97 protein-coding genes and 2 tRNA genes are annotated in these 111,056 nt (G+C 71.0%); 55 read left to right on the top strand and 44 right to left on the bottom strand.

Annotated elements, in window-relative coordinates; all coding sequences use genetic code 11:
* Positions 1-69: 69 nt before the first annotated feature.
* Positions 70-675, bottom strand: coding sequence for a bacterial proteasome activator family protein (locus D2L64_RS19495; RefSeq protein ID WP_119578726.1), 606 nt, complete (start codon positions 673-675; stop codon positions 70-72).
* A 120-nt stretch (positions 676-795) separates the two neighbouring features.
* On the opposite strand from D2L64_RS19495, the gene D2L64_RS19500 reads away from it, so the two are divergent.
* Both D2L64_RS19500 and D2L64_RS19505 read left to right on the top strand, forming a co-directional pair.
* Positions 796-1,593 carry an alpha/beta hydrolase family protein gene (locus D2L64_RS19500; protein WP_119578622.1) on the top strand — a complete coding sequence of 266 codons (798 nt, stop codon included), beginning with the start codon at positions 796-798 and terminating at the stop codon, positions 1,591-1,593.
* Between the two features lie 80 nt (positions 1,594-1,673).
* Positions 1,674-2,870, top strand: a complete 1,197-nt coding sequence (locus D2L64_RS19505) for an ABC transporter substrate-binding protein (protein WP_119578624.1) — start codon at positions 1,674-1,676, stop codon at positions 2,868-2,870.
* Between the two features lie 88 nt (positions 2,871-2,958).
* On the opposite strand, the gene ddaH is transcribed toward D2L64_RS19505, so the two are convergent.
* Positions 2,959-3,792, bottom strand: coding sequence for a dimethylargininase (ddaH, locus tag D2L64_RS19510; RefSeq protein ID WP_407663144.1), 834 nt, complete (start codon positions 3,790-3,792; stop codon positions 2,959-2,961).
* A 59-nt stretch (positions 3,793-3,851) separates the two neighbouring features.
* Between ddaH and D2L64_RS19515 the strand changes: the two genes are divergently transcribed.
* The gene (locus D2L64_RS19515) at positions 3,852-4,310 is read left to right on the top strand and encodes an Lrp/AsnC family transcriptional regulator (protein ID WP_119578628.1); all 459 of its coding nucleotides are present in this window, start codon (positions 3,852-3,854) and stop codon (positions 4,308-4,310) included.
* A gap of 70 nt (positions 4,311-4,380) precedes the next feature.
* Positions 4,381-6,279: a beta-propeller domain-containing protein gene (locus tag D2L64_RS19520; RefSeq protein WP_119578630.1), complete on the top strand. Its 1,899-nt coding sequence runs from the start codon at positions 4,381-4,383 to the stop codon at positions 6,277-6,279.
* 67 nt (positions 6,280-6,346) lie between these two features.
* Here D2L64_RS19520 and D2L64_RS19525 read toward each other — a convergent pair whose 3' ends face one another.
* The 3 genes from D2L64_RS19525 to D2L64_RS19535 all read right to left on the bottom strand — a co-directional run bounded on the left by D2L64_RS19525 (position 6,347) and on the right by D2L64_RS19535 (position 8,515).
* Entirely contained in the window at positions 6,347-7,426 is a 1,080-nt protein-coding gene (locus D2L64_RS19525) for a T3SS (YopN, CesT) and YbjN peptide-binding chaperone 1 (RefSeq protein WP_119578632.1), read from the bottom strand.
* A 91-nt stretch (positions 7,427-7,517) separates the two neighbouring features.
* On the bottom strand, positions 7,518-7,775 hold the full coding sequence (locus D2L64_RS19530; protein WP_119578727.1) for a DUF6457 domain-containing protein: 258 nt from the start codon (positions 7,773-7,775) through the stop codon (positions 7,518-7,520).
* A complete protein-coding gene (locus tag D2L64_RS19535) occupies positions 7,772-8,515 on the bottom strand; it encodes an NTP transferase domain-containing protein (protein WP_119578634.1) in 744 nt (247 codons plus the stop codon). The genes D2L64_RS19530 and D2L64_RS19535 overlap by 4 nt, the downstream gene beginning before the upstream one ends.
* Before the next feature lie 159 nt (positions 8,516-8,674).
* Here D2L64_RS19535 and fdhD point away from each other — a divergent pair, with 159 nt between their 5' ends.
* On the top strand, positions 8,675-9,529 hold the full coding sequence (gene fdhD / locus D2L64_RS19540) for a formate dehydrogenase accessory sulfurtransferase FdhD (protein WP_119578636.1): 855 nt from the start codon (positions 8,675-8,677) through the stop codon (positions 9,527-9,529).
* A 45-nt stretch (positions 9,530-9,574) separates the two neighbouring features.
* On the opposite strand, the gene D2L64_RS19545 is transcribed toward fdhD, so the two are convergent.
* Positions 9,575-10,222, bottom strand: a complete 648-nt coding sequence (locus D2L64_RS19545) for a GAP family protein (RefSeq protein ID WP_119578728.1) — start codon at positions 10,220-10,222, stop codon at positions 9,575-9,577.
* 82 nt (positions 10,223-10,304) lie between these two features.
* Positions 10,305-11,342 carry a DUF4192 domain-containing protein gene (locus D2L64_RS19550; RefSeq protein ID WP_119578638.1) on the bottom strand — a complete coding sequence of 346 codons (1,038 nt, stop codon included), beginning with the start codon at positions 11,340-11,342 and terminating at the stop codon, positions 10,305-10,307.
* A gap of 186 nt (positions 11,343-11,528) precedes the next feature.
* On the opposite strand from D2L64_RS19550, the gene D2L64_RS19555 reads away from it, so the two are divergent.
* The 7 genes from D2L64_RS19555 (at position 11,529) to D2L64_RS19585 (ending at position 20,504) form a co-directional block, all read left to right on the top strand.
* Positions 11,529-12,443 (top strand): fructosamine kinase family protein, encoded by a 915-nt coding sequence (locus D2L64_RS19555; RefSeq protein ID WP_119578640.1) that lies wholly within the window; start codon positions 11,529-11,531, stop codon positions 12,441-12,443.
* Positions 12,440-13,453: a GTP 3',8-cyclase MoaA gene (moaA, locus tag D2L64_RS19560; protein ID WP_119578642.1), complete on the top strand. Its 1,014-nt coding sequence runs from the start codon at positions 12,440-12,442 to the stop codon at positions 13,451-13,453. The genes D2L64_RS19555 and moaA overlap by 4 nt, the downstream gene beginning before the upstream one ends.
* Positions 13,454-13,455: 2 nt before the next feature.
* The gene (locus D2L64_RS19565; protein WP_119578644.1) at positions 13,456-13,704 is read left to right on the top strand and encodes a MoaD/ThiS family protein; all 249 of its coding nucleotides are present in this window, start codon (positions 13,456-13,458) and stop codon (positions 13,702-13,704) included.
* Positions 13,705-13,717: 13 nt separating this feature from the next.
* Positions 13,718-15,004 (top strand): metallophosphoesterase, encoded by a 1,287-nt coding sequence (locus tag D2L64_RS19570; protein ID WP_119578646.1) that lies wholly within the window; start codon positions 13,718-13,720, stop codon positions 15,002-15,004.
* A gap of 62 nt (positions 15,005-15,066) precedes the next feature.
* On the top strand, positions 15,067-18,264 hold the full coding sequence (locus D2L64_RS19575; protein WP_119578648.1) for a UvrD-helicase domain-containing protein: 3,198 nt from the start codon (positions 15,067-15,069) through the stop codon (positions 18,262-18,264).
* A gap of 134 nt (positions 18,265-18,398) precedes the next feature.
* Positions 18,399-19,076 carry an LppU/SCO3897 family protein gene (locus D2L64_RS19580; RefSeq protein ID WP_119578729.1) on the top strand — a complete coding sequence of 226 codons (678 nt, stop codon included), beginning with the start codon at positions 18,399-18,401 and terminating at the stop codon, positions 19,074-19,076.
* A 186-nt stretch (positions 19,077-19,262) separates the two neighbouring features.
* Positions 19,263-20,504 (top strand): ATP-binding protein, encoded by a 1,242-nt coding sequence (locus tag D2L64_RS19585; protein ID WP_119578650.1) that lies wholly within the window; start codon positions 19,263-19,265, stop codon positions 20,502-20,504.
* Between the two features lie 201 nt (positions 20,505-20,705).
* On the opposite strand, the gene D2L64_RS19590 is transcribed toward D2L64_RS19585, so the two are convergent.
* A complete protein-coding gene (locus D2L64_RS19590; protein WP_119578652.1) occupies positions 20,706-21,251 on the bottom strand; it encodes a GNAT family N-acetyltransferase in 546 nt (181 codons plus the stop codon).
* 132 nt (positions 21,252-21,383) lie between these two features.
* On the opposite strand from D2L64_RS19590, the gene D2L64_RS19595 reads away from it, so the two are divergent.
* Both D2L64_RS19595 and D2L64_RS19600 read left to right on the top strand, forming a co-directional pair.
* Positions 21,384-21,929: a DoxX family protein gene (locus D2L64_RS19595; protein WP_119578654.1), complete on the top strand. Its 546-nt coding sequence runs from the start codon at positions 21,384-21,386 to the stop codon at positions 21,927-21,929.
* Between the two features lie 204 nt (positions 21,930-22,133).
* Positions 22,134-23,576, top strand: a complete 1,443-nt coding sequence (locus tag D2L64_RS19600; protein ID WP_119578656.1) for a glycosyltransferase 87 family protein — start codon at positions 22,134-22,136, stop codon at positions 23,574-23,576.
* A gap of 3 nt (positions 23,577-23,579) precedes the next feature.
* On the opposite strand, the gene D2L64_RS19605 is transcribed toward D2L64_RS19600, so the two are convergent.
* The 5 genes from D2L64_RS19605 to D2L64_RS19625 all read right to left on the bottom strand — a co-directional run bounded on the left by D2L64_RS19605 (position 23,580) and on the right by D2L64_RS19625 (position 29,544).
* The gene (locus tag D2L64_RS19605; RefSeq protein WP_119578658.1) at positions 23,580-23,999 is read right to left on the bottom strand and encodes a molybdenum cofactor biosynthesis protein MoaE; all 420 of its coding nucleotides are present in this window, start codon (positions 23,997-23,999) and stop codon (positions 23,580-23,582) included.
* The gene (locus D2L64_RS19610) at positions 23,993-25,252 is read right to left on the bottom strand and encodes a molybdopterin molybdotransferase MoeA (protein ID WP_233559044.1); all 1,260 of its coding nucleotides are present in this window, start codon (positions 25,250-25,252) and stop codon (positions 23,993-23,995) included. Before D2L64_RS19610 ends, D2L64_RS19605 begins: the two co-directional genes overlap by 7 nt.
* A 21-nt stretch (positions 25,253-25,273) precedes the next feature.
* A complete protein-coding gene (locus D2L64_RS19615; RefSeq protein WP_119578731.1) occupies positions 25,274-25,744 on the bottom strand; it encodes a MogA/MoaB family molybdenum cofactor biosynthesis protein in 471 nt (156 codons plus the stop codon).
* Positions 25,741-26,232, bottom strand: coding sequence for a cyclic pyranopterin monophosphate synthase MoaC (gene moaC, locus D2L64_RS19620; RefSeq protein ID WP_119578660.1), 492 nt, complete (start codon positions 26,230-26,232; stop codon positions 25,741-25,743). The genes D2L64_RS19615 and moaC overlap by 4 nt, the downstream gene beginning before the upstream one ends.
* Positions 26,233-26,514: 282 nt before the next feature.
* Positions 26,515-29,544 (bottom strand): AfsR/SARP family transcriptional regulator, encoded by a 3,030-nt coding sequence (locus tag D2L64_RS19625; RefSeq protein WP_158603517.1) that lies wholly within the window; start codon positions 29,542-29,544, stop codon positions 26,515-26,517.
* A 441-nt stretch (positions 29,545-29,985) separates the two neighbouring features.
* On the opposite strand from D2L64_RS19625, the gene D2L64_RS19630 reads away from it, so the two are divergent.
* From D2L64_RS19630 to D2L64_RS27320, 5 genes are all read left to right on the top strand, one after another.
* Positions 29,986-32,490 carry a putative bifunctional diguanylate cyclase/phosphodiesterase gene (locus D2L64_RS19630; RefSeq protein ID WP_119578664.1) on the top strand — a complete coding sequence of 835 codons (2,505 nt, stop codon included), beginning with the start codon at positions 29,986-29,988 and terminating at the stop codon, positions 32,488-32,490.
* A gap of 13 nt (positions 32,491-32,503) precedes the next feature.
* The gene (locus D2L64_RS19635; RefSeq protein WP_119578732.1) at positions 32,504-33,829 is read left to right on the top strand and encodes a glycosyltransferase family 87 protein; all 1,326 of its coding nucleotides are present in this window, start codon (positions 32,504-32,506) and stop codon (positions 33,827-33,829) included.
* Positions 33,826-34,458 (top strand): phosphoribosyltransferase, encoded by a 633-nt coding sequence (locus D2L64_RS19640; protein ID WP_119578666.1) that lies wholly within the window; start codon positions 33,826-33,828, stop codon positions 34,456-34,458. Before D2L64_RS19635 ends, D2L64_RS19640 begins: the two co-directional genes overlap by 4 nt.
* A 22-nt stretch (positions 34,459-34,480) precedes the next feature.
* Entirely contained in the window at positions 34,481-34,843 is a 363-nt protein-coding gene (locus D2L64_RS19645; protein ID WP_119578668.1) for a TFIIB-type zinc ribbon-containing protein, read from the top strand.
* Between the two features lie 184 nt (positions 34,844-35,027).
* Complete coding sequence (locus D2L64_RS27320; RefSeq protein WP_158603518.1) at positions 35,028-35,180, top strand: hypothetical protein; 153 nt, start codon at positions 35,028-35,030, stop codon at positions 35,178-35,180.
* Between the two features lie 192 nt (positions 35,181-35,372).
* On the opposite strand, the gene dnaB is transcribed toward D2L64_RS27320, so the two are convergent.
* Positions 35,373-36,764: a replicative DNA helicase gene (gene dnaB / locus D2L64_RS19650; protein ID WP_119578733.1), complete on the bottom strand. Its 1,392-nt coding sequence runs from the start codon at positions 36,762-36,764 to the stop codon at positions 35,373-35,375.
* Between the two features lie 1,603 nt (positions 36,765-38,367).
* Here dnaB and D2L64_RS27965 point away from each other — a divergent pair.
* Entirely contained in the window at positions 38,368-38,823 is a 456-nt protein-coding gene (locus D2L64_RS27965; RefSeq protein WP_233559045.1) for a hypothetical protein, read from the top strand.
* 70 nt (positions 38,824-38,893) lie between these two features.
* Here the strand turns inward: D2L64_RS27965 and rplI are convergent, their stop codons facing one another.
* From rplI to rpsF, 4 genes are all read right to left on the bottom strand, one after another.
* The gene (rplI, locus tag D2L64_RS19660) at positions 38,894-39,340 is read right to left on the bottom strand and encodes a 50S ribosomal protein L9 (protein WP_119578672.1); all 447 of its coding nucleotides are present in this window, start codon (positions 39,338-39,340) and stop codon (positions 38,894-38,896) included.
* A gap of 14 nt (positions 39,341-39,354) precedes the next feature.
* Positions 39,355-39,594, bottom strand: a complete 240-nt coding sequence (gene rpsR / locus D2L64_RS19665) for a 30S ribosomal protein S18 (protein WP_007073789.1) — start codon at positions 39,592-39,594, stop codon at positions 39,355-39,357.
* Positions 39,595-39,635: 41 nt separating this feature from the next.
* Positions 39,636-40,166: a single-stranded DNA-binding protein gene (locus D2L64_RS19670; protein ID WP_199714640.1), complete on the bottom strand. Its 531-nt coding sequence runs from the start codon at positions 40,164-40,166 to the stop codon at positions 39,636-39,638.
* Between the two features lie 78 nt (positions 40,167-40,244).
* A complete protein-coding gene (gene rpsF / locus D2L64_RS19675; protein ID WP_092381323.1) occupies positions 40,245-40,535 on the bottom strand; it encodes a 30S ribosomal protein S6 in 291 nt (96 codons plus the stop codon).
* Positions 40,536-41,177: 642 nt separating this feature from the next.
* On the opposite strand from rpsF, the gene D2L64_RS19680 reads away from it, so the two are divergent.
* Both D2L64_RS19680 and D2L64_RS19685 read left to right on the top strand, forming a co-directional pair.
* Entirely contained in the window at positions 41,178-41,969 is a 792-nt protein-coding gene (locus D2L64_RS19680) for a deoxyribonuclease IV (protein WP_119578674.1), read from the top strand.
* Complete coding sequence (locus tag D2L64_RS19685) at positions 41,966-44,317, top strand: hypothetical protein (protein WP_233559046.1); 2,352 nt, start codon at positions 41,966-41,968, stop codon at positions 44,315-44,317. Before D2L64_RS19680 ends, D2L64_RS19685 begins: the two co-directional genes overlap by 4 nt.
* 59 nt (positions 44,318-44,376) lie before the next feature.
* Here D2L64_RS19685 and D2L64_RS19690 read toward each other — a convergent pair whose 3' ends face one another.
* From D2L64_RS19690 to D2L64_RS19700, 3 genes are all read right to left on the bottom strand, one after another.
* The gene (locus D2L64_RS19690) at positions 44,377-45,897 is read right to left on the bottom strand and encodes a glycosyltransferase family 87 protein (protein ID WP_119578676.1); all 1,521 of its coding nucleotides are present in this window, start codon (positions 45,895-45,897) and stop codon (positions 44,377-44,379) included.
* A 158-nt stretch (positions 45,898-46,055) separates the two neighbouring features.
* Positions 46,056-48,908, bottom strand: coding sequence for a transglycosylase domain-containing protein (locus D2L64_RS19695; RefSeq protein ID WP_119578677.1), 2,853 nt, complete (start codon positions 48,906-48,908; stop codon positions 46,056-46,058).
* Between the two features lie 197 nt (positions 48,909-49,105).
* Positions 49,106-49,570 carry a DUF5318 domain-containing protein gene (locus D2L64_RS19700; protein ID WP_119578679.1) on the bottom strand — a complete coding sequence of 155 codons (465 nt, stop codon included), beginning with the start codon at positions 49,568-49,570 and terminating at the stop codon, positions 49,106-49,108.
* 174 nt (positions 49,571-49,744) lie between these two features.
* Between D2L64_RS19700 and D2L64_RS19705 the strand changes: the two genes are divergently transcribed.
* Both D2L64_RS19705 and D2L64_RS19710 read left to right on the top strand, forming a co-directional pair.
* Positions 49,745-50,383 carry a PadR family transcriptional regulator gene (locus D2L64_RS19705; protein ID WP_119578681.1) on the top strand — a complete coding sequence of 213 codons (639 nt, stop codon included), beginning with the start codon at positions 49,745-49,747 and terminating at the stop codon, positions 50,381-50,383.
* 23 nt (positions 50,384-50,406) lie between these two features.
* The gene (locus D2L64_RS19710) at positions 50,407-51,486 is read left to right on the top strand and encodes an inositol-3-phosphate synthase (protein WP_119578683.1); all 1,080 of its coding nucleotides are present in this window, start codon (positions 50,407-50,409) and stop codon (positions 51,484-51,486) included.
* 212 nt (positions 51,487-51,698) lie between these two features.
* Here the strand turns inward: D2L64_RS19710 and D2L64_RS19715 are convergent, their stop codons facing one another.
* The 3 genes from D2L64_RS19715 to D2L64_RS19725 form a co-directional block, all read right to left on the bottom strand.
* On the bottom strand, positions 51,699-52,181 hold the full coding sequence (locus D2L64_RS19715) for a methylated-DNA--[protein]-cysteine S-methyltransferase (RefSeq protein WP_119578684.1): 483 nt from the start codon (positions 52,179-52,181) through the stop codon (positions 51,699-51,701).
* 235 nt (positions 52,182-52,416) lie between these two features.
* Entirely contained in the window at positions 52,417-54,573 is a 2,157-nt protein-coding gene (locus D2L64_RS19720; RefSeq protein WP_119578685.1) for a S8 family serine peptidase, read from the bottom strand.
* 227 nt (positions 54,574-54,800) lie between these two features.
* On the bottom strand, positions 54,801-56,261 hold the full coding sequence (locus tag D2L64_RS19725) for a CCA tRNA nucleotidyltransferase (RefSeq protein WP_119578686.1): 1,461 nt from the start codon (positions 56,259-56,261) through the stop codon (positions 54,801-54,803).
* Between the two features lie 124 nt (positions 56,262-56,385).
* Here D2L64_RS19725 and murJ point away from each other — a divergent pair, with 124 nt between their 5' ends.
* The 7 genes from murJ to D2L64_RS19760 all read left to right on the top strand — a co-directional run bounded on the left by murJ (position 56,386) and on the right by D2L64_RS19760 (position 64,864).
* Positions 56,386-58,131, top strand: coding sequence for a murein biosynthesis integral membrane protein MurJ (gene murJ, locus D2L64_RS19730; RefSeq protein WP_119578687.1), 1,746 nt, complete (start codon positions 56,386-56,388; stop codon positions 58,129-58,131).
* Positions 58,132-58,573: 442 nt separating this feature from the next.
* A complete protein-coding gene (locus tag D2L64_RS19735) occupies positions 58,574-60,175 on the top strand; it encodes a protein kinase family protein (RefSeq protein ID WP_119578688.1) in 1,602 nt (533 codons plus the stop codon).
* A 40-nt stretch (positions 60,176-60,215) separates the two neighbouring features.
* Positions 60,216-60,959 (top strand): RNA polymerase sigma factor SigM, encoded by a 744-nt coding sequence (gene sigM / locus D2L64_RS19740; protein ID WP_119578689.1) that lies wholly within the window; start codon positions 60,216-60,218, stop codon positions 60,957-60,959.
* On the top strand, positions 60,956-62,014 hold the full coding sequence (locus D2L64_RS19745) for a hypothetical protein (protein ID WP_119578690.1): 1,059 nt from the start codon (positions 60,956-60,958) through the stop codon (positions 62,012-62,014). The genes sigM and D2L64_RS19745 overlap by 4 nt, the downstream gene beginning before the upstream one ends.
* A gap of 178 nt (positions 62,015-62,192) precedes the next feature.
* Entirely contained in the window at positions 62,193-63,143 is a 951-nt protein-coding gene (trxB, locus tag D2L64_RS19750; protein WP_119578691.1) for a thioredoxin-disulfide reductase, read from the top strand.
* Between the two features lie 29 nt (positions 63,144-63,172).
* Positions 63,173-63,496, top strand: a complete 324-nt coding sequence (trxA, locus tag D2L64_RS19755; RefSeq protein WP_099848417.1) for a thioredoxin — start codon at positions 63,173-63,175, stop codon at positions 63,494-63,496.
* A 201-nt stretch (positions 63,497-63,697) separates the two neighbouring features.
* Positions 63,698-64,864 carry an N-acetylmuramoyl-L-alanine amidase gene (locus tag D2L64_RS19760; protein ID WP_119578692.1) on the top strand — a complete coding sequence of 389 codons (1,167 nt, stop codon included), beginning with the start codon at positions 63,698-63,700 and terminating at the stop codon, positions 64,862-64,864.
* A 9-nt stretch (positions 64,865-64,873) separates the two neighbouring features.
* On the opposite strand, the gene D2L64_RS19765 is transcribed toward D2L64_RS19760, so the two are convergent.
* Complete coding sequence (locus D2L64_RS19765) at positions 64,874-65,539, bottom strand: GNAT family N-acetyltransferase (RefSeq protein WP_119578693.1); 666 nt, start codon at positions 65,537-65,539, stop codon at positions 64,874-64,876.
* Between the two features lie 291 nt (positions 65,540-65,830).
* Between D2L64_RS19765 and D2L64_RS19770 the strand changes: the two genes are divergently transcribed.
* Entirely contained in the window at positions 65,831-67,144 is a 1,314-nt protein-coding gene (locus D2L64_RS19770) for an aminotransferase-like domain-containing protein (RefSeq protein WP_119578694.1), read from the top strand.
* 8 nt (positions 67,145-67,152) lie between these two features.
* Positions 67,153-68,145, top strand: a complete 993-nt coding sequence (locus tag D2L64_RS19775) for a D-alanine--D-alanine ligase family protein (RefSeq protein WP_119578695.1) — start codon at positions 67,153-67,155, stop codon at positions 68,143-68,145.
* A 138-nt stretch (positions 68,146-68,283) separates the two neighbouring features.
* Here D2L64_RS19775 and D2L64_RS19780 read toward each other — a convergent pair whose 3' ends face one another.
* The 9 genes from D2L64_RS19780 to rpmH all read right to left on the bottom strand — a co-directional run bounded on the left by D2L64_RS19780 (position 68,284) and on the right by rpmH (position 76,669).
* On the bottom strand, positions 68,284-69,225 hold the full coding sequence (locus D2L64_RS19780; RefSeq protein ID WP_233559054.1) for a hypothetical protein: 942 nt from the start codon (positions 69,223-69,225) through the stop codon (positions 68,284-68,286).
* Positions 69,226-70,597: 1,372 nt separating this feature from the next.
* Positions 70,598-71,602 (bottom strand): ParB/RepB/Spo0J family partition protein, encoded by a 1,005-nt coding sequence (locus D2L64_RS19785; RefSeq protein WP_119578697.1) that lies wholly within the window; start codon positions 71,600-71,602, stop codon positions 70,598-70,600.
* A gap of 27 nt (positions 71,603-71,629) precedes the next feature.
* Positions 71,630-72,934 carry a ParA family protein gene (locus D2L64_RS28410; protein WP_119578698.1) on the bottom strand — a complete coding sequence of 435 codons (1,305 nt, stop codon included), beginning with the start codon at positions 72,932-72,934 and terminating at the stop codon, positions 71,630-71,632.
* Positions 72,935-73,180: 246 nt separating this feature from the next.
* Complete coding sequence (gene rsmG, locus D2L64_RS19795; RefSeq protein ID WP_233559048.1) at positions 73,181-73,891, bottom strand: 16S rRNA (guanine(527)-N(7))-methyltransferase RsmG; 711 nt, start codon at positions 73,889-73,891, stop codon at positions 73,181-73,183.
* 115 nt (positions 73,892-74,006) lie between these two features.
* Entirely contained in the window at positions 74,007-74,594 is a 588-nt protein-coding gene (locus D2L64_RS19800; RefSeq protein WP_119578735.1) for a Jag family protein, read from the bottom strand.
* 216 nt (positions 74,595-74,810) lie between these two features.
* Positions 74,811-75,797 (bottom strand): membrane protein insertase YidC, encoded by a 987-nt coding sequence (gene yidC, locus D2L64_RS19805; RefSeq protein ID WP_119578736.1) that lies wholly within the window; start codon positions 75,795-75,797, stop codon positions 74,811-74,813.
* Entirely contained in the window at positions 75,794-76,039 is a 246-nt protein-coding gene (gene yidD / locus D2L64_RS19810; protein WP_233559049.1) for a membrane protein insertion efficiency factor YidD, read from the bottom strand. Before yidD ends, yidC begins: the two co-directional genes overlap by 4 nt.
* A gap of 44 nt (positions 76,040-76,083) precedes the next feature.
* Entirely contained in the window at positions 76,084-76,497 is a 414-nt protein-coding gene (gene rnpA / locus D2L64_RS19815; RefSeq protein WP_119578701.1) for a ribonuclease P protein component, read from the bottom strand.
* Between the two features lie 34 nt (positions 76,498-76,531).
* Positions 76,532-76,669: a 50S ribosomal protein L34 gene (rpmH, locus tag D2L64_RS19820; protein ID WP_074478258.1), complete on the bottom strand. Its 138-nt coding sequence runs from the start codon at positions 76,667-76,669 to the stop codon at positions 76,532-76,534.
* A 700-nt stretch (positions 76,670-77,369) separates the two neighbouring features.
* On the opposite strand from rpmH, the gene dnaA reads away from it, so the two are divergent.
* From dnaA to D2L64_RS19845, 5 genes are all read left to right on the top strand, one after another.
* Positions 77,370-79,163, top strand: coding sequence for a chromosomal replication initiator protein DnaA (gene dnaA / locus D2L64_RS19825; RefSeq protein WP_233559055.1), 1,794 nt, complete (start codon positions 77,370-77,372; stop codon positions 79,161-79,163).
* Between the two features lie 766 nt (positions 79,164-79,929).
* Complete coding sequence (gene dnaN, locus D2L64_RS19830; protein ID WP_119578703.1) at positions 79,930-81,063, top strand: DNA polymerase III subunit beta; 1,134 nt, start codon at positions 79,930-79,932, stop codon at positions 81,061-81,063.
* Positions 81,064-81,123: 60 nt separating this feature from the next.
* The gene (gnd, locus tag D2L64_RS19835) at positions 81,124-81,996 is read left to right on the top strand and encodes a phosphogluconate dehydrogenase (NAD(+)-dependent, decarboxylating) (protein ID WP_119578704.1); all 873 of its coding nucleotides are present in this window, start codon (positions 81,124-81,126) and stop codon (positions 81,994-81,996) included.
* A gap of 15 nt (positions 81,997-82,011) precedes the next feature.
* Positions 82,012-83,145 (top strand): DNA replication/repair protein RecF, encoded by a 1,134-nt coding sequence (recF, locus tag D2L64_RS19840; protein WP_119578705.1) that lies wholly within the window; start codon positions 82,012-82,014, stop codon positions 83,143-83,145.
* Positions 83,135-83,821, top strand: a complete 687-nt coding sequence (locus D2L64_RS19845; RefSeq protein WP_233559050.1) for a DUF721 domain-containing protein — start codon at positions 83,135-83,137, stop codon at positions 83,819-83,821. The genes recF and D2L64_RS19845 overlap by 11 nt, the downstream gene beginning before the upstream one ends.
* Before the next feature lie 16 nt (positions 83,822-83,837).
* Here D2L64_RS19845 and D2L64_RS19850 read toward each other — a convergent pair whose 3' ends face one another.
* Complete coding sequence (locus tag D2L64_RS19850) at positions 83,838-84,419, bottom strand: hypothetical protein (RefSeq protein WP_119578706.1); 582 nt, start codon at positions 84,417-84,419, stop codon at positions 83,838-83,840.
* Positions 84,420-84,961: 542 nt separating this feature from the next.
* Between D2L64_RS19850 and gyrB the strand changes: the two genes are divergently transcribed.
* From gyrB to D2L64_RS19875, 6 genes are all read left to right on the top strand, one after another.
* Positions 84,962-86,908, top strand: coding sequence for a DNA topoisomerase (ATP-hydrolyzing) subunit B (gene gyrB, locus D2L64_RS19855; protein WP_119578707.1), 1,947 nt, complete (start codon positions 84,962-84,964; stop codon positions 86,906-86,908).
* A 127-nt stretch (positions 86,909-87,035) separates the two neighbouring features.
* Positions 87,036-90,815: an intein-containing DNA gyrase subunit A gene (gene gyrA / locus D2L64_RS19860; protein WP_119578708.1), complete on the top strand. Its 3,780-nt coding sequence runs from the start codon at positions 87,036-87,038 to the stop codon at positions 90,813-90,815.
* A 4-nt stretch (positions 90,816-90,819) separates the two neighbouring features.
* On the top strand, positions 90,820-91,728 hold the full coding sequence (locus D2L64_RS19865) for a DUF3566 domain-containing protein (RefSeq protein WP_119578709.1): 909 nt from the start codon (positions 90,820-90,822) through the stop codon (positions 91,726-91,728).
* 222 nt (positions 91,729-91,950) lie between these two features.
* Positions 91,951-92,024, top strand: a tRNA-Ile gene (locus D2L64_RS19870).
* A 44-nt stretch (positions 92,025-92,068) separates the two neighbouring features.
* Positions 92,069-92,197: a DLW-39 family protein gene (locus D2L64_RS27970; protein WP_217705935.1), complete on the top strand. Its 129-nt coding sequence runs from the start codon at positions 92,069-92,071 to the stop codon at positions 92,195-92,197.
* A gap of 41 nt (positions 92,198-92,238) precedes the next feature.
* Positions 92,239-92,311 (top strand) — tRNA-Ala (locus D2L64_RS19875).
* Between the two features lie 116 nt (positions 92,312-92,427).
* Here the strand turns inward: D2L64_RS19875 and D2L64_RS19880 are convergent.
* Positions 92,428-92,838 carry a type II toxin-antitoxin system VapC family toxin gene (locus tag D2L64_RS19880; protein WP_119578710.1) on the bottom strand — a complete coding sequence of 137 codons (411 nt, stop codon included), beginning with the start codon at positions 92,836-92,838 and terminating at the stop codon, positions 92,428-92,430.
* On the bottom strand, positions 92,835-93,113 hold the full coding sequence (locus tag D2L64_RS19885) for a type II toxin-antitoxin system Phd/YefM family antitoxin (protein ID WP_199714641.1): 279 nt from the start codon (positions 93,111-93,113) through the stop codon (positions 92,835-92,837). Before D2L64_RS19885 ends, D2L64_RS19880 begins: the two co-directional genes overlap by 4 nt.
* Positions 93,114-93,702: 589 nt before the next feature.
* On the opposite strand from D2L64_RS19885, the gene D2L64_RS19890 reads away from it, so the two are divergent.
* The gene (locus D2L64_RS19890; RefSeq protein ID WP_119578737.1) at positions 93,703-94,674 is read left to right on the top strand and encodes an L-threonylcarbamoyladenylate synthase; all 972 of its coding nucleotides are present in this window, start codon (positions 93,703-93,705) and stop codon (positions 94,672-94,674) included.
* A gap of 19 nt (positions 94,675-94,693) precedes the next feature.
* Here the strand turns inward: D2L64_RS19890 and D2L64_RS19895 are convergent, their stop codons facing one another.
* Positions 94,694-99,190, bottom strand: a complete 4,497-nt coding sequence (locus D2L64_RS19895; RefSeq protein WP_119578712.1) for a cation-translocating P-type ATPase — start codon at positions 99,188-99,190, stop codon at positions 94,694-94,696.
* Positions 99,191-99,400: 210 nt separating this feature from the next.
* Here D2L64_RS19895 and D2L64_RS19900 point away from each other — a divergent pair, with 210 nt between their 5' ends.
* The 5 genes from D2L64_RS19900 to D2L64_RS19920 all read left to right on the top strand — a co-directional run bounded on the left by D2L64_RS19900 (position 99,401) and on the right by D2L64_RS19920 (position 101,575).
* Positions 99,401-99,661 (top strand): hypothetical protein, encoded by a 261-nt coding sequence (locus D2L64_RS19900; RefSeq protein WP_119578713.1) that lies wholly within the window; start codon positions 99,401-99,403, stop codon positions 99,659-99,661.
* A gap of 7 nt (positions 99,662-99,668) precedes the next feature.
* Complete coding sequence (locus D2L64_RS19905) at positions 99,669-100,304, top strand: GAP family protein (RefSeq protein ID WP_119578714.1); 636 nt, start codon at positions 99,669-99,671, stop codon at positions 100,302-100,304.
* Positions 100,305-100,373: 69 nt separating this feature from the next.
* Positions 100,374-100,577, top strand: coding sequence for an NAD-dependent epimerase/dehydratase family protein (locus D2L64_RS19910; RefSeq protein WP_233559051.1), 204 nt, complete (start codon positions 100,374-100,376; stop codon positions 100,575-100,577).
* A 114-nt stretch (positions 100,578-100,691) separates the two neighbouring features.
* Positions 100,692-100,889 (top strand): hypothetical protein, encoded by a 198-nt coding sequence (locus tag D2L64_RS19915; protein WP_119578715.1) that lies wholly within the window; start codon positions 100,692-100,694, stop codon positions 100,887-100,889.
* Positions 100,890-101,026: 137 nt separating this feature from the next.
* Entirely contained in the window at positions 101,027-101,575 is a 549-nt protein-coding gene (locus D2L64_RS19920; protein WP_119578716.1) for a YbaK/EbsC family protein, read from the top strand.
* 62 nt (positions 101,576-101,637) lie between these two features.
* Here the strand turns inward: D2L64_RS19920 and D2L64_RS19925 are convergent, their stop codons facing one another.
* From D2L64_RS19925 to D2L64_RS19935, 3 genes are read right to left on the bottom strand one after another with little or no spacing between them, the layout of a single operon-like run.
* Positions 101,638-102,273 (bottom strand): DsbA family oxidoreductase, encoded by a 636-nt coding sequence (locus tag D2L64_RS19925; protein ID WP_119578717.1) that lies wholly within the window; start codon positions 102,271-102,273, stop codon positions 101,638-101,640.
* 8 nt (positions 102,274-102,281) lie between these two features.
* On the bottom strand, positions 102,282-102,722 hold the full coding sequence (locus tag D2L64_RS19930; RefSeq protein ID WP_119578718.1) for a SufE family protein: 441 nt from the start codon (positions 102,720-102,722) through the stop codon (positions 102,282-102,284).
* 18 nt (positions 102,723-102,740) lie between these two features.
* Entirely contained in the window at positions 102,741-103,166 is a 426-nt protein-coding gene (locus D2L64_RS19935) for a CBS domain-containing protein (RefSeq protein ID WP_119578719.1), read from the bottom strand.
* Positions 103,167-103,404: 238 nt separating this feature from the next.
* Here D2L64_RS19935 and D2L64_RS19940 point away from each other — a divergent pair, with 238 nt between their 5' ends.
* A complete protein-coding gene (locus D2L64_RS19940; protein ID WP_119578720.1) occupies positions 103,405-104,166 on the top strand; it encodes an HAD family hydrolase in 762 nt (253 codons plus the stop codon).
* Between the two features lie 105 nt (positions 104,167-104,271).
* Complete coding sequence (locus D2L64_RS19945) at positions 104,272-105,168, top strand: alpha/beta fold hydrolase (protein WP_199714643.1); 897 nt, start codon at positions 104,272-104,274, stop codon at positions 105,166-105,168.
* Positions 105,169-105,246: 78 nt separating this feature from the next.
* On the opposite strand, the gene D2L64_RS19950 is transcribed toward D2L64_RS19945, so the two are convergent.
* Positions 105,247-106,467, bottom strand: coding sequence for an LPXTG cell wall anchor domain-containing protein (locus D2L64_RS19950; RefSeq protein ID WP_119578722.1), 1,221 nt, complete (start codon positions 106,465-106,467; stop codon positions 105,247-105,249).
* Between the two features lie 74 nt (positions 106,468-106,541).
* Positions 106,542-107,198, bottom strand: coding sequence for a formylglycine-generating enzyme family protein (locus D2L64_RS19955; RefSeq protein ID WP_233559052.1), 657 nt, complete (start codon positions 107,196-107,198; stop codon positions 106,542-106,544).
* 171 nt (positions 107,199-107,369) lie between these two features.
* Between D2L64_RS19955 and D2L64_RS19960 the strand changes: the two genes are divergently transcribed.
* Entirely contained in the window at positions 107,370-108,155 is a 786-nt protein-coding gene (locus tag D2L64_RS19960; protein WP_119578723.1) for an SGNH/GDSL hydrolase family protein, read from the top strand.
* Positions 108,156-108,214: 59 nt separating this feature from the next.
* Complete coding sequence (locus tag D2L64_RS19965) at positions 108,215-109,105, top strand: sulfurtransferase (RefSeq protein WP_119578724.1); 891 nt, start codon at positions 108,215-108,217, stop codon at positions 109,103-109,105.
* A 28-nt stretch (positions 109,106-109,133) separates the two neighbouring features.
* Here D2L64_RS19965 and D2L64_RS19970 read toward each other — a convergent pair whose 3' ends face one another.
* Positions 109,134-109,760 carry a TetR/AcrR family transcriptional regulator gene (locus D2L64_RS19970; protein WP_119578725.1) on the bottom strand — a complete coding sequence of 209 codons (627 nt, stop codon included), beginning with the start codon at positions 109,758-109,760 and terminating at the stop codon, positions 109,134-109,136.
* A gap of 67 nt (positions 109,761-109,827) precedes the next feature.
* Between D2L64_RS19970 and D2L64_RS19975 the strand changes: the two genes are divergently transcribed.
* On the top strand, positions 109,828-111,056 hold a 1,229-nt coding region (locus D2L64_RS19975; RefSeq protein WP_233559053.1), incomplete at its 3' end, for an FAD-dependent oxidoreductase.

Genomic DNA, 111,056 nt, shown 5'->3' on the forward strand with positions numbered 1-111,056 from the left:
GCCACCGGCCAGCCCACCACCAGGTCCCTGATCCCCTACGACCACTGACCAGACTTCGGACTTACTCGTCTAGAGGTACTGGCCGGTGCTGTGTCCCTCGCCACCGGCGCCCTGGCCAAGGCCGGGCATTCCCGGCAGCGCCGCGCCCGCCGGCCCGCTGGGCAGCGCCTGCCGACCGGAACGCATCTGCTCCAGCTGGACCCGGGCCGCCATCTGCTGGGCGACCAGGGCGGCCTGGATGCCGTGGAACAGCCCCTCCAACCAGCCGACCAGCTGGGCGTGCGCGATCCGCAGCTCACCCTCGGTGGGCGCCTGGTCCTCGGCGAACGGCAGGGAGAGCCGTTCCAACTCCTCGCGGAGCTCCGGGGCGAGGCCCTCCTTCAGCTCGACGATCGACCGCTCGTGGATCTCCCGCATCCGGTGCCGGCTGGCGTCGTCCAACGGAGCTGCCTTGACCTCCTCCAGCAGCTGTTTGATCATGCTGCCGATCCGCATCACCTTGGCCGGCTGTTCGACCAGGCGCGACGGATCCTCTCCCGGCCCGTCGTCGGTCTGCACGGTGCCGACCGGTCGGCCGTCCGGGCCGACCACCACCACCGTGCCGGAGTGCCCGGTGCCGTCCTGGCCAGGCTCGTCATTCTGTCCAACGGAGCGCGCTTCGGTCATGGCACCCATCTTTACCCAGCCGTCGTGGTCACCGCCCGCCGGCCCGGCCACTCGGGCCGGCGTACCTCACCTCCGGCTCCGGTCAGCCCGGGCTCCTCGACCGGCGACACATCGCGCTACCGTCGGCCGATGTCCCACGACCCTCGGGCGGTGCTGACCCGGCCCGCGCCGCCGCCGGACCTGACCGTCGGCTACGGCGAGCACCCGGACCAACTCGCCGATCTGCGCCGCCCGGTCGGCACCGCGCCGTCCCGACCGCTGGTGATCGTGGTGCACGGTGGTTTCTGGCGGGCCGAGTACGACCGGCGGCACACCGATCCGCTGGCCGATGCCCTGGCCGCGCTCGGCTACCCGGTCGCCCAGCTGGAGTACCGCCGGACCGGCCAGCCGGGTGGCGGCTGGCCGGGCACGCTGACCGACGTACGGGACGGGGTGGCCGCGCTGCCCCGGTTGGCCGCCGCCGCACTGCCCGGTCGGGTCGCGCCGACGCCGCCGATCCTGGTCGGCCACTCCGCAGGCGGTCACCTCGCACTGCACGCGGCGGCGCACGCCCCGGACCGGGTGGCCGGGGTGCTCGCCCTCGCCCCGGTCGCCGACCTCGCCGAGGCGTACCGGCTGGACCTGGACTCGGGCGCGGTGGCGGCGCTGCTGGGTGGCGGTCCGGCCGAGGTGCCCGAGCGGTACCGGGCGGCGGACCCCCGCGCCGTGGTACCCCTCCCAACACGGACGGTAGTGATTCACGGCACCTTGGATCAGCAGGTGCCGGTCGCGCTGAGCAGGCAGTACGTGGCCGCAGCGCAGGCCGCGGGGGGCGATATGCGCCTTGTCGAGCTGCCAGACTGCGAACATTTCGGGCTCATCGACCCCGAGTCCAGGGCCTGGCCGAAGGTAACCGCCACGTTGCGGTCTCTGCACGAAGATCATTAGCCATTGACGCAGCGTCGCGGAGCAGGTAGAACGCCGGTGGGGCGGGAGGCCGCTCCTGGCAACGCTTCGAAGGGAACCCGGTGTCGCAGATGAACCGTAGGCGGGCACTCCAGCTGCTGGCCGCGCTCGGTACGGGCGGACTCGTCGCCGGGTGCGGCTCCGACACCGAGGAGGGGCCCAGCACAGGACGCCCGGTCAAGATCGGGCTCATCGCACCGCAGTCCGGTCCGGGCAAGGCCGTCGGCGACGAACTCCACAACGGCTTCCAGCTCTACCTCGACCTGAGCGACGGAAACCTCGGCGGCCACCCGGTCGAACTGCTCGTCGCCGACGAGGGAGACAGCGTCAAGAGCGGCCAGGCCGCCGTGGACGGACTACTCAAGCAGGGCGTGCTGGCACTCACCGGAGTGGCCAGCTCGTCGGTGATGTTCGGCATCCGGGACGTCATCGAGCAGGCCCGGGTGCCGCTGATCGGTTCGAACGCCTCCCCCACCAGCCTGCAGAGCGTCGTCTACATCTGGCGCACCTCGTACGTGCTCGACGAGGCGGGGCGGGCCCTCGGCCGCTACCTCAGGGACGAGCTGGGGGCCACCGACCGGGTCGCGATCATCATGCCCGACTCGGCCGTCGGCGGCGACGACGTGCTGCGCGGCTTCCGGCAGGAGTTCGGCGAGTCCGACCCGCGAATCGCCGACCCGGTGACCTGGACGTCCAACACCCCCAACCCCGGCAAGGGCACCTACGTCTCGGCCATCGGCCAGGCGCTCAGCCGCAACCCGTCGGTGGTCTTCTGCTTCTACTCGGGCACAGCGGCGGCGGAGTTCGTCATGCAGCTGCGCGACGCCGGTTTCCGGGGCGCCATCTACGCCCCCGGCTTCCTCACCGAGGGCACCGTGCTGGAGAGCATCCGCCCGGCGAACGACGCGCTCGGCATCCGTACCGCCTTGAACTACTCCGCCGACCTGAACAACGCGGCCAACCGGCGGTTCGCCTCGGCGTACCGCAAGAAGCACAGCGCCTCGCCGACCACGTACGCGATGGCCTCGTACGACGCGGCCAAGGTGCTCGACCAGGCGATCCGGCTCGCTGGCCAGGACCCCACCCCGCAGCAGGTCAACCTGGCGCTCGGGCGGATCGGCCAGATCGACAGCCCGCGCGGCGCGTGGCAGTTCAACCAGCCGCGCACCCCACAGCAGAAGTGGTACCTGCGCGAGGTGCAGCGCGACGGCCAGGTGCTGTCGAACGTACTGGTCAACGAGCTGGCCACGCTGGGCTGAACGGCCACGACGGAGAAGGGGCCGGTGACCCGGCCCCTTTCGTCGTACCGCCAGCGGTTGGCCGGTACCGGTCGCGCCCCGCAGCGGCTCAGCGCCGCAGCTCGGCGATGCAGCACTTCACGCTGCCGCCGCCCTTCTTGAGCTCGGCCAGCTCCACCGGCACCGGCGTGTAGCCGGCGGCCTTGAGCCGGCCGGCGAGCCGGGTCGCCTCGCTGTTGAGCACCACGTTGGCGCCGTCGCTGACCAGATTCAGCCCGAAGGCGAGGGCGTCGGAGTCGTCGGCCAGCACCGCGTCCGGGAAGAGCTGGCCGAGCACCCGTTGGCTGGCCGTGGAGAAGGCGCCCGGGTAGTAGACGACGTTGCCGTCGTCGATCGAGGCGAGCGCCACGTCGAGGTGGTAGAAGCGCGGGTCGACCAGCCGCAGCGAGACCACCGGCCGGTCCAGCGCCTCCTGCGCCTCGGCATGCGCGGGCAGCTCGGTGCGGAACCCGTACCCGGCCAGGATCAGCCCGCCGTGCGCCTCGGGCAGGTACGCGAAGTCGCCCTCGCCCTCGTTCGTCTCGTTCGGCGCGATGAACCGCCAGCCCTGCGACTCGTAGAAGGCCCGGTGCGCCGCCGCCTCGTCGGTCCGCTGGTGGTGCTTGAACCGGGCACCGTAGACCGTCCCGTCCACCACGAACGCGCCGTTGGCGGCGAAGACCATGTCCGGCAGGCCGGGCTCGGGAGCCAGCAGGTGCACCTCGTGGCCGAGGCCGACCAGGGTCTCCCGCAGGCGGTCCCACTGCTTGACCGCCAACTCCGGGTCGACCGGGGCGGTCACGTCCATCCACGGGTTGATCGCGTACTCGACCGCGAAGTACTCGGGCGAGCACATGAGATATGTCCGCTTTCGCGGCACTCGCTGCTGGTTCACGGTCACCAAGGGTAGGTAGGCTCGAACTTCAGTAACAGCTACAACCATTGCTTCCCTGAGGCGGAACATTGCAGATCGACGCGGTTGACCAGCGAATCATTGCGTTGCTTGTCGCGGACGCCCGCGCCTCGTACGCGGACATCGGAACCCGAGTGTCACTCTCCGCTCCGGCGGTCAAGCGTCGGGTGGACCGGCTGCGCTCCGCCGGGGTCATCCGGGGATTCACCGCCGTCGTCGACCCGGCATCGGTCGGCTGGACCACCGAGGCGTTCGTCGAGCTGTTCTGCGCCGGCCGGACCACACCGGCCCAGCTCGGTGCCGCCGTACGACGCCACCCGGAGGTGGTCGGGGCGTACACCGTCTCCGGGGAGGCCGACGCCCTCGTCCACCTGCGCGCCGCCGACATCGCCCACCTGGAGGACGCGCTGGAACGGCTCCGGGCGGAGTCGTTCGTGACCTCCAGCCGGAGCACCATCGTGCTCTCCCGCCTGGTCGAGTCCCCCGGCGTGGGGCCGTCCGTCCGCTGAGCCGGCATCCGGTAGCGAGAACCTCGCTCGCGTACCGGAACCGGGCGGGGCAGCCGCGCGTCGTACTGCCATGACCCGGGGGATCAAGACTGCCGTGGCCGGCAGCACGCTGGTCACGCTGGCCGTGCTCGCCGGCAGCACACCCGCACCATCGCCGGGCCGGCCGTCCGCCCCGGCGATGGTGCCGGCGGCCGCCCTGGTCCCGTTCGACTCCTGCGCCGACGCGCTCGCCGAGTTGCGCGCCGCGGCCCGCGCGTCGGTCGGCCCGTACGGCTTCGGCGACCAGGCGGTGCTGCGCGCCACCGTCGCCGCGGAAGGGGCCCGGAGTGTCGCCGGTGCCGGCGCGGCGCCGGAGGCCGCACCGGCGTACTCCACGACCAACAACCACGAGGCCGGCGCGGACGAGCCGGACCTGGTCAAGACCGACGGGCGACGGATCGTCACGGTCACCGCCGGGGTGCTGCGGGTGGTCGACCCGGTCAGCCGCCAGATCATCGGCCAGGTCGACCTCCCCGGCGCGGAGCCGGAACACCGGTGGGCCACGTACCGTCTGCTGCTGCGCGGCGACCGGGCGCTGGTGCTCGCCGACGACGACGTCACGATCATGGCCGGTGAGTGGGCCGGGCCGGCCTCGACGGCCGACGAGGCCCGGTTGCTCCTGGTCGACCTCACCGGTCCACCCCGGGTCACCGGCACGTACCGGATCCGGGGTCGCACGCTCGACGCCCGGTTGACCGGCGACACCGTCCGGGTGGTGGTCCGCACGACACCCCGCCTGCCGTTCCCGGTCGACGCCGACGGCAGCGACCGGGCGCGAACCCGACAGCACCGCACCGTCATCGACCAGGCCGGGATAGCCGCCTGGCTGCCGGAGTACGAGTGGACGGCCGACGACGAACGGCACACCGGCCGACTCGGTTGTGACCGCCTGAGCCGCCCGGATCGGATGACCGGCAGCGCGCTGCTCACCGTGCTCAGCTTCGACCTCACCGCCGACCGGCTCGGCGACGGCGACCCGGTCGGCGTCGCCGCCGACGCGAGCACGGTCTACGGCACGGCGACCAGCCTCTACCTCGCCGGGCAGCGACCACCGGCCGGCACACCGCGCTGGCGGCCCGACACGGCCGAGCAGGTCACCGAGATCTACCAGTTCGACACCGGCTCGTCGGGCCGCCCCCGCTATCTGGCCGGCGGCTCCGTGCCGGGCTGGCTGATCAACCAGTACGCGCTCTCCGAATGGGACGGTCACCTGCGGGTGGCCACCACCACCGGCGACGGATGGGGTCAGGGCCGCGGCTCCGAGTCGACCGTCCGCGTGCTGCGTAACGCGGGCGGATCACTGGTGCCGGTCGGCGCCGTCGGTGGCCTGGGTCGGGGCGAACGGATCTACGCGGTGCGGTACCTCGGGCCGATCGCGTACGTGGTCACCTTCCGGCAGACCGACCCGCTCTACTCCCTCGACCTGACCGACCCGACGAAACCCGTGGTCACCGGCGAGCTGAAGATCACCGGATACTCCGCGTACCTGCACCCGCTGCCCGACGGGCGACTGCTCGGCGTGGGGCAGGAGGCCGACGGGCAGGGCCGTACCGAGGGCGTACAGGTGTCCCTCTTCGACGTCCGTGACCCGGCCCGGCCGCACCGACTCGACCAGTGGCACCTGCCGCACGGATGGTCCAGCGCCGAGCACGACCCGCACGCCTTCCTCTACCGCCCGGACACCGGACTGGTGGCGCTGCCGGTCGGCACCGGCCTGCGGCTGTTGCGCGTCAACGACGACAAGATCAGCGAGATCGGGCAGGTCACCCACCCCTCGGTGGTACGCGAGGCCGCCCGACGTGCCTGGCTCGGTCCGTCCGTACGCCGGTCCCTGGTGATCGGGGACGTGCTCTGGACCGTCTCCGAGGCCGGCCTTCGGGCCACCGATCCCGCCACCGCCCGAAGCCTCGGCTGGATCCCTACGACCTGAATCTCCCTCCCCCGCGGGTGGGGCCCGGTTTCTCGGGGTTTCCGGGCCCCACCCGCCCACACCACGCTCACAGGTACATGCCGGTGCGGTGCTCACCCCGCCCCGGCTTGTCCCCCTCGCCGAAGAACCGCTTGCCGCCGAACTCGCCGTGCAGCCGGTCGTCCAACTCGTCCGCGAGGCCGGTCATCACCTGCACGGCCAGCATCAGGTGGGTGGGTTGGAAGTTGCGGCCGAAGACCGGGATGGAGGCCCACACCGTGTCGTCGGCGCAGTAGAGCCGCCCGATCGGCATCCGGTTGGTCAGCTCGGAGAGTTTGACGTACAGCCGCTCGGTGGGCTCGACCTCGGTGAGCACCGGCGAGAAGACGTCGACCAACGGCGGGTTGTCCCGGACCCGGACGAAGACCATCGCCGAACCGGCCCGGATGTTGATGTCCCCGTCGGAGTCGACGTGCACCCGGTCGGAGTCCGACTTGAGCATGGTCGAGACGACCGTCCGGACCCGCTCGGCCAACTCCAGCACCTCGGTCTCCGCGCCGGGTTCACCGCCGCCGGCCAGCGCCTCCGCCAGTTCCGTCTCGATCTCCCGGCCCGGACCGAACTCGTTGCGCGCGGTGCCGAGCGGCTCGCCGGCCAGCGGCTCGCCGTCGCCGTCCTCGATCAGGTAGACCAGGAACGCCGGGTGTGGGGCGCCGTAGATGTCCCGGAGGGTACGCGAGAGCAGGGCGGCCAGCCGGTTGGCTTCGCTCGCCGCGCAGTGCAGCCCGAACTGCTCGCCGGAGCCCTCCACCACGCCCGGCGGTGACCAACCCAGCGCGACCATGTCGGCCACCGCCGCCCGATCCAACCGGTACCCCGCCGGCAGCGTCGCGTTGCCCACCGCCTGGGCGGCCAGCCGGTTGTCCGTTTCGACGTCCACACCGACGGAGTAGACGGCGTCGTCGGTGCCGGAGGCGGTCGGGTCGAGAGTCAGCTCCACGTGCGCTCCCGGCGGCAGGGTCGCCAGTCGGTCGGCCAGGGCCCGGGCGAACTCCCGCCACGCCTGGGTCACCTTCGCCCGCAGGTCGGCCGTGCTCGGCTCGTCGAGCAGGATCGACTCGTGGTGCCCCGGCGCGCCGGGCGGCGCCGAGGGGTGGTCTGCCGTCATGATCGCCTCCGTCCGTTCCGGCCACCCTACCCAGCCGACCGTCGTGGCGGATCAGCCCGGACCGTGATCGGACAACCCCTCCTGGTACCGGTCAGTCGGGGCTGCGGTCAGCACCGAGTTCGACCGGCCAACTGCCGGCCAGTTCGGCCAGCCGGGCGGCGGCCACCAGCGGATCGGCGCCCCGACCCACGGCCAGACCGAGCAGGTACGCGGTGACCGGGGCGCCCGGCCGGACGACCTGGTGGGCGACGTCCCGGGCCAGGCCCAACACGGCCGTCACCGGCACCTCGGCCGGCTCGATCCCCAGTTCGGCACAGGCCGCCGTGACCCAGTCGTCCAGCACCGTCATCGCGCCCACTCCTCCGCCTGCCGCAGGTCCCGCTCAGTGTCGCAGTCGAACCACGGCGGTGGGCCGTCGCCAGACCAGGTCACCTCCTGGACCGTCAGCCCCGCGGTCAGCTCCCGCAGCGACGCACCGGCCACCTCACCACGCCGGGCGGTCAACCGGTCGAGGGCGACGCGCAGCACGCGCGGGCGCCACACCCCACAGAGCAGTTGGCGCCGTCCGGACCGATCGACGTAGCAGACCCCGTCGACCTCGGACGCCCGCCGCTGTCCGGCCGGCACGCCATCGCCATCGCCATCGCCATCGGCGTCGGCATCGGCGTCGCCATCGGCGTCGGCATCGGCGTCGCCATCGGCATCGGCATCGGCGTCGCCATCGGCATCGGCGTCGGCGTCGGCGTCGGCGTCGGCGTCGAGGTGGCGCAGCAGTTGGCCGAGTGCGAGCCGGTCCAGCAGCGGCAGGTCGGCCGCGAGGAGGGCGACGGCCGGCACATCGGGGTCGAGCAGGGCCAGCCCCGCCGCGGTGGCGGCGACCGGGCCACCGCCGGCCGGCGTTTCCCGGGTCAGTCGTACGCCGGGCGGGGCCGGACCGGGCCCGACCAGGATCCGGGGCGCCGCGTCGGCGACCGCGGCGAGCACCCGGTCACGCATCGGTACGCCCCCGACGGGCAGGGCCACCTTGTCCCGCCCGCCCATCCGGCGCCCCGTGCCTCCCGCGAGTACCACCGCCGCGTACGCCCTCACCGGGTCACCGTAGCCCCGACCTCCGGGGCACCGGCGGGGTCGCCCGCCCCGGTCCCGCTCGACCCGTATCGGGGTGGGTGACCGGTACGCCGCCGGGCCGGTCGATCGGGCCGGGTGGGGTGCCGCGCGTCGGTGTCGGCGGCGGGGGAGGATGGACCGGTGGGACGGGCTACAGATCGCCGCACGGTGCTCCGGGTGGACCTCGACGGCACCGCCGACGGTCGCGCGTCGACCCGTCGGCCGGACACCCTCGCGGTGGAGGAACCGCTGGAGATCCGGGTCGGCCCGGCCGGACCGACCCGCCGCCGCCCACTCTCCGTGACGATGCGAACTCCCGGCGCCGACCTGGACCTGGCCATCGGATTCCTGTTCACCGAGGGGCTGATCCGCGCCACGGACGACGTCGCCACCGCGCAACTGTGCGCCGGTGCGGAGACCCTGAACACCTACAACGTGGTCGACGTGGCGCTGGCGCCGGGAGTGCCGGAGCCGGCGGCCCGGGCGAGCCGGCAGTTCCACACCACCAGCGCCTGCGGGGTGTGCGGCAAGGAGAGCATCGAGGCGGTGCGGACCCGGTCGCTGTTCACGGTGGCCGACGACCCGCTGACGGTGCCCGCCACCGTGCTGGCCGCGCTGCCCGAGCGGCTGCGCGCCGGGCAGCGGGGCTTCGACCGGACCGGCGGGCTGCACGCGGCGGGCCTGTTCACCGCCGACGGCGAGTTGGTGGTGTTACGGGAGGACGTGGGGCGACACAACGCGGTGGACAAGGTGGTCGGCTGGGCGGTCCGGGAACGCCGGCTGCCGCTGGCCGGGCATGTGCTGCTCGTCTCCGGACGGGCCAGCTTCGAGCTGACCCAGAAGGCTTGGATGGCCGGCGTGCCGCTGCTCGCGGCGGTCTCGGCGCCGAGCACCCTGGCCGTCGACCTCGCCGACGAGGCGGGTCTGACCCTGGTGGGTTTCCTGCGCGGCCGGACCATGAACGTCTACACCGGCCACCAGCGGGTCACCGGCTGACCAGCGCGCTCAACGGTTCAGCCGCATCCGGAACTGCTCAGCGGGTCAGCATCTCGAACAGCCCCAGCCGAGCATGCTGCCCGAAGACTTGACGATCCAGGCGTTCAGTCGGTTGAGCACCGGCTCGACCAGCCTCGGCCAGGCCACCCGCGCGCCCAGCAACAACACCGCTGGCACCACCATGACCAGGCAGTACGCGCCCAGCAGAGCCACCACCGTCGGTACGCCGAGACCCGAGGTGCTCAACAGGCCGAGCGCACCGAGGTACGGCAGCATCGTCGCCACCTCGGCGAGCGCGGCGAACAGTGCCAGCCCGACCAGCCAACGCGACGACGAGTCACCACCGGTCACCCGATCCCGCCAACGCAGCACCCGGCCGGTGCCGGCACCGCGCTTCCCGTCGTAGCGGAAGCTCAGCACCAGCAAGCCGACCCCCAGCACCAGTTGCCCCCAGAGCACCGGTCGGTTGTCGAGCGCTCCGCCCAACACCTCGGCCAGGCCACTGCCGCCGAAGTAGAGCAACAGCCCGACCAGGAAGTAGAACCCGGCGATGGTGCCCAGGTATGCCAACATCCGCCGGACGCCGATCGGGCCGGGTGCGAGCAGCAGCCAGACCGGGATGAACAGGGTGCCGATGCTGGTGCTGTCGATCAGCGCCAGGCCGGCGAGGGACAGCAGCAGTGCGAGGCTCATGCCGTTCCTGGTGACAGTCCGAACACCCGACGAGTATCCGACATCGTCCGGACCGGCGGCGACCCCGGCGATCATCGGCTGCTCATCGCGGGCGGCGCCGGGACCGCCGTCGCGCCCGACGCAGCCGCCTCGGTGACCCCGCCGCCGGCCAGCCGTCGAGCCGGGAGGGTGGCACCCCGCGCCGCAGCAGGTCGTCCATCAGCAGAGCCAGCGAGTAGTCGGGGTGCTCGGCCAGCACCCGCTCCAACGCGACCGCGGCCAGTGCGCCCTGCCCGTCCCGCCACGCGGCGAAGGCCAGCAGTGCGCCGGGCGCGGCGGTCAGCTCCGGCGCGGCCCGACGCAACAGCTCGGCCCAGAACGCCACGTCCTCGTCCCGGCCGTCGGTGCGCTCCCAGGCGTGGTCGCGTACCGGCAGGTGGGTCAGCAGCAGGCAGAGCCAGGCCACCTCGTCGTCGGGGAGCTGCTCGCCGCTGTCGTGCCGCCGCCGGGCGGCGCGCAGCGCCGCCACCCCGGCCGTCCGCAACGCCCGCCCGCCAAGCAGATCGGTGGCGGGGGCCGCCGCGAGCAGGTCGGTCAGCCGCCGCTCGGCCCGCTCGACGGCAGACCGCATCGTCGTACCACCGGCCGACGCCACCCGCGCGGCGAGCGCCGCCCGGTCGGGCAGTGCCACCTGGCCGGCGAAGACTGCCGCCGCCGGCACCGCGCTGGCCCGCGGGTCGTACGGCTTGCCCTCGGGCGGGCAGCACTCCGGCTCGGTGCAGACGTACGACCACCAGCGGCCGTCGGTGACCCGCAGCGCGTCCAGCACGGTCAGTCCGGCGTCGGCAAGGGCACCCCGGAGCACGTCGAGCGCCGGGGTGACCCGGGCGGCCGGGCCGTACCCGATCACGGTCGCCGCGTCGGCGCCCTGCCGGGCGGTCACCTCGGCGATGTGCGCGGCGGCCTCCTCGTGCTCGGCGCCGTCGGGCAGGTCGCCGCGGGCGGCGAAGACTATCCGGGTGCCGGAGAGCGCCACCACCACGACGCTGTCCGTCGGATGGAAGCCGAGCAGGTACGGCACGGCGGCGATGAGGTCGGCGGGCGAACGGACGGTCAGTCGGGGCAGCTCGGTCGAGTTCATGCGGTCAGCCTGCGAGCCGACCGGGGAGCGCCGCTGCCCCTGTGGACGACACGCCGACCATCCACAACTACGCAGCGTATTCATCCAGCTCAGGGTGGATCGCCACCGGTCCGTCGGAGCGCCTTCCGCTCGCGGTTACGCCCGCAACGGGCCCGTACGTTCACCGCAGGCGATACCTTGCGGGGCATGGATCTGGCGTACCTGCGGGCGCATCCGGAGCAGCTGCCGACCTTCCTGACCCACCAGCGGATCCGGGAGACGCCGGTGGGCGGTGGGGACAGCTGCGCGGCGTCGCGGCTGACCCTGGACGACGGTCACTCGGTCTTCGCGAAGACCTGGCCGGAGCAGGCCCGGCAGCCGGTGCCCGAGGGCTTCTTCACGGCCGAGGCGGCCGGGCTGCGCTGGCTGCGGGAGGCCGGTGGGGTCGCCGTACCGGAGGTGGTGGTGGCCCTGCCCGACCTGCTCGCCCTGGCGTGGATCGAGCCGGGTGAACCGAGCCCGGGGGCGGCCGAGCGGTTCGGCCGGGAGTTGGCCCGGACGCACCGGGCCGGCGCACCGGCCTTCGGCGCGTCGTGGCCCGGTTTCATCGGGGTCCTACCGGCGGACAACATCCCGCACGAGGGGCCGTGGTCGGACTGGTTCGTCCGGGCGCGGCTGCTGCCGTACCTACGCCGCTCGGTCGACAACGGCGCCCTGGACGAGACGGCCGTCACGCTGGTCGAGCGGGTCGTCGCCCGGATCGGCGAACTGGGTGGTGACGAACCGCCGGCCCGCGTCCACGGCGACCTCTGGCCGGGAAACCTGATCTGGGGCGCCGACGACCGGGTCTGGCTGGTCGACCCGGCCGCGCACGGTGGACACCGAGAAACCGACCTCGCCCAGCTCGCCCTCTTCGGCGGCCCGCCGTACGCCGACCGGATCCTGGCCGGGTACGACGAGACCTGGCCGTTGGCCGACGGCTGGCGGCAACGGATACCCCTGCACCAGCTGCACCTGCTGCTGGTGCACACCGCGTCGTTCGGCGGCGCGTACCGCGATCCGGTCATCGGTTGTGCGCGGGCCGTACTGAACGCGGGCGGGCGCGCTACCGTCGACGGATGAGCGTCGCCCCGCCGTCCGACAACCTCCTCATCGACCGATACGGCCGCGTCGCCCGTGACCTGCGGGTATCCCTGACCGACAAATGCAACCTGCGCTGCACGTACTGCATGCCCGCCGACGGGCTGCCCTGGCTGGCGGGTCCGCAACTGCTCACCGACGACGAGGTGGTCCGGTTGATCCGGGTCGCGGTGTGTCAGCTCGGGGTCACCGAGGTGCGGTTCACCGGCGGTGAACCGCTGATCCGGCCCGGTCTGGTCGGCATCGTGGCGGCCTGCGCCGCCCTCGACCCGCGTCCCCGGCTCTCGCTGACCACCAACGGCATCGGCCTGGCCCGGACGGCGACGACGCTGCGCGCTGCCGGCCTCGACCGGGTGAACATCTCGCTGGACACTCTGGACCGGGACCGCTTCGCCCGGCTCACGCGCCGGGACCGGCTGCCCGACGTGCTGGCCGGGCTGGCCGCCGCGGCCACCGCCGGACTCACCCCGGTAAAGATCAACAGCGTGTTGATGCGCGGCGTCAACGACGACGAGGCGCCGGCGCTGCTCCGCTTCGCCCTCGACCACGGTTACGAACTGCGGTTCATCGAACAGATGCCGCTGGACGCCCAGCACGGCTGGGACCGGTCCGCCATGGTCACCGCCGACGAGATCCTGACCACCCTGCGTACGGCGTACGACCTGAGCCCGGACCCGGCCGCCCGCGGCGCGGCACCGGCCGAGACCTGGCTGGTCGACGGCGGACCGGCCCGGGTCGGTGTGATCGGCACCGTCACCCGCCCGTTCTGCGGCGACTGCGATCGGACCCGGCTCACCGCCGACGGCCAGATCCGCAACTGCCTGTTCGCCACCGACGAGTCCGACCTGCGCGGCGCCCTGCGGGCCGGCGTCGACGACGACGAGTTGGCACGACGCTGGCAGGCCGCGACCCGGGGCAAACGGGCCGGGCACGGCATCGACGACCCGACCTTCCTGCAACCGTCCCGGCCGATGTCGGCCATCGGAGGCTGACCATGCCAACCGTCACCGTCCGCTACTTCGCCGGTGCACGAGCCGCCGCCGGTCACGCCGAGGAGGTGATCTCCGCCGGCCGGTCGCTGGACGAACTGCTGGCCGAGTTGGCCGAGCGGCACGACGGACGGCTGGTGTCGGTGCTGCGGGTGGCGAGTTTTCTGGTGGACGGTGTGACCTGTCATGATCGTCAGAAGCCGCTGCCGGCCGGGGCGACGATAGACGTCCTGCCCCCCTTCGCCGGCGGCTGAGGGAGATCGACACGTGTTCGCGGTACTCGGCTTCGTGGCCACCCTTGCCCTGATCACCGGCCTGATCCACCTGTACCTGTGGAAGCGGCTGGTCAAGGACACCACGACGGCGGGACGTTGGCGGCGGATCGGCACCGTCACCGCGGTGACGCTGGCGGTGCTCGTACCGGCGACCATGGTCGGCACCCGGGCCGGGATGTACTGGTTGGCCTGGCCGGGCTACCTCTGGCTCGCGGTGATGTTCTACCTGCTGGTCGTGCTGGTGGTGCTGGAAGTGCCGATGCTGGTGGCCCGGCTGGTGCTGCGTCGCCGGACGGCCGTGGCCGCACCGGAGCCGGTCCTGGTCGGCCCGGCGAGCACGGCCGCCCCGTCGAGCGAGGAGGCGTCGTCGACCGGCCCGGCACCGGCAGCCGACGAGCCGGCCGAGCCACCGGCGGTCGGCGCGGTCGGGCCGGACCACGACCCGAGTCGCCGACTGCTGCTGGCCCGGGGGGCCGCGATCTTCGCCGGGCTCACCGCCACCGGGCTGGTGGGATACGGCGTCCGCACCGCGATGGGCCCACCGCAGCTGGACCGGGTGCAGATCCCGCTGGCCAAGCTGCCGCGCAGCATGGACGGCCTGCGGATCGCCACCGTCTCCGACATCCACATCGGGCCGCTGCGTGGTCGGGTGCACACCGAGCGGATCGTCGCCGCGATCAACCGCCTGAACGCCGACGTCGTCGCGGTCGTCGGCGACCTGGTCGACGGTTCGGTGGCCGAGCTGGGTGAGGCCGCGGCACCGCTGCGCGACCTGCGCGCCCGGCACGGCAGCTACTTCGTCACCGGCAACCACGAGTACTACTCCGGGGTCGAGGAGTGGGTGGCCGAGGTCGACCGGCTCGGGTTGCGGGTGTTGCAGAACCAGCGGTTGGAGATCGCCGCCCGCGGCGGCGTACTCGACCTGGCCGGGGTCAACGACGTGAGCGCGGCGGGTACCGGCGTATCCGCGCCGGCCGACTACGCCGCCGCGCTCGCCGACCGCGACCCGTCCCGGCCGGTGGTGCTGCTGGCCCACCAGCCGGTGGCCGCGTTCGAGGCGGCGAAGTACGGCGTCGACCTGCAACTGTCGGGCCACACCCACGGCGGCCAGATCGTGCCCTTCAACCTGGCGGTCAAGCTCGAACAGCCGGTGGTCTCCGGCCTGGGCGAGGTGGACGGCACGAAGGTGTACGTCACCAACGGCGCCGGCTTCTGGGGCCCGCCGGTCCGGGTCGGCGCGGAGCCGCAGATCACCCTCGTCGAGCTTCGTTCGGCATAGCGCAGCTCACCTTCCGAGCGTGGCGCCGCGCGGCAGCACAGCCGGTCGTGGCAGGATGCGGCGTGCCCCCGTTCAGCGCCGTACCCCCCGGTGGCCCCCCGCCATTCGTCGCGGACCTGCACATCCACTCGAAGTACTCGCGGGCCTGCAGCCGTGACCTGACCCTGCCGAACCTCGGCTGGTGGGCGCGGCGCAAGGGCATCGCCGTGCTCGGCACCGGCGACTTCACCCATCCCGCCTGGTACGACCACCTGCGCGAGACACTGCACCCGGCCGAGCCCGGCCTGTACCGGCTGGCCCCGGAGGCGGAACGGGACATCGCCCGCCGACTGCCGCCCCGGCTGGCCAGCACGGCGGAGAGCGATCCGGTCCGGTTCATGCTCAGCGTGGAGATCTCCACGATCTACAAGCGCGACGACCGGACCCGCAAGGTGCACCACCTCGTCTACCTGCCGGATCTGGCGGCGGTGGGCCGGTTCAACGCTGCGCTGGGTCGGATCGGCAACCTCGGCTCGGACGGCCGGCCGATCCTCGGCCTGGACTCCCGCGACCTGCTGGAGATCACCCTGGAGGCGAGCCCGGACGGATATCTCGTCCCGGCGCACATCTGGACACCCTGGTTCTCCGCGCTGGGCTCGAAGTCCGGTTTCGACGCGATCGCCGACTGCTACGCCGACCTGGCCGACCACATCTTCGCCCTGGAGACCGGGCTCTCCTCCGACCCGGAGATGAACTGGCGGGTCGGCAGCCTGGACGGCTACCGCCTGGTCTCGAACTCCGACGCGCACTCACCGCCCGCGCTGGCCCGCGAGGCGACGGTCTTCACCTCGGAACGGGACTACTTCGCCATCCGGGCGGCGCTGCGTACCGGCGACGGGCTGGCGGGCACCATCGAGTTCTTCCCCGAGGAGGGCAAGTACCACGCGGACGGTCACCGGCTCTGCGGGGTGAACTGGACGCCCGAGCGCACCCGGGCGGCCGGCGGCCGGTGCCCGGAGTGCGGCAAGCCGCTGACGGTGGGCGTCCTGAGCCGGGTGGCGGAGCTGGCCGACCGGCCCGAGGGGTACCGGCCCGGGGACGCTCCCGAGGTGACCCACCTGATCCAACTCGCCGAGATCCTCGGCGAGATCAACAAGGTCGGGCCGCGGTCGAAGAGGGTCGAGGGAAAGCTCACCGAACTGGTCGCCGCCCTCGGCCCGGAGCTGGAGATCCTGACCCGCGCCCCGCTCGACGAGATCGGCCGGGTCGGCGGGGAGTTGCTCGCCGAGGGGATCGGCCGGCTGCGCCGCGGCGAGGTCCGCCGGGTGCCGGGCTACGACGGCGAGTACGGCGTGATCACCCTCTTCGATCCGGCGGAGCTGGGCGGCGCCGGAACCTCGGGCGGGCAGGAGACCCTGTTCGACGTACCGGTGCCGGCGCAGCGTCGACCGACGGAGCCGCCGGCCAAGGCGGAGGCCAAGACCAAGCGGCCGGCGGCGAAGGCCGAGCCGAAGCGCAAGCCGGCGCCGCCGACACCGCCGATCGCGCCGCCACCCTCACCACACGAGCCGTTCGAGCCGATGCTCGCCGGAATGGAGGAGGTCGGCACGGGCCTGCTGGACCGACTCGACGCGATGCAGCGGGTGGCCGCCTCGGCGCCGGGCGGCCCGCTGTTGATCGTGGCGGGACCGGGTACCGGCAAGACCCGTACGCTGACCCATCGGATCGCGTACCTCTGCGCGGAGCTGAACGTCTTTCCCGAGCAGTGCCTGGCGATCACCTTCACCCGGCGGGCCGCCGAGGAACTGCGGCATCGTCTCGACGGTCTGCTCGGCCCGGTCGCCGAGGACGTCACGGTCGGTACCTTCCACTCGCTCGGGTTGGCCATCCTCCGCGAGAACGCCGAGGCCGCCGGCCTGCCCGCCGACTTCCGGATCGCCGACGACGCCGAGCGGGCGGCGGCCCGCGCGGAGGCCGGCGAGGACCAGGCCGGTTACGCCGCCCTGCTGCGCAAGCAGGGCATGGTCGACCTGGACGAGTTGCTCACCCTGCCGGTCGCGCTGCTGAACGAGGACCGCCGGCTGGTCGGGCGGTACCGCGACCGCTGGCGGTGGATCTTCGTCGACGAGTATCAGGACGTCGATGCGGTGCAGTACGAGCTGCTGCGGCTGCTCAGCCCCGCCGACGGCAACCTCTGCGCGATCGGCGACCCGGACCAGGCCATCTACTCGTTCCGGGGAGCCGATGTCGGCTACTTCCTGCGGTTCTCGCAGGACTTCACCGACGCCCGGCTGGTCCGGCTGAACCGCAACTACCGTTCCTCGGCGCCGATCCTGGCTGCCGCGGTGCAGGCCATCGCGCCGTCGTCGCTGGTCCGGGGACGCCGGCTGGATCCGGCCCGGCTCGACCCGGAGGCCCCGCTGGTCGGCCGGTACGCCGCCGCGTCCGTCGCCGACGAGGCCGACTTCGTGGTACGCACCGTCGACGATCTAGTCGGCGGCCTCTCCCACCGGTCGCTGGACTCCGGCCGGATCGACGGCCGGTCGACCACACTGTCCTTCTCGGACATCGCCGTGCTCTACCGGACCGACGCGCAGGCCGCCGCGTTCGTGGACGCCCTGTCCCGGGCCAACATCCCGGTGCAGAAGCGCTCGCACGACCGGCTGCGGGACCGTCCCGGTGTGCTGGCCATCGCCCGCGAGCTGCGACACGCCGGTGGTCCCGACGGTGCCCTGCCCGCCCGGGTACGCCTCGCCGGTCAGGTGCTCGCGCAACGGTTCGCCATCCCCACCCTCGACGGTTCCGTCGGCGTACGACCGGAGGACGTCCGGACCGCGGTCGATCTGCTGACGCCGCTGGCCCGCCGGTGCGGCGACGACCTGGAACTGTTCCTGTCCCAACTCGCCACCGGTGCGGAGGTGGACGCGCTCGACCCGCGCGCCGAGGCGGTCACCCTGTTGACCCTGCACGCCGCGAAGGGGCTGGAGTTCCCGGTGGTCTTCCTGGTCGGCGCCGAGGACGGGCTGCTGCCGCTACGCTGGCCCGGCTCGGTGCCCGACGACGACGCGGTGGCCGAGGAGCGCCGGTTGTTCTTCGTCGGGTTGACCCGGGCGCAGGACCGGCTCTTCGTCAGCCACACCGCCCGGCGGGTGCGGCACGGCTCGGAGCAGGACTGCCGGCCGTCGCCGTTCCTAGAGGTGATCGATCCCGGCCTGTTCGAACGCCTCGGTGACGACCACGCACCCCGCCGGCCGAAGGATCGCCAGCTACGACTGATCTGACCGGCCGACCGGGTGTCCGACCGGCCTGCCGTCGGGGCCCGGGTCGGGGCGGCGCACACGCTACGGTGACGTGGGTGACGGGTCGCCTCGACGACGGCCGGCCGGTCGCACCCACTGGTTCAGGAGGGGTGTGGATGGCGAACTACGGACCACCGGGCGGCGGCCCGCAGCCGTGGCGTGAGCCGCGCCCGGGTGAGGTACCCGGCCGAGGTCAGGTCTACGGCTCCGGTCAGCCGGCGGCCGAGGCTGGATACGGCCGCTATCCGCAGGACGTCCGGTCCTATTCCGCCTACCAGGACGACGACACCGCGGTCGCCGCGTACGCCGGCCAGCCGGAACCCCCGACGAGGCGCAAGCGCGGTCGAGGCCCGATGATCGCCGTGCTGGGGGCGGTGCTGGTGTTGGCCGTCGGCGGCACGACGGCGTTCTACCTGCTTGGGCAGGACGACCAGACCCCGACGCCGGTGGCCGCGCCCACCGATGATCCGGCGGTGCCGGCCGGTGACCCGGAGGAGCCGGACGAGGAGCCGGCACCCGGCGCCCCGGCCGCCAACTCGTCCACCGACCCCCGCTTCGTGCAGCAGGGACAGTGCGTACGCAACGACGCGCCGACCGGCGGCAAGGCCAAGTTGGTGATCAGCGAGTGTGGACCGAAGGCGTACGAGGTGTTGCGGCGCTTCGACGGCAAGACCAGCGGCGAGCGGGACGCGGAGTCGAAGTGCGCCCGGGTCGACGGCTATACGAACTGGTACTTCTACGACAGTGAGCTGGACTCGCTGGACTTCGTGCTCTGCCTGAAGCAGCGCGACTGACCGCGCCGTCGGGCGGGGCCTCGCCGTCGGGCGGACCGCCACCGGGCCGGCCAGCGCCCTAGGAAAAACTAGTGCTGTCTAGCTTGGATGCTAGACAGCACTAGTTCTTGGTCGAGGGCAACACGCCGGTAGCCCCGTCTACGCATGTCTAGCCTCCCGGCTAGATGGCCCGATACTGTGCGATTCGTGGATCCGGTCCGCAACCCGTACGCCCCGGGCGCCGGTCAGCGCCCGCCCGAACTCGCCGGGCGGGGGCGAGAGCTGGACGTCTTCGACATCGTGCTGGAACGGATCGCCCGGGGCCGCCCGGAGCGTAGCCTGATGCTCACCGGCCTGCGCGGCGTCGGCAAAACCGTGCTGCTCAACACCCTCCGGTCGCAGGCCATCAACCGGCTCTGGGGCAGCGGCAAGATCGAGGCACGGCCGGACCAGTCGCTACGCCGTCCGATCGCCGCGGCCCTGCACATGGCGATCCGGGAACTCGCGCCGCGACACCGGGCACCGGAGCGGATCGACGCCTTCCTCGGGGTGCTCAAGGCCTTCGCCCAACGGGGTGCCCCGACCGGGCGCGGCGGTGCGGCACCCAAGTTACGCGACCGGTGGCAGCCGGGCATCGACGTGCCGGCGGCCAGTGGGCGCGCCGACTCCGGCGACATCGAGATCGACCTGGTGGAGCTGCTCACCGACGCCGCCTCGGTCGCCAGCGACGTCGGCACCGGCGTCGCCGTCTTCATCGACGAGATGCAGGACCTCGGGCCGGAGGACATCTCCGCGCTCTGCGCCGCCTGCCACGAACTCTCCCAACTCGGCGCGCCGCTGATCGTGGTCGGCGCCGGCCTACCGCACCTGCCCGCGGTGCTCAGCGCGGCCAAGTCGTACTCGGAGCGGCTGTTCCGCTACCAACGCATCGACCGGCTCGACCGGATCGCCGCCGACCAGGCGCTCTGCGCGCCGGCTGAGCGGGAGGACGTGGAGTACGAGCCGAAGGCGCTCGACCTGCTCTACGAGAAGTCCGGCGGCTATCCCTACTTCGTCCAGGCGTACGGGAAGGCCACCTGGGACCACGCTCCCCGATCGCCGATCACCCCGGCCGACGTCCGGGTCGCCGCACCGGAGGCCGAGGCCGAGCTGGCCGTCGGCTTCTTCGGTTCCCGCTTCGAGCGGGCCACCCCGGCCGAGCGTGAGTACATGCGGGCGATGGCGACGCTATCCCTGGTCGAGGGGGTGGCCGACGGTGGTGGACGTGACGACATGGACGCCGCGGTGCCGACCGCGGAGATCGCCCGTGCGCTCGGCCGGAAGCCCGCCAGCCTCTCCCCGGCCCGGGACGCGCTGATCAAGAAGGGGTTGATCTACTCCGGGGAGCGCGGCACCGTCGCCTTCACCGTCCCGCACTTCGGTCGCTACCTGCGCACCCAGCCCGCCTGACTCAGCCGAGGTGGGGCAGCGACCTGCCGGCGGCATACCACGATTGCCATGGTTCGACGATGAATCGGCGCCGGCACCGTGGCCGCCGCGTCCGGCGGGCACTCCTCCTCAGGAGACTGATTTCAGGGTGAAATCAAAATTTCAGGGTGAAATCACGCCTTCCCACGAACCTGCCGCCGGCCAGGCCCGCCCCCGGCACGGTCAGACCTTGGACCAGGGGGGCGGAAAGAACACTTCGCCGCGCGGAACGGGCGGTTCGCCGCTGGTCGACGGGGGGAGCACCAGCGCCTGCCACGGCTCGCCCAACCCGGACCACGGGCTGGTCAGCCCCATCCGGTCGGCTCGGCTGAACCCGAAGCGCCGGTAGTACGCCGGGTCGCCGAGCACCACGACCAGACGCTCGCCGAGTTCGGTGGCCGCCTCCAGGGCGGCCTGCACGGTCGACACACCGAGGCCGATCCGCTGCCGGTGCGGCGCCACCGCCACCGGGCCGAGCGCCAACGCCGGAGCACTGCCCGCATCCGAGCCCACCGTCACCCGACTGAGCAGGGCGTAACCCGCGATTTCCCCGCCGTACTCGGCGACCATCGCCAGCTCCGGCAGCCAGGCATCGCTGCCGCGCAGCTCGTCGACGAGCCGCACCTCCGGCGGGGTGGTCACGTCCGGCCGGGCGAAGGCGGCGGCCAGCACCCGGCGGATCGCACCGGTGTCGGCCGGATCCTCGGGGCGTAGCCGCAGGGTCGTCACGCGGCGAGGTTACCCCCTGCGGCCCGTCCATCCGAGACGGTCGCTGGAATCGGTTCGCCCGGCTGCCACCCGATCGATCGAGATGGGCCGTTGCCGGGCATGGCGCCACCTGGGAAGGGGTATGACTGTTCCATGACGCCCGTACGGTCCCTCGCCCGCGCCATGTTGAGCGGCATCTTCGTGGTCAGCGGCGCCCGCAACTTCGTCAACCCCGACCGCCTGGTGCCCGCCGCCAAGCCGATCACCGATCGGGTGGCGCCGTTGCTCCAGCGGGTCGACCCACGGCTGCCGACCGACACCACAGCCCTGATCCGGGCCAACTCGGCGATCCAGGTCGGTGCCGGGCTGATGCTGGCCACCGGCCGGCTCGCCCGTCCGGCGGCGCTGGTCCTGGCCGGCACGCTGGTCCCGGTGACCCTCGCTGGGCATCCTTTCTGGCGTAACGACGATCCGGCCCAGCGGCAGAACAACCAGATCCACTTCCTGAAGAACCTCGGTCTCTTCGGAGGGTTGTTACTCGCTGCGACGGACACCGCGGGCAAGCCGGGACTACGCTGGCGAGCCGGGCACCGGATCGGCCACTCGCGACGGTCGGTGAGCCGTGCCGTGCGAACCGCCCGGCGGGAGGCCCGGATCGCCGTACGGTCGGCAACCACCGCCCGTCGACTCCCGGGCTGACCTGCTCCTCCTCACCCCCACCCCCCGCTAAAACCGCGAATCACCTGAACCGCCCGGTAGGCGTTAACGCGGTGGAAATGTCAAAAGATTGTGTGGGATCGGACACGGTCGCATAACGCGGGAGGCACTGACGTGAGGCGCCGTTCTAGGCTCCGTACCGGACCTGGACGGGTAGGACGACCTTGGTACGGGGGTGGCCGAGCCATGCCGGCGAGTGTCGGTAGAGGGCTGGACCGCCTCGCCGCAGTCCGTCGCGTAACGCGTGGGATCGATCGAAGGACAGTCGTACGGACCGGCATCGTCGCCGCCGTCGCCTACGCCGCATGGCTCGCCATCGGCGCATTCGGGCGACCGTACAACTTCTTCGACATGAAGATCTACCACGGCGCGGTGGTCTGGTGGGCGAGCGGTCACGAGCTCTACGAGTTCGTCGCACCCGACACCACCCTGGGCTTCACCTACCCGCCCTTCGCCGGCCTGGCCATGCTGCCCATGGCCCACCTCCCGGTGACGGCGGCCGGTCTGGTCAACGCGCTGGTCAGCATCGCCGCCCTGGCTGTGGTGCTGGCCGCGCTGCTGCGTCCGATCGTCGACCGGCTGGGCTGGCCACTGTGGTACACCGTGGGCATCGCCACGCCGCTCGCCGTCGCCATCGAGCCGGTGCGGGAAACCCTCGGCTACGGGCAGGTCAACCTGCTGCTCTTCGCCCTGATCATGGCCGACATGATCGCGCTGCGGTGGCGGTCACGCCGCGGCACCCACTACGCGGAGAACGACGGCCCGTTGCTGCGGTTCGTCTACGGCGGCGCCTGGGCCGGCGTGGGTATCGGCCTCGCCACGGCGGTCAAGCTGACCCCGGCCCTGTTCATCTTCTACCTGATGATCACTCGCCAGTGGCGGGTGGCGGCCACCGCCATCGGCACCACCATCGCCGTCACCATCGGCAGCTTCGGCGTCGTCGGCGCCGAGTCCCGCGCCTACTTCGGGCGGGTGCTGTGGCAGACCGAACGGGTCGGTGCCGCCGACATGACCCCCAACCAGTCGCTGGCCGGGCTGCTCGCCCGGCTCTACGACTCCATCGAGACGCCCGGCCTGCTCTGGCTCGCGTTCTCCGTACTGGTGCTGGCGCTCGGCCTGTCCCGAGCCGCCAACGCCCACGCCGAGGGCGACGAACTGACCGCCTTCACCCTGGTCGGCCTCACCGCCAACGTGATCAGCCCGATCTCCTGGACGCATCACCTGGTTTGGGTGATCCCGGCGATCATCGTGCTGGCCGACGCCGCGGTACGCCGCCGCGAGGCCAGCCGCGGCCTGGCCAGCCGTGCGCTTACCGGCCCGCACGGTGAACCACCAGGTGTCTCCACGCTGCGCCCACCGATCTGGTACCCGACGCTGACCGGTCTCCGGCACGGCGTCGCCGCGATCGTGCTCTACCTGCTCTTCCTGATCTCCCCGATCTGGCCGTACGAACACCAACTGCCGGAGGTCTCGCACTACGACGACGGTCTGTTCGGCGCGCTGATGGAGAACTCCCTGGTGCTCGCGCTGATCGTGCTGGTCGCCGCGCTGCCCTGGCGCCCCGGTGCCGAGCCGGCCTTCTTCACCGACCGGATGGCCCGCCACGCCATCCTGTACGGCCGCCGGTAGAGGTCAGGGGCAGTTGACCCATTCCTCGGTGCCGTCGGCGAAGACCTGACGCTTCCAGATCGGCAGCCGGGCCTTGACCTCGTCGACCAGCCGCGCGCAGGCCGCGAACGCGGCGGCCCGGTGCGCGGTGCTGACCGCCGCCACCAGTGCGGCATCGCCGATGGCGAGGGGACCGATCCGGTGCGACACGGCCACCGCGTACACGTCGGGGTCGGCGGCGATCTCGTCGGCCACCTCCCGCAGCACCCGCTCGGCGCTCGGATGGCCCTCGTACTCCAGGCTGATCACCGCACGTCCGTGGTCGTGGTCGCGGACCACCCCGGCGAACGAGACGACCGCACCGGCACGGCCGTCGGCGACCGCCGCCTCGTGCGCGGCGACGTCCAACGGCTGTTCCGTGACACCACCGACCATGATCACCATGTCCGCTCCCCGGGCAGCAACGGCAGAGGTACGACCGGCACCCGGTCGCCGGCCACACCCGACGTTCCGGGTCGGATGACGGCGAACCCGTCGGCGCCGGCAAGCCCGCGCAGCATCGCCGACCCGACGTGCCGCACCGGGTGGGCCGTCCCGGCCACCCGGTCGAGGCGGACCAGGGCGAGGTGGGTGTGGTCGCCCCGGCCGGCAATCGGCTCGGCGAGCGTGCTGTGCGGCAGCACCGGCAGCGGTCGACCGATCAGACCCGCCAGCAGCGGCGCGACGAGCGACACCAGGGCGACGATGGCGGACTGCGGATTGCCGGGCAGCCCGGCGACGTACCGGATCCGCCCGTCGGTTCCGACCAACCGGGCCAGCAACATCGGGAACCCCGGGCGCACCGCCACGGTGTTGACGACGTACTCCGCCCCCAACTCGGCCAGCGCGGGGTGCAGATGGTCGACCGGGCCGTGCATGGTGCCGCCGGTGGTGCAGACGAGGTCGGCGTGGGTCAACGCGGTCCGCAGCGCGTCCACGTGCGCGGCCAGGGTGTCGGCCACCGGGCCGACCACGTCGGCCGGAGCAACCTGACAGCCGTAACGGTGTAGCCACGCCGGCACCGCCGGGCCGAGCGCGTCGCGGACCCGCCCGTCGCCGGGCGGACCGGCGGTGAGCAGCTCGTCGCCGAAGACCAGCAGCGCGGCGCGCGGCTGCCGGCGTACCCGCAGGGTGTCGTGCCCGCAGGACGCCGCCAGGCCGATCAGGGCCGGGTCGACCGGGGTGCCGGCCGGGAGCAGTTCCTCACCGGCGGACGCCTCCTCCCCCGGATGCCGCCACTCCGGTGCGGGCCGCGGCACACCGTCGACCAACCCCCGCGAGGTACGCCTCGACTCCTCGACTCGCAGCACCGCCGACGTGCCCACCGGCACCATCGCCCCGGTCGCGATCTCGACGGTCGTACCGTCCTCGGTCAACGGGCCCGGTGCCGTACCGGCCAGCACCCGGCCGACGACCCGCCACGGGCCCGCGCCACGTACCGCCCAGCCGTCGACACTGGACGTCGGGAACGCCGGCAGATCGGTGCGGGGGGTGAGCGGTTCGGCGAGGGTGTGCCCGTCGGTCTCGGCGAGCGGGCGCTCGACGGCGGGCAGCGCACCCTCCCGACCGGCCGCGTACGCCCGGGATCGCGCATCCTCCCAATCGACCGGCGGCGACGCCTCGGCCCGGCCGGTGGTCGATGCGATTTCGGTTCTCACCGGACGAGCCTATCGGGTTCCCTAGTGGTCGCCACCGCGCAACTGGTCGACTGTGTGCGCCAGGATCGGCCCCAGCACCGCGAGGCCGTCGCGCGCTCCGCCGGTCGAGCCAGGCAGGTTCACCACCAGGGTCCGACCAACCACCCCGGCCACCCCCCGGGACAACACCGCGGTGGGAACCCTGTCCCGGCTGTACGCGCGGATCGCCTCGGCGATGCCGGGAATCTCGTAGTCGAGCAGGCCACGGGTCACCTCGGGGGTACGGTCGGTCGGGGTGACACCCGTCCCTCCGCTGGTCAACACCACGTCGACGGCATCCGCCACGGCCGCCCGCACGGCCTGCCCGACCGGCTCACCGTCGGGCACCACCACCGGCTCGTCCACCGCACAGCCCAACTCCCGCAGACCGGCCACGAGCAGCGGGCCGCTGGTGTCGGCGTAGACACCGGCGGCGGCCCGGTTGGACGCCACCACCACCCGGGCGCGGATCACGGCCGGTCCGTCGGGCGCTGCCACCGGCCGCTCTTGCCGCCCTCCTTGCGCAGTACCCGGACCGCGTCGACGCTGGCCGCCGGATCCACCGCCTTGACCATGTCGACCAGGGCCAGCCCGGCGACCGCGACCGCGGTCAGGGCCTCCATCTCGACCCCGGTGCGGTCGGCCGTACGGGCGGTGGCGGTGATCTCGACCGTGTCGACGGTCAGCGACAGGTCGACCGTGACGCCGTGCAGCGCGATCGGGTGGCACAGCGGAATCAGCTCGGGGGTGCGTTTCGCGCCCATGATCCCGGCCAGTCGACCGACCGCCAACGCGTCGCCCTTGGGCAGCCCGTCGCGGCGCAGCAACTCCACCACCTCTGCGGTGGTACGCAGCCGGCCGGCGGCGATCGCCGTACGGCCGGTGATCTCCTTGGCGGAGACGTCGACCATGCGCGCCGCACCGGACGGGTCGACGTGGGTTAGCTCGGCGGGTTGCGTCACGGACGCGAGCCTATCTTTCCGGCACGACGTTGCGGTGCCGGCAGGGGCGGCGCGCATCAGCCGCCCCTGCCGACACCAGACCGCCGCAGGTGGCTGGGGACACCTGAACGGCGGGGTCGCGTCGAGGTCCTGCGGATGGCGGGACCTCCCCCGTCGGCGAACAACCGCACGCTATCGACACCGTCGATAAGAAATCGATAAGCCGGATCCTCAGAAACTACGCGGTATGTCCGGTTCCATCGGGCGCGGATTCCAGGCAAGGTCAGATACGCGGCGGCGGACTCACTCTGCCGCGATTTCGGCCAGCCGACGCTCGACCTCGAACCGCTCCGGCACCCCCATCCGGCGGAAGATCGCCAATGCCCGCTCCCAATGCCGCCGCGCCGCTACCGGATCGGTGGCGAACAGGTGCTCGGCCAGTCCGGTCAGCGCCCGCCCCTGCTCGTACAGATGCGCGATCCGGGTCGCCACCCGCAGCGCCGCCCGGTGTAATTCGACAACCCGGCCCGGATCACCGGTACCGACCAGAGTGAACGCCAGGTCGTTCAACGCTGCCGCTTCCACATGCGGCTCACCCGATTCGACCGCCAACCGCCGGGCCGCCTCATGGTGGCGGACCGCCTCGTCGGTGCGCCCGAGACAGCGGAGCGCGATTCCGAGGTCGTTTCGGACCTCTGCCTCCGCGTACCGGTGGCCCGTACGCCTCCGCAGCGCCAGCGCGGCCCGCAACGCGCGGACCGCCGCCTCATGACGTCCGAGCCGGAACTTCGTCGTGCCGATGTGGCCAAGCGCGTTGAGCAGGTGAAACTGACTTCCGGCCTGGCGGGCCAGGTAGAGGTGCAGACGGTGCAGATGCAGCGCCTCGGCGTTACGGCCGACCATCGCCAGGGCTAACCCCACGTTCGGCAGGAGGGTGGATATCTCATGCCCCTGCTGCCCCCGCAGGCTCTCCAGCCCTACCCGCACCGCCTCCTCGGGGTCACCGCGAATCCAGTGCACAGCGACCAGGTTGACCCGATAGCCGTGGGCACCCATCACGTCACCGCGTTGCTCGGCGTTGATCACCGCAGCCCTGACGTGCTGCAACGCTGCCTCGAAGCTGCCCTTCCGCAGGTAGGCGGAGGCGACGTAGTTGTGCATCACGGCCATGGCGGCCTCGTCCTTCGCGGCCTGGGCCGCGGCGAGCCCGGCGAGGTGGGTCACGATTATGTCGTCGAAGTATCCGCGCACGTACAAGAACCGCCAGAGCACCCGAGCGAGGCGCCAGGCGTGATCGTGGCACGCCCATTCCCGGGCCCGCACCACGAGCGCCACCAGATTCGCCCGCTGGTCCTCGGCCCATTCCTCAGTCGGCGACGCGGCGACCACCAAGAGATCTGGCCGACGCGGAGAACCGATGGTTACGTACTTCCGAACCGATCCGGATTCAAGGTCGTCGGCGACCTGGAAGCAGAGATGCAGCATCACATCGGCCAGCTCGACAAATGCGCGCTCACGCTCCTGCGCGGAGTCCTGTTCACGAGACAACTCATCGGCAAACTGCCGAATCAGATCGTGCATCCGGTAGCGGCCCGGCTTCACCTCGTCAACCAGGTGACAGTCGACGAGTTCGGTGAGGGCCAGCCCAGCGTCGTCGGGTGCGAGACCGGACAGCGCGATGGCAGCCACCAGATCGAAGTGGTCGCCCGGATGCACACTGAACAGCCGGAACATCCGTCTGGCCGGCTCGTCGAGTGGTTCGTACGAGGCCGCGAACGCCCCCGTCACACTCCGGTCGCCCGACGTCAGGTGAACCAGTCGGCGGGCATTGCCCGCGAGCAGAGCCGCGAGGTCAGCCACCTGCCAGGTCGGTCGATGTGCGAGCCGGGAGCCGGCGAGCCGGATCGCCAGCGGTAGATAGCCGCACTGCTCCACCACGAGCGCCGCCGCCGTCGGCTCCGCCGCCACCCGCTCCGGTCCGGCCGAGGTTGCGAGCAGGGCAACTCCCTCTTCCACCGCCATCATGGGCAGCGACACTGGCGGGCCGACGTCCAGCCCGGTGATCCGCCGCCGGGATGTCACGATCACGACACTTCCCCTGCTGCGTGGGAGCAGCGGAAACACCTGCCCGGCACCGGCCGCGTTGTCAAGGACGATGATCAGCCGTCGGCTCGCCAGTTCCCCTTGCCAGCAGGAGAGGCGATCTTCCACCGCCGCCGGGATCCGGCCACCCGGCACACCGAGTTGCCGCAGCAGTGTGGCCAGAGCGGAGGTCAGGTCGACCTGTTCGACAGCGTTGTGTCCCTTGAGATCGATGAACAGCTGACCGTCCGGATAGTGGGTCGTCAATCGGGCGGCGACGTGCAGCGCCAATGACGTCTTACCACTGCCCGCCATACCGTCCACGAGGTGCACGGCGGGTGTGCCGCCGACAGCCCTCAACGTGGCGGACAGCAGTTGCTCGACAACCTTGCCCCGCCCCACGAAATCCGGCACCGCCGGGGGCATGGAGGGCGACTGGATTCCCTGATCAGGGTGCCCGACGGAGGTCGAGACGCCCGGCCGTGCGGCTCGGTCGGTGTGCGATCCCGGCCACTCGTGCTCGGTTATCCGCAGATACAGCTGTCGCAGTTCCGCACCGGGCTCGATGCCGAGTTGCTCGCGCAGGATGCGACGTGCCGCGTGATAGGCGGCGATCGCGCCGGCATGGTCGCCCCGCAGATGCAGGGCCCGGACAAGGAGCAGGTGAGCCCGTTCGCGGAGCGGCTGCGTGACCAGCAGGTTCCGTAGCACCGGCAGTGCGTCGTCGTAGTGGCCGAGCCGGATCTTCAACTCGACGAGCATCTCGGCCGCGAGCATCCGGTCCTCGATCAAGGCCGCCACCTGGGCCGAGAGCATCGATCCGAGCGGCACGCCGACGAGCGCCGGACCGCGCCAGCGTTCCAGAGCGCGGGACAACAGACGCGCCGCTCCAGCCTGGTCAGCGGCCACCAGCCGGCGCGCCTCCGCGACCTCCGACCGAAAGAGAAAGGCGTCGACGTCGGTCCGCGCCACGTCGAGGCGGTAGCCGTCTCGTGCGCGGGTCAACACCTCGCGCTCGGGAATCATTGCCTCAAGACCGCGCCGAAGGTTCGCGGCATAGGTACGTACATTCGGCACCGCCGACCGCGGTGGGTCGGTGGGCCACAGTTCGTCGACGAGTTGATCGACCGACACCAGCCCTGCGGGATTGCCGGCGAGCACGGCCAGTACGGTCTGCTGCTTGGGGGTCCCAAGGGTCAGCACCGCGGAGCCGTGGCGCACCGTGAGACCCCCGAGGACTTGAATCTGCACTGGCCCCTCAGACTGCATTCAAAGGATCACCGAGTGCAGCTTAGCCAGATCAGAACTGGTCAGCAGCCCCGCGGATCAGGCAATCCCGACCGAAGTGCTGATGAATCCAGCAAACTCGCTGGAGAGACTTGTTCGACCAGAATGCGCCGACGACCGAGGGGACCAGAAGACAACCGCAGCAGGCGACGGAATCGGACCCTCCGTCAGGAACGCGAGACGGAACGTGATAGACATTTGCCGTATTGGCCCATTCTGCGCAATACGACATCTATTAGCACCAACCGACCGTAAGCCCCTCTAGATTCGGCAACAGCAAGAGCCGAATACAGCTGGGGGTAACGAATGAACTCGCACGAATGGGCCTGATCCCCGCTTCTCGACGAGAAGCAGTCGCAGTACGCTTGCGGAGCGCAACCCCTCGGTGACGAATGGGGACCACGGTTGGCCTCGCAGGACCGACAGACCGGGACCGATCAGCGGCTACGGCCGCTAGTCGGTCTCGTCGTCGTTCTGGCCGGCATCTCCGGCGCCGTCTCCGTGGCCCATCTGCCCAACTACGGCGTCATCACGGCCACCCTCGTCTGGCCAGCACTGATCTCCTTGGTGACGCTCGCCTTCATCGTCAAGGTCCGCGTCCGGATCCGCTCCACCAACCACCACATCGCCTGGACCGAGACGGCGATCGTCGTCGGACTCGCCGTGGCACCCCCGCCCGTGGTAGTCCTCGCCACCGGCTTCGGAGTGGCGATAGCCACCACCCTGATCCGGCTGCCGCCGATCAAGCGGTTCTTCGGTATCGGCAAGAACATGCTGGTCGCCACCGCCGCCAGCGTCGTCCTGCACCTGTTCGAATGGCCGCCGGCGAACTCCGACATCACCAGCACCGTCGTGGCGTTGGCCGCCGCGTACCTCGCCGCCGTGCTGGTGGACGAACTCGTCACGCTGCCGATCATCGCGATGGCCACCGGCACCTCACTGGGAAAGCTGTTCCGCGAGGACTGGGACCTGCGACTCACCGCGGCCGTCACCCGCCTCATCGTCATCGTCGGCACAGTCCTGACGATCAGGACCGACGTCCGGATGCTCCTCGCCGTACCACCACTGGTACTCAGCCTCCACTTGCTCTACCTCACCCGAGTCCGCAACCGCACCGAACAGCAGGCCTGGCAGCGGCTCGCCCAGACCACCGACGCGCTCAACGTCGTCGAACTCGACCAGGTCCTCACCACCGCGGTCACCCAGGCCGCCGAACTGTTCTCCGCCGACGAGGTCGAGGTGCAACTCCACGACACCCCACGCCTCATCCGCGGCAACTCCGACGGCGTCAGCTACGACGGCCCTGCCGACCGGGCCCCCGCCGCGCTCGGAGCGGTCGTGCCCGCACCACTCGAAGGGCACGACAAATCCGTCGACGTGGGCGTACTGCGGCTGCGCTTCCGCGGCTCGGTGCAGCTCAACGAACGCGAGCGGTACACCCTGCACACCTTCGCCTCGGCGCTGTGCACGGCGGTCCGCAACGCCCAGGCGTACGCCGAACTCGCCCGGGTCGCCCAGGCCCACGCGCACGCCGCAGCCCACGACGCACTCACCGGGCTGGCCAACCGCCGCCAACTCCTCGACGAAGGTGCCGAACAGCTACACGAACGGCACGCCGACGGGATCACCGCACTCGTCCTGATCGACCTCAACCACTTCAAGGAGGTCAACGACACCCTCGGGCACGCCGCCGGAGACCAGATGCTGGTCCAGGTCGCCGAACGGCTACGCGCCACCGCCCGCACCGACGATCTCGTCGCCCGGCTCGGCGGCGACGAGTTCGCCGTACTCCTGCGCGCCCTGCCCGCCCCCGCGATGGCCGCGCACCGGGCCGAGACGCTACTGGCAGCCCTCCACGAACCCTTCGGCATCGACGGCATGCAGATCAGCATCGAAGCCAGCGGCGGCATCGCCGTCGCACCCACCACAGGCGGAATGGTCGAACTACTCCGCCGCGCGGACGTGGCCATGTACCAGGCCAAACGAGCCGGGCAGCGGGTCGCCACGTACGCACCCACCCGCGACACCGCCGACCTCGGCCGACTCACCCTCGGCGGCGAACTGCCCCGCGCGGTCGCCGACCACGAGTTCACCGTCAACTTCCAGCCCATCGTCGACCTCGGCACCGGCGAAGTGATCGCCGCCGAAGCACTCGCCCGATGGCACCATCCCACCCACGGCCTGATCGACCCGCTGCGCTTCCTGGAGGCGGTCGAACGCTCCGCCGTACTGCCCGCCTTCGCCGACGCGATCCTCGACCAGGCGCTGATCGCCGCCGGCACCTGGAGCGACGCCGGCTTCGACGTACCGGTCGCGGTGAACGTCTCACCACGCAGCCTGCTCGACGCCCGCTTCCCCGGCTCCGTACTGGCCCGGCTACGCGCCCACGACCTGCCCCCCGACCGGCTCGTACTCGAACTCACCGAGACCCTCACACTCAGCCAACTCGACGTGGTCGACCAGGTACTCACCCGACTGCGTGACTCCGGCGTACGACTCGCCCTGGACGACTTCGGTACCGGCTACTCCTCGCTGTCCCTGCTCTCCCGGATCCCGGTGCACCAGCTGAAGATCGACCGCAGCTTCGTCACCGCCATGGAGACCTCCACCGAGGCCGCCGCGATCGTCCGCTCCACCCTCGACCTCGGCCGCAGCCTAGACCTGGCGGTCATCGCCGAAGGAGTGGAACGGGAACCGCAGCGCCGCGCCCTCTGGGAACTCGGCTGCGTCGCCGGCCAAGGCCACCTCTTCGCCCGACCGCTGGCCGCCGGGGCACTGCTCGCCGCCCTGAACCGCGGCGCGGGTGGCCGGCCCGGCCACCTCGCCGCCGCACTGCACGACACCGGCGCGGTGGTCCGACTACCACCCGGGCGCCGACAGGGGGGCCGAGGCCGTCACCAGCCGGCCTGACACACTGACCCAGGTGACCAACGCCACCACGACCGTACCGCGCCCCGGCTGGTGGCACCGGCTCGACACCGCTGGCGGCGGACTCCCGCTCGACCTCGGCCTCTACGCCACCTCAGCCGCCTTCGCCGCGATCACCGCCGGCACCTCCACCCTCCCACCCCACCGGCACTGGGGCGGCATCGCCGCACTCGGTTACCTCGCCGCCGCACTCGCCGTCACCGGTCAACTGCTGGCCCGACGACACCGACCCGACACCCTCCTCGCCGCGACACCGGCGCGCTGGCTGGTCGCCACCCTCGCCTGGGCTGGCGCCGCACTACTACCCCTGAGCTGGCAGAGCGCGCAACGAGCAGCCGGACGCGGCGACCGCGCCCAGGAAGAGGTGCTGGTCGTCGAGGAATCCGGACGCCGTCTGTTGGAAACGGGCACGCCGTACCTCGGCCCCGACGCGATCGCCGCCCTCCCTGCGGAGCACCAACTACTCGGCTACACCCCGTACCAGCCGGGCATGGCGCTGTTCGGACTGCCCCGCGCCATCTCCGACGGATGGTGGACCGACGCCCGGATCTGGTTCGCCATCTGCACCGCACTGATCCTCGCCCTCGCCGTGCAGGCCCTCCGCCGAGCGGCAGCTGGCAGCCACGGATCCCGCCACGACGCGATCCTGCTCCGCGCCGTACAGGCCGCCACCGTACTGCCGGTCTGCGCCCTGACCCTGGCCACCGGCGGCGACGACCTGCCCGTACTCGCGCTCTGCCTGCTGGCCCTCGCCCTCGCCGCCACCGCACGCCCCGGCTCGGCCGGCATCGCCGTCGGCCTGGCCGGCGCCCTCAAACTGTTCGCCTGGCCGGTCGCCGCGGTACTGGTCATCTGGGCCCTCACCAGACGCGCCGGCCTGCGGCTCGCCGCCGGAGCGTTCGGGCTACCCGCCGCCGCGCTACTGCCCACCCTTCTGGTCGACCACCAGGCGCTCGTGGAGAACGTGCTGCGCTTCCCGCTCGGCCACGGCCGGGTCTCCAGCCCGGCACAGTCACCGTTCCCCGGCCATCTGATCGCGGCCAACCTGCCCGCTGGCCGGGCGGTCGCCGCCGCGCTGCTCATCGCGGCCGGTATGACGATCGCCGTCCGGCTCGCCCGCCGACCACCCCGGGCCGCTCACACCGCCAGCCTGATCTGCGGGTACGGGCTACTCGCCGCGATCCTGCTGATGCCCACGACCCGATTCGGCTACCTGCTCTACCCGATCGCGTTCCTGCTCTGGGTACCCGCGCTCGACCTCCCCCGGTTCGGGCAAGCAGCGGGCGAAGACCCCGCACAGGGCGTACACCTGAGGTCATGACCACCTACCGCGACCGCGCCGACGCCGGTCGGGCCCTCGCCGACCGGCTCACCGCCCTGACTGGCCAACCGGACGTCATCGTGCTCGGCCTGGTACGCGGCGGCGTCCCCGTCGCCCGGGTCGTCGCCGAACGCCTCGGCACGCCGCTGGACGTGCTCGTGGTCCGCAAGCTCGGCATGCCATGGGCCCCCGAAGTCGCCTTCGGCGCGCTCGGACCCGACGGCGTACGGGTGCTCAACGACACCGTCGCCAGCCAACTCGACCCCGCCGACATCGCCGAGGTGCAACGGCGGGAACAGGCGGAACTGGACCGAAGGGAACAGCTCTACCGGGCCGGACGGCCACCGCTGGACCTGACCGGCCGCCTCGCCGTGATCGTCGACGACGGCCTGGCCACCGGCGCGAGTGCCCGCGCCGCCGTACAGGTCGCCCGACACCTCGGCGCCCGCCGCGTCGTGATCGCCGTCCCGGTCGGCTCGGACGAAGCCTGCGAGATGCTCGCCGCCGAGGCCGACGAGGCGATCTGCGCCCAACGGCCGGCCACCTTCGGCGCGGTCGGGGCCTACTACGACGACTTCCACGAGATCTCCGACGACGAGGTCGCGGCGGCGCTCACCGCTACCGCATGACCCGACCAGGTACCTTCGGGTAATGAGCCTCACCTGTCCCAAGTGTCACGGAGATATGCGCCAGTACGAGCGCAGTGGCGTCGTCATCGACCAGTGCGGCGAGTGCCGGGGCATCTTCCTCGACCGCGGCGAGTTGGAGAAGCTGTTCGAGGCGGAGGCCAACTGGAGCGCGCAACAGGCCCCGCCCGCACCGCAGCCCACCCCGCCGGCCGGCTACCCACCGCCCGCGCCCGCGCCACACCAGCCGGGCTACGGCGCTGCCCCCCCGCCGCACGGCTACCCCGCGCCGGCACCGGCCTATGGCCACGCTCAGCAGCACTACGGCTACCACGGCCACTACCGGCGTAAGAAGCGCAAGAGCTTCCTCGACGACATGTTCGGCTGAGCCCGACCGAGCGCGGCGGGCGGGGTCGGTCTGAAGCCGTCCGGCTCCGGACCGACCCCGCCCGCCGACGGAGCCACTGCACCGATCTGTGGGACGCTGCCGAGATGGGGTCACCGGCTTTCGCGTATCGCGCTGGCAAACGCCTACGACGGCATCACCAACACGGTCGCCGACCTGGACGACCATGGCCTCCAGCGGACCCACCCTGGTCCACCACCTCGACCTGCTGCTCGACCTGCCCGGCGCGACACCACCCGGCACTGCCGCCACCCAGGTCGCGACGTCCACGATGGACGGGCTGATCAGCCCGGCGGCTTGCAGGTCGCGCACACCGTAAAATGCCGCTACTGGAGCCGAGGAAAGACCGCGGGGAGAATGCGAGCAGGAACTCCGCGCCGACGCAGGAGCCCTCGGATTGCCCGCCTGCCAACTCCACGCGAGACAGCGATTGCTGCCAAACTCTCGCCCTCAGCGGCACGGGCGACAACGTCCTCCCCCTAAGCTGGCGGCAGCCGGGAACCCATGCGACTCATACAATGGCCATGTCCACGAACCGCGACAGATGCAACTGAGCAGCGACCGTCACCGTGTCGGTCGGGCCATTCCGGTGCTTAGCGACAATGAAATCCGCCTCGCCAGCCCGCGGTGATTCTTTGTCATAGTAGTCATCACGGTGCAGCAGAATCACCACGTCCGCATCTTGCTCAATTGACCCAGATTCCCTCAAGTCGGACAATTGTGGTCGCTTGTCGGTGCGCTGCTCCGGGCCACGGTTCAGCTGACTGACCGCGATGACCGGGCACTCGACCTCCTTGGCCAGCAGCTTGAGGCCCCGCGACAGGTCGGCGACCTCCTGCTGGCGGCTCTCGGTGCGTTTCGGCGAGGTCATCAGCTGGAGATAGTCGACCACGATCAGCTTGAGGTCGTGCCGTTGCTTGAGTCGCCGGGCCTTGGCCCGGATCTCCATCAGGTTCATGCTCGGCGTGTCGTCCACGAAGAGCGGAGCTTCGCTGATCTCGCCCATGCACCGGGCGAGTTTGGTCCAGTCGTCGTCGGAGAGCTGCCCACTGCGAAGCACGTGCAGGGGTACGCGGGCCTCGGCCGAGAGCAACCGCATGACGATCTCGACCTTGCTCATTTCCAGCGAGAAGATGGCCGACGCCTGATTCGCCCGGATAGCGGCGTTGCGCGCGAAGTCCATACTTGCCGTGGACTTCCCCAGACCAGGGCGACCGGCAACAATGATCAATTGCCCGGCGTGCAACCCGTTGAGCAGGCGGTCCAGGTCGGTGAAGCCGGTGGGCACCCCGGTCATCACCCCGCCCTGCGCACCGACCGCCTCGATCTCGTCGAGGGTCGGCTGGAGCATGTCGGCGAGGACGGCGAAGTCCTCGCTCACCCGCCGCTCGGTCACGTCGTAGACGGCTTGCTGGGCCAGGTCGACGATGTCGTCTACGTCGCGGCTGCCGCCGCCGCCCGCGGTGCCGTAGCCCAGCTGGACGATCCTGGTGCCGGCCTCGACCAGCCGCCGCAGTACCGCCCGCTCGCTGACGATGCGGGCGTAGTAGGCCGCGTTCGCGGCGGTCGGCACGCTCGCGATCAGCGTGTGCAGGTAGGGCGCGCCGCCGATGCGGGCCAGGTCACCGGAGTCCGCCAGGGCCGCCGCCACGGTGATCGCGTCCGCCGGTTCACCGCGGCCGTAGATCTCCAGGACGATGTCGAAGATGGTGGCGTGCACCGGCCGGTAGAAGTCGTTGGTCTTGAGGATCTCGACGACGTCGGCGATGGCGTCCTTGGACAGCAACATGCCGCCGAGTACGCACTGCTCGGCGGCGACGTCCTGCGGCGGTGTCTTGTCGAACTGGCCGTCACGCGGGGGCGGCCCAGACGTTGACTCGCCTGGGAATCGCTCCGTCCGCATGTCGTCGGTGACCGACACCCGGCCCCCCTCCATTGCGTTGGGTCGGCCCCAGACGTCATCGCCTGGGTGCGACTTGTCGACCTGCCGCGTCGATCGGGGGCCATCGGACGGGCGGTCGGTGGCAACCATACGGAACCCGAGGTCAGCCACTCAACCGAAGCGGTGGACAAGCCTCGGGACAACCTGTGGACGCGAGTGGACAAGCATGTGCGCAGGCTGTGCACAGGGTGTGGATAACTGGTGGGGAATTCTCCGGGGCAGCGCGTTGACCTGCCCAGGTGCCGTCCCCAGGCTGTGGATTACAATTTTCCGGTAGGGCGGTGTCCCGATAGTCCCGTAGGATCGGTGGCCTACGGCTACACCTGGACAGCGGATTGCGCTTTCGGTTGAGAAGGGTCACGCTCCGGCCGTGAGTTACCGGGACTGGGGACGCGGGGAGGATGGCCCGCGCGAGCGACGGGCTGCCGCTTCGTGGGCCGATCCCGTCGAGGATCCCCCGGCCGATCGTTACGACTCCGCCGTGGAGCGCTACCGCACGCCGAGCCGGCGCCGTGCCATCGAGCGGGGCCAGGACGAACCGGCCGAGCCGTACCTGCCGCGGTGGGCGCTGGAGTCGGGCGTACGCAGCGTGGACGGCGGAGGGCGACATGCCGCACCCGATGACGATGCCGACGACCGGCAGCGTTACGGGGGTCGGCGTTCGGGCGGGGGCAGCGAGGGTCGGCGGTCCAGCGAGTCGAGTCGCCGTGACGCCGCATTCTCCACGTCCGAGCCGGATGCGGCGCACACCCGGGAGTGGACGTTCGACCGTCCACAGGAGGAGGGGTACGTCGGTAGCCGACGGGCGGCTGACGACGAGCCGGTTTCCGGGGTGACGCCGCAGAGCCGACCCCGCCGTGCGCAGTCGCGCCGCCGCCAGGTGACCTGGTCGGGCCTGGAGGACGAGGGTCAGGAGGCGGCCGGTCCCGAGCCGGCCGCGGAGCCGGTGACGCGTCGTCGGCGGGCGGCCGAGCCGACCCCCGGTCCTGCTGTCGATCCTTGGGAGCGGACGGCTGAGCCGTGGGAGCGGAGGTCCGAGCCGGAGAGCCCTCGCCCGGCGGTGGACCCCTGGGATGCCTCCGGACTGCACGCGTGGCAGCAGCCGGCCGACGGCGTTCGTGGTGCCGAGGCCAGGCCCGCCGACCCTTGGGATGCCGACAGCACGAGTCAGTGGTTGCAGTCGTCCGATACGGATCGATGGCTTGAGCCGGACCGGACGGGTCAGTGGCTTCAGCCTGACGACAGTACGGGCCCGGTGGCGCGGTACTCGGAGGCCGACCGGTCGGAGCGGTCGCGCGGCGACAGCCGGTGGGCCGCGGGCTCGGATCCGGACAGGTGGGATCGTACGGAGCCGCCGCGCTCGGGTGCCACGTCTGGCGCCGGGCAGTGGTCCTGGGCTGGGCGGGCCGAGCCGGAACCGGCGCGGGAGGAGTTCTGGCCGGGTACCCGGTTGGCCGGTGACGATCCCCGGTGGGTGGACGCGAACGCCGCTGCGCCGCGGTCGCCGGTGGTCGGTTACACCGCGCCCCGGCCGCGTACGGCGCCGCGGCGGCGTGCTGCCCCGGTGCCGGCAGCACGGCAGGTCGGCATCGCGTCGGTGCGGCGGCGGATCGAGGAGGTCAGTGGCGGGGGTTGGAACCGCAGGCTGGAAGACGACCTGCTGGATCCGGATCCGGGTGCGCCGTGGCTTCCCCTGCTCTACACGGCGGGCTGCTATCTCCTGCCCGCGGTGGTCATCTTCGTGTGGTTGTTGACGTTGGACGGTGCACCGCCCGCCGGTTGCGTGACCGACATCAGTGGCGGCGGTTGTGACTCGCCGCGGGCCCGGGCGTTCGGGGCGATGGTGGCCGGGATACCGCGGTTCGGGTTGGCGCTGGTGAGCAGCCTGGTGGTCGCGACGCTGCTGCGGCGGGTGGGTACGACCTGGAAGCCGACCACGGTGGCGCTCGCCGCGGCGGTGGTGGGCGGTGGCCTCTCCACCGTGTTGATCAGTGCGGTCACCGGTCAGCCCATCGGTTGACGAGGCACTCTCGACGTGACAGGGCCCGCACCGGTCGCCGGTGCGGGCCCTGTCACGGTTCGGCGGAGGCTCAGCTCTGCACGACGTTGAGGTTGAACGTGGCGGTCACCTCGGGGTGCAGCTTGATCCGCACAGGGTGCGAGCCGAGCGACTTGATGTGACCGGACACCTCCAGCCGGCGCCGGTCGAGCGCCGGCCCGCCGGCCGCCTTGACGGCGTCGACGATCTCGGCCGGGGTGACCGAGCCGAAGAGCCGTCCGCCGTCGCCGGCGCGGGCCTTGAGGCTCACCTTGAGGCCTTCGAGCTGGCCCTTCACCTCGTTGGCGTGGCCGAGGTCACGGATCTCACGGGCCGAGCGGGCCCGCTTGATGAGGGTGACCTGCTTCTCCGCGCCCTTGGTCCAGGCGATCGCGAAGCCCTGCGGAAGCAGGTAGTTACGGCCGTAGCCGTTCTTGACCTCGACGATGTCGCCCGGGGTACCGAGCCCGGACACTTCCTGAGTCAGGATGATCTTCATGTCGGCACCTCCTCTCAGCGGGCCGTCGCCGTGTACGGCAGGAGCGCCATCTCACGGGCGTTCTTGACCGCACGGGCGATCTGCCGCTGCTGCTGCGAGGTCACGCCGGTCACCCGCCGAGCGCGGATCTTGCCGCGGTCGGAGATGAACTTGCGCAGCAGCGCGGTGTCCTTGTAATCGATGTAGGTGATCCCGTCCTTGTCGAGCGGGTTCACCTTCTTCTTCGGCTTGCGCAGTGCCGCAGCCTTCGCCATTGCTCTTGCTCCTGGTTTACGATCACGGGCGCTCGGCGCCATTAGAACGGGGGCTCCTCATCGAAGTTGCCGCCACCCGAGCGTGCGGGTGCTGGTGCAGCCGAAGCCCAGGGGTCGTCGAAGTTGCCTCCACCGCCGCCCTGACCACCACCACCGCCGCCGCCGAAGCCGCCGCCGCTGCCACCGGAGCGGGACATCTTCTGCACCTTCGCCGTGGCGTAGCGCAGCGACGGGCCGATCTCGTCGACCTCCAGCTCGATGACGGTGCGCTTCTCACCCTCGCGGGTCTCGTAGGACCGCTGACGCAGCCGGCCCGACACGATCACGCGGGCGCCGCGCTGTAGCGACTCCGCCACGTGCTCGGCGGCCTGCCGCCAGACGGTGCACGAAAGGAACAGCGGCTCGCCGTCCTTCCACTCGCCGGACGCCTTGTCCATGAATCGGGGCGTCGAGGCGACCCGGAACTTGGCGACCGCCGCCCCCGAGGGAGTGAACCGCAACTCGGGGTCATCGGTTAGGTTGCCGATGACCGTGATGGTGGTGTCTCCTGCCATGACCATCTCCTCGCGCACTCATCCGATCTGCCGTACAGGTTCGCAGAACCCTCTGACAGCCGGGTGAGGCTGATCCGGGTGGGGCTGGGTGGATAGTTAGCGCATCTCCGGCCGGATGACCTTGGTACGCAGCACGGACTCGTTGAGCCGCAGCTGCCGGTCCAGCTCGGCCACCGCCTCCGGCGTCGCCTGGAGGTCGATGACGGCGTAGATGCCCTCGGACTTCTTGTTGATCTCGTACGCGAGGCGCCGGCGGCCCCACACGTCGGTCTTCTCCACCGAGCCACCCGCGGTCCTGATCACGTTCAGGTACGTGTCGAGCGACGGGGCGACGGTGCGCTCCTCGAGGCTGGAGTCGAGGATCACCATGATCTCGTAATGACGCAAGACGTGCTCACCTCCTGTGGGCTAAGCGGCCACGGTCCTTCCGTGGCAGGAGGTCGTGCGTCGTGGCCCGCCCCGAAGCGGGGGAACCCGACCGGGAGCGGACAACCGGACCAGGATACCCGGTCCGAACGATCACCATCACCGAGGTGACGGGCACAGCGAACCGGGGGTCCGTGCCGACGTCGCTGTCGGCACAGACCCCCGGTCACGGGACCGCGGGGCGCCTGGTCCGCATTCCTTGGGTGGGACCTGGGGAGGAACGACCACACCGATGAGGTTGGACCGGAGACGCCCCGCGGAGCTTTATCACGTTGTTACCTGACGTTATCGCGACTGCTGGCACTTGTCGGGCAAATACCAAAAATTACTGACAATCTTCTCTACCCGTCCTGCTGCCGCCGGACGCTGACTCCAGCCGGGGCCGCCACACCGACGACCAACACGTGGCGCGACCCGATTCTCGGAGCCGAACGACAACCGCCGGTGCAGAAACCGCCTGAAGGCACATCGACCGTTTGGATTGGCAGAGGACCGTCTGATGTGGCGGATCCATCGGATTCAACGACCTCCGACGGCCCCGGTGACGCGACCCGGACGGTGGGGTCGCTACGGCTGTCGGGGAGGCGACGTAGGCTCGCCTGCATGCGTATCGGAGCCCACGTCGATCCGACCGACCCGCTGGCGGAGGCGACCGCGCGAGCGGCCGACGCCGTACAGTTCTTCCTCGCCGACCCGCAGGGTTGGAAGGCTCCACAGCCCCGGGCGGACGTGGCGCAGCTGCGGGCGGCCGACGTCGACGTCTACGTGCACGCGCCGTACGTCATCAACGTCGCCACCGGCAACAACCGAATCCGGATACCCAGCCGCAAGCTGCTGCTCGCCCACGCGAAGGCGGCCTCGGCGATCGGGGCCAAGGGACTGGTGGTGCACGGCGGCCACGTCAACACCGGTGACGACCCCGCCGCCGGATTCGACAACTGGCGCAAGGCCCTCGCGTACGCACAGGAGTCGGGGGGCTTCGAGCTGCCCGTGCTGATCGAGAACACCGCTGGCGGCGACAACGCCTGCGCGCGTCGACTCGACGCGCTCGCTCGGCTGTGGGACACCGTCGGTGACTACCAGGTCGGCTTCTGCCTGGACACCTGCCACGCCCACGCCGGCGGCGAGGAACTCCTCGGCCTGGTCGACCGGGTGAAGGCGATCACCGGACGGATCGACCTGGTCCACGCCAACAACTCCAAGGACGGCTTCGGCTCCGGCCGCGACCGCCACGACAACCTGCGCGGCGGAACGATCGACCCGGAACTGCTGGTGGCGGTCATCCGGGCGGCGGACGCCCCGGTGATCGTCGAGACGCCCGGCGGCACCGACGGACAGCGCGGCGACATCGCCTTCCTGCGTACGCAACTCGACGCGAAGACGCCGGCACGATGACGACGGAACAGTCCGCCTCCGGTGGCGCCCGGCCGCCCGGCCGCGACACGTCGCCCACCGGGCAGGCGGCCAGCGGCGCCCGGCCCCACGGCGATCCGGGACCCGCCGAACACGCGCCCGAGTCGTCGACCACGGCGGCTGCCCCGGCCTCGTCTCCTGCCCCCGCCGCCGCGGGGGATCCCGCGACCCCGGCCGAAGGCAGCACGGACCACGGCAGCACGGACCACGGCAGCACGGATAAAGGCAGCACGGACCACGGCGGCCCGGACAAGCCAACCGGCAAGGGCTACCCAACTGACGCTGAAGGCCAGCCCAGCCTGCCGTACGGCGCTCCTCCGGAGGCTGGCCAGCCGGGCATCGACTCCGCAGCCGCAAACGCGAGTAAGCCGGACACCAAGGACGGCACCGCCACCGGCAGTGACGCCGCATCCGGGGACAGCAGGACCGGGGACAGCAGAACCGAGGACGGCAAGACCGAGGACAGCAAGACCGAGGACAGCAAGACCGAGGACAGCAAGACCGAGGACAGCAAGACCGAGGACAGCAAAGAACCGACGGGTGGCGACGGCGAGGGCAAGGACCGGTGGGCGGCGTTCGGGCCGGCGCCGGAGTCGGCGCCGAAGTGGTACGGCAGGCTGGCCCGCAGGTCCGGCCGGCTCCTGATCCACGAGTGGACCCTGGCCGCCCTCGGTTCGCTCGCATTGGCCGTGCTGATGACCTGGCCGACGCTGCGCTACCCCCGGCACACGTTGCCGCAGGACTACTGGGATCCGAGCCTGCAGGCCTGGCAGATGGCCTGGTCCGGGCACATCCTGCGGACCGATCCCAGCCAGCTGTGGCACGCCAACGCGTTCTACCCGGAGCGGTGGAGCTTCGCCTTCTCCGACACCCTGCTCGGCTACGCGCCGGCGGGTCTGATCGGTAACGGCCCCGGTGACGCGCTGCTCCGCTACAACATCATGTTCGTGCTCGCACACGCGCTGGCCACCTTCGGTGCGTATGTGCTCGCCCGCCAACTCGGTGCGAGCCGCATCGGGTCGGCGGTGGCCGGGGTCAGCTACACCTACGCACCGTGGCTGCTGGCGCAGGCCGGGCACCTGCACGTGGTCTCCAACGGCGGCATCCCGCTGGCGCTGGCCATGCTCGCCCGTGGGCACGGCTGGTCGCTGCGGCACGGCTACCGGCCCGAGCGGCGCAGCGAAGGCTGGGTCTACGCCGGCTGGCTGGTGGCGGCTTGGCAGTTGAGTCTCGGCTTCGGCATCGGGCTGCCGTTCGCGTACGTCCTCGCCGGCACGGTGCTGGTGGCCACCCTCGTCTGGTACGCGAAGCGGATCTTCTGGCGGGTGAAGCGGCCCTTCGGCCAGCGCCTGTTCGCCGCCGACCTGGTCGGCGGGCTGATCTTCGCCGGTGTCGGTGTCCTGCTGGCCCTCCCCTACTTCACCGTCACGCAGCTGCACCCGCAGGCGGAGCGGACCATCGGCGACATCGCCGGGTTCTCACCTCCGCTCAGTGGTTTCGTCACGGCACCGGCCGAGTCCCGGATCTGGGGTGGACTGCACGAAGGGGCCCGCTCGATTCTGCCCTGGCATCCGGAGATGACCCTGCTACCCGGCTTCGCGCTCTACGCGCTGGCCGCCGGTGGCCTCTTCTTCTCCATCTGGACGGTCCGCCAACGCCTGTTCCTGCTCGCCGGGGTGCTGGTGGCGATGACCCTGTCGATGGGTACCCGGTTCTTCGGTGGTCACTTCACCTACGAGCCGCTCTTCGAGTTCCTGCCGGGTTGGAACGGCATCCGTACGCCGGGCCGGCTCATGCTCTGGGCCACCCTGCTGCTCGGGTTGCTCGCGGCCGGCGCAGTCAGCGCGTTCGCCGAGCGGGTCCGGGAGATCTCCGCCGAGCGGATCCCTTCGTGGCCGAGCCCGTGGCTGCGCCTGGCCACCCTGGTACCGCTGCTGCTGGTCGTCGCGGAGGGAACGAACACGACACCGCATCCGGTGGTGCCACCGCAGCCGGCCGCCATGCGGACGGTCGACGGTCCACTGCTGGTGCTGCCCAGCGGGCAGAACCGCGACCAGCCGGTGATGCTCTGGTCGACCACCCGGTTCCAGCAGGTCGTCAACGGTGGCAGTGGGTTCACGCCGCGCCAGTTGGCCGACGTTCGCCGGGTGACGATGACGTTCCCCGATCAGACCAGCGTCGACTACCTGCGCACCCTGGGTGTGCAGAACGTGCTGGTGATGCGCGACCAGATCGTCGGCACGCCGTGGGAGGTCAGCGTCGACGCTCCGTTGGACGGGTTGGGCATCACCCGTGAGGAGCTGGGTTCGGTCGTGGCGTTCCGCCTCTAGCGTCCGCCGAGGTCACACCCGTCGAACCCGAGCGGAGTCGGGTTCGACGGGTGTGGTGTTCAGGTGGTGAGGACAGGCTCGGGATCGGGCGCGGTTCGGCGGTTCCGGAGGCGGTCCAGCCAGGGCGCGTCCGGCTTGCCGTCGAGCAGGCCGCCGTCCGGGTCGTCGGCGTAGTTGCGGCGTACCGCGTCCTGCTCGGGGTGCAGGATCTCCCGGACCACAAGTGCGCACAGCACCGCCACGGTGACCAGACGCAGGCTCGCGGCCAGCACGAACACACCCTCCGGGATGACCGGGGTGCCGGTCGAGGCGCCGAGTAGTTCGGCGTAGAAGGCGACGAAGTAGCCGACCTCGGCCAGCTGCCAGGCGAGGAACGCACCCCACTTGGGCCGGGCGAGCACCAACAGCGGCAGCAGCCAGAGCACGAACTGCTGCGACCAGACCTTGCTGAAGATCAGGAAGGCGGCGACCACGAGGAAGGCGAGTTGCCCGAGACGGGGGCGGCGCGGTGCGAACAGCGCCAGCGCGCCGATGGCCAGGCAGGCGAGCCCGAACAGCGCGTACGACACGTAGTTCAGGGTCGGGATGTTGGCGTCGAGCCACTGGAACGGACCGATGCTGGCCGGGTCACCGACCTTGCCGTCCAGGTAGCGGCCGATGTACCAGAGGGTTCCCCAGTCGATCGGCCGCGTCGTGTTCAGGTTGAAGAACTCGTTCCAGTTCTCCCGGTAGGGGATCGCCACCGGCAGGTTCACCAGCACCACGGTCACGGCAGCGGTGACGATGGAACAGATGGCGGCGGTCACCCGGTTGGCCCGTATCGCGAGCACCAGGATCGGCCCGAGGATGAACAGTGGCCACATCTTCGCCGCGCCACCGAGCCCGATCAGTACGCCGGAGAGCACTGCCAACGGCATCCCGCTGCTGCCGTCCCGGGTACGGGCCCAGGCCAGTAGGCCGAAGGCGGCCAGCCCGATGGCGAGGAAGTCCCAGTTCACGGTGGCGGTGAGCAGCAGCGCCGGGGAGAGCGCGAAGAGGGCCGCGTCCCAGGGTCGTCGGCGGCGTAGCGACAGCAGCACCATCACCGTGGCCACCGCCAGCGCACCGAGCACGAGTGCGTTGAGGTTGTAGAACCACTGTCCCTGGTTCATCGCCGGGTTGCCCTCACCGGCGGAGTGCACCGGCAGCCCGAGCGCGCCCATGAAGTACCCGGTCAGCACCGGGTACTCGACCGGATGATCCCGGTACGGCACGGCGCCCTCGTTGAGCCGCTCCGCGTAGTAGAGCGCGAGCACGTCGGTGTAGCAGAACTTGGTGTACTGCTGGTTGTTCGCCCACGCGCCGTCCTGGCAGGGGGATTTCTGCACCCAGTGCAGGGCAAGGGTGAGGCAGGTCAGCGCCAGCACGATCCGCATGGCCGTCCAGAATCGGGCCGGCCCGGCGGGGCCGTCGCGGGTGACCGCGTGGTCGCCGAGCGGGCCACCGATCAGCCCGGAGAGCCCTCGGACGAAGCCGTCGGAGCGGGACGGGTGGTCGGGAACACCGGATTCATCGATGTCTGGCGTCGACTTCGAGCTCATGACCGTGCATCCTGCCGCATCAGCCAACGGCGCAGAAGTCGAAACCGCGACGACACCGCGGATCGGGCGGCGGACTCCCGCGATGTGGTCGCCGGGGCACGGAACGCGGTGGGGCGGTCGGACCGCTGTCCGACCGCCCCACGTGCGTCAACGCCTAACTACTCCCGGTTCGTGGTTCTCGGTGGCAGTACCCCGCCGCCACCGCCACCACCGTCCGGCGGACCGCCGGGCAGCGGGTCCGTCTGGTCGTTGTTGCCGCCGTTGTTGTTGCCGCGGCCACCGCCCCGGTTGCCGCCGTCGTTGCCGCCACCGAACTGGCAGAAGAAGTCCGTCGGCGCGCAGTCGGGCGGGTTGTCCGGGGGCGGCGGGGCGGGCGCGACACCGTTGCCGGCGTCCTGGTCGCCGGCCCCGGTGACGCTCGGCAGGTCGGACGGGTCGTAGCCCTTGAGCGCCTCGTCCATGTACCGCTTCCACAGCTGGGCCGGCAGCCGACCACCGCTGATGTTGTTGCCGTCGCGGTCGACGATCTGTGGCTTCTTCGGGTCACGGCTGCCGATCCACACCGCGGTGGCCACGTTCTTGTCGTAGCCGACCATCCAGGCGTGCGCGTTCTTGTCGGTGCCGGCGTGTTCCCAGGTGCCGGTCTTGCCGGCGGCCTGCCGACCGACCAGGGTGGCGTTGTTCTTGCCCGGGATCTCCTTGAGCACCGCGGTCACCTCGTCGGCGACCTCCGGCCGGATCACCTGCTGCGGCTTGAGCTTCTCGCCCGCGCCCGGCACCTTGTCCCACTTGCCGGTTGACTTGTTCTGCCGCTCCACCGTACGGACGAAGTGCGCCTTGTTGAACTTGCCGCTGTTGGCCAGCGTGGCAAGGCCGTTGGCGTGGTCGAGCACCGTGATCGGGTACTGCCCGAAGCCGACCACCCGGTCGAAGTACTTCGGCGCGACCTCCTCGGGCTTGCTCTTGGTCAGGTCGTACGCCTTCGGCGGGTCGACCGTCCACATGGTGCGGATGCCGGCCCGGCGGGCCATGTCCACGACCTTGGCCGTGCCGATCTCCTCGGCGACGTGGAAGAACGGCACGTTGTACGACTGCACCGTCGATTCCTGCAGGTCGCACCACTTGGCGCAGCTGGCGCTACGCCCGGCGTTGATGATCTCGGTGTCATAGCCTTCCGGCTTGAACGGGGTGGCGTCCCAGTGCGACTTCACCGAGATGCCCGCGTCGATCGCCGCAGCCAGCGTGTAGACCTTGAACGACGAGCCCGGCGGGTGACCACCGACGAGGTCGCCGTTCTGGTTGGTGTTCAGGCCCGCGTAGTCGAAGTCCGCGCCGCTGTTGCCGCCGTAGTAGGCCAGCACCCGGCCGGTATTCGGGTCGACCGAGACCACCGCGGCCATCAGGTTCTTCGGCTGCCCGTCGAGGATCGAACCCTTGCGGCCCACCTGGGCGGCCTCTTCCAGTGCCTTCTGCATCTTCGGGTCGATGGTGGTGGTGATCCGGTAGCCGCCCTCGCGCAGCTCGGTCACGCAGTTGGGCTTACCCTCGGCCCCGTAGTTGGAGCAGAGCCCCCACTCCTCCATCTCCTTGCGGACGTAGTTGATCACGTTACCGCGGGGGGAGGCGACGCCGAAGCCGTTGTCCTTCTTGACCTTCTGAACCTTCGGGTACTCGGTCGGGCGCGTCTCCCGGCCCGGCTGGTCGAGCCAGCCCTCCGCCACCATGCCGTTGATGACGTAGTCCCACCGGCCTTTGGCGTCGGTCGGGTTCACCTCCGGGTCGTACCCCTGGTGGGTGCCGGAGGGCTCGGGCTGCTTGATCAGGGCGGCGAGGACCGCGCCCTGCGCCACGGTGAGCTTCTTGGCGGAGGTGTTGAAGTAGGTCTGCGCCGCCGCCTCGATGCCGTAAGCACCTCGGCCGAAGTAGATCACGTTGAGGTAGTTCTCCATGATCTGCTCTTTGGTGAACTTGTCGTTCAGCTTGGAGGCGAGGATCGCCTCCTTCACCTTCCGGCCGTAGCTGTCGTCCTGGAGGTTCTCGTAGGCGTTGCGGGCGTACTGCTGGGTGATGGTCGAGGCACCCTGCCGGTCACCGCCGGAGAGGTTGTTCCAGGCGGCGCGGGTGATGCCCTTGTAGTCGACACCGGAGTGCCGGTAGAAGTTGCGGTCCTCGGCGGCGGCGACGGCGTCGCGCACGTGCAGCGGAATGCTGTCGATGGTGACGAAGGTCCGGTTCTCGTTGCCGAGCTTGGCCACCAGGGTCTTGCCGTCCTTGGCGTAGACGGCGGTGGACAGCGGCAGCGGGATCTCCTTGGGCAGCACCACGTTGGTCGAGTAATAGGTGAACCCGACCACGCCGATACCGGCCAGCATGATGAAGACCGCGAAGCCGGCGATCAGCATGTTCATCCGCTTGCGCTTGCGCGCCCGGGCCACCGCGCCCGGGTCACGGCCACCGCGACCTGGCCCACCCGGACCGCCGGGGCCGCCAGGCCCTCCTGGTCCACCCGGTCCGCCCGGACCTCCGACGCTTGCCCGGGCCACCGCGGCCCGGCCACCCACGGCGGCCGAACCGACGCTCGCCCGACCGGCCGGGGCCGCACCGACGGCGGCGGCACCGACCGAGGCACGGCCGGCCGGCCCGCCCGGTGCGGGGCTCACCGGCACGGAGGCCCGCCCGGCCCGGCCGGGCGCGGGTGAGACCGGCACCGAGGCACGGCCGCCGGGTGCCGGTGAGACCGGCACCGAGGCTCGGCCCGGCCCGGCCCGGCCGACGGAAGCCGAGCCGGCGGCGGATCCACCGGGCGGCGGTACGCTCGCCGAGCCGCCGACGGAGGCCCGCCCGCCGACCGAGGCACGGGCCGACGAGCCCGCGGCCTCCGGTCCGGTTGACCAGTTGACTCCGCGCGGTTCGCCACCGGGGCGGTACGCGTCGTCCGCCTGCCCCGCGTCGTCCTGGCCCGGTATCCGGGCCCGGCCGCGCGAGGAGCTGGTATCACCGTACGAGTTCATTCCTCACACCCTGCCGTCGCGGTGGGGCGTGGTTGCGCCGCCACCGGTTTGCCGTGAGTTGTGACACCCGGGAACCCGGCAGGGGAGCGCCGTGGAGTCGGGCATCAGATCCGAATCATTCGGACTAATCAGACCTACGAGCCGTCGGTTTCCCCGGTCGGATACCTCCCGGCCGGGGTCGGCCGATCGAGCTCGAATCACCGTTGCGCCTCTCGCCTTCGTCGAGCACCTGCTCCAACAGCGGCGGCAACCCCGCTCACCGTTTCATGCTCGGACTCGCCGTCCGGACCATCGGTCAACCCGTCCCGGCCGAGCAGGTACTGCTCGACGAGATGGTTCCAGTCACAGCCGAGGCACACCTCCACCACGAAGACCTGGAACTCACGCAGCGTCATCGCCAGCACGGACAATTCGGCCAGCGTGCGGGCCTGGCCCGCGGACTGCTTGAGTTCGTCCCCGTAAATGTAGTGGACGCGGGTGAGGTTCTCGCTCCGGCAGATCGGACAACGCTGGTCGGTCGGCTCGCCGTGGAAGCGGGCCGCGTTCTTCAGGTACGGGGACGCGTCACACAGGTCATGGGTGCTGGCACGCCCGGCGAGAAGTTCACGCAGCGCCGCTCGCTTTCGGAGCGAGTAGTCGACGACCTGGCGCTGCGTACGCATGCGGCAAAGGGTACGCGGTCTAGTCAGGCGAGGCGACCACCGTGACGATCTGTGATCGCGGCACCGCGTACCGGGGGTTTGCCCCGGCTCGGGCGAGCCGCTACGGTGCGATGTATCGGTCCGATACATCGCGGTGGTTAGCGGTCCACGCACAGGGTAATGGGAGGATGGCTGATGCTCGAACTGGCCATCCTGGGCCTGTTGCAGGAGGCCCCGATGCATGGCTACGAGCTGCGCAAGGAGCTTACCGCCAAACTCGGGGCGATCCGGGCAGCCATCAGCTACGGCTCGCTCTACCCGACCCTGCGCCGCCTGCAGGCGGCAGGCTGGATCACCGAGGCCGCCGAGACATCCGCCACCGCCGAGGAGGTTCCCGCGCTGACCAGCCGACGAGGTCGGGTGGTCTACACCATCACCGCGGAGGGTAAGGAACGCTTCGCCCAACTCATCGCACAGACCGGGCCGGAGACGTACGGCGACACCGGTTTCGGCGTGCACTTCGCGTTCTTTTCCCGTACCGACCGGGCGACCCGACTTCGAATCCTGGAAGGTCGCCGACGCACGATCGAGGAACGCCGCGAAGGACTTCGCGACATGCTGGGCCGGGCGGCCGAGCGCCTCGACGCGTACACGCTGGAGCTTCAGCGCCACGGCCTGGAGGCCTGTGAGCGTGAGGTCCGCTGGCTGGAGGAGCTCATCGCCAACGAGCGCTCCGGCCGTGCCCCGACGGTCCCGGACGACGGGACGGCCGGCGGCCGACGAGAAGACAACAGCCCGCCTCCGCCTGGAGAGTCCAGGAATGAGCGGCCGTGACAGAGAAGAAGGAGGCACACGCGATGGGCTCCGTTCGCGTCGCCATCGTCGGTGTGGGTAACTGCGCCTCGTCCCTGATCCAGGGCGTCGAGTACTACCGGAACGCCGACCCGAACGACCGCGTCCCGGGTCTCATGCACGTCACCTTCGGCGACTACCACGTCTCGGACGTGCAGTTCGTCGCGGCGTTCGATGTCGACGCCAAGAAGGTGGGCATGGACCTCGCGGAGGCGATCGTCGCCAGCGAGAACAACACCATCAAGCTCTGCGACGTACCGCCGACCGGCGTCACCGTGCAGCGCGGCCCGACCTTCGACGGTCTCGGCCAGTACTACCGTGAGATCGTCGAGGAGTCGGACGCCGAGCCGGTCGACGTGGCCAAGGCGCTGCGCGACGCGCAGGTCGACGTCGTCGTCTCCTACCTGCCGGTGGGCTCGGAGCAGGCCGACAAGTTCTACGCCCAGGCCGCCATCGACGCCGGCTGCGCGTTCGTCAACGCCCTGCCGGTCTTCATCGCCTCCGACCCGGAGTGGGCGCAGAAGTTCACCGACGCCGGCCTGCCGATCGTCGGTGACGACATCAAGAGCCAGGTCGGCGCGACCATCGTGCACCGGGCACTGGCGAAGCTCTTCGAGGACCGCGGTGTCGAGCTGCTGCGCACGTACCAGCTCAACTTCGGCGGCAACATGGACTTCATGAACATGCTGGAGCGCAACCGCCTGGTCTCGAAGAAGATTTCGAAGACCCAGTCGGTGACCTCCCAGGTGCCGCACGAGATGGCCAAGAGCGACGTGCACATCGGCCCGTCGGACCACGTGCCGTGGCTGGACGACCGCAAGTGGGCCTACATCCGCCTGGAGGGCCGTTCGTTCGGTGACACCCCGCTCAACGCCGAGCTCAAGCTCGAGGTGTGGGACTCCCCGAACTCGGCGGGCGTGATCATCGACGCCGTCCGGGCCGCGAAGATCGCCCTGGACCGGAAGATCGGTGGTCCGATCCTGTCGGCCTCGTCGTACTTCATGAAGTCCCCGCCCGTGCAGTACGCCGACCACGACGCGCACGCCGCCGTCGAGGCGTTCATCGCCGGCGAGGTCGAGCGCTGACGCGCTGAGCATCAGCACCGGCGAGGGCCGGGTCCGTACGGACCCGGCCCTCGCCGTCTCTCGCCTCAGTTCGACATCTCCAGGTACGGCGGGTCGCCGGTGCCCAGCCCGGGAACACCCCACCGCGTTGATCATGAGGTTAGCGGCACCGCAGAGATCAACTTCGCCGCTAACCTCATGATCAACGCGGAGATGGGGGTGGGGTGGGTGGGTTAGGACCAGGCCTGTCGTAGGGCTACCCCAGCCTCCAGCTCCAGCAGCTTGACCTTGCGGTCCAGGCCGCCGCCGAAGCCGACCAGCTTCCCGCCCGCTCCGATGATGCGGTGACACGGCACGACGACCGGGATCGGATTGCGGTTGCAGGCCACCCCGACCGCGCGGGCCGCGCCGGGATCGCCCACCCGCCGGGCCACCTCGCCGTAGGTCAACGTCTCGCCGTACGGAATGCGGGTCATCTCCCGCCACACCGCCCGCTCGAACTCCGACCCGCGCGGCACGTTGATCGGCACACCGAACTCGGTCAACTCCCCGGTGAAGTACGCCCGCAGCTCCGCCACCGCCCGCCGTGACACCTCGTCACCCGGCACCTCGGCGGCCCCCGCCACCGGGCCGAAGTGCGCCCCGCACACGCCGTCGCCGTCGGTGGCGACGGAGAACGTTCCGATCGGCGAGTCGTCGAGCACCGTCCAACGCATCCCGCCATTGTCCCCCGTCGGCCATCCCGCGGTGTACCGGCGGTTCGTGCCACCCCGGGCCGGGACCGGACGTGACCACGGGCCCGAGACCGGAGGCGACCACGGGCCCGAGACCGGAGGCGACCACGGGCCCGGGACCGGACGTGACCACGGGCTGCGCGAAACGGGCGGCGCCCGCCGGAGCGTCCCGAGAACTCGGGTGCTCCGGCGGGCGCCGGTTGGTGCGGTGCGGTGCTCAGGCGGCCGAGATGGTGAACCGCTCGCCGTTGCCGAGCTTCCCCTCCGGGTTCTTGTTCGCGATCAGCTGCTTGGTGCCGGCCGAGCCGGCGGAGACCGCCTTGTATTCCCCGCCCATCAGGAAGACGGTGCCGTCCCTGTTGTACGAGATGTACAGGAACTGCTCCCAGAAGCCGATGCCCTTGGCACTGGCGATCAGCGGCTTGGTGCCCTTGCTCGGCGTGGTCACGTACTTGCCGTTGGCCACGGCCTTCAGGCCGAACCAGCCGTTGCCGACGTTGACGATCTGGAACTTCGCCGACTTGGTGACCGTCTTGCTGCTGGCGATCAGCGGCTTGGTGCCGGCCACGACGAACTTGCCGCTGGCCTTGGACTTGATGCTGATCACCGGGGGCGGCGCCTCGATGTTGAACTTCTCCGAGGTGCCGACGCTGGTCTTGCTGGCCTTCAACGTCGAGGTGCCGGACTTCGGCGCGGTGACGTACTTGCCATTGATCTTGGCCTTGAGGCTGACCCGACCGTCGGTGTGGTTCACGATGGTGAACTTCGCCGACGTGACGATCGTCTTGTGGCTGGCGATCAGCGGCTTGGTGCCCTTGCTCGGCGCGACCACGTACCGGCCGGTCGACTTGGAGCGCAGCGCCACCAGGCCGCCGCCGGCGTTGACGATGTCGTACCGCTGCGCGGTGCCCAGGCTCTTGCCGTTGTTGACCAACGCCTTCTTGGTGCTGGCGGCGGTGACGAACTTGCCGTTGGAGCTGGCCTTGAAGCCGAAGCCGCTGCGGGCCGGGGTGACCGAGCCGACCGTCAGCAGCCGGTCGATGGAACCCTTCGTGTCGTAGACCGCCCCGGCGATGCCGGTGGTGACGATGCGGTCGCGGACCTGCTTCGGCTTCCAGCTCGGGTTGCTGTGCAGCAGCAGGGCCGCCGCACCGGCGACGTGCGGGGCGGCCATCGAGGTGCCGTTGAACGCCACGCTGCCGGTGTTGTTGTCGTGCCGCGCCGAGACGATGCTCACGCCGGGGGCGAACACGTCGAGGCACTTGCCGGCGTTCGAGAACCGGGCCCGCATGTCGACCCGGTCGGTCGCGCCCACGGTGATCGCGTCCGGCACCCGGGCCGGCGACGCCTTGCAGGCGTCGTGGTCGATGAGGTTGCCGTATCGGTCGTAGTTCCCGTTGCCGGCGGCGATCGCGTAGGTGATACCGGAGTTGATCGAACGCTTCACCGCGTCGTCGATCGCCTTGGACGGTGCGCCGCCGAGGCTCATGTTCGCCACGGCCGGCTTCTGCGCGTTGTCGGTGACCCAGTCGATGCCGGCGACGATCTGCTCGGTGTCGCCCTCGCCGTCACAGTCCAGCACCCGTACGGCGACGAGCTTCACGCCCTTGGCGACGCCGTACTTGGTACCGCCGATGGTGCCGGCCACGTGCGTGCCGTGACCGTCGCAGTCACCGTTGGCGGCGCCGCCGACCGTACCCGTGGGCGGGTCGGTCGGCTCGGGCTCCGGCTCCACCGGCGGATCGGTGGGCGGGTCCACCGGCGGGTCGACGGGCGGGTCCACCGGCGGCGGTGCGAAGGCGTCGAAGCCGAGGCTGGCCCGGCCGCCGAAGTCCTGGTGCTTGATGTTGATGCCGGTGTCCAGGACGTACACCGTCACCTTGCTACCGGTGTTCGGGTACTTGTAGGTCTTGTTCAGCTTCGCCGAGGCCTGGTCGATCCGGTCCAGGCCCCACGACGGCGGGCTGCTCTGGGTGCCGCTGGCCGAGTAGCGACGGACCGGCTCCACGTAGGCGACGGCGGGGTGCGCGGCCAACTTCGCCGCCTGCCCCTGGTTCATCGCGGCCGAGTAGCCGGTGATGGCCCGGTCGAACACCTGCCGGACGGTGCCACCACTGTGCTTGCTGAGGGTCGAGGCGAGCGCCCGGACCGAGCTGTAGCTGGCCCGGCTGTCCTTGAGCACGACGATGTAGCGGCCGGGCACGATATCACTGCCCTCGATGCCGCGCACCTCGGTACCCAGACTGTCGGCGCGCGGCTGGTCGGCGGGGGTGGCCATCGCGGCACCGCCGGAGGCGACGGTGAGGATGGAGGAGGCGGTGGCGAGGGCGAGCCCCGCCGCCGCCGAGCGGCGCAGTACGCCACGGCGTTTCACTAGGTGGTCTCCCCGTTGGTCGTCGACCGTGCCCATCGGACGGTCGGACGGACAATGGAAACGCTCCGCTTCAGCAGCTGACGGCGAGCAGAGACGCTTCAACATCATGAATGAGCAGGCAACGATCCGGGTCAACCGTTCGGCCGAAACGTCGGCGTTTCGTCGTAGCGGCGCCGGGACGCAACGGACCACGGTGGATACGGCGGTAGGACGGGTGGCGGCGCCGGTCAGCCGCCGATGCCCTCTTCGCGGGCCCAGCGCAGCAGTTCGGCCTCGGCGGTGTCGCGGTCCAGCGGCCCACGCTCCAGCCGCAGGTCCTTCAGGAACTTCCAGGCCCGCCCGACGAGCGGACCCGGCGGTACGCCGAGCAGCTCCATGATCGCGTTGCCGTCGAGGTCGGGACGGACCCGCGCCAGATCCTCCTCGGCGGCGATCCGGGCGATCCGCTCCTCCAGGGCGTCGTAGTCCGCCGCGAGCTGGGCCGCCTTACGACGGTTCCGGGTGGTGCAGTCCGACCGGGTCAGCTTGTGTAGCCGGGACAGCAGGTCACCGGCGTCGGTGACGTACCGGCGTACCGCCGAGTCGGTCCACTCGCCCCGGCCGTACCCGTAGAACCGCAGGTGCAGCGCGACCAGCGCGGTAACCTTGGCGGTCACGTCCTTCGGATAGCGCAGCGCCTTCATCCGCGCCTTGGTCAGCCGGGCGCCGACCACCTCGTGGTGGTGGAAGCTGACCCGCCCGTCCGGACCGACCGCCTTGGTCGCCGGCTTGCCGACGTCGTGCATCAGCGCGGCCATCCGCAGGACGAAGTCCGGCCCGTCCTCCTCGTACGAGATCGCGTTATGCACCACCGTGAGCGTGTGCTCGTAGACGTCCTTGTGCTGGGCGTGCTCGTCGATCTCCAGCTTGAGGCCGGTCAGCTCGGGCAGGAAACGCTCCGCCAGCCCGGTGTCGACCAGCAGCCGCAGGCCGGTGATGGGATCGGACGCGGTGAGCAGCTTGGTGAACTCGTCACGGATCCGCTCGGCGGTGATCCGGTCCAGGTCCGTCGCCATCCGGGCCATCGCCGCGTGTACGTCCGGGTGGACCGCGAAGCGCAGCTGCGCGGCGAAGCGGGCGGCCCGCAGCATCCGCAGCGGATCGTCACCGAACGACTCGGCGGGGGTGCCGGGGGTACGCACCACCTTCGCGGCCAGGTCCGCCAGGCCGCCGTACGGGTCGGTGAACCGGTGCTCGGGCAGGCTCACCGCCATCGCGTTGATGGTGAAGTCCCGCCGCCGCAGGTCCTCGGTCAGGCTGGTGCCGTACTCGACCACCGGGTTCCGGCTCACCTGGTCGTAGGACTCGGCACGGAAGGTGGTGATCTCCAGACGCAGGCCGTCGCGCTGGCAGCCGATGGTGCCGAACTCGCGGCCGGTCTCCCAGATCGCCTCGGCCCAGCCGCGCACGATGCCCAGCGTCTGATCGGGGTGCGCGTCGGTGCAGAAGTCGAGATCCTCGCCGAGCCGGCCGAGCAGGGCGTCGCGTACCGAACCGCCCACGAGGTGCAGTTCGTGACCGGCGGCGGCGAAGCGGCGGCCCAACTCGTCGGCGACCGGGGAGACCCGGAGCAGTTCGGCGACGGCGTTGCGCTGCGCGGCGGTGAGTTCGCGGCGGTCGGTGGCGTGGGATGCGGCGGCTTCGGACATCGGAGCAGCAGCCTATCGGTCCTGACCGGCATCTCCTCCGCCGGGCGCGGGTAACGGGGCGGGGTTGACTAAGGTCTGTGGCGTGCGGGCCGGTGCGGGCTCCGCGTATTCCTTGGAGGCACAGATGAGCGGCGGGCTCTACCGCAGCGCGAACGCCGGACAGGGCGGCGCGCCCGGCGGCCGGCCCGGCGACGGTGCCACGTTCATCTCCGCCGAACCGTTGAACCAGCCGGCGGCCGAGGCGGTCGCACCGCCGCAGGAGCAGGTGGCGGAGAGCAGCGTCGCCGCCAACAGCGCGATCATGGCGATCGGCAGCCTGGTCAGCCGGGGTACGGGCTTCCTCCGGAACCTCATGATCGGCGCGGCGCTCGGCAACCTGATCGGCAACGTCTTCACCACCGCCATGTTCCTGCCGCAGCAGGTGTACGAGTTCCTCCTCGGCGGCATCCTGACCAGCGTGCTCATCCCGGTGCTGGTCCGCCGGAGCAAGCTGGACTCGGATCGGGGCCAGGCGTACGCGCAGCGGCTGTTGACCCTGGCGGTGGTCGCGCTCGCCGTGACCGTGCTGATCGCGGTGAGCGGGGCATCGGTGCTCACCAGCCTCTATGCCAGCGGCAAGGACCCGGCGTACACCGGCCTGGTCACCCGGTTGTCGTACCTGATGCTGCCGATGCTCTTCTTCACCGGCATCAGCGCGCTGATCGCGGCCATCCTGAACACTCGGGGCCACTTCGCGGCACCGATGTGGGCGCCCATCCTGAACAATCTGGTCGCCATCGCCACCTTCGGCACGTACATCGTCATCTTCGGTGCCCAGGCCCGGCAGCCCGCCGACGTGGGGCTGAACCAGGTCCTCCTGATCGGTGGGGGGACGCTGCTCGGCGTCGCGGTGCAGACCGCCGGCCTGCTGCCGGCGCTGCGCAAGGTCGGCTTCCGGTGGAAGCTGCGGTTCGACTTCCGGGAACTCGGGCTGCGCGAGCTGGCCCGGCTCGGCGGCTGGATGTTCTGCTACGTGGCGGTCAACCAGCTCGGCCTCTTCGTGGTGGTCAACCTGCTCACCCGGGCGGCGGGCGAGGAGAACGCCGGCCTGCTGATCTACAACAACGTCTTCCTGCTGCTGATGATGGCGCACGGCATCATCGCCGTCTCGATCATCACGGCGCTGATGCCCCGGATGAGCGCCGCCGCGGCCGACGGCCGGTTCCGCGACTTCACCAGCGACCTGAGCCGGGGTACGCGGACCGTCAGCGCCGTGCTCGCCCCGATCGCGGTCTGCTACGCGGTGCTGGCCACCCCGATCTCGGTGGTGGTCTTCCGTTACGGGGCCTTCACCGCGGACAACGCGGTCGCCACCTCGACCGTGCTGCTGGTCGCCGCGATCGGGCTGGTCCCGTTCGCGATCAGTCAGCTGTTCACCTTCGCCTTCTACGCGCTGCCGGACACCCGGCTGCCGGCCCTGATCAACATCCCGGTGGTGGCGCTGCGGGTCGGCGTGCAGATCGCGCTCTTCCTGGTCTTCTCGGCGAGCTTCGCGGGCGCCGGGATGATGATCGGCAACACCGTCTCCTACCTGGCCGCGGCCATCGCCTCGGCCTGGCTGCTGCGCCCCCGGGTGGGTCGGATCGGGCTGGGCGCGATCCTGCGTACGCTCGGCCGGGTGGCCGTCGCCGCGCTCGGCGCCGCCCTGGTCGGCCTGCTGGTGGTCGCCCTGTTGCCCGGTGGCGACACGCCGACCTGGACGGCGGCCTTCGTGCAGCTGGTGGTGGGCGGTGCGGTGATCGGCGGCAGCTATCTCGGCCTGGCGATGGTGCTACGGATCTCCGAGATCACCGAGGTGGTCGGCATGGTCCGCCGCCGGCTCGGCCGCTGAACCTCGGGCACGCACCGAGCGTGACCGAGGATCACCAGGCTGGGGATGCGCCTGTGGATAACTCCGCGCGTCGCCGCTCACCTACCGGGTCGGCCTGTGGATAACCAACCGGACGGCTGAGCATGGTCAGCCGATCGACGGGAACTCGGCTGGCACCTGGACCGCCACTGACCCGCCAGCACAGCCCGCACCGCCCCGGCGACGGCTGGTTGTCGGCAGCCTCTAGATTGGCTGGTACATGTACCGGCATGGGGGCTGACAACGGGCGCAACCGGATGAGGCCGCACTACTGCGAACTCCTCCGTCGGTCACGGCGGGAAGATGACATGTCGGGGAGACGGCCAACCCAGGTAAGGTCGCTCTCGACGGGTACGACAGGCACCGGCGCGTGGATGCCGGGACCGGTCGACCCGTGCCAGACGAAGGCGGAGCGGGAAGTCACATGCCCAGCAGCGCGGGTCCATCGATCGACAAGATCACCGAGGGAGGACGGGTGACCCAGGTCGGCGAGGGTCAGGACGCGGACGAGACCACTCCGCCGGTCATGACCTTCGGTGCTCCGACGGCCGGTGAGGTCCTCGCCGAACGTTACGAACTGGTCGAGCACATCAACAACGACAGCGCCGGCCGGCTGGTCTGGCGCGGTGTCGATGTCGTGCTGCGCCGACCCGTCGCGGTCGTGATGCGCTACCCGGGCGGCGACTCGGCCACCGAGATGCTGCAGGCCGCCGTCGCCGCGAGCCGGGTCATCCACCCCAACCTGGTCGGGGTCTACGACGCGATCGACGAGGACGAGCGGGCCTACGTGGTGCGCGAGTGGGTCGACGGCCAGTCGCTGCGGGAGATGGTGACGAGCGGCCCGCTGGACGCCGGCCGGGCCACCGCGGTCGGCAACGCCGTGGCCAGTGCGCTGGCCGCGGTGCACGCCACCGGGATGGTGCACGGCAACGTGCATCCCGGCACGGTGATGATCAGCGATGACGGCCGGGTGGTACTGGCCGACGCCCGTACCGACGGCGCCGACAGCCAGGAGAGCGACGTCCGGGCCGTCGGCGGTCTCCTCTACTTCGCCCTGACCGGCCACTGGCCGCACACCGAGGCACCGCTGCGGGGTGCCACCGCCGGGCACGGCCGGGCAGCCATCCCCGACGCGGTACGCGACGCCGGTGGCGCGGCGGCGGCGCCACGTCAGGTCCGGGCGGGCGTGCCCGCCTACCTCGACGACCTCACGATGGACCTGCTCGACGGCGAGGTCGCGCCGCCTTCGTCGGACGTGCTGGCGGCGGAGTTGGCCCGACTCGACGTGCCCGACGAGGACTACCTCGACAACAGCGGGCCGTTGCGCTTCGCCGCGGAGACCGGTGACGAGCCGTCGCCGCTGGCCGCCGCGGGTGGCCGCAAGGTCGCCCTCGGCATCGCCGGTCTGCTCGTGGTCGCCCTGGTCGGTCTGCTCGTCGGCATCAGCGCACTCGGCGGCGACGAGGAGAACCCGCAGGCCGAGCCGGTCGCCGCACCCAGCTCCAGCGCCCCGGCCACCGAGGAGCCGCCGACGCCGACCGTCCGGAACTTGAAGATCAGCGACGCCCGGATCATCGACCCCGACAGCCGGGACCGGGCCGAGGTCCGGGACGCCGAGAAGGTCTTCGACGGCAACCAGGACGAGGGCTGGTCGACCCAGACCTACCGGAACAGCAGCAACTTCGGCAACCTCAAGCGGGGCATGGGGGTCTGGATCGACCTCGGCGGCGAGCACAACGTCCGGTCGGTGCAGGTAAACCTCTCCACGCCGGGTGCCTCCGCCGAACTGCTCACCGGCACCGCCGTAGCTCCCTCCAGCGAAACGGGCGACGAGCAGATCCTCACCGCCTTCCTGAAGAACCGGATCGGGCAGCCCTTCGAGGAGCACGACGGCACCACGATGACGTTCAACGGCTTCGACGCCGACCAGAAGTACCGGTACCTGCTGTTCTGGATCACCGACCTGCCGCAGAGCAACGGCGGCTACAAGCTCGGGGTCCAGGAGATCACGGTCCAGGGGTCATGACCCGGACCCGACCGGAGCGCCATCTGCCGCGGGTCTGGTGATGGCGGTACGCGACGGAGGCGCCGCCGGTCGGGACCGGACGGGTGGAGCGGTGGTGGACGAGACGGTCAGCGACCTCGACCTGCTGCACGCCCACGTGGCCGGTGACCGGGACGCCTTCGGTCAACTGTTCCGCCGGCACCGGGACCGCCTCTGGGCGGTTGCCCTGCGTACGCTCGGCGACCGTGAGGAGGCCGCGGACGCCCTCCAGGACGCGATGTTGTCCGCCCACCGTGCCGCGGACCGGTTCCGCGGCGACGCGGCCGTCACCACCTGGCTGCACCGGATCGTGGTGAACGCCTGCCTCGACCGGATCCGGCGGCGTCAGACCCATCCCACGGTCCCGCTGCCGGACGGGATCCGCGAACCGGGCGACGGCGTCGGCGGCGTCGAACCGGCCGCACCGGTACGCGACCACGACACCGCGATGGTGGTCCGGGACGCCCTGGCCGCGCTGCCGGTCGAGCAGCGGGCCGCCCTCGTGCTGGTGGACGTGCAGGGCTACCCGGTCGCCGAGGTGGCCCGGATTCTGGGCGTCGCCGAGGGGACGGTCAAGAGCCGCTGCGCCCGGGGTCGGGCCCGGCTGGCGGTCGCACTCGGACACCTGCGCACCGGCAGCGACGAGGAGCCCGGCGTCGTCTCGAACGTGCCGGGAGTCACCCACGGGAACCCCAGAGCCGCGCGGGGCGTCCGATCGGGGTCGGGACGGTCCCGGGGGCCGGACGCCAACCAGGAGGAAGCGTGAGTACCGAGGAGTTCAGCGGGGTCGACCACGACCTGCTCGCCGACTACCTCGGCGGCGCGTTGGTCGGCACCCCGGAGCAGGCCGAGGTGGCCCGGCGCGTCGCCGACGATCCGGACTGGGCGCGGGCCCACGCGCAACTGGCCCCGGCGCTCGCCGATGTCCGCGCCGACCTGTTCGCCTGGGGTGGCGGATCCACGCCCGAGATGCCGGCGGAGGTGACCGACCGGATCCTGGCCGCGCTGGACGCCGCCGATCCGGCGGGCAGCACCACCGAGCTGCCCGCCGAGGAGTTGGCCGGGAGCGGACAGACCGGCGATCTCGCGCCGGACGACGCGAAGTCGTCCCTCGTACCGGTCCAGCCGCTCGGCGGGCCACGACGCCCCGGTGGCGCGCCGCGACCTGGCCAGGACCGGGACACCCCGACCCGTCCGGGTCGACGGCGGCGCCGGTGGGCCCGGGTCGCCGCCCCGGTCGCCCTCGCCACCGCGGCGGTGGTCGGCCTGGGTGCCCTGCAACTGTCCGGCCCGAACCGCAGCGGCGACGACTCGGCGAGCACCGCACTGAGCGAGACCAACCCGGTCGCTCCGTACCACGACGGGCCGCGGGACACCGCCGAGCAGGCGGCGGGTGCCTCCCCGGAACGGGGCCCGGTGACGGCGTCCGCCCCGTTCCAGCTGGCCACCCCGCCGCGCCACACCGGGACGGACTACACCACCGAGGCACTGCGGGTGGAGCCCGCGCCGACATCGAAGCTGTCCCCCGGCACGGCCGAACCGGAGATCAGCGCGCAGGGCGGGCGGCTGGCGGGCCCCGGTGATCTGGAGCGGCTCGGCGACCAACTGGCGCTGAGCGCCTGCCTTGCCGAGATCGATGCCGAACACGGCAACGCGCCGCTGGTCTTCGACGGTGTCGAGTACGCGCGTTTCCAGGGGCTCCCGGCGCTGGTGGTCCGCTTCACCGACGGCACCGGCGGGCAGTGGGCCTGGGTCAGCGGGCCGGAGTGTGGTGTCCCCGGGTCCGGCTCGGACACCCGCTACCGTACGCGGGTAGGGTGAATCCGCGCGGTCACCGGGCGTTTGGCCGTCGACGTGACATGACCCACCGGATGACCGGCTCGGGAATTCCCGGTTCCTACGATGACGTTCTGGAAGTCAGTTGCCGCCGCGTCGGCACTGGGTTCGTCATCGGCGCGCGTGCCGGTGGCGACGAAGTCAACACGATTGGGAGACGGCAGTGGACGAGGTCCGCAACCTGGTCATCATCGGCTCCGGGCCGGCCGGTTACACCGCCGCGGTCTACGCGGCGCGCGCCAACCTCAAGCCGCTGATCATCGAGGGCGTGCAGTCCGGCGGCGCGCTGATGACCACCACCGAGGTGGAGAACTTTCCCGGTTTCGCGGACGGCATCCTCGGCCCTGAACTCATGGACAACATGCGTAAGCAGGCCGAGCGGTTCGGCGCCGAGTTCGTGACCGACGACGTCACCCGGGTCGAGTTGGTCGACACCGGTCACCCGGGTGCGCTGAGCACCGTCTGGGTCGGCGAGACCGCCTACCAGGCCCGGGCGGTCATCCTCACCACCGGCTCCGCGTGGCGCCCGCTGGGCGTACCCGGTGAGCAGGAGTACCTGGGCCACGGCGTCTCCTCCTGCGCCACCTGCGACGGCTTCTTCTTCCGCAACCAGCACATCGTGGTGGTCGGCGGCGGCGACTCCGCGATGGAGGAGGCCAGCTTCCTGACCCGCTTCGCCGACTCGGTGACCATCATCCACCGCCGGGACTCGTTCCGGGCGAGCAAGATCATGGCCGAGCGTGCGCTGGGCAACGAGAAGATCAAGGTCGAGTGGAACACCGTGGTCGAGGAGATCCTCGGCGCGGACGGCAAGGTCTCCGGGGTACGGGTACGCAACGTGCACACCGGCGAGGCCAAGGAACTCGACGTCACCGGCGTCTTCGTGGCGATCGGCCACGACCCGCGCAGCGAGCTGTTCCGCGGGCAGGTGGAGCTGGACGACGAGGGTTACGTCAAGGTCCAGGCCCCCAGCACCCGGACCAGCATCCCGGGCGTCTTCGCCGCCGGTGACCTCGTCGACCACACCTACCGGCAGGCCATCACCGCGGCCGGCACCGGCTGTGCCGCCGCGCTGGACGCCGAGCGTTTCATCGCCACGCTGCCGAAGGACTGACGAGACACATCTGAGGAGGAGGGTCAACAGTGGGAACAACCAAGTCGGTCACCGACGCGAGCTTCGCCGCAGACGTGCTGAAGTCCGACAAGCCGGTCCTGGTGGACTTCTGGGCCGAGTGGTGCGGACCGTGCCGCAAGGTGTCGCCGTTGCTGGAGGAGATCGCCGGCGAGATGGGCGACCAGGTCAGCATCGTCAAGCTCAACATCGACGAGAACCCGGAGACGGCCCGCGCCTACCGGGTGATGTCGGTGCCGACCCTCACGGTCTTCAAGAACGGCGAGCCGGTGCAGTCGATCGCCGGCGCCAAGCCCAAGGGCGAACTGGTCAAGCTGATCGAATCGGCTCTCTGACCTCAGTCACGACAGCCATCTCGACCCCGCGCCGGACTCGCCGACGCGGGGTCGAGGCGTTTCCGCATCCCGGCGGATCGCCAGCGCATAACCTCGAACCCGGGGCCGCCGGACGCCGGTGACCACCTGGGTTCCGTCGCGGTGCCGTGGCGTACCGCCGACGGACCCGGCCAGCCACCGACCGTGCAGAGGGGGCCGCGCGTGCGTCCGATCCGTTCCGGTGACCGGGGCCCCGCAGTGGCCGAGATCCGTGCCGTGCTGACCGGTCTCGACCTTCTGTCGAAGGCAACCGGCCCGTTCAGCGACGAGTTCGACGCGGCCACCGAACGGGCCGTACGTGCCTTCCAGCAGTCACGGGGGCTCAGCGTCGACGGCCGGGTGGGCGCGGAGACCTGGCGGGCCCTCGACGCCGCCCGCTGGCGCCTCGGTGCCCGCACCCTGTACCACGCGGTCCCGGTGCCGCTCACCGGCGAGGACGTCCGGTCGTTGCAGGAGCGGCTGCTGGAGATGGGGTACGACGCCGGCCGGGCCGATGCGATCTACGGCGTGCGTACCGCCCGCGCGGTGGCCCAGTTCCAGCGTGAGGTGGGGTTGGCCCCGGACGGCACCTGCGGCCCACACACCATGGGGGCGCTGCGCCGGCTCGGGCGCAAGGTGGTCGGCGGCCGCCCGCAGTGGCTACGCGAGTCCGACGCCATCCGGCAGTCCGGCCCGACGCTGGTCGGCCGGACGGTGGTCATCGACCCGGGCCACGGCGGCACCGACCCGGGCGTGGTGGTGCCGGACGGGCCACTGCGCTGGACCGAGGCGGACCTGGTGCACGATCTTGCCAGCCGGTTGGAGGGGCGGCTCGCCGCGTCGGGCGTACGGGTGCAGCTCACCCGGGGGCCGGCACCGGAGACCTGCCTGCCCGACATCGACCGGGCACAGTTGGCGAACTCCCTCGGCGCCGACGTGTTCATCTCGCTGCACACCGACGGGCACGCGAACCCGGACGCCGAGGGGGTCGCCACCTACCACTACGGCACCGACAACGGCGTCACCTCGGCGACCGGAGAGCGGCTCGCCGGCCTGGTCCAGCGGGAGATCGTGGCGCGTACCGGGCTGCGGGACTGCCGTACCCACGCCAAGGCGTGGGACCTGCTGCGGATCACCCGGATGCCGGCGGTACGGGTCGAGGTCGGCTACCTCACCTCACCGGCCGACCGCGGCCGGCTGGTCGACCCCCGGTTTAGGGACAGGCTGGTCGAGGCGATCGTGGCGGCGGTGCAGCGGATGTACCTGCCGATCGAGCGGGACGTGCCCACCGGTTCGATCGACGTGAGCGAACTGCGGGCGGCGGTCGCCGCCGGCACCATGGTCGACTGAGCGGTCGGCTCAACCGGTCGTGGATCGGGTGGCCGGGGTCGGCCGAACCGGACGTAGCAGCGACTCGGGGCTCATCGAGCCGAGCAGCTTCTCCAGCGCGTACTCCACGTCCGACTTCCAACTCAGCGCGGTGCGCAGTTCCAGCCGCAGTCGGGGGTAGCGGGGGTGCGGACGGACGGTCTTGAAGCCGACCGAGAGGAAGAAGTCGGCGGGCGCCACGCAGGCGCCGGTCGGGTCGGCGGCGTCACCGTACTTGGCGTCACCGAACGCCTCGATCGCCTTGATCCCCCGCTTGGTGAGATCACGTGCCACTCCCTGCACCAGCATCCGGCCCAGGCCGCCGCCGGCGAAGGCAGGCACCACGTTCGCGGTCATCAACATCACCGCGTCGGCGGAGACCGGTGAGGTGGGGAACGCCATCGAGCGGGGCACATAGGCCGGCGGCGCGTACATGACGAAGCCCGCGGGCATGCCGTCGACGTAGACGAGCTTGCCGCAGGAGCCCCACTCCAGCAGGGTCTGCGAGACCCACGCCTCCTTCTCCAGGCCGGGGTCGCCGGCGGCGCAGGCGCGGTCCGCGGAAACCGGATCAAGCTCCCAGTAGACGCACTGCCGGCATGGGCGGGGCAGATCCTCCAGGGTGTCCAGGGTCAGACTGACCAGACGTCGCGACATTGGCGCTTCCCCACACTAGGCTCGGCAGTGGGACCGGCCCGGACGCCACCGCCGCACTCCTGCCCCCGACGAGCGATCGTACGCCGCCGATCGGCGCCGCGGGAGGGGACTTGCGAATGCCCACCTCAGGACACCCGGCGGTGGGCCCGGCATGTGGACGCGCGGCCGATCGAGGCCGCCCCGGGCGATCGACGGCGGCTAGGATCGGCACTCGGCGCACCGTGTCGCCATGGTCGCCGGAAACCGGGGTATCCGGGACGGGAGCCGTCCGCGCAGCATCGAGGTGATGTCATGACCGGCACGACACTCGACGACTACACCGACCGGTACGCCCGCCGGGTGCGGGGGATGACCGCCTCGGAGATCCGGGCGCTGTTCGCGGTCGCCAGCCGGCCGGAGGTGGTGTCGCTCGCCGGTGGCGCCCCGTACATCGCGGCGCTGCCGCTGGACGCCGTCGGTGAGATGCTCGGCCGGCTCGGCACCGACCACGGCAACACCACCCTCCAGTACGGCATCGGCCAGGGCACCCTGGAACTGCGCGAGCGCATCTGCGAGGTGATGGCTCTCTCCCGCATCGACGCCTCGTGTGGTGCCTCACCGGAGGACGTGGTGGTGACCGTCGGCGGCCAGCAGGCACTCGACCTGGTCGCCCGCCTCTTCCTCGACCCGGGTGACGTGGTGCTCGCCGAGGGACCGACCTACGTCGGTGCGCTCGGGGTGTTCCAGGCCGCTCAGGCCCAGGTGGTGCACGTGCCGATGGACGACGACGGGCTGATTCCGGATGCGCTGGAGACGGCCATCGCGGAGCAGGCCCGCGCCGGCCGGCGGGTGAAGTTCCTCTACACCATCCCGACCTACCAGAACCCGACCGGCGTGACGCTCACCGAGGAGCGCCGGGAACAGGTGCTGGACATCTGCGAACGTGCGGGTCTGCTGGTGGTCGAGGACGACCCGTACGGCCAGTTGGGTTTCGAAGGGGAGGCACCGGCGCCGTTGCGGGCGCGGCGCCGCAACGGCGTCTTCTACCTCAGTACCTTCTCCAAGACGTTCGCCCCGGGGCTGCGGGTCGGTTGGATTCTCGCCCCGCACGCCGTCCGCGACAAACTGGTCATCGCCAGCGAGGCGCAGATCCTCTGCCCCAGCGCGTACGCGCAGTCGGCGGTGAGCACCTACCTCGGCACCATGCCCTGGCGCGAGCAGTTGAAGGTCTACCAAGAGGTCTACCGGGAGCGGCGGGACGCGATGCTCGCCGCGCTGGCAGACCTGATGCCGATCGGGACCAGATGGACCACGCCCGGTGGCGGCCTCTTCGTCTGGGCGACGCTGCCGGACGGGCTCGACTCGAAGGCGATGATGCCCAGGGCCATCGCCGCCCGGGTCGCGTACGTCCCCGGAACCGGTTTCTACGCCGACGGCACCGGCAACGGGCACATGCGACTCAACTTCTCGTTCCCGTCGCCCGAGCGGATCCGCGAAGGCGTCCGCCGCCTGGCCGGGGTGATGGAACAGGACATCGCGATGCGGCGGGTGTTCGGCGCGGTCGGCGGGCCGGGTGCCCGGCGTGGCCGGGCCGGCTCCGACACCCCCGGCCCAGACTTGGCATGATGCCCGGCATGGGTGCCAGCGCCGCCGAAGAATCCTCCGTGTCCGGTACCGCCACCACAGAGCTGCACGTGCTCGTGCTGGCCGGCGGACTGTCGTACGAACGCGACGTGTCGCTGCGCTCCGGCCGTCGGGTGCTCGACGCGCTCCGGGCGTTCGGAGTGCAGGCCGAGCTACGTGACGCCGACGTGGCGTTGCTGCCGGCGTTGGCCGCCGACCCACCCGACGCCGTGGTGATCGCCCTGCACGGCGCCACCGGCGAGGACGGCTCGTTGCGTGGGGTGCTCGACCTCTGCGGAGTTCCGTACGTCGGCTGCGACGCCCGTGCGTCCCGGCTCGCCTGGGACAAGCCGTCGGCGAAGGCGGTGCTCCGCGAGGCCGGCATCGCCACGCCGGACTGGGTCGCGCTGCCACACGACCGGTTCAGCGAACTGGGCGCGGTGGCCGTGCTCGATCGCATCGTGGACCGGCTGGGACTACCGCTGATGGTGAAGCCCGCCCAGGGCGGCTCCGGACTCGGCGCCGCCGTGGTCCGGGACGCCGCGTCGCTGCCGGCCGCCATGGTCGGTTGTTTCGCGTACGACCAGACCGCGCTGGTGGAGCGCTACGTGCCCGGCATGGACGTGGCGGTCTCCGTCATCGACCTGGGTGACGGCCCCCGGGCGCTGCCACCGGTCGAGATCGTGCCCCGCAACGGCGTCTACGACTACGCCGCCCGCTACACCGCCGGGCGGACCACCTGGCACACCCCGGCTCGGCTCGATCCGGCCGTTGCCGAGTCGGTGGGGCAGGTGGCGCTGGCCGCGCACGCCGCCCTCGGGCTTCGCGACCTGAGCCGGGTCGATCTGATCGTCGACTCGGCGGGGCAGCCGCACGTCCTGGAGGTCAACGTCGCGCCCGGGATGACCGAGACCTCACTGCTGCCGCTCGCGGTGCAGGCGGCCGGGCTGGACTTCGGCCGGGTACTCGGTGAACTGGTCGCCCGCGCGGCCACCCGACGCTGACCACCCCCGCCCAGTCACCGGCGTACGCACGGCCCGATCGGCAGCGTCGGCCCGAGACGACTGGTGGTGGCGCCCCGACCGGTTCCCGCGCCGAGCCGGATCCGGGCCACCGTACGCCATATCCGCAGTCCGAGACGCTCAGGCGCCGGTCGGTCGGTCTGCCGGACCGGCCGAGCCGCTGGCAGCATCCGGTGCCGGCCTCGGCGCCGCCGACGAGGGCCCAGCTGACGCATCCGACGCCGGCGCCCCTCCCGGAGTAGCCACCCCGCCCACCGTGGCCGCTGCCGCCTTCTCAGCGGCTTCTACCTGGCCCTCAGCGGCCGTCGTCGACTCCTCGGTCCCCGCTCCGCGTTCGGCTTGCGCCGGCCTTCCCGGGCCGGCCCCGGGCGTTGCGGCGGGCGAAGCGGCCGCGGCCTGATCCGGCGAGACGCCCTCGGGGGTGGGCTGCGGCCGCCCGGTCGGCGGGGCGGTGCTTGTCTGCGACGCCGGTTCGGATGTCGGGGCGGCCAACCTGTCGGCCGTGTTGCCTGCGGTACTCGCTGCCTCGCCCCGGCGGGGCACGGTGCCGGACGAGGTGTCCGACGCCGAGTTCTCCGCGGCGACCTTGACCTCACTCGACAGTTCGGGCGGCTCGGCCGTCTCCCCGATGACGTCGAGCAGTGATGCCCCTTCACTGGTGGACACCTGCTCGGGCGCTGCCGACTGGGCGGCGAGACTGGACGGGGCCTGCCACTGGATGCGGGGTGGTTCCGCGAGTGGGCGTCCACCGAACTCGGCGAGCCAGGCAGCCACCAGGGCCAGGTTCTCCCGCCACTGCTCCTCGGAGATGGGCGGCAGGATCGAATCCCAGAGGGAGAGGAAAGTACCCCGCAGCTGGAGCCGTCCGTACGGTCGGGCCAGGAACCACATGTGCAGGTGGGCAGACCCGTCGCCCCACCGGCTGACATGAACCCGCGCTACTCCGTCCAGCGACCGGATGGCGCGTTCGAGTCGTACCGTCATCACGCCCAACTCGGCGGCGAGCAGGTTCGGTAGATCGCCCAGGTCGAGGTGTGACCGGGACTCCAGGATGAGGACCATCGGCAGACCGGTCGGCCGGTCCATGGCGCGTACGCGCCACCGCTCACCGACCCAGATGTAGGCATCGTCGGGCGCCTGGCAGGCGGTGCATTCCCGATTGCCCTCGCCCTTGCGGGGCGGTTCGACCGGGACCGGATCGTCGAGTTGCTTGACCCGTAGGTCGCCCTCGAAGGGAAAGGACGGCCACTGGGTGAAGTCCGGGACTGAGGGAGGGGTGTCGGGCACGACGCTGACCCTAACCGAGTCCAGGACCGCTGTCCCTACCTGAGCCGGCTTCGTCTCCGACGCCCGCCGGAAGGATCCACCCAGCCGCCCGGCCCGTTGTCCCCAGAGATATCCACAGGCACTCGATCCCTGGCGCGATGCCCACCCTCCCGCCCCGACAAGGGCTTTCGCTGTCTGTTTCACGTGAAACATCGGTGGCCTGTGGACAACCGGTGTGGATAACGTGATGGCGCCGACGCCCATCCGCAGCCGCCCGGACGCCGACGTTTCACGTGAAACGAGGTCGCGGCATTGGCCGGCCCTCCTTCACCTGTCGAGCCCTCCCGACACCGTTCCGGCCGCCGCCAAGACAGATTCGCCGGGTCGGCAGCGAGCGCACTCGCGACCGGCTCCCCGACGGGGTGGGCTTCCTGGCCGGGCTCGATGCCACAGGCACGAGTCGCGGCCCGACCTGCCCCGGCCCGGTGCTACCCGGCGCGATATCGGTGAGGTCGACCATCGACCATCGACCTAGCCGGCCAACGAGGCGGCGACCGCCCCCAGTTGCCCGGCATGGCCATCCCGGTGCCCGCAACCAGTTCCAGGCCGGCACCGACCCGAGGCGGCCGCGGCCGTACTCCACGCCGAGTGCGTCAAGCTCAGCAGGGCTAGGCACCTGGCAATCGAATGCCACATCCCGGTCCCGCCGGCTGCCCGAGTCGCGGGTCGGGCGGAGGCTTGAGAGCCGGATGAGCGGGACGGGCCGGTTCTCTGATGCTCAGGCTGGCACCAGAGTCGCTCTGCAAACGACGACCTGGGCCCGTTTCACGTGAAACGGGGGCCGGGAGGCATTCCTCGACGTGATGGGATCCGATGACCGGGGGCAGCTCCACTGAGCTTCCAGCTCTACCGGGTTTCACGTGAAACGGGCCCGCAACTGCCCTCGGCCAGCCGGAGTCCCGGCGGTCGCCGCGAACCACTCGGGTGTCCAGCCGTCCCGGATCGCCGGAGTCCGGCCAGTCCCGTCGGGGTTACCCCACAACGCCAGCCGTCGGTCGGTGTAATGGGGTAACCCCGGATTCCGAGGCGAGGGCGGTCGCGCTCCAAGCGGGCAACGAAACGGCCGCCCTGCCGGATCAGCGAGGGCGGCCGGTGAGTCGCGCCTGACTCAGTCCTCCGACTGCGTCCGGTCTACGCCGATGATGTCGACGATCCGTTCCAGATCGTCGACCGTGGCGAACTCGATCGTGATCTTGCCCTTGCTCCGCCCGATGTCAACCTTGACTCGGGTGTCGAAGCGGTCGGAGAGTCGGTCAGCGAGGTCGTTGAGGCCGGGCGCGTGCGGCTTCGCACGACGCTTGGCCGCCTCCGTCTTGCCCGTACTCTCGCTCAGCGAGAGCGCGACGATCTCCTCGGTGGCCCGTACCGACAGCCCCTCGGCGACGATCCGCAGCGCGAGCTGCTCCTGCGTCTCCGAGTCCTCAAGGCTCAACAACGCCCGGGCATGTCCCGCCGAGAGCACTCCCGCGGCGACCCGCCGCTGCACGGGCGCCGGCAGGTTCAGCAGCCTGATGGTGTTGGAGATCTGCGGTCGGCTACGCCCGATCCGGCGGGCCAGCTCTTCGTGCGTCGCGCCGAACTCGTCCAGCAGCTGCTGGTACGCCGCGGCCTCTTCGAGAGGGTTCAGATTCGCGCGGTGGATGTTCTCCAACAGCGCGTCGCGCAGCATGGCATCGTCGCGGGTGTCCCGGACGATCGCCGGGATACTCTCCCGACCGACCGCCTGCGCGGCCCGCCACCGCCGCTCGCCCATGACGAGTTCGAACTTCTCGTCGTCGAGCTGACGCACCACGATCGGCTGGAGAAAGCCGACCTCCTGGATGGAGGTCTTCAGTTCCTCCAGCGCTTCCTCGTCGAAGACCTGCCGGGGCTGCTTCGGGTTGGGCACGATCGAGTCGACCGGGATCTCGGCGAAGCGCGCGCCCGGCACCGGGCTCAGGACCGGGTCGGGCTCCGTCGCCGGCGCCGGGATCGCGGCCGGTACGACGACATCCGTCGTACCGGCCGCATCGGCGGTGATCACAGCGGAGCCCGTACCGGCATCCGGAGCCGGTCCGGTCGGGATGAGCGCTCCAAGGCCCCGCCCCAGACCGCCCCGAGGACGGTTCTTCATGCCACGCCTCCCAGCGCCTCGTCCGCACTACGCATTCCGGCTCACCGGCTCCTTGACGCCCCGCTCGGCGATCTCCTGCGCGGCTTCGAAGTAGCTCGTCGCGCCCCGGGAACCGGGATCGTAGGTCATCACCGACTGGCCGTAGCTGGGCGCCTCGGAGACCCGCACGTTACGCGGAATCACCGCCTGAAGCACCTTGTCGCCGAAGTGGTTACGGACGTCCTGCTCGACCGCGTCCGCGAGCCGGGTACGTCGGTCGTACATGGTGAGCAGGATGGTGGAGACCTCGAGCCGCGGGTTCAGGTGCTGGCGTACCAGGTTGATGTTGTTGATCAGCTGGTTCAACCCTTCGAGCGCGTAGTACTCGCACTGGATCGGAATGAGCACCTCCTGGGCGGCCACCAATGCGTTGACCGTCAGCAGGCCGAGCGAGGGCGGGCAGTCGATGAAGACGTAGTCGAAGTGCCCGGGGTAGGCGGTGATGGCGCGGGAGAGCCGCGATTCGCGGGCCACCACGGACACCAGTTCGATCTCGGCACCCGCCAGGTCGATCGTCGCCGGTACGCACCAGAGGTTGGGGATGCCCTCCACCGCCTGGGCCACGTCCTCAAGCGGGACGCTGTTGATAAGGCAGTCGTACACGTCCGGCACGCCGGTGTGGTGTGGCACGTTCAGCCCGGTGGAGGCGTTGCCCTGCGGATCGAGGTCGACCACGAGCACCCGGTTGCCGTGCAGGGCGAGTGCCACTGCCAGGTTCACCGTGGTCGTGGTCTTTCCCACGCCGCCCTTCTGGTTGGCGACGCACATGACCCGGGTCCGTTCCGGCCGAGGCATGCTCACCTCGCCACTGGGATTCAGGATCTGCACGGCGCGCATCGCCTCCATAGCCAACGGTGGATCATCCTCTTCGCGCGTCGTCGGGGCTTCCTGTGAAACGTACGCGGCCTCGGCGGCAACCGGCCCGTAGGGCCCGGCGGGAGCCGCTGGCGTGTCGGCCGCCGGTCGCGGGCCCGGCACCGCGCCGGACGGCGGCTGGTACGACGCCGTAGCCTCGAACCGCGCCCCGGCGGAGGTGTTCCTCCGGATCGGAATCACCCGGGCGTCGGGACTGGCGTTGCCAGGGCGGCCGGCAAAGTCCGGCGCATCCCGGTTCGAAGGCTGGTCGCCGGAGGGAGCCCACGGCGCACCCGACGTGGGGGCGTCCTGGCCCGGTTCCGGCGGACTCTGCGCGGCTCCGGAGGGCCGCCAACCGGGGTAGTCGGTTTCACGTGAAACGGGGTCGCCCGTTGACCCGGTCACGCGCGGATCGTCGTACCTGCCGTCGTCATGCACCTGTCATCCCTGCCCGCTCCGGATGGTCGGTCCGCACCCGTCAAACCGGGCCACTCACGCTGCACCGCGGAGGTACCGCCCGGCGGGAGCGGCCCGGCCCGGAGGACTTCCCTCGCCGCCCGCTCCACACTATCGACGCGCGGCCAGCCTACGGCGCCTGGGCGTGGCCGGTCCACGTCGGGTTCGCAACCGGTCGGCCGAATCGGGTGGAACGTCCTCGGATCACCGTCGGAACAGCGGGTCCACTCAGCGTCGACGAATCCGGCCGCCCCGGGACTTCTTCGCCGAGCCTTTGGCCGGCACGGCGACGATCCGCTCCCGCACGACCTCTACCACGGTGGTCGGTGGCTCCACGATCCCCTCGCCACAGCGGTGCAGCACTGGTTCACCACCACCGAGGCGGTGCACGGCAGCGCCGTGCTCCACGATCTCGTCGGCGGCCGAGGAACCCTTGAGGGCGAGCAGTCGGCCGCCTGGCGTGGCCAACGGCAGACACCAGGCGGCGAGTCGGTCCAGTGGCGCCACCGCGCGCGCGGTCACCACGTCACCCCGTACCGGCTCCGGCCAGGTGGCCGCGTCCTCGGCGCGTCCGTGGAACACCCGGACCGAGTCGTGCAGCGCCAGCTCGTCCACCACCTCGTCGAGGAAGACGGTACGCCGGGCCAGCGGCTCGATCAGTGTCACCCGCAGGTCGGGTCGGGCGATCGCGAGAACCAGGCCGGGTAGCCCCGCCCCGGACCCGACGTCGAGCACGGTCGCGCCCGACGGGATCAACTCGCCGACGGCCGCGCAGTTGAGCAGATGGCGATCCCAGATCCGAGGTGCCTCACGAGGGCCGATCAGGCCCCGCACCACGCCGTCGGTGGCCAACAGCTCGGCGTACGCGGCGGCCAGGTCGAGCCGGCCGTCGAAGAGTCGCCGCGCCGCCTCGGCCAGCTCGGACGGCAACACCGCCACGGCCGGATCCGGTCGGGGCGACTCGGGCGATCCGGGGCGGACAGCCGGCGGCCCGGGCGGCGTACCACCCGGGCCCGACGGCACATCACCCCTGATGTCGTCTGTGGTCACCCGCTCAGTCCGCGGGGCGGACGACGATCCGCCGGTTGGGCTCGACACCTTCGGACTCGCTCTGCACGCCGTCGATCGCGTTGACCACGTCGTGGACGCACTTGCGCTCGAACGCCGACATCGGCTCCAGGCGCACCAACTCGCCGTGCTCCTTGACCTTCTCGACGGCGTTGCGTGCCACCGCGCCGAGTTCCTTGCGCCGGTTGGCCCGGTAGCCGCCGACGTCGAGCAGCAACCGGCTCGGCGAGCCGGTCTGCCGGAAGACGGCGAGCCGGGCCAGCTCCTGGAGTGCCTCCAGGGTGGCGCCACGCTGGCCGACCAGGTTCTGCAGCCGACCGCCGACCACCTCGACCACCGGACGGCCGCCCGACACCAACTCGTCGATGTCACCGTCGTAGTCGAGGATGTCGAGCAGCCCTTCGACGTAGTCGGCGGCGATCTCGCTCTGCCGGAACAGGTCGCTGTCGCCGACGGCCTTGCCCGGTGCCGTTTCGGCGTCCTTCTCCGTCGGCTCACCGTCGACCGGAGCCGCCGTGGTCGGCTCGTCGTCGGCCAAGGGCTGATCAGCGCGGGGGATGCTGGTGTCGGTCACGGTGTCATCTCCGTACTCACTCGGCCGGACCTGGGTCCGTTGGTTTCCCGCGGCCGGCGGGACGTCGCCGGTGCCCGCGGGCACGTCTGTATGGGCAGTCTCGCCCGTTCGCCGCGGCGCGCGCGGCGCTTCGCGCTTACGGCGCGCCTGATGAAGCGGCGGCAGCTCGCTCGCGCAACGGGCCGCCACCGGTTTCCCGATGGCGGCCCGGACGATTCAGCCCTGCCGCTTGGCGGGGCGGCCCTTCTTCGGGTTGGCCGGCTTGGCACCCGGCTTCGGGCCGGCGATCTTCGGCGCGGCCGGCTTGGCCGGCTCCGCCGCGGGCTTGGCCCGGCCGAAAAGGCCGCTGGTCTTCGCGGGCTGCGCGCCGTTGCGCCCGGTCGTGGCCGGCTTGTTGGTAGCCGTCACCGGCGGGGGGAACTTACGCAGCACCCACTGCTGCTGGCCGAGGGTGAAGAGGTTGTTGGTGACCCAGTAGATGATCACACCAATCGGGAAGATCGCACCCGAGACCAGCAACGACAGCGGAATGCCGTACAGCATCAGGCGCTGGATCATTCGCTGCTGCGGGTCCTCCGCCCAACCGGTCTTGAGGATCATCTGGCGGCTGGTGAGGTAGGTGGTGCCCATCATCACCAGCACCAGGACGCCCGCCATGATCTTGACGACGGTGCCGTTCGCACCCAGCTGCGCCAACTCCGCCGCCGTCGAGCCGAACTTGCTGGCGATCGGGGCGGTGAAGAGAGTGGCGTCGGAGGCGCTGTTGAACTGGTCGACCGTCCAGCCGTAGATGTCCTTGTTGGTCTTCGCCGGGTCCGGGTTGAGGCGCCGCAGCACGTGGAAGAGACCGAGGAAGACCGGGATCTGGAGGAACATCGGAAGGCAGCCCATCAGCGGGTTGGCCTTTTCCTTCCGGTATAGCTCCATCATCTCCTTCTGGAGCGTCTCCCGGTCACCCTTGTGCTTCTCCTGCAGCGCCTTCACCTGAGGCTGCAGGGCCTGCATCGCCCGCTGCGACTTGATCTGCTTGACGAAGACCGGGAAGAGGATCACCCGTACGGTGACCACGAGGAAGATGATGGCCAGGATCCAGGACCAGTTGGTGCCAAGGACCGCGGCCTCCGGAACACCGATGGCGTCCCAGGCCGAATGCCAGGCCAGCAGGATCCACGAGATCGCGTAGTAGATCCAGTCGAGACTCAACACTCAGCTCCAGTCACGTCGGCAGATCGGCGGCCGCCCGGCTCCGGCACCGGGTCGTATCCACCAGGATTGAATGGATGGCAGCGCGACAGTCGCCGGACCGTCAGACCGGCGCCCCGTAGCGCACCGTGCCGGGTCACCGCCTCCAGGGCGTAGGCACTGCACGACGGGTAGAACCGACAGCGGGCCGGCAGTGCCGGACTTATCCACCGACGGTACGCGATGATCGGCAGGGTCAACATCCGGGCACCGCCGGTAGCGGGGCGTGCCGGGGTCGGCTCGACGTTCACCGTCGCCGCCCTCGGCCGGCCCGAGCGGCGCCGACCGCAGCTTCCAGATCGGCACCGAGCCGCTGGTAGGTGGCGTCGGCCGCGGCCGGCAGGGCGCGTACCACAAGGGTGCTTCCCGCCGGGAGGGTGTCGAGCCGCTCCCGGGCCAGGTGCCGCAACCGGCGACGGACCCTGTTTCGGACCACGGCGGGCCCGACGGCCTTGGAAACCACGAAACCGGCGCGGGAGACCGGCGCGGAATCCTGCTCCGCGTCGCCCCGCGCCGGTTTCGGCGTCATGTCCGGTGTCACTTCGGCTGTGCCCGGCAGCGTCAGGTGGACGACCACCGCGCCGCGACCGGCCCTGCGGCCACCGCGAACCGCTGCGGCGAAGTCGCTACTGCGCCGCAGTCGCTGCGCGGCTGCCAGCACGACTGCCAGTCTCCGGGAGCGGACCCGGTCGGCCTCAGGCCGACAGGCGGGTACGGCCCTTGGCGCGACGGGTCGAGATGATGGCGCGACCGGCCCGGGTGCGCATGCGCAGCCGGAAGCCGTGGGTCTTCGCGCGCCGGCGGTTGTTCGGCTGGTAGGTGCGCTTGCTCACGTCAGGCTCTCCGTTGTCGGACGGCCCCGGTCGAGGGACGCCGGGGTCGTGGTGGTCCAGGCCGCCGCTGTGGTGGCCCCGATCGGTGCTGCCCGGGCGACGCAAGGCCACCCGCACTCCGCATGGCCTCCCGCACTCCGCGATATGGCCCCCACACTCCGCGATTGCTCGACGTTGCGGGAGTAATCGCGGGCAGCAGGCAACCATCACCCTAGCAGAGGGCGTGAGAGCAGCCCCTCCAGCGTAGGCCGGGGTGCAATCACCGTCAAACCGACCTACTCACCCGCTCACCTGGGACGAAGCGCGACCGAAGCGGTGGTTTTCGCTGATACCGACAAGGGGGCGGGCGCGTCGCCGGTTGAAGCCGCGGCGACAACGCTGTTACCGTGCCCGATTGCGGTCAGCGTCTCCAGCTCGGGATGTCGCCGACAGGGCAAGACCGGAGACGGTAGTAAATCGTTCGGCACGGTGAACCCCGCTTCAGCACCCGGCCACGGCAGGGGGCAGGTCCGACCCGCGCCCGGTGGGCGGCCACAATCGGTCGGTACACAGGCTGTGGATAACTTGTGGAGAACGGCCGTGTGGGTGCAGGGTCACACCCGCTCGGTACCGGGTCTTCGGATGGCCGAGAGACGGCGGCGTCCGGGAGCAGAGGCGAGGGGGTGGCACGACGGTGGCCGGTACGACCGACCTTGCCGCGGTGTGGACGGCGACCACGGACGAACTCGCGGACGAGATCATCTCCGCGCAGCAGCGGGCTTACCTACGGCTGACCCGCCTGCGCGCCATCGTCGAGGACACCGTCCTGCTGTCCGTGCCGGACGCGTTCACCCGGGATGTGATCGAGTCGCGGTTGCGGCCGGCCATCACCGAGGCCCTCTCGCGTCGACTGGGGCGACCGATCCAGGTCGCGGTGACCGTGCGCGTCGCCGAGGAGGCCCGGGCCGAGGGCACGGTCTATCGCAGCGCACCGGAGGGCGGCCTCGCCGACCCCGTCGGCTTCGACGCCCCCGGCGTCGCCGACCAGGACCCCGCTGACGGCCGGCAGCAGCTCCCGCTCATACCCGAGCAACTGCACCCCGACCGCTTCGACCGTTCCGCACCGGAGACTCCACCGTCCGACGACGGGTCGCGCACCGGCCCGGGCGGATCGGACGGCCAGGACACCCTCTTCGGCACCGCGTTCGTCGAGACACCCCGCCAGCCCCACCGGCCGACCGAGGGCAACCGGCGCCCACCGGAGCGGCTCGGCTTCACCGAGCGGGTCACCCGCCTGGATCCGCCCGCCACCAGCCCGCGTGGCTTCGGCGCCCGGTACGGCGAGGACGCCGGGGTCTCGCCCCGCGACCAGCACGTGATCCGCGCCCTGCCCGCAGACGGTGGCACCGACAGCGGACCCGGCCGAGGTGGGGTCGATCACCGTCCCCGCGACGACCGGCGACTGCCCACCGGCGCGGACAGCGGTGGTAACCGGCTCAACCCCAAGTACATGTTCGAGACGTTCGTCATCGGCTCGTCGAACCGCTTCGCGCACGCGGCCAGCGTGGCGGTGGCCGAGTCGCCGGCGAAGGCGTACAACCCGCTGTTCATCTACGGCAGTTCCGGCTTGGGCAAGACCCACCTGCTGCACGCGATCGGCCACTACGCCACCACGCTGGGCAACGCCCGCTCGGTCCGGTACGTCTCGACCGAGGAGTTCACCAACGACTTCATCAACTCCCTGCGCGACGACAAGACCAGCGCGTTCCAGCGCCGCTACCGCGACGTCGACATCCTGTTGATCGACGACATCCAGTTCTTGGAGAACCGCGAGCGGACCCAGGAGGAGTTCTTCCACACCTTCAACACGCTGCACAACGCCAACAAGCAGATCGTGATCACCTCCGACCGCTCGCCCAAGCAGCTGGCGACGCTGGAGGACCGGTTACGGACCCGGTTCGAGTGGGGCCTGCTGGCCGACATCCAGCCGCCGGACCTGGAGACCCGGATCGCGATCCTGCAGAAGAAGGCAGCGCAGGAGCGGCTGTACGCCCCGCCGGACGTGCTGGAGTTCATCGCCTCCCGAGTGTCGAACTCGATCCGGGAACTGGAGGGGGCGCTGATCCGGGTCACCGCGTTCGCCAGCCTGACCCGGTCGAACGTCGAGCTCTCGCTGGCCGAGGAGGTGCTGCGGGACTTCATCCCCGACGGCGCCGGTCCGGAGATCACCGCCGATCAGATCATGGTCTCCACCGCCGACTACTTCGGAGTCAGCCTGGAGGACCTGCGCGGTCACTCCCGGTCCCGGGTGCTGGTCAACGCCCGTCAGGTGGCCATGTACCTGTGTCGTGAGCTGACCGACCTGTCGCTGCCCCGGATCGGGCAGGCGTTCGGCGGCCGCGACCACACCACCGTCATGCACGCCGACCGCAAGATCCGTCAGCAGATGGCCGAACGACGCTCGCTCTACAACCAGATCGCCGAGCTGACCAACCGGATCAAGCAGAACACCTGAGGCGTACGTCGTCCGACCGGCCCGGCTGGGGTGCTCCCGGCCGGGCTTTCTGGTGTCCGTGGGGTTGACCCTCGACGAGGTATAGGCCACACCATGAGGGCGTGACCACATCGGCTCCCACTCGTTGTCCACAACTCGTTGTCCACCGCCGGTGGACAACCACGAAGCGTTCCCATCCAGTTACCCACAGGCTGTGGAAAAACCCTGGGGACAACCCTGTGGACGCCTGGGGACGGCTGGGGACAACCGGCCGTGTTGTCCACCGAAGACGCCGCACCTGTGGGGAGGCTGTTGAAGGTTCTGGGGAAAACCGACGGGAAGGCCGTCCGGTCTGTCCACAGGGCTGGGGAGAAAGTCGGTGGATTACCGGTGGACAACCGGTGGACAGCGGTGGACAACCGAGGGGGTACGACTGCCCTGTGGACCGACAGGGCAGTTGTACCCCCGGTTCTCCACAGCCAACCCACCGGTGGATAACCACTCTGACCTGCGCCGATGCGAGTTCTCCACAGTTTGCACAGGTGCGATGAAGACGATGGGTTATCTCTTCTAAAAGAACGAAAACCAATCATCACCGTTGGACTTCCTGTGGATCGGCCGATCGCTGCCGGAGAGACTCGTCAGCATCGACACGATCCACGGGGTCGGGCGCACAGCCGATACCCTCGCGCCCTAAGGTGCGAGGGGTACCCGCACGCCAGGTGGGTCGGTGGGCAGCGGCCGGCATGAGAGAGTTGACGACGTCGACGTCGACGCGGAGGCATTGATGAAGTTCCGAGTAGAGCGCGACGCGCTCGCCGAGGCCGTGGCGTGGACTGCGAAGAGTCTGCCCAGCCGGCCGTCCGTACCGGTGCTGGCCGGCGTGATGCTTCGCGTCACCGACGGCAGTCTGCAGGTGTCCGGCTTCGACTACGAGGTGTCCAGCCAGGTGACGGTCGAGGTGCAGGGTGACGCCGACGGCGCCGCGCTGGTCTCGGGCCGGCTGCTTGCCGAGATCACCAAGGCGCTGCCCGGCAAGCCGGTCGACATCGCCGCAGTGGGCGCCCACCTCGAACTGGTCTGCGGCAGCGCCCGGTTCACCCTGCCCACCATGCCGGTGGAGGACTATCCGGCCCTGCCGGAGATGCCCGAGAGCGCCGGCACGGTGGACGCGGCCGCCTTCGCCGCCGCTGTCGCCCAGGTGGCGGTCGCCGCCAGCCGGGACGAGACGCTGCCGATGATGACCGGTGTCCGGATCGAACTCTCCGGTGGCACCCTCGCCATGCTCGCCACCGACCGCTACCGGCTGGCGCTGCGCGAGATGGAGTGGAGCCCGGACGATCCGGAGATCAGCATCAACGCGCTGGTGCCGGCCCGTACCCTCAACGACACCGCCAAGACCCTCGGCCCGGTCGGCGGCCAGGTCACCCTCGCCCTGTCCCAGGGCTCGGCCGGGGAGGGGATGATCGGGTTCTCCGGTGGCACCCGACGGACCACGAGCCGACTTCTCGACGGCGCGAACTACCCGCCGGTACGCTCCCTCTTCCCGGCCAGCCACAACGCCGAGGCCCGCGTCGCGGTCAGCACCCTCATCGAGGTCGTCAAGCGGGTCGCCCTCGTCGCCGAGCGGACCACTCCGGTGCTGCTCAGCTTCAGCGCCGACGGCCTGGTCGTCGAGGCCGGCGGCACTGAGGAGGCGCGGGCCAGCGAGGCGATGGAGGCCACCTTCACCGGTGAGTCGCTCACCATCGGCTTCAACCCGCAGTACCTGATCGACGGCCTGACCAACCTCGGTGCCCAGTTCGCCGTCCTGCAGTTCGTCGACGCCTTCAAGCCGGCGGTGATTTCTCCCGCCGGGGAGGATGGCGAACTCATCGGCGGGTACCGGTACCTCATCATGCCGATCCGCGTGTCCCGCTGAGCGACAGGGCAATCCCTGCGCCCGGCAGCGCACCATCGCACCACGAAAGGTAACGACGAGATGCAGCTCGGCCTGGTTGGCCTCGGCCGGATGGGCGGCAACATGCGCGAACGACTGCGCGCCGCCGGTCACGAGGTGGTCGGTTTGGACCACAACGCGGCGCTGAGCGACGTCGCGAGCGCGGCCGAGCTGGCCGAGAAACTGGACGCACCACGGGCGGTCTGGGTGATGGTGCCCGCCGCCGTCACCGACGCCACCATCGACGAGCTGGCCGAGGTGCTCGGCGAGGGCGACATCATCATCGACGGCGGCAACTCCCGGTTCAGCGACGACGCGCCCCGGGCCGAACGGCTCAACGACCGCGGCATCGGCTACCTCGACGTCGGCGTCTCCGGCGGGGTGTGGGGCCGGCAGAACGGGTACGGCCTGATGGTCGGCGGCGCCCAGGAACACGTCGAGCGGCTGATGCCGATCTTCGACGCGCTCAAGCCCGAGGGCGAGTTCGGCTTCGTGCACGCCGGTCCGGTCGGCGCCGGTCACTACGCCAAGATGGTGCACAACGGCATCGAGTACGGCCTGATGCACGCCTACGCCGAGGGCTACGAGCTGATGACCGCCTCCGAGCTGGTCACCAACGTGCCAGGTGTGATCAAGTCCTGGCGCGAGGGTACCGTCGTGCGCTCCTGGCTGCTGGACCTGCTCGACCGGGCGCTCGACGAAGACCCGGAACTGGCCCAGCTGACCGACTACACCGAGGACACCGGCGAGGGGCGTTGGACGGTGGACGAGGCGGTCCGCCTCGCCGTACCGCTCAACGTCATCACCGCCTCGCTGTTCGCCCGGTTCGCCTCCCGGCAGGACGAATCGCCGGCCCTGAAGGCCGTCTCCGCGCTGCGCCAGCAGTTCGGCGGCCACGCCGTACGCAAGCGCTGACCGGCACCCGGCCCCGTGTACGTCCGCCGGCTCGAACTGGTCGACTTCCGCTCGTACGAGCGGGTCGACGTCGACCTCGAACCGGGGCCGAACGTGCTGATCGGCGCGAACGGCGTCGGCAAGACGAACCTCGTCGAGGCACTCGGCTACGTGGCCACGCTCGACTCGCACCGGGTCGCCACCGACGCCCCGCTGGTGCGGATGGGCGCCAGCGCGGCGGTGATCCGCTGCGCGGTCGTACACGACGGTCGGGAACTGCTGGTCGAGTTGGAGATCGTGCCGGGCAAGGCCAACCGGGCCCGGCTGGGCCGGTCCCCGGCCCGCCGGGCCCGTGACGTACTCGGCGCGCTGCGACTGGTCCTCTTCGCCCCGGAAGACCTCGAACTGGTCCGGGGCGACCCGGCCGAACGCCGCCGCTACCTCGACGACCTGCTGGTGCTGCGCCAACCCCGGTACGCGGGCGTACGCGCCGACTACGACCGGGTGGTCAAGCAACGCAACGCGCTGCTGCGCACCGCGTACCTGGCCCGCAAGACCGGCGGGTCGCGCGGCGGTGACCTGTCGACGTTGGCGGTCTGGGACACCCACCTGGCCCGACACGGTGCCGAGCTGCTCGCCGGCCGACTGGAACTGGTCGCCGCGCTGACCCCACACGTGGCCAAGGCGTACGACACAGTCGCCGCCGGGCGCGGCGCTGCCGGCATCGCGTACCGGCCGTCGGTGGAGCTGCCCGAGCCCACCGCCGACCGGGAGACCCTCGCGGCTGTGCTCGCCGCGGCGCTGGAGGAGTCCCGCTCCGCCGAGATCGAACGGGGCACCACCCTGGTCGGCCCGCACCGCGACGACCTCACCCTCAGCCTCGGGCCGCTACCTGCCAAGGGCTACGCCAGCCACGGCGAGTCGTGGTCGTACGCGCTGGCGCTCCGCCTGGCCGGCTACGACCTGCTGCGCAACGACGGCATCGAACCGGTGCTGGTGCTCGACGACGTCTTCGCCGAGTTGGACGCCGGCCGGCGGGACCGCCTGGCCGACCTGGTCAGCGGGGCCAGCCAACTGCTCGTCACCTGCGCGGTCGCCGATGACGTGCCGGCCGCCCTGCGCGGCGCCCGCTACCAGGTGGCCGAAGGGACGGTACGACGTGCCGAATGAACAGTCAGCCAGCCCCGGCCGGTCGCGCCGCGCCGGCTCCACCCCGGCGTCGGGGCCCACCGCCGGCACACCCGATCCGCCGAGCCGAGCGGACAAGGGCGGCGCGAACAGCAGCGGCGGGCAGCCGGCCACCCCCGGATCCGACAGCGCGGTCGAGAGTGGCGGAGCCGAGGGAACCTCGGGGCCACAACTGGCGCGCGCCGTGCTCGACGCGGCCAAGGCCCGCCGAGAGGCCGCCGGGCGGCCACGACGGCGCGGCACCACCGGGGCCGCCGACGGTGAACGCCGGCTGCGCGGCTACTCGGGCCCGGGGCCCGACCCCCGCGACCCGCAGCCGCTGGGCGCGGTGCTGAACCGACTGGTGAAGGCCCGCGGCTGGCAACAGCCGGCCGCCGAGGCGACCGTCTTCGGGGCCTGGGAGCGGGTGGTCGGTCCGGAGGTCGCCCAGCACAGCCGTCCGGTCAAGCTGGAGAACGGCGAGCTGACCGTGGAGGCCCGATCCACCGCCTGGGCGACCCAGCTGCGCCTGCTCGCCGGCTCACTGCTGCAACAGATCGGCCGTGAGATCGGCCACAACGTCGTACGCAAACTCCACATCCACGGCCCCGCCGCGCCGTCCTGGTCCCGCGGTCCTCGGCGGGTACGCGGCCGAGGGCCGCGCGACACCTACGGCTGACCCCGAGCGCTGCGGGCTACGGCTGGTGGGCCCGGCGCGGCGCCGCCGACTCGGCGTAGACGGCGAAGCCCCGATCGGCACAGCGCCGGTAGAAGGCCGCGACGACGCTCAACTCGGCGCAGGTGAAGGTCCACTGCGGCGCCGCGCCGCTGTCGTCCCGCAGCGCCGCCAGCCGACTGTCCAGCCAGCGCAACTGCTGCTCGGCCAGGCGGCCGTCGGACAGTAGCGAGCCCAGCACCACGCCCACCGACTCGAAGGTGACCGCCTCACCGTGCGGGCGGTGCGCCGCCACGAACCGCTCGATGCCGCCGGCGATCCAGGCACACCCGTCCGGGTCGATGACCGGATCCTCGTCCTCGGCGGCGGCCTCGGTGGCGTATAGGACGCCGTCCAGCCCGAGGATCAGATCCACCACCTCGGTATAGGCGGTGGCCCGGACCGTGCCTGTCTTCGCGATCAGCTCCGCGAGCGCGGCGGTCGGCGCCGAGATGCCCGGCACGTCGACGATGTCGCCGAAGTCGACGAACTCGGCCGGCGCGACCGGATCGTAGAAGCGGCCGGTCCGCGGCCACTGGACCGCGACGTTGTCCAGCCCCATCTGGTGTCACCTCTCACGAGCACGGGTCGGGTCGATCGGGTCGATAGTCCGGTTCCGGGCAGAAAAGATCAAGACCGGCCCGGCGACCCGATCGGCGGGGGAACGCCCGCCGAGGACGGTACCGGCTCGCGTCGATCGACGTCGGGACGGCCGGTCTGGGTCGCCGTCGCGCGACGGATCCGCTGATCATGCCCTGGCGTGTAGGGGGAGTCGCGGACAGCGCGGTTCGGCCCGCTACGTGAATCTGAGCCGCCGCGAAGGGGTGCCGAGTGGTGGTTCTATCGCCCGCGCACAGTAAGATTGGGGCGAGACGAAGACCCGGAGCGGCGCGACGCTTCGCGGGCCCGGTGCGGGTCCGTGATCATCCGTCCGACTCGGGTCGAGCCGATCGCGATCCGCGGGCAACCGCGGCGACCGGCGCGTTCGACCCGTACCCCGGAAGTTGTCCCCGGTGCCGGTCCGCGCGCCGACGTCGCGTCCTGTCCGCCGAACCCGCGCCCGGCGTGCCTGACGGCACGTTCGGTGCGAGAAAGTGGCCGAGGGTGGCAGCGCAGGACAATCAACAGTACGGCGCCGAGTCGATCACCGTCCTCGAAGGGCTGGAGGCGGTCCGGAAGCGGCCGGGCATGTACATCGGGTCCACCGGCGAGCGGGGCCTGCACCACCTGGTGTGGGAGGTCGTGGACAACGCGGTGGACGAGGCGCTGGCCGGCTACTGCGACACCATCGACGTGGTGCTGCTCGCCGACGGCGGCGTCCGGGTCACCGACAACGGCCGGGGCTTCCCGGTGGACCTGCACCCCAAGCTGAAGAAGCCGGGTGTCGAGGTCGCGTTGACCGTGCTGCACGCGGGCGGCAAGTTCGACGGCAAGGCGTACGCGGTCTCCGGCGGTCTGCACGGCGTGGGCGTCTCCGTGGTGAACGCGCTCTCCACCAGGATGGCCGTCGAGATCCACAAGGACGGTTTCGTCTGGCGGCAGCAGTACCACCGCTCCAAGCCGACTCCGCTGGAGAAGGGCGAGCCGACCGACCGCACCGGCTCGGCGGTCTCCTTCTGGCCCGACCCGGACGTCTTCGAGACCGTCGACTTCGACTTCCAGACCATCTACCGACGCCTGCAGGAGATGGCCTTCCTCACCCGTGGCCTCACCATCCACCTGCTCGACGAGCGGGTCGCCGAGGGCGAGGAGGGCAAGCTCCGCGAGGTGACCTTCCACTACGAGGGTGGTATCGCGGACTTCGTCCGGCACCTGAACGCCTCCAAGAGCCCGATGCACAAGACCGTGATCGAGTTCGGCGCCGAGGAAGAGGGCATGTCGGTCGAGATCGCCATGCAGTGGAACGAGTCGTACGGCGAGTCGGTCTACACCTTCGCGAACAACATCAACACCCACGAGGGTGGTACCCACGAGGAGGGCTTCCGGGCCGCGCTGACCAGCGTGGTCAACCGCTACGGCAGCGACAAGAAGCTGCTCAAGGGCGACGAGAAGCTCTCCGGCGAGGACATCCGCGAGGGCCTGGCCTCGATCATCTCGGTCAAGCTGACCAACCCGCAGTTCGAGGGCCAGACCAAGACCAAGCTCGGCAACACCCCGGTGAAAAGCTTCGTACAGCGGGTCTGCAACGAGTGGCTGGTCGACTGGCTGGACCGCAACCCCGCCGAGGCGAAGATCATCATCACCAAGGCGTCCCAGGCCGCCCGCGCCCGGATCGCCGCCCAGCAGGCCCGCAAACTGGCCCGGCGCAAGTCGCTGCTGGAGTCCGGCTCGATGCCGGGCAAGCTCGCCGACTGCCAGTCCACCGACCCGCGTGAGTCCGAGGTCTTCATCGTCGAGGGCGACTCGGCCGGCGGCTCGGCCAAGCAGGGGCGGGATCCGCGGACCCAGGCGATCCTGCCGATTCGCGGCAAGATCCTCAATGTGGAGAAGGCCCGGATCGACCGGGTACTCAAGAACAATGAGGTGCAGGCGCTGATCACCGCGCTGGGCACCGGCATCCACGACGACTTCGACATCGAGAAGCTGCGGTACCACAAGATCGTGCTGATGGCCGACGCCGACGTCGACGGCCAGCACATCCAGACGTTGCTGCTCACCCTGCTGTTCCGGTTCATGCGCCCGCTGGTCGAGCTGGGCCACGTCTACCTGGCCGCCCCGCCGCTCTACAAGATCAAGTGGAACAAGAAGGGCGACGACGCGCAGTACGCGTACTCCGACCGGGAGCGCGACGGGCTGATCGCGCTGCGCCAGCAGAAGAAGGCGAACGCCAAGCCGGACGACATTCAGCGGTTCAAGGGCCTCGGCGAGATGAACTACCCGGAGCTGTGGGAGACCACGATGAACCCGGCCACCCGGACGCTGCGTCAGGTGACCCTGGACGACGCCGCCACCGCCGACGAGCTGTTCAGCGTGCTGATGGGCGAGGACGTCGAGGCGCGCCGTTCGTTCATCCAGCGCAACGCCAAGGACGTCCGCTTCCTGGACATCTGACGGGCCCGCCAGCCGGGCCGGGCTCCGGTCCGGCTGGCCGGTCCACAGAGTTATCCACAACTTGGCCGCTATCCACAGCAGTTATCCACAGGCACAAAAACGACTCTCAGTCTGATAAGGGTTAACAGTGACCGATTCCCCCGAGTCCACACCGAACGAGCCCGAGGTCCCCGAGGCGCCGGCTGCCGTGGTCGCCCACGACCGCATCGAGCCGGTCGGGCTCGAGGTGGAGATGCAGCGCTCCTACCTCGACTACGCGATGAGCGTCATCGTCGGGCGGGCGCTGCCGGACGTCCGGGACGGGCTCAAGCCGGTCCACCGCAAGATCCTCTACGCCATGTTCGACTCGGGCTACCGGCCGGACCGTGGATACGTCAAGTGTTCGCGCGTCGTCGGCGACGTGATGGGCCAGTTCCACCCGCACGGCGACTCGGCCATCTACGACGCCCTGGTCCGGATGGCCCAGCCCTGGTCGCTGCGCTACCCGCTGGTGGACGGCAACGGCAACTTCGGTTCGCCCGGAAATGACCCTGCTGCGGCTATGCGTTACTGCATCACCGCAGATGTCCGTATTCGTACCGCTGGTGGCAGCGTGCGGATCGGTGACGTGGTGCCGGGCGCGGCGTCGAGCAGCGAGAGCGACATCGACCTCAAGGTCCGCGACCGCAACGGCGACCTGGTCCGCGCCTCGGCGTTCTTCCACTCCGGCGAGCACCCGACGCTGCGGCTGCGCACCCGCGAGGGGTACGAGCTGACCGGCACCCACAACCACCCGGTGCTCTGCCTGGTGGACGTGGCCGGCGTACCGACCCTGCTCTGGAAGCTGCTCGCCGAGATCTCGCCCGGCGACCGGGTGGTGCTCCAGCGCAGCGTGCCGGACGAGATCGGCTACCCGATGCTGGAGCACGTCGAGGCCGCCGTCCTCGCGGGTGCCTTCGTCAGCGAGGGCTGGGTCTCCGAGACCCGGGCGGGCTTCAACAACGTCGACCGCGAGTTCTTCGTCCGCGTCCTGGCGGCGTACGACCTCGCTGTCGGTGGTCGTCGGTACGTCAGCGAGCGGGTGATCGCGTCCGGGAGCGTCCTGCACGAACTCGACATCCAGGACCTCTCCGCGCTCCGGGCCAGCGTCCTCGGTGAGTTGGTCGGTGCGCGCGGCGCCGACAAGTTCGTGCCGGAGTTCGTCTGGCAGGGGCCGGCCGCGATCAAGCGGGCCTTCCTCCAGGCCCTCTTCGAGGGGGACGGCTCCTCCTCGCTGCTGCCGCGCAACACCATCCAGATCTCGTACTCCACGCGCAGCGAGCGGCTCGCCCGCGAGGTGCAGCAGTTGCTGCTGGAGTTCGGCGTCGTCAGCCGCCAGTGCCGGTACGACGACGGCGAGATCAAGGTCGTGGTGACCAACCGCCGGGACGCGCGGATCTTCGCCGCCCAGGTCGGCTTCCTCGGCCGCAAGCAGGCCAAGCTGGAGTCGGAGTTGGCCTCGGTCCCGGCGAGCAGCACGGCGCTCTCCAGCGACCACGTGCCGCTGGTCGGTGACTTCATCCGGGAGCACGGTGCCAGCCGCTGGACCGAGCGGGACTGGCTGCGCCGGCACAACGTGGACCGGATCGAGCGCTGGGAGCGCGATCGCGACGAGATCGCCGCCCGGATCACCGAGTCCGAGGTGCTCGACGTGGTCGAGCCGTTGGTGGACGGTCGCTTCTACTACGCCGAGGTGGCCGGGGTCACCGACGCGGGTGTGCAGCCGGTCTACAGCATCCGGGTGGACACCGACGACCACTCGTTCGTCTCCGACGGGTTCGTCAGCCACAACACCGAGTGCAAGCTCGACCCGCTCGCCATGGAGATGCTGCGGGACATCGACGAGGACACCGTCGACCTGCAGGACAACTACGACGGCCGGGCCAAGGAGCCCACCATCCTGCCGTCGCGGATCCCGAACCTGCTGATCAACGGCTCCGAGGGCATCGCGGTCGGCATGGCCACCAAGATCCCGCCGCACAACCTGCGCGAGATCGGCGCCGCGGTGCAGTGGTGCCTGGAGCATCCGGAGGCGGACGAGGCCACCACGCTCGAAGCGCTGCTGGAGATCGTCAAGGGGCCGGACTTCCCGACCCACGGTCTCATCGTCGGCCAGTCCGCCATCCAGGACGCGTACCGCACCGGTCGGGGTTCGATCCGGATGCGCGCGGTGGTCGAGGTCGAGGAGGACAAGCGCGGCCGGCCGGCGCTGGTGGTCAGCGAGCTGCCGTACCAGGTGAACCCGGACAACCTGGCCGAGCGGATCGCCGAGCTGATCAAGGAGGGCAAGCTCGCCGGCATCGCCGACATCCGCGACGAGTCCTCCGGGCGTACCGGTATGCGGATCGTGCTGGTGCTCAAGCGCGACGCGGTCGCCAAGGTGGTGCTGAACAACCTCTACAAGCACACCCAGCTCCAGGAGACCTTCGGCGCGAACATGCTGGCGCTGGTCGACGGGGTGCCGCGCACGCTGAACCTGGCGCAGTTCATCCGCTACTACGTCGAGCACCAGATCGAGGTGATCCGGCGGCGGACGGCCTTCCGGCTGCGCAAGGCCGAGGAGCGGGCGCACATCCTGCGTGGCCTCTCCAAGGCGTTGGACGCGCTGGACGAGGTGATCGCCCTGATCCGGCGTTCGCCCACGGTCGAGGACGCCCGGCAGGGCCTGATCCGGCTGCTGGAGATCGACGAGATCCAGGCGACCGCGATCCTGGACATGCAGCTGCGCCGGCTCGCCGCGCTGGAGCGGCAGCGGATCCTCGACGACCTGGCCAAGCTGGAGCTGGAGATCGCCGACCTCAAGGACATCCTGGCCAAGCCGGAGCGGCAGCGGCGGATTGTCTCGGAGGAGCTGGGCGAGATCGTCGCGAAGTGGGGCGACGACCGCCGTACCCAGATCATCCCGTTCGACGGTGAGGTCTCGATGGAGGATCTCATCGCCCGCGAGGACGTGGTGGTGACGATCACACGTACCGGGTACGCCAAGCGGACGAAGGTCGACCTCTATCGGTCGCAGCGGCGGGGCGGCAAGGGCGTCAGCGGCGCCACGCTGCGGCAGGACGACATCGTCAGCCACTTCTTCGTCTGCTCGACACACGACTGGATGCTGTTCTTCACCAACAAGGGGCGGGTGTACCGGGCCAAGGCGTACGAGCTGCCGGAGGCCAGTAGGGTGGCCAAGGGTCAGCACGTGGCTAATCTGCTCGCCTTCCAGCCGGACGAGCAGATCGCGCAGATCATCGAGATCCCGAACTACCAGGTAGCCCCCTATCTGGTCCTGGCGACGAAGAACGGCCTGGTGAAGAAGACGCGGCTTGAGGAGTTCGACTCCAACCGGTCCGGCGGAATCATCGCGATCAACCTGCGCGATGAGGACGAGCTGGTCGGTGCTGCGCTCGTCGGCCCCAGTGACGACCTGCTGCTGGTCTCCAAGAACGCCCAGGCGATCCGGTTCAACGCCACCGACGAGGCGTTGCGGCCGATGGGTCGGGCCACCTCGGGTGTGATCGGGATGCGGTTCAGCGAGGACGACGTGCTGCTGGCCATGGAGGTGGTCCGGGAAGGGCTGGACGTCCTGGTGGCCACGAACGGGGGATACGCGAAACGTACCCCGATCGAGGAATACCCGGTGCAGGGCCGGGGAGGTAAGGGCGTGCTGACTGCGAAGATCACCGAACGGCGCGGTGGTCTGGTCGGTGCTGTGGTGATCGATCCGGACGACGAGCTGTTCGCTATCACCAGCAACGGTGGCGTCATCCGGACTCCGGTGAAGCCTGTACGCCGCACGCGTGACCGGAACACAATGGGGGTCAAGCTGATGGACCTTCCGGACGGCGTGACTATCGTGGCGATTGCTCGCAATGCCGACGAGCCTGACGAACAGGACTAGTTGAATGACGGAGACACAGGCGAAGTCGGGGAACGCGGGGACCTCGGCCAACCCGGTCGACGACGAGGCCGCGCAGAACGGCGCGCCAACGACCGGCCGCGCGGCCGTAGGCCGGGCCACGGTCCCCGCCGACGCGCCTGCCCCGAAGTTCACTCGGGCTCCCGGGATGGCCCCGCCGCCGGAGAAGCCCGCCGACGAGCAGACAGCCGACGCCGAGGAGAAGTCCGGTGGGGAGGCCGCGGCCGGTGCGCCGGCCGCCGCCCCCGCCGGCAAGCCGACGGTCACCCAGCCGATCGCTCGCCCGGGCCTGTCCGCCTCGGCCAACACGGGAGTGCTTCCGATGGGCGGCAGCGGTCAGACCGGTACCCAGCCGCGGGTGACTGGGATGGGTCCGAAGCCCGACGCGACGCGGCCGTTGGGCACGGCCCGTCCGGCGAACGGTGGCGGGCTGCCTCCGGGGGTCGGCTCGGCCGCCGTGGGTGCCGCGCGGGTCGGTGAGGCGGTACGCGCAGCGCGTACGTCGGTCAGTTCGGCCGCCTCCCGCGGGCCGCGCCGGGCCCGGCTGAACCTCAAGCGGATCGACCCATGGTCAGTGATGAAGTTCGCGTTCGCGGTGTCGGTGGTGTTGTTCATCGTCATCGTGGTCGCGACCTCGGTGCTCTATCTGGCGCTGGACGCGATGGGTGTGTTCAGTAGCGTGAACGACAGCCTGAGCGACCTGGTGAACGCCGGTGGCGGGCAGGGCACCAGCGGTTTCCAGATCACCGCGAAGGGCGTGATCTTCAGTTCCATGCTGATCGGTGCGGTGAACGTGGTGCTGTTCACCGCGCTCGCCACGCTGGGCGCGTTCGTCTACAACGTCTGCGCTGACCTGGTCGGTGGCATCGAGCTGACCCTCGCCGAGCGCGACTGAACCATCTCGACCTTGTCAGTCCGGGCCGGCCGCTTCCGCGGCCGGCCCGGCTGCTTTCCATGGTGGTCGCAAGTGGGATGGTGGCGTGGTCCGTCCCGGTATCTCGGTGGGCTCGCTGCCTGCTCTCCGGTAGTTTCAGGAGGCGGTGTGCGGGGGCTTTCCGGGGCCGACCCCGATTTGGGGCGGCGTGGGCGGATGGGTTAACCTTGCTCGTCGCTACGCGGGGCTATAGCTCAGTCGGTTAGAGCGCAGAGCTGATAACTCTGAGGTCGCTGGTTCGATTCCAGCTAGCCCCACCGCAGATGGTCCGACGGCACGTCGAGCGTAAGGGGCAGCCCCGATGTTCAAGAAGCTGTTGATCCTGGCCGGCGTCGTCGGTGTGGCCGCCGTGGTGGCCAAGAAGATCAAGGAAGCGAACGACGAGCGCGCCCTCTGGCACGAGGCGACCACCTCGCCGGATCTGCGCTGATCGCATTCGGTTCCAACCACCCTGGCGGCACCGCCCGCCGAGGGGCCCTAGCTCAACTGGCAGAGCACTGCCTTTGCAAGGCAGGGGTTAGGGGTTCGAGTCCCCTGGGCTCCACTCGAAACGGATACCCAAACGGAGGGGTGCAAGGTCGCAAACGCAGGCCACGGCCGATGTCGTGGCGGCGCGGCCAAGCGGCGGCCGGACTTCGTACCGAGTGGTGGATTCGTGGGTCAGTTCTGGCCGGGGCTTGCTACGGGTAGTCCTGCTTCCTTGGCGCAATCGAGCAGCCGCCGGTCGTAGGTGACGAAGGCGGTGAGTGCCGTGCCGGACTCGTTGGTCAGGACCTGGGCGGTGGCCAGGTGGATGGCGTCGAGGCTGCGGAGCGTCGGCTCGGCGAACGCGGCTGCGGTTGCACGGATCGTGCTGTCGATCTCCAGTCGGAACAGCCGTCCGACAGCAGCCGGCACTCCGATCAACGCCTGCGGAGCTGATCGGCGCAGCGCTCTGGGTACTTCCACCTCGACGAGCGCGGAGGAGACCAGCGGCACGTCGTCGTGCTTGTTGAGCCAGGAGACAAGGTCGGCGCTGCATGCTTCCTGCCGCACCAGCTTGACGACGGCGGCGGAATCGAGATAGATCACCAGCGCTCCTCGTCACGCATCGCAGCGAGCGAGGCGGCCACGTCCACACTCTCGTCACCGAGCTTCGGTGGAAGTGGAACAGAGCCCCCGCCGGTGGGGGCGACGGCCCGCCCTGCCGCTACCAGCTTGGCCAGAATCGACCTGTCGTCGCCTACCGGAACAAGTCGGGCGATCGGGTGTCCACGATCGGTGATCTCGACGGTCTCCCCGCCACTCACCCGAGCCAACACCTGGCTCGTGTTCTGGTTCAGCTCCCGGACACCGATGCGTTCCATGGACACAAGTGTAGAACAAGATGTTCTACGGATCTAGCTCCTGGTGTAACCCGGGCTGTCTGTTCGCTGACCAGGGAGATTCTCGAGGTCTGGGCCATGGCGGCTGGCCGGCGGTTCGGTGGGTGATGTCGGAATCATCGCGCACGACCCGAGGTCCGTGAGGTGGGCAGGTTTAGGGTCAGCGGACCGCCTGCGATCGTGGCGGTGTGGTTCGCATGGTGGTACCTCCGGCCCACCAGCACTCTCCATTGTCTATGCCGGTCCGGGTGCCGCCTCCGACTCTTGTCAGGGGTGGGCGAGGCGGCGTTGTGAGCCAGGTGGCGACCAGTTCGTCGAAGCCGGGGCCCGGGGCCGGACCCTTCCACGAAGACCACCGCCGGGTGCGGGCCGGGCCAGGGCGGTTGGACGAAGTCTCCGACCAGGGTGTCCGAGCCGTTGGCGAAGGACAGCTCCGTCGACGTCGGATCGAACAACATCAGGCCAAGGTAGTGGATCCGGATCCGGCGCGCTCCCCGGCGCCGGGGCGCCGGGGAGGCGGTGACCGGGCGCAGGCTAGCGTCGGGGGGTGAGTACCGGATCTCCCCGTGTCCTGCCGGCCGACGGCGACCTTGCCGAGGCTGCGTCGGTCCTGCGTACCGGCGGGTTGGTGGCCTTTCCCACCGAGACGGTCTACGGCCTGGGGGCGAACGCCTCGGACGCGCGGGCGGCGGCCCGGATCTTCGAGGCGAAGGCGCGGCCGAGCTTCGACCCGCTGATCACCCATCTGGCCGACGTGGCCGACCTGGAGCCGCTGGTCGGGGCGGTACCGCCGGCGGTGGCGGCGTTGGCGGCCCGGTTCTGGCCGGGGCCGCTGACCCTGCTCGTGGACCGGCCGGCGGTGATCCCGCCGATCGTCACCTCGGGGCTGGCCACCATGGCGGTGCGGGTGCCCGACAACGCGTACGCGCGGCGGCTGATCGCTGCGGCGGGGGTACCGGTGGCCGCGCCGAGCGCCAACCGGTTCGGCCAGCTGAGCCCGACCCGGGCCGAGCACGTGGTGCGCGGGCTGGGCGGGGCGGTGGACGTGGTGCTCGACGGTGGGCCGACACGGTGCGGGATCGAGTCCACGATCGTCGACGCCCGGGGGGAACGTCCGGTGGTGCTGCGGCTCGGCGCGCTGCCGGTGGAGGAGTTGGAGAAGGTCACCGGCCCGGTCACGATCCGTCCGGGCAGTTCGGGTCAGCCGGTGGCGCCGGGCGCGCTCGCCGCGCACTACGCCCCGCGTACGCCGTTGCGGCTGCCCGCCGCCGGTGTGGCCGCGACCTCGGGGTCGGTGCCTGGGATGCTGCGGGGCTACCTGGCGTTCCGGGACCGGCCGGCGGGTGACTGGACGGCGGTGGAGGTGCTGTCGGTCTCCGGTGACCTGACCGAGGCCGCGGCTCGGCTCTTCGAGGCGCTGCACCGGCTGGACGCGGCCGGGGTCGACGAGATCGTGGCCGAGCCGGTGCCGGAGACCGGCGTCGGTAGGGCGGTCAACGACCGGCTGCGCCGCGCCGCCGCCACCTGGCATTCCGCGAACTGAACCGCACCCGTTCCGGCGGTCAGGGCTTGGACTCGGCCAGGTCCACCGGCTTGGCTGGGTCGACCTGCTTGGCCGGGTCGGCCGGTTCCGGCTGCTGCTCCGGATCGGGTTCTTCGGCGTGCGGTGGGTCGACCTGGGGCAGGCGGGCGACGAGCTTGGTGAGGGCACCGTTGGCGAGGGTGGCGCCGAGCGCGGAGCCGGTGGCGATGGTCCAACCCACCGGCCCGAGCGGGGTGCAGCCGAAGAACTGGCTGACCCCCGGTGTCTGCACCACCGCGGCCAGTACGCCGATCGAGGCGGCGGTGGAGGCGAGCACGGTGGGGCTGGTGCCGCCGGCCAGTACGGTCTGCCCGAGCTGCGTACCGACCAGGGAGACCAGGGCGACCGTGCCGGCGCGTCGGCGGCTGCCGGTGTAGCGGGCCAACGTCCAGCCGGCGGTGGCGCCGAGGGTGGTGGCGGTGGCCCGTAGCCCGATCTCCCGGGTCATGGTCTGGCCGAGTGAGCTGTCCGGTCCCTCCCGTAGCAGGCCGTCGGCGTGGTCGCCGCCGGGTGGCCGTACCGCGATGGCCAGCGCGGGGGCCATGTCGGTGAGCAGGTTCACCAGGAGCAGCTGGCGTCCGTTGAGGGCGGCCTGGCCGGTCGCGGCGGCGCTCAGCACGCTGAACGCGATCTCGCCGAGGTTGCCGCCGACGAGGATGCTCAGCGCGTGGCGTACCGACGACCACATCGCCCGGCCCTCGACCAGGGTGGCGATGATGGTCTCCAGCCGGTCGTCGGTGACCACCAGGTCGGCGGCGGCCCGGGCGGCGGGGGTGCCCCGTTGGCCGAGGGCGATGCCCACGTCGGCGAGCCGGATCGCGGGCGCGTCATTGGCGCCGTCGCCGGTCATGGCCACGGTCCGTCCGCGTTTCTGCAGTGCCTGGATGATGCGGACCTTGTGGGTCGGGGTGCACCGGGCCACCACGTCGGTGACGGCCAGCCGTTCGGCGAGCGCGGCGTCGTCGAGTTCGTCGAGTTCGGTGGCGGTGACGACCCGTTGCGCGTCGCCGTCGCTGATGGTGGCGGCGATCGCCTCGGCGGTCGCCGGATGGTCGCCGGTGATCATGATGGTGTGCACGCCGGCCTGCCGGATCCGCCGGACGGCGGGCGCGGCGCTGGCGCGGATGCCGTCGGCGATGGCCAGGAATCCGGTGAAGGTCAGGCCGCGTACGTCGTCGTCGCCGATGTTCGGATCGCCGACGAAGCACTCGGCGACGGCGAGGATCCGGTGCCCCGCCCCGGCCCGTTCGCCGAGTTGTCGTTGCAGTTCGGCGCGGCCGGCGTCGTCGAGTGGTTCGTCGCGTCCGCCGGTGCGGCGGGCGGCGCAGCGGGGCAGCACCTTCTCCGGCGCGCCCTTCACGCTGAGCAGGATGCGGCCCTGGGTTTCGCCGACCGTGGCGTGGTAGCCCCGGGAGGGTTCGAAGGGCAGCCCGCCGGACGCCTGCCAGCCCGGGGCCGCCTCCTGCTCCGGCACTCCGGCGGCGATGGCGCCACGCAGCACCGCCCGGTCGGTCTGCATGGACAGTTCCTCCGGGTCCGCAGCGGCGGGGGTGGCCCGAAGTGCCGCGGCGAGGGTCCGGCGCAGCCGCTCGTCGAGTTCCGCCGCGGGCGCGTACCCGTCGGCGTCGCCCACGCCGGCCAGCAGCAGGTGTCCCTCGGTGAGGGTGCCGGTCTTGTCGAAGCAGAGCACGTCGACCCGGCCGAGCGCCTCGATGGTGCGTGGGTTGCGGACCAGCGCGCCGTGTTCGGCCAGCCGCCGGGCCGCGGCCAGCTGCGCGGCGCTGACCAGGAAGGGAAGTCCCTCGGGTACCGAGGCGACCGCCAGGTTCGCCGCGGTCGCGGCGGTCTGGGCCAGGGGTACGCCGCGGAGCAGTCCGGCGCCGACCACCGCCACCGCGGATCCGGCCGCCAACGGGATCGCGGTGCGGGTCAGCCGGCCCAGCCGGGCCTCGACCCCGCCGGCGGGCGGCGCCTGCTGGGCCAGGGCCAGGCTGCGGCCCGCCTCGGTGTCGGCGCCGGTGGCCACGACCACGGCGGTGCCCCGGCCGGCGGCGATCGTGGTCCCTTCGTAGAGCATCGATCGTCGTTCGGCGACGGCAGCGGCCACCACCGGCTGGTCGATCTTGCTGACCGGCAGCGACTCACCGGTCAGGGACGACTCGTCGGCCTCCAGGCCGACGGATTCCAGCACCCGGCAGTCGGCGGGTACGGCGTCGCCCGATTCGAGGATGATCACGTCGCCGGGGACGAGTTCGTCGGCCGCCACCACCCGTTCCGTGCCGGCCCGGCGTACCCGGGCGGTGACCGCCGAGCGGGACAACAGTTCGGCCAGTGCCTTCTCGGTGTTGCGCTGGTGCACCGCGCCGACCAGCGCGGAACCACCGACGACGCCGCCGACCAGAGCCGCGTCGACCAGTGAGCCGAAGCTGGCGGAGAGCACCGCCCCGGCGGCGAGTACCGGAGTGAGCGGGTTGGCCAGTTCGTCGACGAAGGCGCGGAACAGCCCACCCGGGCCGCCGGTCTCGCCGGGGCCGGCCGCCTGTCGGCGTTCCGCCTCGGTGTCGGTGAGCCCGTCGGGGTCGGTGTCGAGTTGTTCGAGCACGGTCGGCACCGGCATCAGGTGCCAGGCGGTGATCGCGGGTACGGGTGTCTCGGCCCGTTCGGAAAGTCGACTGGCCCGCCACATGCCGTGCGCGAAGGCGAGCGCCGCGGCGCCGTTGACCGAGGCGAGGGTGCGGCCGGGCAGCAGGGCGGGGTCGCTGGTGAAGGCGCTGAGCGCACCCAGGCCGGTCCCGGCCAGGCCGATGCGCATGTTCTGGGCGGTGGTCCGACGGGCCACCCCGGCGGCCTCGATGATCAGTGCGACGACCCGGAGGTCCGTGCCGACGAGCAGATGCGCGCCCCACGGTGGCAGTGCTTCCGGGTCGGCCATGCCCAGTCCGCAGTCGGCGGCGGCGAGGGCCGCCCGGTCACCGGAGACGAGCATCACCACCGCACCCTCCCGTTGCAGGGTGCGTACCGACTCGGCCAGTTCGTCGCCGCCGGGTACCAGCGCGTCGTGCCGCTGCGGGTCGCCGCCGGCCACGACGAGCCGCAGGCCGGCCTGCCGGGCGACGGCCGGCAGATTGTCCACGCCCGGTGCGGGCTCCGGTTCGACCCGCAGCACGGCCGCGAGGGTGTCGCCTCCGGCGAGGCCGAGGAGGTCGCCGCCGCGTTCGCGCAGTCGCCGGCTGTCCTCGGTGTCGCCGGGGTCGCGTACGTCGAGCCGGTCCAGGGGACCGAGGCGCCAGCCGTCGAGCTGCCGTACGTCGGTCGGGGCGGCCGGTTCGAAGAGGGCGAACGCCCGCGCGGCCACCTGGGAGGTGTCGGCACCGGGCAGCGGAGCCAGGTCGGCCAGTACGCCCCGGTCGGAGCCGAGGACCCGGGCGTCCAGGACCAGCGTGTCGATCCGGTCGAGTTCACGCAGCACACTGCGGTCCATCGCGATGACACCACGCTTGGCGAGGATCCGGCCGAGCTGGGCGGCGTAACCCTCGCGTCCACTGCCCGGCGCCTTCGGCAGCGCGGACAGGCCCAGCGCGGCGGCGCGCTTCGGGCCGACGACGGGCGCCGCCGCGGCGAAGGCCGCCGCTCCGCTGCCGAGCATCCGGCTGAGGTACCGCTCGACGGCACCGTCCGGTTTGGGGCAGGGGCGTTCGACGACCGGCGACCTGGCGGTTGCCCGGGCCGGGTCACCGGTCAGTCGAGGTTCGGCCTTCTCCCAGGCCTGGAGCTGGGCCAGCGCCTCGCCCCACTGCACGACCCGCTGCGCCCCGTCGAGGACTATCCCGGTCCAGCCTCCGGTGAGTCCCTGCACCACCGCCTCGGCGAGCGGGAAGAGCACCTCGGCGCGGGGGTCGCGGCGCAGGCCGAGGCCGGCGAGGGCGTGCAGCCTGGGGTGCAGGTCGATGGCGCTGAGCAGGCCGGAGACCTCACCCGGGACAGGGGTGACGGGCAGGATCCGGGTGGCCGCGGAGATGGTCAGGCCGAGCGCGTCGGAGGCGAGGGCGCCGAGCGTACGTGGGGTGCGGGGGCCTTCCTCGGGCGGATGCGGGGGTGGGATCTCCGGGTCCGGTTCGTGCGGGCAGGTGCGTTCGGTACGGGCGATGGTGGCGACGAGTTCGCGTACCTTCGGCCCTGGCGTGTCGACGGCCACCACCACCCGGCCGGAGGGGGCGTTGACCCGGGCCCAGAGCACCCCGGGCATCCGCTCCAACGCCGTCTCGACCTGGCGCGCGAGGGTGTCGCCGCCGTCCTGGCAGACGCCGTGCACCTCGATGTGGTGGCGTCCCGGCCCGGACCACACCCGGCGGCTGGTCAGCCCGACCGCGCGGGCCAGCCGAGTGGCGGCCGCGCCGACACCGTGGGTGGCGTCACCCACCAGCGGTACGGCGACCGGCGGGCGGAGGCGGCGGACGATGCCGCCGATCGAGGTCATCGACGGGTACGACGGATCAGCTGGTTGACCGGCGTTTCGCTGTTCCTGTCGTGCCGCATCTCGCCTCCTACCGTTCGTGCCCGGCGGCCTGGCTTCCCGCCCGGGGGTCCGTTATGCCCGCCGGGGGAGGGAAGTTTTCCGCACCGGCGGGCATGGACGGGCGGGCCGGTGGAATGCGGGTGACCGACCGACTCACAGGGGAGGACCGGGATGAGTGCCATGACGCGACAGCTCAACGGGGCGCACGAGACGGTGCGGGCGTTCACCCGCCGGGTGGAAGTTCCATGGCTCGGTGTGGTGGCGGTGCCGCCGCCGGACAAGCTCGCCTACTACGCGGGCATCGGGGTGCTCACCGCGCTCCAGGTGATCGAGTGGCCCCTCGCGCTGGTGATCACCGCCGGACATCTGCTGGCCGACCAGCACCTGTCCGGCCTAGCGAAGGGGATCGGCGAGGCGCTCGAGACCGCCTGACGTCCCGATGAACTTCCTGACGCTCCTGCCGCTGGCCGTGGTGATGGTCGCCGGCACCCAGTTGGTGGCGGCGGTCTTCTTCGCCTCGTCCGACCGTCCACGCGCCGCGTCGCTGGGCTACCTGGCCGGGGCGGCGCTGGTGGTCTGCGGTGGTACGACCCTGTCCTGGGCGGTGATCCGGCTCTTCAAACTGAACTTCTCCAGCGGTGGTGGCCATCGCACCGTCGAGCGGGCCATCGACTGGTTCGTCCTCGCCCTGCTCGTGGTGCTGGCGATCGTGGTGTACCTGCGTCGGCACGCCGGAGCGCCGGGCTGGATGGCACGACTCCAACACGCCGGCCCGGGGTACGCGCTGCGGGTCGGTCTGCTGCTCTTCCTCGCCATGCCGTCCGACGACCTGACCATGCTCACGGTCGGCGCCACTGCCGCCCGGCACGACCTGCCCTGGTGGCACCTGCTGCCGTTCGTGCTGCTCACCCTGGCCCTGCTCGCCCTGCCGCTACTCGCGCTGCTGCTGCTCGGGCACCGGGCCGCAGTAGTGCTGCCGCGGATCCGGAACTGGGCGAACACTCACGCCTGGCTGGTCAGTGAGGCGGTGATCGCGCTCTTCCTGGTGCTCACCACCGTCGACCTGGTGCGGTGATTCGGGTCACAGCTGTCACGTCGCCGCCGGTGCGGTCCGTCGTCCGGGTATCCGACGAGGGAGGTTGACATGCGGGTGCTTGTCACGGGAGCCGGCGGCCGGCTGGGCCAAGCGACCGTTCCCCGGCTGGTCGACGCCGGGTTCGAGGTGCGTGCCACCAGCCGGCGGGCGCGTACCGGATCGGGTGTGCAGTGGGTCGTGGCGGACCTGGCCAGCGGCGCGGGCGGTTTCCCGGCAAGCTCGGGCGGGAGTTGCGGGCCGGTGGGCTGGTGACCGAGGCGCAACCGACGGGCCGGCGTAGCTTCGCCGACTACCTGTCCGACACGTACGGGGGAACGCCGGCAAGATGACGAACTTTCTCCTTCACGTTCGCCCTACCGTCGACTCATGCTCACGTTCGTCGCCACCAGCATTCTGTACGTCTGTGGGTTCGTCTTCCTCTACGGGGTGATCCGGCTCGCCGTCCGGCACGCCCTTGAGGACATCGAGCTGCGTCGCGTGCAGGCCGCCCGGGCCGAGGAGATGGCCGCCGCGCGGGACCACGCGATGCTGCAGAAGCACGGCTTCCTGACCAACAACGGCTGACGGCTCGGCTCGGCTCGCGCAGCGGTCGGGCCGGCCACCGCGGCACCGGTCCGGTGCGTGTCGGACCGGTCGGTACGTGGCCCTCCGGTCGGCTGCCGACGGTCCGGCCCGGGCGGGATGCGACGATCGCATCCGTGATGGGAACGCTGAAGACCGAGCCTGCCCGTACCCGACCCGACCTGCTGGCCGCGCCGGTCGCCGCGGCGTTGGCGCAGTGGCCCGCCGACGCCCCGGTAGACGTCGACGCGGTACTCGTCGCACCGATCGACGCCGAACTCGCCGACACGGCCGCGTTCTGTGCCGCGTACGAGGTGGGGCTGGCCGAGTCGGCCAACTGTGTGGTGGTCGCCGGCAAGCGCGACGGCGTGCTCCGGTACGCGGCCTGCCTGGTGCTCGCCACCACCCGGGTCGACGTCAACGGGGTGGCCCGCCGAGCGTTGGACGTACGCAAGGCGAGCTTCGCGCCGATGGCCGACGCGGTCGAGTCGACCGGCATGGAGTACGGCGGGATCACCCCGATCGGCCTGCCGCCACAGTGGCCGATCCTGGTCGACGCGCGGGTGGTGACCGCGCCGTACGTGGTCGTCGGATCGGGCGTACGGCACAGCAAGATCGCGCTGCCGGGCCCGGCGCTGGCCGCGCTGCCGAACGCGCGGATGGTGGAGGACCTGGCCAAGCCGGCCTGATCCTCGATCACCGTCGATGTTGTTGCACGTGAAACGTCGCCGGTCGACTGCCGGCGCCGGGATCACCCTTCGGCGGTCTCGCGCTGTTCGACCTCGGCGAGGGCGGCCAGCAGGGTGGCCGGCTCCTGCGCGCCGGTGACCGCGTACTTTCCGGCGAGCACGAAGGTGGGCACGCTGGTCACCCCGAGCTGCCGGGCGGCGGTCAGTTCGGCGGTGAGTTCGGCGACGCCCTCGTCGGAATCGAGGAACCGGCGGGCCTCGGCGCCGTCCAGGTCGACCGTGCCCGCGACGGCAGCGAGCGCCTCCCGGGAGCCGATGTCGACGCCGTCGGTGAAGTGGGCGCGGTGCAGGGCCTCGACCATCTCGCCCCCCCGCCCTCGCTCGGCGGCCCAGCTGATCAGGCGGTGCGCCTCGAAGGTGTTGGCCGCGATGGCGCGCTCGAAGTGGAGGTCCAGCCCGACGCTCGCGCCGACCTCGGTGACCTGGGTGGCCATCTGCGCCGCCCGCTGCGGCCCACCGAACTTCTCGCCCAGCACGTCGAGCAGCGGACGCGGCTCGGCCACCGGCGTCTCGTCGAGCTGGAAGGGGCGGTGCCGGACGGTCACCTTGCCGTCGTACGAGGCCAGCGCCGCGTCCAGCCGTCGCCGACCGATCCAGCACCAGGGGCAGACCACGTCGGCGTAGATGTCGATCTCCATAACCGGGATCAACCCGTCTTCCCGGCGATCTGTTCCCGGACCTGCCGCTTCAGCCGGGCCAGGACGGCCGTCCCGCCGCGTACCCGCAGTGGGCTGATCGCCTGGGCCAGGCCCATCCGCTGATACAGGTCGTCCGGTACGGCGAGCACCTGCTCCGCGGTGGCGTCGGCCAGCCCCTCGGCGAGGATGCCGGCGAACGCGCGGGTGGTCGGCGCCTCCGGCGGGCAGTCGAACAGCGTCCGTACCCTCCCCTCGGGCGTCAGCTCGGCCCGGAGGAAGAACGGCGTCTGACACTCCGTCACCTGCTCCATGCCCTGATGACCCTGCTGCCCGGCGGGGAGCGGCGGCACCGCGTCGGAGAACTCCAGCAGCATCTCCAGCACCACCTCGCGCGGTGCGGCGGCGAACTCGTCGACGATCTCGGCCAGCTTGCTCGGCATCTCGGGCATTCCGCCAGGCTACCGGCGTCACCCGGTGGGCGACTGCTCGCTGATCTGGCCGAGAGCGGACTGCGGGTCGAGCTGCACGGCCAGGTCACCGAGGGAGACGATGCCGACCAGCTTGCGCTCGACGTCGCAGACCAACACCCGACGTACGCCGCGTTCGCGCATCAGCGCCGCCGCGTCACCCGCCGAGCAGTTCTGCTCGATCATCACCACCTCGCGGGTGGTGATCGAACCGATCGTGGTGGTGGTGGGATCGCTGTTCGCGGCGACCGCCCGGACCACGATGTCGCGGTCGGTGAGCAGCCCGGCGAGGGTGGCGCCGTCGGTGACCACGACGTCACCGATGTCGGCCTCCTTCATCACCCGGGCCGCCTCGTCCAGGGTGGTTTCCGCCGGCAGGTAGATCACCTGCCGGGTCATCACGTCGGCGACGCGGTAGTCGGACATGAGAGCCTCCAGAGAACATTCAGCCGATCGGAATGCGGTACCCGGTGGTCCGTCGGCTACACCCGCCGGACACCGTTCACCGATCGGTCGACGTCAACCGGCGGGGCCAGCCGGCTACCGAGGTCGAGCGCCGCGTCCACCCGCGGGGAAACGGCAGGGGCCCCGGTTGGTGTCTCCGGTGGCGCAGAGGCCGCTGCTTGACCGCCGCTGCCGGTCCGGATTACGCGAGGATGGGTGGATGATGCGGGCGGCGCGTGGGCTGTTGCTGGACTTCGGGGGCGTACTGGCGGATGCACCGGCTGGCGGGGTGGCGGCTCCGGAGCTGGTGCGGCTGGTGGGTGAGGTGGTCGGTGGGCAGCTCCCGGCCGAGCGGATCTCGGCCGACCTGGTGGCGGGCGCTCGGGCGTACTCGCTCTGGCGGGATGAGACAAGTGCCTCGGCGGAGCCGATCGAACTGCCACACGACCGGGTGTGGGCCGACTTCGTCACCCAGGGTTGGCCCGAGCCCGCGCGGGAAGCCGTCGAGCGGGAGGCCACTTCCCTGGCGTACGCCTGGACGTGGCGCACCGAGTGGGCGGTGCGTCCCGGCATCCCCGAGGCTCTCGGCGCGGCCGTCGACGCGGGCCTGCCGATGGCCGTCGTCAGCAACGCCCTCTGCGGTGCCGCCCACCGCGACTTCCTCGCCGCCGCCGGACTGTCCCGGTTCTTCGAGGTCGAGTTCTACAGCGACGAGACCGGGCTACGGAAACCCAACCCGCGCTTCGCCGAACTGGCCGCCGAGGCGATCGGCGTACCGATCGGGCAGTGTTGGTTCGTCGGCGACAGCCTGCACCGGGATGTCGCCTGTGCCCGGCGGGCCGGCACCGGGGCGGCCGTGCTGATGCGCTCGCCGCGCACCGACCGCGAGCCGGAGCATCCCGACGTGTCGCCGGACGCCTGGATCGAGGATGGGTACGGGCTGCTCGACCTGCTCCACCGCAGCCGGCGGGACGCATCCTAACCATCCGACGACGGGTCGACCCGTCCTTGGCTGAACCACGGCCGGTGTCCATCCCGGAGCCTTACCTTCCGGAAGGAAACCATCCGCCGGGGCAGGGAGCAGCCCGTGTTCGACGACGTACGGCAGATCGAAGCCGGTGTGCTCGACGTCGGGTACGTCGACGCCGGTCCGCCGGACGGACCGGCGGTGCTTCTGCTGCACGGCTGGCCGTACGACATCCACAGCTTCGCCGCCGCGACGCCCCTGCTGACGGCGGCCGGTCACCGCGTGCTGGTGCCGTACGCCAGAGGGCATGGCAGCACCCGGTTCCGGTCCGCCGACACGGTACGCAACGGCCAGCCGGCCGCCCAGGCGCTGGACCTCATCGCGTTCCTGGACGCCCTCGGCATCGAGCAGGCGACGCTGGCCGGGTTCGACTGGGGAGCGAGGACGGCGGACATCGTGGCCGCGATCTGGCCCGAGCGCTGTCGGGGCCTGGTCGCGGTGAGCGGCTACCTCATCGACGGCCAGGCGTCCGGGCGGATGCCACTGCCACCGGTGGCCGAACACGCCTGGTGGTACCAGTTCTACTTCGCCACCGAACGGGGCAGGGAGGGCTACGCCAGGAACACGTACGACTTCGCCAGGATGATCTGGCAGACGGCCTCGCCGAGGTGGGACTTCGACGACGCCACGTTCCGCCGCAGCGCTGCCGCGTTCGACAACCCGGATCACGTCGACATCGTGATCCACAACTACCGCTGGCGGCTGGGGCTGGCCGACGGCGAACCCCAGTACGCCGACCTGGAGGAGACGCTGGCCGGCAAGCCGACCATCGCGGTGCCGACGATCAGCCTTGAAGGGGACGCCAACGGGGCGCCGCACCTGGAGCCCGCGGTCTATGCCAAGCAGTTCACCGGCCCGTACGAGCACCGGACGATCACTGGTGGCATCGGGCACAACCTGCCGCAGGAGGCCCCACAGGCGTTCGTCGACGCGGTGCTGCGGATGGCGTCGAGCTGACCAGGGCGGCAGTGCCGCCGGACCGTGCGGGCGGCAGTGCCGCCGGAGCGCGCGGGGCCACCGCGACGACTGCCGGGCCTACCCGACGAACGGCAGGCGATTCCGGCGTCGGGCGACGAGCAGCATGAGGCCGCCACCCAGCACCAGGGCGAGACCGGCCCCGGCGATCAGCCCGACCTGCGACCCGGTGACCGGCAGGCCACCCCCGCCACCGTTGCCCCCGTCATCGCCGCCGTCACCGCCGCTCGCGGCGACCACGACGGCAAAGCCGTCCTCGTTGTCGCTGGCGTCCACATCGGCCGCCGGTACGGCGACGGCGTTCACCGGCAACTCGGTCCGTTCCGGGCCGGAGCGGGCAGCGAGCGGCTCGGCGGTCAGACCCTCGACTCGCACCGTTGCGCCGTCCAGCGTGACGGGTGCCTTGGTGTCGGCCGACACCAGCACCAGATTGTGCAGCTCGACCGCGGAGTGGATGCCGTCGTTCGGGTCGGTGTCCTGCTCGGCCGGTGCGAGCGCGAGCGTGTCGTAGGTGCACTCCGCCGACCGACCGTTGTCGTCGATCACGCACTCCTTCGGCGGCCGGGTGAACGTCACCCCCGCGGGCAGGCGCAACGTCGCCTTCACGCCACTGACCGCCTTGCGGCCGTGGTTGACGACCCGGTACCGCACCGCGCCGGACTCACCCGGCTTCAGCGTCCCGGCGGGCTCGAGCCGGCCGCCCGCGCCGATGCGCACCGATTGCGTCACGTCCGGTGCCACCACCGAGAGGTCGGCTTCGGGTTCGTCGACCAACCTGAGCGTGAACCACTTGCTGGACTTGATCCACTCCACGTCCGTACCCCAGGACATGGCAGCCTCGATCCGGAACCTGCCTTCGTAGGGCTCCTGATCCTCGCGGACGCGGATGTCGATGGGAAGATCCACCGTTGCGCCGGGCGCCGGCAACAGCTCCGGGTGCACGGCCGAGCTGAACTGGCAGTACCAACCGGGGGTGTCGCCGTCGCACTCGCCGGAGCCTCCGCCCTCCGGCCAGTTCAGCGAGGCCTTGTTCAGCCAGTCCAACTCGTCGGAGTAGACGTTGAACTGGACCACGCTGGGGGTCTCGTCGGTCAGGTTCGTCATTCGCAGATGAACCCGCTTCTTCTGTACGCCCAGCGCGATCGTCGTACCGGTCAGGTCGAACGAGAACTTCGGCTCCGCATCCGCCGCGGCGGCGGGACCGGTGGGGGTGGCCAACCCGGTGAGCAGGAGCAGCGCGGCGGCGACTGGGCCCGCCAGCCATCGACGACCAGAAGCCACGGCATGCTCCTCAGGTGAGCGGAAGGTGTACGGGACGAGACTAACCGCAACGGTCCTGCGGCGTTGTCCCCCACTCAGCCGGAGCGCGCCACCCGGAAACCCACGTCGTCCACGGTGAACGTCGGGTGGCTACGGCGGCGTACCGACGCCCGGCAACTCCACTGCTCGTCGAACCAGCCGCCGCCGCGCAGCACCCGGTAGCTGCCGTAGACCTCGGCGTCGTAGACGTCCCAGCACCAGTTCCACACGTTGCCCAACATGTCGTACAGGCCCCAGGCGTTGGGCTGCTTACCGCCGACGGTGTGGCTGCGTTCCGCTGAGTTGCCCCGGTACCAGGCGATGTCGTCGAGCGGCCCGTAGCGCGGACCGGTGGTGCCGGCGCGGCAGGCGTACTCCCACTCGGCCTCGGTCGGCAGCCGGAAGCCGTCGGCGGTCGGCTCCCAGTCGACCCGGTCGCCGTCGAGCCGGTAGGCCGGGGTCAGCGCGGACTGCCGAGACAGGGCGTTGCAGAAGCGGATCGCGTCCCACCAGGACACGCTCTCGACCGGGCGCCGATCACCGCCGGCCGCGCTGGGGCGTGCGCCGGTGACCTGCGCGTACTGGGCCTGGGTGACCGGGACGGCCGCGATCTCGTACGGCCGCAGCGGTACCGACCAGCGTCGTTGGGTACGCCGATCCGACAGGGTCACCTGCCCGGCCGCGATGCGGACCAGGGCGGACTCGGTCGTCACGAGCAGCGAGCGTACCCGGGGTGGACCGGCGATGACCTCTGCCACGATCCGGCCGGCGGGGCAGCCCGGCGCGCCGGGCCGGTGCCACACTTCCCGATGTCGAGAAGGGGCCCTTCCGCCGCCGAGGTGGTGCGCGGGAGTCCTCGCTCACCGGCAGTCGGAGGAGTGGCAGTGCGCTGGCGCAGTTACGTCGCGGTCGGGGACAGCTTCACCGAGGGGCTGGACGATCCGTACCCGGAGGGCACCTACCGGGGCTGGGCCGATCTGGTCGCCACCCGACTCGCCGTCGAGGCCGGCCCGAGCTTCCGGTACGCCAACCTGGCGATCCGGGGGCGCACCTTCCCGCAGGTGGTGGCCGAGCAGGTGCCCGCCGCGCTGGCCATGAAGCCCGACCTGATCAGCTTCGCCGCCGGTGGCAACGACGTGCTGCGGCGTACCTTCGACCCGGACACCATCGTCGGTCGCTTCGACGAGGTGGTCGGCCGGCTGCGGGCGGGCGGTGCCGAGGTGGTGCTGTTCCGCTTCGCCGACGTGATGGCGCGGCTGCCGGGGCAGCGGCTCATCGCTCCCCGGGTCACGCTGCTGAACCGAGCCGTCGGGGAGACCGCCGAGCGGCACGGCGCGATCCTGGTCGACCTGTACGCCGACGACACCTACCTCAATCCGATGCTGTGGAGCACCGACCGGCTGCATCTCTCGCCGGCCGGGCACCGCCGGGTCGCCGGCCAGGTACTCACCGCCCTCGGGGTCGGCTGCGACGAACAGTGGCTGCTCGTACCGCCGCACCCGGAACCGACCCCCTGGCTGGCGGCCCGTACGGCCGACCTGCGTTGGGCCGGTCAGCACCTGGCGCCCTGGATCAAACGGCGGATCACCGGCCGATCCTCCGGCGACACCCGGACGGCCAAGCGCCCCAACCTGATCCCGTTCACCTCGCACCAGTCCGACCACCCGTGACGGGAGTGAGCCGTGCGCAGGAGCGGGCGGCGGGCGGCTGATCGGCGTACGTTGGGGTCATGCCGGTGCCGAATGATCCCGATCCCCGACTCCAGTCGCACGCCGACCCGCAGCGCCTGGTCACCACCGCGTGGCTGGCGGAGCACCTCGGCGACGAAGGTCTCGTCGTGGTCGAGTCCGACGAGGACGTGCTGCTCTACGACACCGGTCATATCCCCGGCGCGGTGAAGGTCGACTGGCACCTGGAGCTGAACGACCAGGTGACCCGGGACTACCTGGACGCCGAGCGGTTCGCCGAACTCTGCGCGGCCAAGGGCATCGGCCGCGACGACACGGTCGTCTTCTACGGCGACAACTTCAACTGGTGGGCCGCGTACGCCCTCTGGGTCTTCACCCTCTTCGGCCACGCCGACGTGCGGCTGCTCGACGGCGGCCGGCAGAAGTGGATCGCCGAGGGGCGGGAGCTGAGCCGCGACAAGCCGAATCGCCCGCGTGCCGAGTATCCGGTGCCGCAGCGGGACGACGCGCCGGTGCGCGCGTTCCGGGAGGAGGTGGCGGCGCAGGTCGCGGCGGGCGGTCCGCTGGTGGACGTGCGGTCACCGGGCGAGTACACCGGCGAGATGCTGCACATGCCGGACTACCCGCAGGAGGGGGCGCTGCGCGGCGGGCACATCCCGGGCGCGGTGAACAAGCCGTGGAAGTCCGCCGCCAACGACGACGGCACGTTCAAGTCGGCCGGTGAGCTGCGGGCCATCTACGCCGACCAGCTCGGACTGAGCCCCGACGACGAGGTGATCGCCTACTGCCGCATCGGCGAGCGGTCCAGCCACACCTGGTTCGTGCTGCGCCACCTGCTCGGCTATCCGAGGGTCCGCAACTACGACGGCTCCTGGACCGAGTGGGGCAACCTGGTCCGCGCGCCCGTCGTGCGGGGCTCCGAGCCGAGGTGACCCGACCGACCGACCGGCCCGGCCGGCGTCACGACCGGCCGGGGCTGGTCGCGTCCTGTGCCCGCAGGTAGCGCTGGACGGTGGGGGCCAGCCAGGCGTGCAGGTCGGCGGGGGACATGTCGACCACGGGCGGTAGTCGTAGGACGTATCGGGTGAGGGCGACGCCGAGTAGCTGACTGGCGACCAGGCCGGCGCGCCGGAGGGCCTGGGTGGGGTCGTCGACCAGTCGGGCCACCGCCCCGGCGAGCTGACCGGTGAAGATCTCGCGGACCCGTTCGGCCGCGCCCGGGTTGGTGCTCGCAGTCCGGAGCAGGGCGGGGAGGGTGTCGTCTCCCTCCCAGCGGCTCAGGAAGTGGCCGACCAGCGCTTCGCCGAGACGCTCGGCCGGCACCCCGCTGAGGTCCGGCAGGCACAGGTCGAACTCGGCCGCCGCCGCGAACAGCCCCTCCTTGCTGCCGTAGTAGCGCATCACCATCGACGGGTCGATCCGGGCGTCGGCGGCGATCGCCCGGATCGTCGCCCGGTCGTAGCCGTCCGCTGCGAAGCGGGCCTGGGCGGCGCGCAGGATGGCCGCCCGGGTCGCGTCCGAGCGCCGTGGCCGTCCGGGACCGGCGGCCGACTCCGTGCCCTGCTCCTGGGGTACGCCCGCTGTCATGTGACCGACGGTATGCCAACACCTGTTGACTCCCCGATCCGGGGGCGCCTAGCGTTGCCAACAGCTGTTGGCCAACAGCTGTTGGCAACTGTTCTCCGCAGAGGAGGCCACCGTGCTCGCCGAACGAACGGACGTCCTGATCGTCGGTGCCGGCCCGACCGGGCTGGCCGCCGCGCTCACCCTGGCCCGTCACGGGATCGAGGTCACCCTGGTCGACCAGCGGGAACAACCACCGATGACCTCGCGGGCGGCGGTCGTGCACGCGTACACCCTGGAGCTGCTCGACCGGCTCGGGGCAGGCGCGCCGCTGGTGGCACGTGGCCTGCGGTCCGCCCGGTTCAGCGTGCGGGACCGGGACCGGGTGTTGATCAGCGTGCCGTTCGGTCGGCTGCCGACCCGTCACCCGTACGCGCTGTTGGTCTCCCAGTCGGTGACCGAGGAGGTGCTCACCGAACGGCTGACCGAAGCGGGCGGGCGGGTGCTGCGGCCGTACCGGCTGACCGGCCTGCACCACGACGACGACGGTGCGGTGGCGCACTTCGACGACGGTTCGACCGTGCGGACGAGGTGGGTGATCGGCGCCGACGGCATCCACAGCACCGTCCGCGAGTTGGCCGGCATCCCGTTCACCGGCCCGGCCAACTCGGCGGAGTCGTTCGTCCTGGCCGACGTACGGGTGGACAGCGGGTTGCCCCGCGACGGCGCGTCCATCTTCCTGGCCCGCGGTGGCCCCCTCGTCTGGGCACCGCTGCCCGACGACCGGGTACGGCTGGTCGCCACCGTCACCGATCCGCCGGCCGAGCCGGACCTGTCCTACCTGCAACGGCTGCTCGACGAGCGTGGCCCGCGGCGGCACCCGGACCAGGTCCGGGAGGTGTTCTGGTCCTCGCGCTTCCGGCTGCACCGGCGGGTCGCCGAGACGTTCCGGGTCGGATCCGTGCTGTTGGCCGGGGACGCCGGGCACGTGCACAGTCCGGCCGGTGGACAGGGGATGAACCTCGGCATCTGCGACGCGGTCGACCTCGGCGAAACCCTCGCCGAGGTGCTGGCCGGCGCGCCCGAGGCCCGGCTGGACGAGTACGCGGCCCGGCGACGCCCGCTCGCCCGGGAAGTCGCCGGCTTCGCCGACCGGCTCACCCGGCTCGCGACCGTGCCACCCGCCGGGCGGCCCGCCCGGGACGCGCTGCTGCGCCTGTTCTCGATGCTGCCGCCGGTCCGGCGACGAGCCGCCCTGCGCCTGTCCGGCCTGAACCAGCGTCCGTCCGCCCAACTGCCACCGGCGGTCGACGCGGCCTG

The sequence above is a fragment of the Micromonospora radicis genome (assembly GCF_003583405.1).
Lineage (GTDB): Bacteria > Actinomycetota > Actinomycetes > Mycobacteriales > Micromonosporaceae > Micromonospora > Micromonospora radicis.

Bases quoted from the DNA above. Each gene is read 5' to 3' on its own strand.
- D2L64_RS19545 (WP_119578728.1), bottom strand. From the start codon at position 10,222: ATGAGCCTCGCACTGCTGCTGTCCCTCGCCGGCCTGGCGCTGATCGAC.
- D2L64_RS19735 (WP_119578688.1), top strand. From the start codon at position 58,574: ATGCCCAGCAGCGCGGGTCCATCGATCGACAAGATCACCGAGGGAGGA.
- D2L64_RS19780 (WP_233559054.1), bottom strand. From the start codon at position 69,225: ATGGTCCTCATCCTGGAGTCCCGGTCACACCTCGACCTGGGCGATCTA.
- yidD (WP_233559049.1), bottom strand. From the start codon at position 76,039: ATGTTGACCCTGCCGATCATCGCGTACCGTCGGTGGATAAGTCCGGCA.
- D2L64_RS19555 (WP_119578640.1), top strand. From the start codon at position 11,529: ATGGATCTGGCGTACCTGCGGGCGCATCCGGAGCAGCTGCCGACCTTC.
- D2L64_RS19775 (WP_119578695.1), top strand. From the start codon at position 67,153: ATGGGTGCCAGCGCCGCCGAAGAATCCTCCGTGTCCGGTACCGCCACC.
- D2L64_RS19940 (WP_119578720.1), top strand. From the start codon at position 103,405: ATGATGCGGGCGGCGCGTGGGCTGTTGCTGGACTTCGGGGGCGTACTG.
- D2L64_RS19865 (WP_119578709.1), top strand. From the start codon at position 90,820: ATGACGGAGACACAGGCGAAGTCGGGGAACGCGGGGACCTCGGCCAAC.
- D2L64_RS19700 (WP_119578679.1), bottom strand. From the start codon at position 49,570: ATGCGTACGCAGCGCCAGGTCGTCGACTACTCGCTCCGAAAGCGAGCG.
- D2L64_RS19910 (WP_233559051.1), top strand. From the start codon at position 100,374: ATGCGGGTGCTTGTCACGGGAGCCGGCGGCCGGCTGGGCCAAGCGACC.
- D2L64_RS19520 (WP_119578630.1), top strand. From the start codon at position 4,381: ATGACCCGGGGGATCAAGACTGCCGTGGCCGGCAGCACGCTGGTCACG.
- D2L64_RS19605 (WP_119578658.1), bottom strand. From the start codon at position 23,999: ATGGTGATCATGGTCGGTGGTGTCACGGAACAGCCGTTGGACGTCGCC.
- D2L64_RS19965 (WP_119578724.1), top strand. From the start codon at position 108,215: ATGCCGGTGCCGAATGATCCCGATCCCCGACTCCAGTCGCACGCCGAC.
- D2L64_RS19500 (WP_119578622.1), top strand. From the start codon at position 796: ATGTCCCACGACCCTCGGGCGGTGCTGACCCGGCCCGCGCCGCCGCCG.
- D2L64_RS19725 (WP_119578686.1), bottom strand. From the start codon at position 56,261: ATGTCCGAAGCCGCCGCATCCCACGCCACCGACCGCCGCGAACTCACC.
- D2L64_RS19565 (WP_119578644.1), top strand. From the start codon at position 13,456: ATGCCAACCGTCACCGTCCGCTACTTCGCCGGTGCACGAGCCGCCGCC.
- D2L64_RS19495 (WP_119578726.1), bottom strand. From the start codon at position 675: ATGGGTGCCATGACCGAAGCGCGCTCCGTTGGACAGAATGACGAGCCT.
- D2L64_RS19970 (WP_119578725.1), bottom strand. From the start codon at position 109,760: ATGACAGCGGGCGTACCCCAGGAGCAGGGCACGGAGTCGGCCGCCGGT.
- D2L64_RS19930 (WP_119578718.1), bottom strand. From the start codon at position 102,722: ATGCCCGAGATGCCGAGCAAGCTGGCCGAGATCGTCGACGAGTTCGCC.
- D2L64_RS19905 (WP_119578714.1), top strand. From the start codon at position 99,669: ATGAACTTCCTGACGCTCCTGCCGCTGGCCGTGGTGATGGTCGCCGGC.
- dnaB (WP_119578733.1), bottom strand. From the start codon at position 36,764: ATGCGGACGGAGCGATTCCCAGGCGAGTCAACGTCTGGGCCGCCCCCG.
- D2L64_RS19900 (WP_119578713.1), top strand. From the start codon at position 99,401: ATGAGTGCCATGACGCGACAGCTCAACGGGGCGCACGAGACGGTGCGG.
- D2L64_RS19895 (WP_119578712.1), bottom strand. From the start codon at position 99,190: ATGACCTCGATCGGCGGCATCGTCCGCCGCCTCCGCCCGCCGGTCGCC.
- D2L64_RS19765 (WP_119578693.1), bottom strand. From the start codon at position 65,539: ATGTCGCGACGTCTGGTCAGTCTGACCCTGGACACCCTGGAGGATCTG.
- D2L64_RS19645 (WP_119578668.1), top strand. From the start codon at position 34,481: ATGAGCCTCACCTGTCCCAAGTGTCACGGAGATATGCGCCAGTACGAG.
- D2L64_RS19935 (WP_119578719.1), bottom strand. From the start codon at position 103,166: ATGTCCGACTACCGCGTCGCCGACGTGATGACCCGGCAGGTGATCTAC.
- D2L64_RS19640 (WP_119578666.1), top strand. From the start codon at position 33,826: ATGACCACCTACCGCGACCGCGCCGACGCCGGTCGGGCCCTCGCCGAC.
- D2L64_RS19600 (WP_119578656.1), top strand. From the start codon at position 22,134: ATGCCGGCGAGTGTCGGTAGAGGGCTGGACCGCCTCGCCGCAGTCCGT.
- D2L64_RS19550 (WP_119578638.1), bottom strand. From the start codon at position 11,342: ATGAACTCGACCGAGCTGCCCCGACTGACCGTCCGTTCGCCCGCCGAC.
- D2L64_RS19525 (WP_119578632.1), bottom strand. From the start codon at position 7,426: ATGACGGCAGACCACCCCTCGGCGCCGCCCGGCGCGCCGGGGCACCAC.
- rplI (WP_119578672.1), bottom strand. From the start codon at position 39,340: ATGAAGATCATCCTGACTCAGGAAGTGTCCGGGCTCGGTACCCCGGGC.
- D2L64_RS19920 (WP_119578716.1), top strand. From the start codon at position 101,027: ATGGGAACGCTGAAGACCGAGCCTGCCCGTACCCGACCCGACCTGCTG.
- rpsR (WP_007073789.1), bottom strand. From the start codon at position 39,594: ATGGCGAAGGCTGCGGCACTGCGCAAGCCGAAGAAGAAGGTGAACCCG.
- D2L64_RS19695 (WP_119578677.1), bottom strand. From the start codon at position 48,908: ATGAACTCGTACGGTGATACCAGCTCCTCGCGCGGCCGGGCCCGGATA.
- D2L64_RS19885 (WP_199714641.1), bottom strand. From the start codon at position 93,113: ATGGAACGCATCGGTGTCCGGGAGCTGAACCAGAACACGAGCCAGGTG.
- D2L64_RS19680 (WP_119578674.1), top strand. From the start codon at position 41,178: ATGCGTATCGGAGCCCACGTCGATCCGACCGACCCGCTGGCGGAGGCG.
- D2L64_RS19690 (WP_119578676.1), bottom strand. From the start codon at position 45,897: ATGAGCTCGAAGTCGACGCCAGACATCGATGAATCCGGTGTTCCCGAC.
- D2L64_RS27970 (WP_217705935.1), top strand. From the start codon at position 92,069: ATGTTCAAGAAGCTGTTGATCCTGGCCGGCGTCGTCGGTGTGGCCGCC.
- D2L64_RS19785 (WP_119578697.1), bottom strand. From the start codon at position 71,602: ATGAAGAACCGTCCTCGGGGCGGTCTGGGGCGGGGCCTTGGAGCGCTC.
- murJ (WP_119578687.1), top strand. From the start codon at position 56,386: ATGAGCGGCGGGCTCTACCGCAGCGCGAACGCCGGACAGGGCGGCGCG.
- D2L64_RS19705 (WP_119578681.1), top strand. From the start codon at position 49,745: ATGCTCGAACTGGCCATCCTGGGCCTGTTGCAGGAGGCCCCGATGCAT.
- D2L64_RS19715 (WP_119578684.1), bottom strand. From the start codon at position 52,181: ATGCGTTGGACGGTGCTCGACGACTCGCCGATCGGAACGTTCTCCGTC.
- D2L64_RS19770 (WP_119578694.1), top strand. From the start codon at position 65,831: ATGACCGGCACGACACTCGACGACTACACCGACCGGTACGCCCGCCGG.
- moaA (WP_119578642.1), top strand. From the start codon at position 12,440: ATGAGCGTCGCCCCGCCGTCCGACAACCTCCTCATCGACCGATACGGC.
- gnd (WP_119578704.1), top strand. From the start codon at position 81,124: ATGCAGCTCGGCCTGGTTGGCCTCGGCCGGATGGGCGGCAACATGCGC.
- D2L64_RS19580 (WP_119578729.1), top strand. From the start codon at position 18,399: ATGGCGAACTACGGACCACCGGGCGGCGGCCCGCAGCCGTGGCGTGAG.
- D2L64_RS19915 (WP_119578715.1), top strand. From the start codon at position 100,692: ATGCTCACGTTCGTCGCCACCAGCATTCTGTACGTCTGTGGGTTCGTC.
- D2L64_RS19850 (WP_119578706.1), bottom strand. From the start codon at position 84,419: ATGGGGCTGGACAACGTCGCGGTCCAGTGGCCGCGGACCGGCCGCTTC.
- D2L64_RS27320 (WP_158603518.1), top strand. From the start codon at position 35,028: ATGGCCTCCAGCGGACCCACCCTGGTCCACCACCTCGACCTGCTGCTC.
- D2L64_RS19710 (WP_119578683.1), top strand. From the start codon at position 50,407: ATGGGCTCCGTTCGCGTCGCCATCGTCGGTGTGGGTAACTGCGCCTCG.
- dnaN (WP_119578703.1), top strand. From the start codon at position 79,930: ATGAAGTTCCGAGTAGAGCGCGACGCGCTCGCCGAGGCCGTGGCGTGG.
- D2L64_RS19925 (WP_119578717.1), bottom strand. From the start codon at position 102,273: ATGGAGATCGACATCTACGCCGACGTGGTCTGCCCCTGGTGCTGGATC.
- D2L64_RS19530 (WP_119578727.1), bottom strand. From the start codon at position 7,775: ATGACGGTGCTGGACGACTGGGTCACGGCGGCCTGTGCCGAACTGGGG.
- sigM (WP_119578689.1), top strand. From the start codon at position 60,216: ATGGCGGTACGCGACGGAGGCGCCGCCGGTCGGGACCGGACGGGTGGA.
- D2L64_RS19595 (WP_119578654.1), top strand. From the start codon at position 21,384: ATGACGCCCGTACGGTCCCTCGCCCGCGCCATGTTGAGCGGCATCTTC.
- D2L64_RS19685 (WP_233559046.1), top strand. From the start codon at position 41,966: ATGACGACGGAACAGTCCGCCTCCGGTGGCGCCCGGCCGCCCGGCCGC.